General features: G+C 69.0%; 105 protein-coding genes, 1 tRNA gene and 12 pseudogenes (2 of these 118 only partly in view). 71 read left to right on the top strand and 47 right to left on the bottom strand.

What is annotated here, in order from left to right:
• A protein-coding gene (locus FBY35_RS17260; protein ID WP_142214652.1) for an IS1182 family transposase crosses the window boundary here: on the top strand, nt 1-1,261 show its 3' portion. It extends 404 nt beyond the left edge of the window; 1,261 of the gene's 1,665 nt are visible here — the last part of the coding sequence; its start codon lies beyond the left edge, outside the window; the stop codon is at nt 1,259-1,261.
• A gap of 326 nt (nt 1,262-1,587) precedes the next feature.
• Here FBY35_RS17260 and FBY35_RS17255 read toward each other — a convergent pair whose 3' ends face one another.
• Nucleotides 1,588-3,414, bottom strand: coding sequence for an acyl-CoA dehydrogenase (locus tag FBY35_RS17255; protein ID WP_142214651.1), 1,827 nt, complete (start codon nt 3,412-3,414; stop codon nt 1,588-1,590).
• 182 nt (nt 3,415-3,596) lie between these two features.
• Here FBY35_RS17255 and FBY35_RS17250 point away from each other — a divergent pair, with 182 nt between their 5' ends.
• The 4 genes from FBY35_RS17250 (at nt 3,597) to aspS (ending at nt 8,275) form a co-directional block, all read left to right on the top strand.
• A complete protein-coding gene (locus tag FBY35_RS17250; RefSeq protein ID WP_142214650.1) occupies nt 3,597-4,046 on the top strand; it encodes an SseB family protein in 450 nt (149 codons plus the stop codon).
• A gap of 113 nt (nt 4,047-4,159) precedes the next feature.
• Entirely contained in the window at nt 4,160-5,170 is a 1,011-nt protein-coding gene (locus tag FBY35_RS17245; RefSeq protein ID WP_142214649.1) for a pirin family protein, read from the top strand.
• Nucleotides 5,171-5,278: 108 nt separating this feature from the next.
• Nucleotides 5,279-6,373 (top strand): AI-2E family transporter, encoded by a 1,095-nt coding sequence (locus FBY35_RS17240; RefSeq protein WP_260848641.1) that lies wholly within the window; start codon nt 5,279-5,281, stop codon nt 6,371-6,373.
• A 129-nt stretch (nt 6,374-6,502) separates the two neighbouring features.
• The gene (aspS, locus tag FBY35_RS17235) at nt 6,503-8,275 is read left to right on the top strand and encodes an aspartate--tRNA ligase (protein ID WP_142214647.1); all 1,773 of its coding nucleotides are present in this window, start codon (nt 6,503-6,505) and stop codon (nt 8,273-8,275) included.
• A gap of 128 nt (nt 8,276-8,403) precedes the next feature.
• On the opposite strand, the gene FBY35_RS17230 is transcribed toward aspS, so the two are convergent.
• Nucleotides 8,404-9,138, bottom strand: coding sequence for a DUF2637 domain-containing protein (locus tag FBY35_RS17230; RefSeq protein ID WP_142214646.1), 735 nt, complete (start codon nt 9,136-9,138; stop codon nt 8,404-8,406).
• Nucleotides 9,135-9,326 carry a hypothetical protein gene (locus FBY35_RS17225; RefSeq protein ID WP_142214645.1) on the bottom strand — a complete coding sequence of 64 codons (192 nt, stop codon included), beginning with the start codon at nt 9,324-9,326 and terminating at the stop codon, nt 9,135-9,137. Before FBY35_RS17225 ends, FBY35_RS17230 begins: the two co-directional genes overlap by 4 nt.
• Before the next feature lie 365 nt (nt 9,327-9,691).
• Between FBY35_RS17225 and FBY35_RS17220 the strand changes: the two genes are divergently transcribed.
• From FBY35_RS17220 to FBY35_RS17205, 3 genes and pseudogenes are all read left to right on the top strand, one after another.
• Nucleotides 9,692-10,462, top strand: a complete 771-nt coding sequence (locus FBY35_RS17220; protein WP_142214644.1) for a L,D-transpeptidase family protein — start codon at nt 9,692-9,694, stop codon at nt 10,460-10,462.
• Between the two features lie 455 nt (nt 10,463-10,917).
• Nucleotides 10,918-12,003, top strand: coding sequence for an IS110 family transposase (locus FBY35_RS17210; RefSeq protein WP_142214642.1), 1,086 nt, complete (start codon nt 10,918-10,920; stop codon nt 12,001-12,003).
• Nucleotides 12,000-12,946 (top strand): annotated as a pseudogene (locus tag FBY35_RS17205) (IS481 family transposase). Before FBY35_RS17210 ends, FBY35_RS17205 begins: the two are co-directional and overlap by 4 nt.
• On the opposite strand, the gene metG reads toward FBY35_RS17205, so the two are convergent.
• The gene (gene metG, locus FBY35_RS17200) at nt 12,943-14,559 is read right to left on the bottom strand and encodes a methionine--tRNA ligase (RefSeq protein WP_142214641.1); all 1,617 of its coding nucleotides are present in this window, start codon (nt 14,557-14,559) and stop codon (nt 12,943-12,945) included. The pseudogene FBY35_RS17205 and the gene metG sit on opposite strands and share 4 nt — an antisense overlap.
• Before the next feature lie 173 nt (nt 14,560-14,732).
• On the opposite strand from metG, the pseudogene FBY35_RS17195 reads away from it, so the two are divergent.
• Nucleotides 14,733-15,259 (top strand): annotated as a pseudogene (locus FBY35_RS17195) (response regulator transcription factor); the annotation flags it as partial.
• A pseudogene (locus FBY35_RS17190) lies at nt 15,259-16,110 on the top strand (ATP-binding protein); the annotation flags it as partial. The pseudogenes FBY35_RS17195 and FBY35_RS17190, both read left to right, overlap by 1 nt.
• Here FBY35_RS17190 and FBY35_RS17185 read toward each other — a convergent pair.
• On the bottom strand, nt 16,079-17,650 hold the full coding sequence (locus tag FBY35_RS17185; RefSeq protein WP_142214640.1) for a VWA domain-containing protein: 1,572 nt from the start codon (nt 17,648-17,650) through the stop codon (nt 16,079-16,081). The pseudogene FBY35_RS17190 and the gene FBY35_RS17185 overlap by 32 nt on opposite strands.
• A 279-nt stretch (nt 17,651-17,929) precedes the next feature.
• Here FBY35_RS17185 and FBY35_RS17180 point away from each other — a divergent pair, with 279 nt between their 5' ends.
• Complete coding sequence (locus FBY35_RS17180) at nt 17,930-20,008, top strand: PhoX family phosphatase (protein WP_142214639.1); 2,079 nt, start codon at nt 17,930-17,932, stop codon at nt 20,006-20,008.
• A 6-nt stretch (nt 20,009-20,014) separates the two neighbouring features.
• On the opposite strand, the gene FBY35_RS17175 is transcribed toward FBY35_RS17180, so the two are convergent.
• Entirely contained in the window at nt 20,015-20,986 is a 972-nt protein-coding gene (locus FBY35_RS17175) for a hypothetical protein (protein ID WP_142214638.1), read from the bottom strand.
• 14 nt (nt 20,987-21,000) lie between these two features.
• Entirely contained in the window at nt 21,001-22,476 is a 1,476-nt protein-coding gene (locus FBY35_RS17170) for an APC family permease (RefSeq protein WP_142214637.1), read from the bottom strand.
• A gap of 182 nt (nt 22,477-22,658) precedes the next feature.
• Here FBY35_RS17170 and FBY35_RS17165 point away from each other — a divergent pair, with 182 nt between their 5' ends.
• On the top strand, nt 22,659-23,057 hold the full coding sequence (locus tag FBY35_RS17165; RefSeq protein ID WP_142214636.1) for an RNA-binding S4 domain-containing protein: 399 nt from the start codon (nt 22,659-22,661) through the stop codon (nt 23,055-23,057).
• Nucleotides 23,058-23,114: 57 nt separating this feature from the next.
• Here FBY35_RS17165 and FBY35_RS17160 read toward each other — a convergent pair whose 3' ends face one another.
• From FBY35_RS17160 to FBY35_RS17145, 4 genes and pseudogenes are all read right to left on the bottom strand, one after another.
• Complete coding sequence (locus tag FBY35_RS17160) at nt 23,115-23,360, bottom strand: DUF2630 family protein (protein ID WP_142215118.1); 246 nt, start codon at nt 23,358-23,360, stop codon at nt 23,115-23,117.
• Nucleotides 23,361-23,393: 33 nt separating this feature from the next.
• Nucleotides 23,394-23,765, bottom strand: a pseudogene (locus FBY35_RS17155) (zinc-binding dehydrogenase); the annotation flags it as partial.
• A 63-nt stretch (nt 23,766-23,828) separates the two neighbouring features.
• Nucleotides 23,829-24,845 (bottom strand): endonuclease/exonuclease/phosphatase family protein, encoded by a 1,017-nt coding sequence (locus tag FBY35_RS17150; RefSeq protein WP_142214635.1) that lies wholly within the window; start codon nt 24,843-24,845, stop codon nt 23,829-23,831.
• A gap of 26 nt (nt 24,846-24,871) precedes the next feature.
• Complete coding sequence (locus FBY35_RS17145) at nt 24,872-25,579, bottom strand: TetR/AcrR family transcriptional regulator C-terminal domain-containing protein (RefSeq protein WP_260848640.1); 708 nt, start codon at nt 25,577-25,579, stop codon at nt 24,872-24,874.
• A gap of 129 nt (nt 25,580-25,708) precedes the next feature.
• Here FBY35_RS17145 and FBY35_RS17140 point away from each other — a divergent pair, with 129 nt between their 5' ends.
• Complete coding sequence (locus FBY35_RS17140) at nt 25,709-25,936, top strand: hypothetical protein (RefSeq protein WP_142214634.1); 228 nt, start codon at nt 25,709-25,711, stop codon at nt 25,934-25,936.
• A gap of 14 nt (nt 25,937-25,950) precedes the next feature.
• On the top strand, nt 25,951-26,760 hold the full coding sequence (locus FBY35_RS17135; RefSeq protein WP_142214633.1) for an MBL fold metallo-hydrolase: 810 nt from the start codon (nt 25,951-25,953) through the stop codon (nt 26,758-26,760).
• Nucleotides 26,761-26,845: 85 nt separating this feature from the next.
• On the opposite strand, the gene FBY35_RS17130 is transcribed toward FBY35_RS17135, so the two are convergent.
• On the bottom strand, nt 26,846-27,754 hold the full coding sequence (locus tag FBY35_RS17130) for a hypothetical protein (RefSeq protein WP_142214632.1): 909 nt from the start codon (nt 27,752-27,754) through the stop codon (nt 26,846-26,848).
• Nucleotides 27,755-28,007: 253 nt separating this feature from the next.
• Between FBY35_RS17130 and FBY35_RS17125 the strand changes: the two genes are divergently transcribed.
• From FBY35_RS17125 to FBY35_RS36625, 3 genes are all read left to right on the top strand, one after another.
• Complete coding sequence (locus FBY35_RS17125) at nt 28,008-28,385, top strand: hypothetical protein (protein ID WP_142214631.1); 378 nt, start codon at nt 28,008-28,010, stop codon at nt 28,383-28,385.
• 177 nt (nt 28,386-28,562) lie between these two features.
• Complete coding sequence (locus FBY35_RS17120) at nt 28,563-29,639, top strand: MerR family transcriptional regulator (protein ID WP_142214630.1); 1,077 nt, start codon at nt 28,563-28,565, stop codon at nt 29,637-29,639.
• 61 nt (nt 29,640-29,700) lie between these two features.
• Nucleotides 29,701-29,829 carry a DUF6126 family protein gene (locus FBY35_RS36625; protein ID WP_222123134.1) on the top strand — a complete coding sequence of 43 codons (129 nt, stop codon included), beginning with the start codon at nt 29,701-29,703 and terminating at the stop codon, nt 29,827-29,829.
• Between the two features lie 72 nt (nt 29,830-29,901).
• On the opposite strand, the gene FBY35_RS17115 is transcribed toward FBY35_RS36625, so the two are convergent.
• Nucleotides 29,902-30,684 carry a DUF4239 domain-containing protein gene (locus tag FBY35_RS17115; RefSeq protein WP_142214629.1) on the bottom strand — a complete coding sequence of 261 codons (783 nt, stop codon included), beginning with the start codon at nt 30,682-30,684 and terminating at the stop codon, nt 29,902-29,904.
• Nucleotides 30,685-30,943: 259 nt separating this feature from the next.
• Here FBY35_RS17115 and FBY35_RS36115 point away from each other — a divergent pair, with 259 nt between their 5' ends.
• The 5 genes from FBY35_RS36115 (at nt 30,944) to FBY35_RS17090 (ending at nt 35,024) form a co-directional block, all read left to right on the top strand.
• On the top strand, nt 30,944-31,309 hold the full coding sequence (locus FBY35_RS36115) for a hypothetical protein (RefSeq protein WP_160159277.1): 366 nt from the start codon (nt 30,944-30,946) through the stop codon (nt 31,307-31,309).
• A gap of 132 nt (nt 31,310-31,441) precedes the next feature.
• Nucleotides 31,442-33,469 (top strand): NADPH-dependent 2,4-dienoyl-CoA reductase, encoded by a 2,028-nt coding sequence (locus FBY35_RS17105; RefSeq protein ID WP_142214627.1) that lies wholly within the window; start codon nt 31,442-31,444, stop codon nt 33,467-33,469.
• A gap of 23 nt (nt 33,470-33,492) precedes the next feature.
• Complete coding sequence (locus FBY35_RS17100; protein WP_142214626.1) at nt 33,493-34,032, top strand: PadR family transcriptional regulator; 540 nt, start codon at nt 33,493-33,495, stop codon at nt 34,030-34,032.
• A gap of 78 nt (nt 34,033-34,110) precedes the next feature.
• Nucleotides 34,111-34,293: a hypothetical protein gene (locus tag FBY35_RS17095; RefSeq protein ID WP_142214625.1), complete on the top strand. Its 183-nt coding sequence runs from the start codon at nt 34,111-34,113 to the stop codon at nt 34,291-34,293.
• A 44-nt stretch (nt 34,294-34,337) separates the two neighbouring features.
• Nucleotides 34,338-35,024: a bifunctional 2-polyprenyl-6-hydroxyphenol methylase/3-demethylubiquinol 3-O-methyltransferase UbiG gene (locus tag FBY35_RS17090; protein WP_142214624.1), complete on the top strand. Its 687-nt coding sequence runs from the start codon at nt 34,338-34,340 to the stop codon at nt 35,022-35,024.
• A 13-nt stretch (nt 35,025-35,037) separates the two neighbouring features.
• Here the strand turns inward: FBY35_RS17090 and FBY35_RS17085 are convergent, their stop codons facing one another.
• Complete coding sequence (locus tag FBY35_RS17085; protein WP_142214623.1) at nt 35,038-36,333, bottom strand: phosphoribosyltransferase family protein; 1,296 nt, start codon at nt 36,331-36,333, stop codon at nt 35,038-35,040.
• A gap of 73 nt (nt 36,334-36,406) precedes the next feature.
• Between FBY35_RS17085 and FBY35_RS17080 the strand changes: the two genes are divergently transcribed.
• Nucleotides 36,407-37,201, top strand: a complete 795-nt coding sequence (locus FBY35_RS17080) for a TIGR01458 family HAD-type hydrolase (RefSeq protein WP_142214622.1) — start codon at nt 36,407-36,409, stop codon at nt 37,199-37,201.
• Nucleotides 37,198-37,614 carry a TIGR03668 family PPOX class F420-dependent oxidoreductase gene (locus FBY35_RS17075; RefSeq protein WP_142214621.1) on the top strand — a complete coding sequence of 139 codons (417 nt, stop codon included), beginning with the start codon at nt 37,198-37,200 and terminating at the stop codon, nt 37,612-37,614. The genes FBY35_RS17080 and FBY35_RS17075 overlap by 4 nt, the downstream gene beginning before the upstream one ends.
• A 32-nt stretch (nt 37,615-37,646) precedes the next feature.
• Here FBY35_RS17075 and corA read toward each other — a convergent pair whose 3' ends face one another.
• The 3 genes from corA to FBY35_RS17060 form a co-directional block, all read right to left on the bottom strand.
• Nucleotides 37,647-38,744 carry a magnesium/cobalt transporter CorA gene (gene corA / locus FBY35_RS17070; RefSeq protein WP_142214620.1) on the bottom strand — a complete coding sequence of 366 codons (1,098 nt, stop codon included), beginning with the start codon at nt 38,742-38,744 and terminating at the stop codon, nt 37,647-37,649.
• A gap of 82 nt (nt 38,745-38,826) precedes the next feature.
• Nucleotides 38,827-40,536 carry an NPCBM/NEW2 domain-containing protein gene (locus FBY35_RS17065; protein ID WP_142214619.1) on the bottom strand — a complete coding sequence of 570 codons (1,710 nt, stop codon included), beginning with the start codon at nt 40,534-40,536 and terminating at the stop codon, nt 38,827-38,829.
• A 140-nt stretch (nt 40,537-40,676) separates the two neighbouring features.
• Nucleotides 40,677-41,036 carry a helix-turn-helix transcriptional regulator gene (locus tag FBY35_RS17060; protein WP_142214618.1) on the bottom strand — a complete coding sequence of 120 codons (360 nt, stop codon included), beginning with the start codon at nt 41,034-41,036 and terminating at the stop codon, nt 40,677-40,679.
• Nucleotides 41,037-41,203: 167 nt separating this feature from the next.
• On the opposite strand from FBY35_RS17060, the gene htpX reads away from it, so the two are divergent.
• The 5 genes and pseudogenes from htpX (at nt 41,204) to FBY35_RS17035 (ending at nt 47,780) form a co-directional block, all read left to right on the top strand.
• Entirely contained in the window at nt 41,204-42,124 is a 921-nt protein-coding gene (htpX, locus tag FBY35_RS17055) for a zinc metalloprotease HtpX (RefSeq protein ID WP_142214617.1), read from the top strand.
• Between the two features lie 36 nt (nt 42,125-42,160).
• Nucleotides 42,161-42,635, top strand: a pseudogene (locus FBY35_RS17050) (hypothetical protein).
• 104 nt (nt 42,636-42,739) lie between these two features.
• Nucleotides 42,740-43,543, top strand: coding sequence for a VOC family protein (locus tag FBY35_RS17045; RefSeq protein WP_142214616.1), 804 nt, complete (start codon nt 42,740-42,742; stop codon nt 43,541-43,543).
• 363 nt (nt 43,544-43,906) lie between these two features.
• Nucleotides 43,907-45,140 (top strand): annotated as a pseudogene (locus tag FBY35_RS17040) (phytase).
• 231 nt (nt 45,141-45,371) lie between these two features.
• A complete protein-coding gene (locus FBY35_RS17035; RefSeq protein ID WP_260848639.1) occupies nt 45,372-47,780 on the top strand; it encodes a SpoIIE family protein phosphatase in 2,409 nt (802 codons plus the stop codon).
• Nucleotides 47,781-47,882: 102 nt separating this feature from the next.
• Here FBY35_RS17035 and FBY35_RS17030 read toward each other — a convergent pair whose 3' ends face one another.
• On the bottom strand, nt 47,883-49,796 hold the full coding sequence (locus FBY35_RS17030; protein ID WP_260848638.1) for a protein-arginine deiminase domain-containing protein: 1,914 nt from the start codon (nt 49,794-49,796) through the stop codon (nt 47,883-47,885).
• 281 nt (nt 49,797-50,077) lie between these two features.
• Between FBY35_RS17030 and FBY35_RS17025 the strand changes: the two genes are divergently transcribed.
• Nucleotides 50,078-50,416, top strand: a complete 339-nt coding sequence (locus tag FBY35_RS17025; RefSeq protein ID WP_142214613.1) for a hypothetical protein — start codon at nt 50,078-50,080, stop codon at nt 50,414-50,416.
• 80 nt (nt 50,417-50,496) lie between these two features.
• Here the strand turns inward: FBY35_RS17025 and FBY35_RS17020 are convergent, their stop codons facing one another.
• Nucleotides 50,497-51,237, bottom strand: a complete 741-nt coding sequence (locus FBY35_RS17020) for a PP2C family serine/threonine-protein phosphatase (protein WP_142214612.1) — start codon at nt 51,235-51,237, stop codon at nt 50,497-50,499.
• A 149-nt stretch (nt 51,238-51,386) separates the two neighbouring features.
• Here FBY35_RS17020 and FBY35_RS17015 point away from each other — a divergent pair, with 149 nt between their 5' ends.
• Nucleotides 51,387-51,638, top strand: a complete 252-nt coding sequence (locus FBY35_RS17015) for a hypothetical protein (RefSeq protein WP_142214611.1) — start codon at nt 51,387-51,389, stop codon at nt 51,636-51,638.
• Nucleotides 51,623-51,838: a LexA family transcriptional regulator gene (locus tag FBY35_RS17010; protein WP_142214610.1), complete on the top strand. Its 216-nt coding sequence runs from the start codon at nt 51,623-51,625 to the stop codon at nt 51,836-51,838. Before FBY35_RS17015 ends, FBY35_RS17010 begins: the two co-directional genes overlap by 16 nt.
• A 53-nt stretch (nt 51,839-51,891) precedes the next feature.
• Here FBY35_RS17010 and FBY35_RS17005 read toward each other — a convergent pair whose 3' ends face one another.
• Nucleotides 51,892-52,668 carry a DUF72 domain-containing protein gene (locus tag FBY35_RS17005; RefSeq protein ID WP_142215116.1) on the bottom strand — a complete coding sequence of 259 codons (777 nt, stop codon included), beginning with the start codon at nt 52,666-52,668 and terminating at the stop codon, nt 51,892-51,894.
• Between the two features lie 157 nt (nt 52,669-52,825).
• Here FBY35_RS17005 and FBY35_RS17000 point away from each other — a divergent pair, with 157 nt between their 5' ends.
• Nucleotides 52,826-53,809, top strand: coding sequence for a LuxR family transcriptional regulator (locus tag FBY35_RS17000; RefSeq protein WP_142214609.1), 984 nt, complete (start codon nt 52,826-52,828; stop codon nt 53,807-53,809).
• A gap of 37 nt (nt 53,810-53,846) precedes the next feature.
• Here the strand turns inward: FBY35_RS17000 and FBY35_RS16995 are convergent, their stop codons facing one another.
• The 7 genes from FBY35_RS16995 to FBY35_RS16965 form a co-directional block, all read right to left on the bottom strand.
• Nucleotides 53,847-54,089, bottom strand: a complete 243-nt coding sequence (locus FBY35_RS16995; RefSeq protein ID WP_142214608.1) for a hypothetical protein — start codon at nt 54,087-54,089, stop codon at nt 53,847-53,849.
• Entirely contained in the window at nt 54,086-55,567 is a 1,482-nt protein-coding gene (locus FBY35_RS16990; protein WP_142214607.1) for an NAD(P)/FAD-dependent oxidoreductase, read from the bottom strand. Before FBY35_RS16990 ends, FBY35_RS16995 begins: the two co-directional genes overlap by 4 nt.
• Nucleotides 55,564-56,481, bottom strand: coding sequence for a serine hydrolase (locus FBY35_RS16985; protein WP_260848637.1), 918 nt, complete (start codon nt 56,479-56,481; stop codon nt 55,564-55,566). Before FBY35_RS16985 ends, FBY35_RS16990 begins: the two co-directional genes overlap by 4 nt.
• Complete coding sequence (locus FBY35_RS16980) at nt 56,466-56,963, bottom strand: hypothetical protein (protein ID WP_142214605.1); 498 nt, start codon at nt 56,961-56,963, stop codon at nt 56,466-56,468. The genes FBY35_RS16985 and FBY35_RS16980 overlap by 16 nt, the downstream gene beginning before the upstream one ends.
• Before the next feature lie 71 nt (nt 56,964-57,034).
• A complete protein-coding gene (locus tag FBY35_RS16975) occupies nt 57,035-58,060 on the bottom strand; it encodes an HTTM domain-containing protein (protein ID WP_142214604.1) in 1,026 nt (341 codons plus the stop codon).
• On the bottom strand, nt 58,057-58,680 hold the full coding sequence (locus FBY35_RS16970; protein ID WP_142214603.1) for a DUF5819 family protein: 624 nt from the start codon (nt 58,678-58,680) through the stop codon (nt 58,057-58,059). Before FBY35_RS16970 ends, FBY35_RS16975 begins: the two co-directional genes overlap by 4 nt.
• Before the next feature lie 11 nt (nt 58,681-58,691).
• A complete protein-coding gene (locus tag FBY35_RS16965) occupies nt 58,692-59,018 on the bottom strand; it encodes a hypothetical protein (RefSeq protein ID WP_142214602.1) in 327 nt (108 codons plus the stop codon).
• Nucleotides 59,019-59,365: 347 nt separating this feature from the next.
• Between FBY35_RS16965 and FBY35_RS16960 the strand changes: the two genes are divergently transcribed.
• A complete protein-coding gene (locus FBY35_RS16960) occupies nt 59,366-60,907 on the top strand; it encodes an FAD-dependent monooxygenase (RefSeq protein WP_142214601.1) in 1,542 nt (513 codons plus the stop codon).
• Between the two features lie 209 nt (nt 60,908-61,116).
• On the opposite strand, the gene FBY35_RS16955 is transcribed toward FBY35_RS16960, so the two are convergent.
• Nucleotides 61,117-61,878, bottom strand: a complete 762-nt coding sequence (locus FBY35_RS16955; RefSeq protein WP_142214600.1) for a class F sortase — start codon at nt 61,876-61,878, stop codon at nt 61,117-61,119.
• A 98-nt stretch (nt 61,879-61,976) separates the two neighbouring features.
• The gene (locus FBY35_RS16950; RefSeq protein WP_142214599.1) at nt 61,977-62,462 is read right to left on the bottom strand and encodes a sortase; all 486 of its coding nucleotides are present in this window, start codon (nt 62,460-62,462) and stop codon (nt 61,977-61,979) included.
• 429 nt (nt 62,463-62,891) lie between these two features.
• Between FBY35_RS16950 and FBY35_RS16945 the strand changes: the two genes are divergently transcribed.
• Entirely contained in the window at nt 62,892-63,389 is a 498-nt protein-coding gene (locus tag FBY35_RS16945; protein WP_142214598.1) for a hypothetical protein, read from the top strand.
• A 346-nt stretch (nt 63,390-63,735) separates the two neighbouring features.
• Entirely contained in the window at nt 63,736-64,296 is a 561-nt protein-coding gene (locus tag FBY35_RS16940; RefSeq protein WP_142214597.1) for an alpha/beta fold hydrolase, read from the top strand.
• Nucleotides 64,297-64,433: 137 nt separating this feature from the next.
• On the opposite strand, the gene FBY35_RS37175 is transcribed toward FBY35_RS16940, so the two are convergent.
• A complete protein-coding gene (locus FBY35_RS37175) occupies nt 64,434-64,559 on the bottom strand; it encodes a hypothetical protein (protein WP_260848636.1) in 126 nt (41 codons plus the stop codon).
• Nucleotides 64,560-64,979: 420 nt separating this feature from the next.
• Between FBY35_RS37175 and FBY35_RS16935 the strand changes: the two genes are divergently transcribed.
• The 4 genes and pseudogenes from FBY35_RS16935 to FBY35_RS16920 all read left to right on the top strand — a co-directional run bounded on the left by FBY35_RS16935 (nt 64,980) and on the right by FBY35_RS16920 (nt 69,744).
• Nucleotides 64,980-65,384, top strand: coding sequence for a hypothetical protein (locus tag FBY35_RS16935; protein ID WP_142214596.1), 405 nt, complete (start codon nt 64,980-64,982; stop codon nt 65,382-65,384).
• Between the two features lie 350 nt (nt 65,385-65,734).
• The gene (locus FBY35_RS16930; protein WP_142214595.1) at nt 65,735-67,474 is read left to right on the top strand and encodes a serine/threonine-protein kinase; all 1,740 of its coding nucleotides are present in this window, start codon (nt 65,735-65,737) and stop codon (nt 67,472-67,474) included.
• A gap of 58 nt (nt 67,475-67,532) precedes the next feature.
• Nucleotides 67,533-67,715 (top strand): annotated as a pseudogene (locus FBY35_RS37170) (site-specific integrase); the annotation flags it as partial.
• Nucleotides 67,716-68,223: 508 nt separating this feature from the next.
• Nucleotides 68,224-69,744 (top strand): MFS transporter, encoded by a 1,521-nt coding sequence (locus FBY35_RS16920; protein WP_260848635.1) that lies wholly within the window; start codon nt 68,224-68,226, stop codon nt 69,742-69,744.
• A 590-nt stretch (nt 69,745-70,334) separates the two neighbouring features.
• Here FBY35_RS16920 and FBY35_RS16910 read toward each other — a convergent pair.
• From FBY35_RS16910 to FBY35_RS16895, 4 genes are all read right to left on the bottom strand, one after another.
• Nucleotides 70,335-70,649, bottom strand: coding sequence for a CPCC family cysteine-rich protein (locus FBY35_RS16910; protein WP_142215115.1), 315 nt, complete (start codon nt 70,647-70,649; stop codon nt 70,335-70,337).
• A 509-nt stretch (nt 70,650-71,158) separates the two neighbouring features.
• Complete coding sequence (locus tag FBY35_RS16905) at nt 71,159-72,319, bottom strand: caspase, EACC1-associated type (protein ID WP_142214592.1); 1,161 nt, start codon at nt 72,317-72,319, stop codon at nt 71,159-71,161.
• On the bottom strand, nt 72,316-72,672 hold the full coding sequence (locus tag FBY35_RS16900) for an effector-associated constant component EACC1 (protein ID WP_142214591.1): 357 nt from the start codon (nt 72,670-72,672) through the stop codon (nt 72,316-72,318). Before FBY35_RS16900 ends, FBY35_RS16905 begins: the two co-directional genes overlap by 4 nt.
• Nucleotides 72,673-73,115: 443 nt before the next feature.
• Complete coding sequence (locus FBY35_RS16895; RefSeq protein WP_142214590.1) at nt 73,116-73,655, bottom strand: hypothetical protein; 540 nt, start codon at nt 73,653-73,655, stop codon at nt 73,116-73,118.
• Nucleotides 73,656-74,045: 390 nt separating this feature from the next.
• Here FBY35_RS16895 and FBY35_RS16890 point away from each other — a divergent pair, with 390 nt between their 5' ends.
• Nucleotides 74,046-74,357 (top strand): hypothetical protein, encoded by a 312-nt coding sequence (locus tag FBY35_RS16890; RefSeq protein WP_142214589.1) that lies wholly within the window; start codon nt 74,046-74,048, stop codon nt 74,355-74,357.
• Nucleotides 74,358-74,708: 351 nt separating this feature from the next.
• Here the strand turns inward: FBY35_RS16890 and FBY35_RS16885 are convergent, their stop codons facing one another.
• The gene (locus FBY35_RS16885; RefSeq protein WP_142214588.1) at nt 74,709-75,203 is read right to left on the bottom strand and encodes an HAD family hydrolase; all 495 of its coding nucleotides are present in this window, start codon (nt 75,201-75,203) and stop codon (nt 74,709-74,711) included.
• Nucleotides 75,204-75,825: 622 nt separating this feature from the next.
• Nucleotides 75,826-76,776, bottom strand: coding sequence for a hypothetical protein (locus FBY35_RS16875; protein ID WP_142214586.1), 951 nt, complete (start codon nt 76,774-76,776; stop codon nt 75,826-75,828).
• 234 nt (nt 76,777-77,010) lie between these two features.
• Here FBY35_RS16875 and FBY35_RS38035 point away from each other — a divergent pair.
• Nucleotides 77,011-77,123 (top strand): annotated as a pseudogene (locus tag FBY35_RS38035) (IS5/IS1182 family transposase); the annotation flags it as partial.
• Between the two features lie 496 nt (nt 77,124-77,619).
• Here FBY35_RS38035 and FBY35_RS16870 read toward each other — a convergent pair.
• A complete protein-coding gene (locus FBY35_RS16870; protein WP_142214585.1) occupies nt 77,620-77,829 on the bottom strand; it encodes a hypothetical protein in 210 nt (69 codons plus the stop codon).
• 347 nt (nt 77,830-78,176) lie between these two features.
• Nucleotides 78,177-79,271: a DUF1152 domain-containing protein gene (locus FBY35_RS16865; protein ID WP_142214584.1), complete on the bottom strand. Its 1,095-nt coding sequence runs from the start codon at nt 79,269-79,271 to the stop codon at nt 78,177-78,179.
• Nucleotides 79,272-79,352: 81 nt separating this feature from the next.
• Here FBY35_RS16865 and FBY35_RS16860 point away from each other — a divergent pair, with 81 nt between their 5' ends.
• The 13 genes from FBY35_RS16860 (at nt 79,353) to FBY35_RS16800 (ending at nt 87,903) form a co-directional block, all read left to right on the top strand.
• On the top strand, nt 79,353-80,093 hold the full coding sequence (locus tag FBY35_RS16860) for a GntR family transcriptional regulator (protein ID WP_142214583.1): 741 nt from the start codon (nt 79,353-79,355) through the stop codon (nt 80,091-80,093).
• Between the two features lie 286 nt (nt 80,094-80,379).
• Nucleotides 80,380-80,823, top strand: coding sequence for an ATP-binding protein (locus FBY35_RS16855; protein ID WP_260848634.1), 444 nt, complete (start codon nt 80,380-80,382; stop codon nt 80,821-80,823).
• 83 nt (nt 80,824-80,906) lie between these two features.
• Entirely contained in the window at nt 80,907-81,635 is a 729-nt protein-coding gene (locus FBY35_RS16850) for a GntR family transcriptional regulator (protein ID WP_142214582.1), read from the top strand.
• Between the two features lie 129 nt (nt 81,636-81,764).
• The gene (locus FBY35_RS16845; protein WP_142214581.1) at nt 81,765-82,115 is read left to right on the top strand and encodes a hypothetical protein; all 351 of its coding nucleotides are present in this window, start codon (nt 81,765-81,767) and stop codon (nt 82,113-82,115) included.
• A 4-nt stretch (nt 82,116-82,119) separates the two neighbouring features.
• Nucleotides 82,120-83,460 carry an FtsK/SpoIIIE domain-containing protein gene (locus FBY35_RS16840; RefSeq protein WP_142214580.1) on the top strand — a complete coding sequence of 447 codons (1,341 nt, stop codon included), beginning with the start codon at nt 82,120-82,122 and terminating at the stop codon, nt 83,458-83,460.
• 78 nt (nt 83,461-83,538) lie between these two features.
• Nucleotides 83,539-84,150: a DUF2637 domain-containing protein gene (locus FBY35_RS16835; RefSeq protein ID WP_142214579.1), complete on the top strand. Its 612-nt coding sequence runs from the start codon at nt 83,539-83,541 to the stop codon at nt 84,148-84,150.
• Nucleotides 84,151-84,167: 17 nt separating this feature from the next.
• Entirely contained in the window at nt 84,168-84,380 is a 213-nt protein-coding gene (locus FBY35_RS16830; protein WP_142214578.1) for a hypothetical protein, read from the top strand.
• Complete coding sequence (locus tag FBY35_RS16825; RefSeq protein ID WP_142214577.1) at nt 84,350-84,541, top strand: mobile element transfer protein; 192 nt, start codon at nt 84,350-84,352, stop codon at nt 84,539-84,541. Before FBY35_RS16830 ends, FBY35_RS16825 begins: the two co-directional genes overlap by 31 nt.
• Nucleotides 84,542-84,551: 10 nt before the next feature.
• Nucleotides 84,552-84,746: a hypothetical protein gene (locus tag FBY35_RS16820; protein ID WP_142214576.1), complete on the top strand. Its 195-nt coding sequence runs from the start codon at nt 84,552-84,554 to the stop codon at nt 84,744-84,746.
• Nucleotides 84,747-84,762: 16 nt separating this feature from the next.
• Entirely contained in the window at nt 84,763-85,062 is a 300-nt protein-coding gene (locus FBY35_RS16815) for a hypothetical protein (protein WP_142215113.1), read from the top strand.
• Between the two features lie 153 nt (nt 85,063-85,215).
• On the top strand, nt 85,216-86,538 hold the full coding sequence (locus FBY35_RS16810; RefSeq protein ID WP_142214575.1) for a replication initiator: 1,323 nt from the start codon (nt 85,216-85,218) through the stop codon (nt 86,536-86,538).
• The gene (locus FBY35_RS16805; RefSeq protein WP_142214574.1) at nt 86,531-86,743 is read left to right on the top strand and encodes an excisionase family DNA-binding protein; all 213 of its coding nucleotides are present in this window, start codon (nt 86,531-86,533) and stop codon (nt 86,741-86,743) included. The genes FBY35_RS16810 and FBY35_RS16805 overlap by 8 nt, the downstream gene beginning before the upstream one ends.
• Nucleotides 86,743-87,903: a site-specific integrase gene (locus tag FBY35_RS16800; RefSeq protein ID WP_186356955.1), complete on the top strand. Its 1,161-nt coding sequence runs from the start codon at nt 86,743-86,745 to the stop codon at nt 87,901-87,903. The genes FBY35_RS16805 and FBY35_RS16800 overlap by 1 nt, the downstream gene beginning before the upstream one ends.
• A 51-nt stretch (nt 87,904-87,954) precedes the next feature.
• Here FBY35_RS16800 and FBY35_RS16795 read toward each other — a convergent pair.
• Nucleotides 87,955-88,028, bottom strand: a tRNA-Gly gene (locus tag FBY35_RS16795).
• Nucleotides 88,029-88,284: 256 nt separating this feature from the next.
• Between FBY35_RS16795 and FBY35_RS36440 the strand changes: the two genes are divergently transcribed.
• From FBY35_RS36440 to FBY35_RS38030, 4 genes and pseudogenes are all read left to right on the top strand, one after another.
• Nucleotides 88,285-88,458, top strand: a complete 174-nt coding sequence (locus FBY35_RS36440; protein ID WP_186356954.1) for a hypothetical protein — start codon at nt 88,285-88,287, stop codon at nt 88,456-88,458.
• A gap of 117 nt (nt 88,459-88,575) precedes the next feature.
• Nucleotides 88,576-89,151 carry a dCTP deaminase gene (gene dcd, locus FBY35_RS16790; RefSeq protein ID WP_142214573.1) on the top strand — a complete coding sequence of 192 codons (576 nt, stop codon included), beginning with the start codon at nt 88,576-88,578 and terminating at the stop codon, nt 89,149-89,151.
• A 3-nt stretch (nt 89,152-89,154) separates the two neighbouring features.
• A pseudogene (locus tag FBY35_RS16785) lies at nt 89,155-89,250 on the top strand (phosphoribosyltransferase); the annotation flags it as partial.
• A 337-nt stretch (nt 89,251-89,587) separates the two neighbouring features.
• Nucleotides 89,588-90,087, top strand: a pseudogene (locus FBY35_RS38030) (replication initiator); the annotation flags it as partial.
• A gap of 138 nt (nt 90,088-90,225) precedes the next feature.
• On the opposite strand, the pseudogene FBY35_RS16780 reads toward FBY35_RS38030, so the two are convergent.
• Nucleotides 90,226-90,516 (bottom strand): annotated as a pseudogene (locus FBY35_RS16780) (integrase core domain-containing protein); the annotation flags it as partial.
• Between FBY35_RS16780 and FBY35_RS16775 the strand changes: the two are divergent.
• Nucleotides 90,490-91,116, top strand: coding sequence for a tyrosine-type recombinase/integrase (locus FBY35_RS16775; protein WP_142214572.1), 627 nt, complete (start codon nt 90,490-90,492; stop codon nt 91,114-91,116). The pseudogene FBY35_RS16780 and the gene FBY35_RS16775 sit on opposite strands and share 27 nt — an antisense overlap.
• Before the next feature lie 104 nt (nt 91,117-91,220).
• Nucleotides 91,221-91,520 (top strand): annotated as a pseudogene (locus FBY35_RS16770) (phosphoribosyltransferase); the annotation flags it as partial.
• Between the two features lie 55 nt (nt 91,521-91,575).
• Here FBY35_RS16770 and FBY35_RS16765 read toward each other — a convergent pair.
• From FBY35_RS16765 to FBY35_RS16750, 4 genes are all read right to left on the bottom strand, one after another.
• Entirely contained in the window at nt 91,576-92,466 is an 891-nt protein-coding gene (locus FBY35_RS16765; protein WP_142214571.1) for a Yip1 family protein, read from the bottom strand.
• Nucleotides 92,467-92,596: 130 nt separating this feature from the next.
• Nucleotides 92,597-93,697 carry a VCBS repeat-containing protein gene (locus FBY35_RS16760; protein ID WP_142214570.1) on the bottom strand — a complete coding sequence of 367 codons (1,101 nt, stop codon included), beginning with the start codon at nt 93,695-93,697 and terminating at the stop codon, nt 92,597-92,599.
• A 209-nt stretch (nt 93,698-93,906) separates the two neighbouring features.
• Nucleotides 93,907-96,177, bottom strand: coding sequence for a (Fe-S)-binding protein (locus FBY35_RS16755; protein WP_142214569.1), 2,271 nt, complete (start codon nt 96,175-96,177; stop codon nt 93,907-93,909).
• Nucleotides 96,178-96,306: 129 nt separating this feature from the next.
• Nucleotides 96,307-96,828 carry a sugar transferase gene (locus tag FBY35_RS16750; protein WP_142214568.1) on the bottom strand — a complete coding sequence of 174 codons (522 nt, stop codon included), beginning with the start codon at nt 96,826-96,828 and terminating at the stop codon, nt 96,307-96,309.
• 236 nt (nt 96,829-97,064) lie between these two features.
• On the opposite strand from FBY35_RS16750, the gene dnaK reads away from it, so the two are divergent.
• Genes dnaK through FBY35_RS16730 form a run of 4 tightly spaced genes read left to right on the top strand, consistent with a single transcriptional unit; the run spans nt 97,065 to nt 101,237 of the window.
• Nucleotides 97,065-98,921 (top strand): molecular chaperone DnaK, encoded by a 1,857-nt coding sequence (dnaK, locus tag FBY35_RS16745; protein WP_142214567.1) that lies wholly within the window; start codon nt 97,065-97,067, stop codon nt 98,919-98,921.
• Nucleotides 98,918-99,577, top strand: a complete 660-nt coding sequence (grpE, locus tag FBY35_RS16740; protein ID WP_142214566.1) for a nucleotide exchange factor GrpE — start codon at nt 98,918-98,920, stop codon at nt 99,575-99,577. The genes dnaK and grpE overlap by 4 nt, the downstream gene beginning before the upstream one ends.
• 30 nt (nt 99,578-99,607) lie before the next feature.
• Nucleotides 99,608-100,792: a molecular chaperone DnaJ gene (gene dnaJ / locus FBY35_RS16735; RefSeq protein WP_142214565.1), complete on the top strand. Its 1,185-nt coding sequence runs from the start codon at nt 99,608-99,610 to the stop codon at nt 100,790-100,792.
• Between the two features lies 1 nt (nt 100,793).
• Complete coding sequence (locus tag FBY35_RS16730; RefSeq protein ID WP_142214564.1) at nt 100,794-101,237, top strand: heat shock protein transcriptional repressor HspR; 444 nt, start codon at nt 100,794-100,796, stop codon at nt 101,235-101,237.
• A gap of 79 nt (nt 101,238-101,316) precedes the next feature.
• Here the strand turns inward: FBY35_RS16730 and FBY35_RS16725 are convergent, their stop codons facing one another.
• Entirely contained in the window at nt 101,317-102,300 is a 984-nt protein-coding gene (locus tag FBY35_RS16725) for a helix-turn-helix transcriptional regulator (RefSeq protein ID WP_142214563.1), read from the bottom strand.
• Between the two features lie 437 nt (nt 102,301-102,737).
• Between FBY35_RS16725 and FBY35_RS16720 the strand changes: the two genes are divergently transcribed.
• On the top strand, nt 102,738-103,058 hold the full coding sequence (locus FBY35_RS16720) for a (2Fe-2S)-binding protein (protein WP_142214562.1): 321 nt from the start codon (nt 102,738-102,740) through the stop codon (nt 103,056-103,058).
• Nucleotides 103,059-103,185: 127 nt separating this feature from the next.
• Here FBY35_RS16720 and FBY35_RS16715 read toward each other — a convergent pair whose 3' ends face one another.
• Nucleotides 103,186-103,590, bottom strand: coding sequence for a pyridoxamine 5'-phosphate oxidase family protein (locus FBY35_RS16715; protein ID WP_142214561.1), 405 nt, complete (start codon nt 103,588-103,590; stop codon nt 103,186-103,188).
• A 120-nt stretch (nt 103,591-103,710) separates the two neighbouring features.
• On the opposite strand from FBY35_RS16715, the gene clpB reads away from it, so the two are divergent.
• The 4 genes from clpB to FBY35_RS16695 all read left to right on the top strand — a co-directional run bounded on the left by clpB (nt 103,711) and on the right by FBY35_RS16695 (nt 111,235).
• Nucleotides 103,711-106,329, top strand: coding sequence for an ATP-dependent chaperone ClpB (gene clpB, locus FBY35_RS16710; RefSeq protein WP_142214560.1), 2,619 nt, complete (start codon nt 103,711-103,713; stop codon nt 106,327-106,329).
• A gap of 115 nt (nt 106,330-106,444) precedes the next feature.
• Nucleotides 106,445-106,990, top strand: a complete 546-nt coding sequence (locus FBY35_RS16705; RefSeq protein WP_142214559.1) for a YbjN domain-containing protein — start codon at nt 106,445-106,447, stop codon at nt 106,988-106,990.
• Between the two features lie 329 nt (nt 106,991-107,319).
• Nucleotides 107,320-108,453 (top strand): aminotransferase class I/II-fold pyridoxal phosphate-dependent enzyme, encoded by a 1,134-nt coding sequence (locus FBY35_RS16700; RefSeq protein WP_260848699.1) that lies wholly within the window; start codon nt 107,320-107,322, stop codon nt 108,451-108,453.
• Nucleotides 108,454-108,601: 148 nt separating this feature from the next.
• A complete protein-coding gene (locus tag FBY35_RS16695) occupies nt 108,602-111,235 on the top strand; it encodes a SpoIIE family protein phosphatase/ATP-binding protein (protein ID WP_186356953.1) in 2,634 nt (877 codons plus the stop codon).
• Between the two features lie 425 nt (nt 111,236-111,660).
• Here the strand turns inward: FBY35_RS16695 and FBY35_RS16690 are convergent, their stop codons facing one another.
• The gene (locus FBY35_RS16690; RefSeq protein ID WP_142214557.1) at nt 111,661-112,230 is read right to left on the bottom strand and encodes a hypothetical protein; all 570 of its coding nucleotides are present in this window, start codon (nt 112,228-112,230) and stop codon (nt 111,661-111,663) included.
• An 85-nt stretch (nt 112,231-112,315) separates the two neighbouring features.
• On the opposite strand from FBY35_RS16690, the gene FBY35_RS16685 reads away from it, so the two are divergent.
• Nucleotides 112,316-113,048, top strand: the 5' portion of a protein-coding gene (locus FBY35_RS16685) for a hypothetical protein (protein ID WP_142214556.1). 101 nt of this gene lie beyond the right edge of the window; only the first 733 of its 834 coding nucleotides appear in the window; its start codon is at nt 112,316-112,318; the stop codon falls past the right edge of the window.

The following is a 113,048-nucleotide window of genomic DNA, read 5'->3' as shown; positions in this document are numbered from 1 at the left end:
GCTGGTGGCCGGCGGCGGGAGAGCACGGACCGACTCGACCCATGTGCTGTCGGCGGTGCGTGAGTTGAACCAGCTGGAGCTGGTGTCCGAATGCCTGCGCTCAGCCCTCAACGCGGTGGCACGTGCGGAACCGGACTGGCTGCGGGCGCGGGCCGTGCCGGACTGGTTCAGGCACTACGCCACCCGCGCCGACGAGACACGGTTTCCCAAGGACCGCACGAAGCGCACGCAGCTCTACGAGCGGATCGGCACCGACGGCATGCATCTGCTGCGGCTGGTCTGGGCAGCCGACGCACCGCAGGGACTGCGGGAGCTGACTGAGGCGGAGACTCTGCGGCAGGCGTGGGTTCAGCACTTTCACCTCGTCGAGGGCGAGGTGAGGCGACGGGGCCCAAAAGACCGGCCGCCGGGTGCCACACGCCTGGCCAGCCCCTATGACATCCAGGCCCGCAACGGAGTGAAGGGAGAGACCCGCTGGGACGGCTACAAGGTCCACCTCACAGAGACGTGCGAGCCGGACACTGCCCACCTGATCACCAACGTGATCACCACCAACGGTGCGGTCAGCGACGACCGCATGGCCGCCGCGGTCCACACCGGCCTTGCCGCACGGGACTTACTGCCCGAGGAGCACTGGGTCGACGCTGGCTATGCCAACGCTGCCGCCCTGACCGCGGCCCACCAAAATCACGGCGTCGCCCTGCACGGCCCGCTCAAATCCGTCACGTCCGCCCAGTCCAAGGGCGCAGCCGCCTTCGGACAAGAGGCGTTCACCATCGACTGGGACCAGCAGCAGGCAGGCTGCCCGAGCGGGCACGTCAGCAGCGTCTGGCGCGAGGCACGTAGCCAGCACGGCGCACCGGTCATCCGTATCCAGTTCTCGCCCCGCGACTGCAAACCGTGTCCCCGGCAGCCGGAGTGCATCAGCGCCAAGCCCGGAAGCCGTCGGCTCGCGCGCCGCGAGCTCACTCTGCGGCCACGCGCTGAACACGAGACCCTCCAGCAGGCACGCGCTCTCCAGCAGACAGACGGGTGGAAGGACCGCTACAAGATCCGCGCCGGTGTCGAAGGAACCATCTCTCAAGGTGTCACCGCCCACGGCCTGCGCAGATCCCGCTACCGCGGCCTGGCCAAAGCCAGCCTCCAGCACCAACTCACCGCGGCAGCGATCAACATCGCCCGCATCGACGCACACCTCACCGGGAAACCGCACGCCCCCACCCGCATCAGCCCCCTGGCAGCACTGCGCCCCACCGGATGACCCGGTGGGGCGCAGTAACGGCCCGCAATTCGCCAACAGCGTCCCGAGCCGGGGGCGGGCCACAGCCATGACCGGCGTTACCAAGGTCCTGCCCGGCCGATCTTGCCGGGCTCGCGTGCCATGGCACGCGAGCCCCCCGTAGCCCTTCGGGCACGGGAGGTGCGCCCACGCTGCGTTTGCGTCAGTCGCCTACGCTCCGCGTGGACTCTCGCCCCGACTTCGGCGGGGGAGAGCCATCCTCCGGCTTGCAGCTGCACGCACCGCGGTGACATCAGCCGCTACGCGGCGGGTCGCTCACTGATCCGGCCGGATCGACCGGACAGGACCTAGAACGCGGCCTCGTCCAAGTCCATCAGCGAGCTGTCGACCGTCTCCGCGAGCGCGCGCTCGGCCGAGACGCCCGGCAGGACGTTCGCGGCGAAGAACTTCGCGGCCGCGATCTTGCCCTGGTAGAACGGCACGTCCTTCGCGGAGGCCGTCTGGAGCTTCTCCGCCGCGACGGCCGCGCCGCGCAGCAGCAAGTATCCGACGACCACGTCGCCGGAGACCATCAGCAGGCGGGTGGTGTTCAGGCCCACCTTGTAGATGTTCTTGACGTCCTCGCCGGTGGCGATGAGGTCGTTCGTCATCGTGCCGACGATCGCCTCCAGGTCCACCGCGGCCTTGGCGAGTGCGTCGCGGGCCGGGGCCAGCTCCTCGCCGCCGGTGCCGACCGCCAGGAACTTCTTGATCTCCTCGGAGAGGGTGTTCAGCGCCTGGCCCTGGTCGCGGACGATCTTCCGGAAGAAGTAGTCCTGGCCCTGGATGGCCGTGGTTCCCTCGTACAGGGTGTCGATCTTGGCGTCCCGGATGTACTGCTCGACCGGGTACTCCTGCAGGTAGCCGGAACCGCCGAAGGTCTGCAGCGACTGGGCCAGCTGCTCGTACGACTTCTCCGAGCCGTAGCCCTTGACGATCGGCAGCAGCAGGTCGTTCAGTGCGACGAGCGGCTTGGCGTCCTCGCCCGCGGCCTCCTTGAGGGCGATCTCGTCCTGGACGGATGCTGTGTACAGGACGAGGGCGCGCATGCCCTCGGCGTACGCCTTCTGCGTCATCAGCGCGCGGCGGACGTCCGGGTGGTGCGTGATGGTGACCTTGGGCGCGGACTTGTCCGCGAAGTTGACCAGGTCCTGGCCCTGGACGCGCTCCTTGGCGTACTCCAGCGCGTTCAGGTAGCCGGTGGACAGGGTCGCGATGGCCTTCGTGCCGACCATCATCCGGGCGAACTCGATGATCATGAACATCTGGCGGATGCCGTCGTGCTTGTCGCCGATCAGCCACCCCTTGGCGGGGTGCTGGTCGCCGAACGTCATCTCGCAGGTGTTGGAGGCCTTGAGGCCCATCTTGTGCTCGACGTTCGTGGCGTACACACCGTTGCGCTCGCCCAGCTCGCCGGTCTCCCAGTCGAAGTGGAACTTCGGCACGAGGAAGAGCGACAGGCCCTTGGTGCCGGGGCCGTGGCCCTCGGGGCGGGCCAGCACGTAGTGGAGGATGTTCTCCTCCATGTCGTGCTCACCGGAGGTGATGAAGCGCTTCACGCCCTCGATGTGCCAGGATCCGTCTTCCTGCTGGATGGCCTTGGTGCGGCCGGCGCCGACGTCCGAGCCGGCGTCCGGCTCGGTGAGCACCATGGTGGAGCCCCAGCGCTTCTCGACGGCTATCTGGGCGACCTTCTTCTGCGCCTCGTTGCCCTCCTCGAAGAGGATCCCGGCGAAGGCGGGGCCCGAGGAGTACATCCAGATTGCCGGGTTCGAGCCGAGGAGCAGCTCCGCGTACGACCAGATCAGAGAGCGGGGCGAGGTGGTGCCGCCGATCTCCTCGGGCAGGCCCAGGCGCCAGTACTCGGAGTCCATGAAGGCCTGGTAGCTCTTCTTGAAGGACGCCGGGACGGGCGCGGTGTTGGTCTCGGGGTCGAAAACAGGGGGGTTGCGGTCGGCGTCGGCGAAGGATTCGGCGAGCTCGTTCTCGGCGAGACGCGCGATCTCTTCGAGGATGCTCTTCGCGGTGTCGACATCCATCTCCGCGAACGGGCCGGTGCCGTACAGCTTGTCGCGCCCGAGGACCTCGAAGAGGTTGAACTCGATGTCGCGGAGATTCGACTTGTAGTGCCCCATGGCGACGGCTCCGTAAGGATCGATCAACAGGTGCGGCGCGAAGCGCCTCGTTGAGGGGTGGCGGTCGGGTGGCGGGAGGGAGGATTCTTATCCACTTACCAGCAAGTAGCTACGATGATGCTACCCGTCGGTAATAAGACGCAACCCCAACGGGGCAACTGTGACTCAGTACTCTTGCGTGCATGTACGGCTACGACCAGACCCCGGGCGCCCAGCAGCAGTACGTGCCGCAGCAGCCCTCCTACGGGGAGCAGCCGCTCTACCCCGAGCCGTCGCCCCCCTCGCTCGCCGACGCGGTGCGGGCCTTCACCACGGCGTCGCTGTCCGCGGAGGACTTTCAGCAGATCTTCGCGACCTCGAAGGTGTACTGCCCGCGCGGTGACAATCCCGGGTTCCTGGCGCTCCACAACACCCAGCAGCCGGTCATCCCGATGTTCACCTCGCTGAAGGAACTGCGCCGGTACGCGGGCAAGGAGTCCAAGTACTTCGTGATCACGGGCGCCGAGGTGATCGACCTGCTGCCGACCGGGTACGGCTTCGTCCTGGACATGGAGGGCGATCACCGCATGGTCTTCGACGCGAAGGCCGTGGAGCAGATGGTCGACTTCGCGATGCGGCGGATGTATGGCTGAGCGGCGGGCCTGACCGCCAGGGCGCCCGGGAGGAATTCCTCCCGGGCGCCTCGCGTTCCAGCTGGCAAGAAGTTCACTCTTCAACTAAACTGGACGCACAAGGAGGCCATGTCATGCCTGCAGTGACTGTCGAGAACCCGCTCACCCTGCCGCGCGTAGCCGCGCCCGCCGACGCTCTGTCGCGCCCCGTGCTCGCCGTGACCACGGCGCCCACCGGGTTCGAGGGAGAGGGCTTCCCGGTGCGGCGTGCGTTCGCGGGGATCAACTACCAGTACCTCGACCCGTTCATCATGATGGACCAGATGGGTGAGGTGGACTATGCGCCGGGCGAGCCCAAGGGAACGCCCTGGCACCCGCACCGCGGCTTCGAGACCGTCACGTACCTGATTGACGGAACGTTCGTCCACCAGGACAGCAACGGCGGCGGCGGAACCATCCGCAACGGCGACACCCAGTGGATGACGGCGGGCTCCGGCCTGCTGCACATCGAGGCGCCGCCGGAGTCGCTGGTCATGTCGGGCGGCCTCTTCCACGGGCTCCAGCTGTGGGTGAACCTCCCGGCGAGCGACAAGATGATGGACCCCCGCTACCAGGACATCCGCGGGGGTGAGGTGCAGCTGCTGACCTCGCCGGACGGCGGTGCGCTGCTGAGGGTCATCGCCGGTGAGCTGAACGGTCACCTGGGCCCGGGCATCACCCACACTCCGATCACGATGATCCACGCGACTCTGCGGCCCGGCGCGCAGATCGACCTGCCGTGGCGCAAGGACTTCAACGGCCTCGCGTACGTCCTGGCCGGGCGCGGCGCGGTCGGTACCGAGCGGCGGCCGGTACGGATGGGGCAGACGGCGGTGTTCGGCGAGGGCGACTCGCTCACGGTGTGGGCGGACGACACCCAGAACGGCTCGCACACCGGCGACCTGGAGGTCGTACTGCTCGGCGGGCGCCCGATCCGGGAGCCGATGGCGCACTACGGTCCGTTCGTCATGAACAGCCAGGCGGAGCTGAGGCAGGCGATCGAGGACTTCCAGGCCGGACGCCTCGGCACGATCCCCGCCGTGCACGGCCTGGGAGAGCCGGGCGTGGGAGAGACCCAGGCTGACGGGTCCGGGGCCGAGGGCTGACGGCCGCCAGTCGACGCGGCGGCCGACCGGCCGCGGCATCTGATGGTGCGTCACCCGCGTGGCGGCGGTGGGCGGGACGGTGTGTGCGCGCTGTGGTCACGTGGGAGCGTGCACAGCATTCTTCCCGAGCCCGTGCGGCGGCTTGCCGCCTGGTGCGTGGTCGCGCTCCTTGTGGCCGGGGTCGCCGCGGTCGGCGTCTGGCTGGTCGTGGAGCTCAAGACCGCCGTCACGCCCGTGCTGCTCGCTCTGCTCGGGACCGCGCTCCTCGGGCCCCTGCACCGGCGGCTGGTGAGGGTGAAGGTGAACCGGTCCGTCGCCGCGGGGCTGACCTGTGTCGCGGTCGTCGTCGTCATCGGTGGGGCCACGTTCATCGTCGTCCACGCGCTGATCGACACCGGCGACCAGATCGTCACCTCGTTGCGGCACGCCGCCCAGGATCTCGCCAGGCGCTTCGGGGCCGCCGGGACCTCACTCGACGATGTCGCGAAGAACTCGAAGGAGCTGCTCGGCCGGTTCGGCGGGACGGCCGCGTCCGGGGTGATCAGCGGGCTGAGTGTGGTGGGAGAGGTGATCGCCGCCTCTGTGCTCGCGCTGCTGCTCATGTTCTTCTTTCTCCGGGACTCCCACAAGGCGGCCGGTCTGCTGCGGTCCCTCGCCCCGCGCTCGACGGGCGACGCCGTCGAGGCCATGGGGCGGCGGGCCTTCGAGGCCGTCGAGGGCTTTATGCGCGGGACGACCCTCATCGCGCTCATCGACGCGGTCTGCATCACCGTCGGGCTGCTGATCCTGCGCGTCCCCGGAGCGGTTGGTCTGGGTGCGCTCGTCTTCGTCGCGGCGTACATCCCCTACCTCGGCGCCTTCATCTCCGGTGCGGTCGCCGTGCTGGTCGCGCTCGCCGACCGCGGGTTCGTGATCGCGCTGTGGGCGCTGGGGGTGGTGCTCGCCGTTCAGCTGCTGGAGGGACATGTCCTCCAGCCCCTGATCCAGAGCCGTATGGTCCAGATGCACCCGGCCGTGGTGATGCTGGCGATCACCGTGGGGGCGTCCGTCGCCGGGATTCTTGGGATGCTGCTCTCCGTACCGCTGACCGCTGCCGCGTTCGGTGTGATCGGCGAGCTGCGCACCCGCTACTCCGACGGCGCGCGCCCCGGCGAGGGTTCGCGCCCCGGCGAGGGTTCGGGCTCCGGCGCGGCCGACGCGTAGAGCTCGCGCGGCGAGCCGCGGGACCGGGCGCGACTGGTGGCATGTTTATGCCAATGAGGGGGACTGGGGCCGGGCGGTAACCTTGACGGGCCCACTCCCTCTCAAATCGCTAAGACTGGATGAACGACGATGCATCGGTACAGGTCCCACACCTGCGGCGAGCTCCGCGCCTCTGACGTCTCCGCCGACGTCCGGCTGAGCGGCTGGCTGCACAATCGCCGAGACCTGGGCGGCATCCTCTTCATCGATCTGCGCGATCACCACGGCATCACGCAGCTCGTCGCCCGCCCCGGCACCGCCGCCTACGAGGCCCTCGACAAGGTCAACAAGGAGTCGGTCGTCCGCGTCGACGGACAGGTCGTCTCGCGCGGCGCCGAGAACATCAACCCCGAGCTGCCCACCGGCGAGATCGAGGTCGAGGTCTGTGAGGTCGAGCTGCTGGGCGCCTCGCAGCAGCTGCCGTTCCAGATCAACACCGACGACGGAGTGGGTGAGGAGCGCCGCCTGGAGTACCGCTTCCTCGACCTGCGCCGCGAGCGCATGCACCGCAACATCATGCTGCGCACGGCCGTCATCTCCGCGATCCGGCACAAGATGACGGCGCTCGGGTTCAACGAGATGGCCACCCCGATCCTGACCGCGACGTCCCCCGAGGGCGCGCGCGACTTCGTGGTGCCCTCCCGGTTGAACCCCGGCAAGTTCTACGCGCTGCCGCAGGCCCCGCAGCAGTTCAAGCAGCTGCTGATGATCTCGGGCTTCGACCGCTACTTCCAGATCGCGCCCTGCTTCCGCGACGAGGACGCACGCGCCGACCGCTCGCCCGGCGAGTTCTACCAGCTCGACGTCGAGATGAGCTTCGTCGAGCAGGAGGACGTCTTCCAGCCGATCGAGACGCTGATGACCGAGCTCTTCGAGGAGTTCGGCAACGGCCGCCACGTCACCTCTCCGTTCCCGCGGATCCCCTTCCGCGAGTCCATGCTCAAGTACGGCAACGACAAGCCGGACCTGCGCGCCCAGCTGGAACTCGTGGACATCACCGACGTCTTCGAGGGCTCGGAGTTCAAGGCCTTCGCGGGCAAGCACGTGCGCGCGCTGCCGGTGCCGGACACCGCCTCGCAGCCGCGGAAGTTCTTCGACGGCCTCGGCGACTTCGCCGTCGAGCACGGGGCGAAGGGCCTGGCCTGGGTGCGCGTCGGCGAGGACGGTTCGCTGAGCGGACCCATCGCCAAGTTCCTCACCGAGGAGAACGTCAAGGTCCTCACCGAGCGCCTCTCGCTCGCGCCGGGCCACGCGATCTTCTTCGGCGCCGGCGACTTCGACGAGGTCTCCAAGATCATGGGCGCGGTCCGGGTCGAGGCGGCCAAGCGCGCGGGTCACTTCGAGGAGGGCGTCTTCCGGTTCTGCTGGATCGTCGACTTCCCGATGTACGAGAAGGACGAGGAGACCGGCAGGATCGACTTCTCGCACAACCCCTTCTCGATGCCGCAGGGCGGCCTCGAGGCCCTGCAGACCCAGGACCCGCTGGACATCCTCGGCTGGCAGTACGACATCGTCTGCAACGGCGTCGAGCTGTCCTCCGGTGCGATCCGGAACCACGAGCCCGAGATCATGTTCAAGGCCTTCGAGATCGCGGGCTACTCCAAGGAGACCGTCGAGCACGAGTTCTCCGGCATGCTCCGCGCCTTCCAGTTCGGCGCCCCGCCGCACGGCGGCATCGCCCCGGGCGTCGACCGGATCGTGATGCTGCTGGCCGACGAGCCGAACATCCGCGAGACGATCGCCTTCCCGCTCAACGGCAACGCGCAGGACCTGATGATGGGCGCGCCCACCGAGCTGGACGAGGCGCGGCTGCGCGAGCTGAACATCGCGCTGCGCAAGCCCGTCGCCGACAAGGACAAGTAAGCACGAACGCGCAGGTGCCCCGGACCGGAAGGTTCGGGGCACCTGCGCGTACACAGCAATCCACAGCTCGCCCCCATGGCCGGGCGGGTGCGGCCCCTGCCTCCCGTCCCACCGGAAGGCCGGGGGCTTCAGTCCGCGCAGCAGGCGGCGGCGTGGCCCCCGTGCCGCTGGCGCGAGGCACGTCGGCACGGGCTGGTGAGCAGGATCTGGTGGACCAGCTGCTGGAAGGAGAGCAGCGCGGTCACCGGCGGCAGCGCGGCCACCGCCATAGGGAGCGGCGACCGGGGTGCGTGGGCGACGCACAGACACATCGCAACGGCCGAGAAGAGCACGACCACGGCCCAGGAGTGTGCGGCGCGGCGGTCGTGCAGCGCGGCCCGCAGGATCGACAACGACGCCACCAGCCACGGCCCGTAGACCAGCAGCGGCCACCACCCCGCCAGCCCGTGGGCTTCGGGAGATGCCATGCGGCGCAGCGGATCGTAGGCGATCAGCCCGCTGAGCACGCTCAGCATGCCGACGATGGCTGCGGTCAGCGCCGCGATGATCAAGCTCAGCACCTTTACCCGGGGCGCCCGGATCCGGCGTACGCACCGCACCACCCAGCTCGGACGCCGACGGGCGCCGCGCCTGCGCGGAAGGGGTGTGACGGACGGGACGGTGGGTGCGACGGGGTCGGGAGCCGCGGCCTTGAGGAGCTGGGTGAGATCGCTCTCGAAGTCCCAGTGGGTGTCCGGATGTGCGCCCAGGCCTTCGGGGATGGTGGGGTCGAGCACATCCGCGCCGAGGGCGTCCGGCGGGAACTGATAGTGATACGGAGCCGAGCCCAACCCGTCGTCGGGACGGGGCCAATATCCGCTCATGCCCGCCTCGTCGGCACCGGGGCGGCGCCGAAACGCCGGGTGAAATCCGCCTGGATCTGTTCCAGGGCGCCAAAGAGGTCGTCGAGCAGATCGGAACAGTCAGCGTATCCCGACACGCGCGGGAAGCCCGGATCCCGCTCCTCGTAAAACTCTGCCACCGCTGTGTGCTGCGGGCTCATCGTCGCCATGCCCTCCCAACGATGAAAAAATTGCTTGGATACGCCCAACTTGAAGTCAATGTCCGTTTATTGATGCGTTTAACGCTTCTTCTGTTCAATTGCCGATGTTCTATAACGACTGCAAGTTGCGGCTCGGCAGTCGGCTGGTCACGCTGAGTACGGGAAACGTGTGTCCGCCGTGCCTGACAGCGGCGTGGTCGCGCCGGGCACCGTGATCTCGAGAGTCTCCGCGTCTGCGGCGACGCCTCGCGCGCCCTGCTTCTGAAATGCCGCGAATGATCGCATACATCCGATTTGATGTCGCCGGGACCGACGTCGCCCCACCCCGATGCAGAAGCAGCAGACAAGAGGATCTCGAACCGAAAGGCCCGCACATGTACCTCCGCAAAGGACCGTTCCCGGCGGTCGCGCTGGCTGTCGCAGGTCTGCTGCTCACAGGCTGCGCGGGGGCCGGCGGGGAGGCGGCGCCCGTGGCCGCGCAGAGATCCGCGGGTGCCGCCGGCGGGCCGAGTGCCGTCGGCCGCTTCGGTCCCGGGGGGCAGACCGTCCGGGCGCAGGAGATCCCCTTCCTGGGGCCGCAGACCCGCGCCAAGATCAGCAGGGCGACCCAGCAGGCGGTCGTGGTGGTCGGCGAAGGGCCCGACTCCAACCGGTCCACCGCCACGCTCTACGAGCGAATCCCCGGCCTGGGCTGGAAGGCCGTGTCCGAACCCTGGCCCGCCCACAACGGCCTGCGCGGCTGGACCTACGACCACGAGACCGCCGACCACCGCACGCCGATCGGGGTCTTCGGCCTCACCGACGCGGGCGGCAAGCTGCCCGACCCGGGTACGAGGCTCCCGTACGACCAGGAAGCGGCATTCGACGCGCCCGGCACCGGCTTCGAGGGCGAGCCGCTCAAAGGCTCCTTCGACCATGTGGTGGCCATCAACTACAACCGTGAGCCCGGCACCACCCCGCTGGACTGGACGCGGCCGCTCGGTGACGAGAAGGGCGGCGGGATCTGGATCCACGTCGACCACGGCGGGCCGACACAGGGCTGCGTGGCGCTGAAGCTGGAGCGGATGAAGGAGCTGCTGGTGTGGCTGGACCCGGCGAAGCAGCCGGTGGTCGTGATGGGGGACGCGGCGGCGCTGAGGCGCTGAGGCCGAGCCGCCCGGTACGCAAGCCGAAGGGCCCGGGACCCTGTCCAGGTCCCGGGCCCTTCCACGCAGCGCGCCAGTCCAGCGCTAGGTGTTCTGTCCACGGAGGTTGGTGACGGCGATCACGGCTGGGTGATCTTGAACGAGTGAGGGCCTTCCGGGTTCGGTGTGGATTGCGACATCTACACGAACGATCAGAAGGCCCTCATGCCCCACCGTAATGCACCCCTGACAGTGATGATGTTCGCGGTGACGCCGCTGGTGGGTCTGACCCGACCCCTGACTGACGTCTCGACTGTCCTGCTTCGGATTTGTCGGCCCGCCTGGGGTGTTGCCACGCACGCGGCCGGACGGGCGTTTGTGACTTCATAGGAGCTTGGTCCAGAAGCCCCGTCACTGTCTTGTCCACCCGTCCGACCGGCGCGTGCCGCCCCTGGAACGGACTCACAAGGACGGGCATGACCAGCATGACGCATGACGCGCCGCAGATCACCGGCGGAGTCGACACCCACGGCCTGACCCACCACGCCGCCGTGATCGATTCCATCGGCCGGCACCTGGCCGACCGGGAGTTCCAGGCGACCATTCCCGGCTACAGGGACCTGTTGCACTGGATGCGCTCGCACGGCACGCTGACCGCAGTGGGGGTGGAGGGGACCGGTGCCTACGGCGCCGAGCTCGCCCGGGTACTCACCGCGGCGAGTGTCACCGTCGTCGACGTGGACCGACCGGACCGCAAGACGCGTCGGTTGAAAGGCAAGTCCGATCCGATCGACGCCTATGCCGCCGCGACGGCGGTGCTCTCCGGCAGGGCCACCGGCACCCCCAAGAGCCGGGACGGGGTGGTCGAGGCGGTGCGGGTGCTGCGGATCGCCCGCCGCAGCGCTGTCAAGGCCCGCACGCAGGCGATGAACCAGATCCGCGGCCTGCTGGTCTCGGCACCCGCGATGCTGCGCGAGCAGGTCGCGGGCTTGGACCGGGCCGCGCTGATACGGACTTTGGCCCGGCTGCGGCCCGGCGATGACCTGTCCCGCCCGCTGGCGGCGACCCGAGCCGCGCTGCGGCGGCTCGCCCGCCGTCACCAGGCCCTGGACGAGGAGATCACTGAGCTGGACGCGGAGATTGGTCCACTGGTCAAGCAGGCCGCCCCCGCGCTGCTGGAGCTGTTCGGCGTCGGTCCCGAGACCGCCGGCCAACTGCTGGCCACGGCCGGGGACAACCCAGAACGGATGCGGTCCGAGGGCGCGTTCGCGCACCTGGCCGGCGTCGCGCCGATCCCGGCCTCCTCCGGCCGCACCCACCGCCACCGCCTCAACCGCGGCGGCGACCGGGCCGCGAACAACGCCCTGCACACCATCGTGCTCACCCGCATGCGGTTCGACGAACGCACCCGCGCCTACGTCGCACGCCGCACCAAGGAAGGGCTGAACAAGAAGGACATCATGCGCTGCCTCAAGCGATTCGTTGCCCGAGAGGTCTACCGCGCACTGACCAGCACACCAACGGAACGAATCGCTCAAACCGACCTCGCTCCTGCGGCTTGACAACCATAGGAGCATCCGAGACCGGCCGGCTGCGTCTGGCCCTCTGTGTGGTCGATGACGGCTGGACCCTGCGCAGGGCCGCCGAACGCTTCCAGGTCTCGCCGACGACAGCGCAGCGGTGGGCCGGCCGTTACCGCGAGCTCGGTGAGGCAGGGATGGCCGACCGGTCCTCACGCCCGCACCACAGCCCACGCCGGACACCGACCCGCACCGAACGCAGGATCATCAAGGTCCGCCTCCTGCGCCGGTGGGGACCGGCCCGCATCACCTACCTCCTCGGACTGAACCCGGCGACCGTCCACCGGGTCCTGACCCGCTACCGCCTCGCCCGCCTGACCCACCTGGACCGTGCCACCGGGCGGGCGATACGCCGCTACGAACGCGACCGGCCCGGCGAGCTGGTGCATGTCGACATCAAGAAGCTCGGCAACATCCCCGACGGCGGCGGCCACAAGACCCTCGGACGCCAGGCAGGCCGCAAGACCCGCTCCGGCGCCGGCTACAGCTACCTCCACAACGCCGTCGACGACCACTCCCGCCTCGCCTACAGCGAAATCCTCGCCGACGAGAAGAAGGAAACCGCCGTGGGGTTCTGGCAGCGCGCGCACGCCTACTTCACGTCATGCGGTATCACCGTCCAGCGGTCCTGACCGACAACGGCTCCTGCTACAAGTCACACCTGTGGCGCAACTCCCTTGCACAGCAAGGCATTTCACACAAGCGGACCCGCCCCTACCGGCCCCAGACCAACGGGAAGGTGGAGAGGTTCAACCGCACCCTCCTGGACGAGTGGGCCTACGCACAGCCCTACCGGACCGAGACCGAGCGACGCGAGGCATACCCCGTCTGGCTGCACACCTACAATCACCACCGCGGACACACCGCGCTCAAGGGCCAGCCACCCGCCAGCCGCGTCCCCAACCTCACGGGTCAGTACACCTAGTCCTTCTTCGGGTCCTCCAGGCGCGGGAACAGAACCGCGCCCTTGGTCACCGTGGCGCCGGCCGGGAGCCTGCCCCACTCGCCCGCGTGCTGGACCCGCTGCTGCGCGAGGGCACCCAGCGAGTGCTCGGCGCCCAGCGAGTCCCACAGGGCCTGCGAGGTCTCGGGCATGACCGGGTTGAGCAGCACCGCGACGGCCCGCAGGGACTCCGCCGCCGTGTACAGGATCGTCGCGAGACGGGCCCGGCCCTCCGGCGACTCGTCCTTGGCGACCTTCCACGGCTCCTGCTCCGTGATGTAGCCGTTGACCTGCTTCACGAAGTCGAAGACCGCGAGGATGCCGCCCTGGAAGTCCAGCTCCTCGCCGATCTTCCGGTCGGCCTCGGCGACCGTCCTGGCCAGGCCCTCCTGGACCGTCTTCTCCGCCTCGCCGGGCGCTGTCGACTCCGGCAGCGCGCCGCCGAAGTACTTGCCGACCATCGCCGCGACACGGGAGGCGAGGTTGCCGTAGTCGTTGGCGAGCTCGCTGGTGTACCGGGCGGAGAAGTCCTCCCAGGAGAACGAGCCGTCCTGGCCGAACGCGATCGCGCGCAGGAAGTACCAGCGGTACGCGTCGACGCCGAAGTGCGAGGTCAGGTCCTGCGGCTTGATGCCCGTGAGGTTGGACTTCGACATCTTCTCGCCGCCGACCATCAGCCAGCCGTTGGCCGCCACCTTGCCGGGCACCGGCAGGCCGTTCGCCATCAGCATCGCGGGCCAGATGATGGCGTGGAAGCGCAGGATGTCCTTGCCGACCAGGTGGACGTCGGCCGGGAAGGTCTCCGCGAACTTCGCCGGGTTCTCGTTGTAGCCGACGGCCGTCGCGTAGTTCAGCAGCGCGTCGATCCACACGTAGATCACATGCTTCTCGTCCCACGGCACCGGGACGCCCCAGTCGAAGGTCGAGCGCGAGATCGACAGGTCCTGCAGGCCCTGCTTGACGAAGTTCACGACCTCGTTGCGGGCGGACTCGGGCTGGATGAAGCCGGGGTTGGCCTCGTAGAACTCCAGCAGCTTCGGCCCGTACTCGCTGAGCTTGAAGAAGTAGTTCTCCTCCTTGAGGATCTCCACCGGCTTCTTGTGGATCGGGCAGAGCTTCTGCCCGGCGAACTCACCCTCGCCGTCCAGCAGGTCACCGGGGAGTTTGTACTCCTCGCAGCCCACGCAGTACGGGCCTTCGTACCCGCCCTTGTAGATTTCGCCCTTGTCGTACAGGTCCTGCACGAACTCCTGCACACGGTCCGTGTGCCGCTTCTCCGTCGTACGGATGAAGTCGTCGTTCGCGATGTTCAGATGCTCCCAGAGGGGCTTCCACGCCTCCTCGACGAGCTTGTCGCACCACTCCTGGGGCGTGACGTTGTTCGCTTCGGCAGTGCGCATGATCTTCTGACCGTGCTCGTCCGTGCCGGTGAGGTACCACACCTTCTCGCCACGCTGACGGTGCCAGCGTGTGAGCACGTCGCCTGCGACGGTCGTGTAGGCGTGGCCCAGGTGAGGAGCGTCGTTGACGTAGTAGATGGGGGTCGAGACGTAATACGCCTTCGCCCCCTGCTTCTCGGATCCAGTGGCCGCCATGGTCGAAATCCTAACGGCCCGCAGAAGGTCCACTCACCTCGATAATCGGCGCGGAGAGGTCTGCGAAACATCCTCTCCTCTAGGAAGGGGCGCATCCTGCGACGGGGGCGGTGCACAGAGTGCAAGGGGAGCCGGGGGAGCCAGAGGATCCGGGGGAGCTGGGGGACGACACGATGCGGGTACTGGTCGCCGAGGACGAGGAAGTCCTGGCCGGGCTGGTGGCCACCGGGCTGCGGCGGGCCGGATTCGCCGTCGACACCGTCCACAGCGGGAACGCGGCGCTCGATTGCCTCGGGCTGCACGACTACGACGTCGTCGTCCTCGACCGCGATCTGCCGCGCGTCCACGGCGACGAGGTGGCGCGCCGGCTGGTCGCCTCCGCGTCCCGCACCCGGATCCTGATGCTGACCGCCTCCTCGTCCATTCAGGACCGGGTCGAGGGCCTCGATCTGGGCGCGGACGACTATCTGGGCAAGCCCTTCGAGTTCCCCGAGCTGGTCTCCCGGGTACGGGCGCTGCGGCGGCGCAGCGCCAGGCCGGTGCCGCCGCTGCTGGAGCGGCACGGGGTGCGGGTCGACACGGTGCGGCGGACGGCCGAGCGGGACGGGCGCAATCCGTCCTGCAACTGCTGCTGGAGGCGGACGGGGCGACGGTCTCGGCCGAGGAGCTGCTGGAGCGGGCCTGGGACGCGCACACGGATGCGCGGTCGCGGTGGGCTGGTGGACGGCGGGGCGGGTGCTGCGACCCGTACACGCCATGACGGCGAAGGCACGACGGCTGTCGGAGCGGACGCTGCACGAGAGGATCGCGGCGAGCGGTCCCGACGACGAGCTGAAGGAGCTCGGCGACACGCTGGACGCGCTGCTGGCGCGGCTTGAGAAGGCCTTCGACAGCCAGCGGCGGTTCATAGCGAACGCCTCGCACGAGTTGCGTACGCCGCTGGCGACGCAGCGTACGGCGATCCAGGTGGGGCTGGACGCGGACTGTTCGCCGGACGAACTGGCCGCTGTGAAGCGGGTGTTGCTCGACACCAACCGGCGCAGCGAGCGGCTCATCCAGGGTCTGCTCGTCCTCGCCCGGAGCGAGCGGGGGCTGGCCGAGCGGGAGGACGTCGACCTGGGAGAGGTCGTGGCGGAGGAGGCGGCGCGCCACGAGGTGAAGGCGGCGGTGACCGGGTCCGGCGGCATGGTGCGCGGAAACCGGCTGCTGCTGGCTCAGCTGGTCGGGAACCTGGTGGCCAACGCGGTGGCGTACAACGTGCCGGACGGGACGGTCGACATCGGAGTCGAGTCGGGGCTGCTGACGGTGACGAACACGGGGCCGGTGGTGGAGGCGGCGGACATCCCGGCGTTGTTCGAGCCCTTCAGGCGGGGCAAGGGGCGGGACCGGATGGGGCAGGGGGCGGGGGTCGGCCTGTCGATCGTCCGCTCGATCGCCGAGGCCCACGGCGGCGCGGTGACGGCGGAACCCGGCCCTGCCGGCGGGCTCGCCGTCACCGTGGCTCTGCCGGTGGCGTCCGCTAGGGGCGCCAGGCCTCCAGAACGCCGCTGAACAGGTCCGCATCCGCGAGTTCGCGGGGCGCCGGCCCTGCGTGGAAGAACCCGGCGTTGTCGGCCGTCAGCTTGCGGAGGTAGTCGAAGGCCTTCGCGTCGTGCTCGCCGAACGCGACGAACTGCCAGAAGACGGGCTTGTCGGCAGCCTCCGACAGCGCGGCCGTGGCCGCGGTCTTCGACTCCGGCGCGCCGTCGGTCTGGAAGATCACCAGCGCGGGCAGTGCCGAGCCCGACTTGGCGTGCAGGGCGAGGACCTCCTCGACGGCAAGGTGGTAGTTCGTACGACCCATCCGGCCGAGGGAGTTGTGGAGCTCGTCCACGCGGCCCTGGTGCTCGGCGAGGGTCAGCTCGCCGGTGCCGTCGATCTCGGTGGAGAAGAAGACGACGTTGACGGACGCGCTCTCGTCGAGATGCGCGGCGAGGGCGAGGGCCTGCTCGCCGAGGTGCTGGGCGGAACCGTCCTTGTAGAACGGCCGCATGGACCCCGACCGGTCGAGCACGAGGTACACCCGTGCGCGAACCCCGGTGAGCTGCTGCTTCTTGAGGGCGGCGCCGGCGGCCTTGTAGTGGTCGACGAGATGAGGTGCACGGGCCCTGACCTGGGCGAGGGTGTGCGCGGAGGCCTTGGCGGCCGACGGGGTGGCGGGCTCGGCCGCTGGTTCGGTCGCGGCGACCGGCTCGGGCTCGGTGGCCTTTTCGGTCGCGGCGACGGGCTCCGTGAGGGCAACCGGCTCCGCCGGGGCGGCTTCAACGTCCTGCTCCGCCGGGGCGAACTCGGTCGCGTCGACGGCGACGGGCTCGTCGCTCTCGCCCGAGGCCGAGGCCGCGACCTCGGCGTCGGCCTGAGGCTGGGTATCCGCAACCGGCTCGGCAGGAGCGACCTCGGCGTCGGCCACAGCCGTCGCAGCGACCGGCTCGGGCTCGGCGACCGGCTCGGGCTCGGCGTCCGCCTCGGGCTCGGCGTCCGCCTCGGGCTCGGTGGCCCCATCGGCCGCATCGACCGGCTCGCTGATCGCAACCGGCTCCGCCGGAGCGGCTTCGACCTCGGGCTCCGCCGGAGCGGTCTCGGCCGCAGGGGCGGGGACGGACTCTTCCTCCTCGGCAGGGGTGACGTCTTCGGCGTCGGCCTGCTGCCCGGTCGCCGCAACCGGCTCCGCCGGAGCGGCCTCCGGCTCGGCGACCGGCTCAGCTTCGGCCGGAGCGTCCTGAGCCTCGGCGACCGGCTCCGCCGGAGCGGCCTCGGGCTCCGCGGGCACCGCCTCCGCGTCCGTGGTCACCGGTTCCTCAACCCGCGCCGCGGGCACGGGCCGGGGCGTGACCGGGTCCGGGGATGCCTGGGCCGGGACCTTCGGGTTCGGGTTGTCGAACGCGGCCGAGACCAGGTCCGCCGCCGCCCGTTCCGCCGGGGACTGCGACGGGACCGTCGCGGTCGACGGTTCCGTGCGCTCGGTCTGGGGCGGGACGGAGGCTGCCGTCGACTCGTCTCGCTCCGAACGCTCGCGTCCGAACACCTTGCGCAGCAAGCTCCGAATGCCCATGGGCGAGGCCTTTCGCATGAGTTAAGTGCGGAGAATGTCCGCATGTGGCCGGAACGCTCCGCATCCTGGCCACGGCGGACACGTAAGGTTAGCCGCCGCCCGTGGCGATCTCCGGCAGGGGCGGCCCCCAAGCTGCCGCACATGTCAACCCCGCCTCGTCCGGGGCGTGTTCATTCGGCGTTCACTTCCCGGCTGCCGCATTGCACACGTACACCCCTAACGTCGCGGCGGAACATATTCCGACACCATGTCGGCGCGGGTGCGCCGGAGGAGGACGAAGTGCGCAAGCTGCTGCCGCTGTTGAACACGAATTCCCACGGGGGCGGACGTTCCGCTCTCACCTGCCGTTTCCGCTGTGGGGACGCCTGTTTCCACGAGGTGCCGAACACCAGTGACAACGAGTACGTCGGCGATGTCATAGCCGACGCCCTGTCGCGGCGTTCGATGATGCGCGCCGCCGCCGTGGTGACCGTCGCCGCTGCCGCCGGCACCGCGACCGTCGTCGGCTCCGGCGGCGAGCAGGCCTCCGCCGCGGAGCTCCCTGCCGCCGACCGCCAAGGTGACGCGCTGGGCAGGACCGGCGCCCGCGGACTCCGCTTCGCCGCCGTCGCGCCCAACAAGGACGACAAGGTCACCGTTCCCGCCGGCTACTCCCAGAACGTGGTCATCCGCTGGGGTGAGCCGATCCTCCGGGGTGCGCCCGCCTTCGACGCCGACAAGCAGACCGCCGCCGCCCAGGCCGGCCAGTTCGGTTACAACAACGACTTCCTCTCGCTGCTCCCTCTCCCCGGTGAGCGCGGCCGCCAGGTGCTCGTGGCCAACCACGAGTACACGGACGAAGTCCTGATGTTCAAGGGTTACGACCCGGCCAACCCCACCCGCGAGCAGGTCGAGATCGCCTGGGCCGCGCACGGCCTCGGCGTCGTCGTGGTCCAGGGGGAGCGCCGGACCGGCAAGCTCACCGCCGTGACCCGCCACCAGCTCAACCGCCGTCTGACGGCGACGAGCGAGTTCAAGCTGACCGGTCCCGTCGCGGGCAGCGCTCTGGTGAAGACGTCCGCCGACCCCACCGGCACCAAGGTGCTCGGCACGCTCAACAACTGCTCGGGCGGCACCACCCCGTGGGGCACCACGCTCCACGGCGAGGAGAACTTCAACCAGTACTTCGCCAACGGTTCCAGCGCCACCGACAAGCGTTACGGCATCGGCACCGCCGCCACCGAGCGCAAGTGGGAGCGTTTCGACAAGCGCTTCGACGTGGCGCAGGAGCCCAACGAGCCGCACCGCTTCGGCTGGGTCGTCGAGCTCGACCCCTACAACCCCGACTCGACGCCCCGCAAGCACACCGCGCTCGGCCGCTTCAAGCACGAGGGTGCGCAGCCGCGGCTGACCGCCGACGGCCGCCCGGTGGTCTACATGGGCGACGACGAGCGCTTCGACTACTTCTACAAGTTCGTGTCGAGCAAGCGGATGAAGAAGGGCAGCACGCGTGCCGCCCGTGAGCACAACCTGACGCTTCTCGACGAGGGCACGCTGTACGTCGCCAAGCTGACCGGTGACTCCCCGGCGGCCGAGATCGACGGCACCGGCAAGCTGCCGAGCGACGGCGAGTTCGACGGTTCCGGGCAGTGGATCCCGCTGGCCACGGCGGGCCCCGACGGCAATGTCTCGCACGTCGCGGGCATGAGCGCCGAGGAGGTGTTCGTCTTCACCCGCCTCGCCGGCGACAAGGTGGGCGCCACCAAGATGGACCGCCCCGAGGACATCGAGCCGAGCCCGCGCACCGGCCGCGTCTACGTCGTCCTGACGAACAACACCGACCGCGGCAAGGCCGGCAAGGCCGGGGCGGACGAGGCCAACCCGCGCAACCTCAACAAGCACGGCCAGATCCTGGAGCTCGCCGAGCACTGGGACGACCCGACGTCCGACGGCTTCGCCTGGCGTCTCTTCCTGGTCGCGGGCGACCCGAACGACCCGTCCACGTACTTCGCGGGCTTCCCGAAGGACAAGGTCAGCCCCATCTCCTGCCCGGACAACGTCGCCTTCGACCCGCACGGCAACCTGTGGATCTCGACGGACGGCAACCAGCTCGGCTCGCACGACGGTCTGTTCGGCGTGGCGACCAGGGGCGAGCGGCGCGGTGAACTCAAGCAGTTCCTGACGGTTCCGGCCGGTGCCGAGACCTGTGGCCCGCTGGTCCAGGACCGCCGCGTGCTCGTCGCGGTCCAGCACCCGGGTGAGATCGACGGTGCGTCCGTCGAGAAGCCCGCGAGCATCTGGCCCGACGGACCGGGCAAGATCGTCCGCCCGGCGGTCGTGTCCGTGTGGCGCAACGACGGCTGCGACATCGGCGTCTGACGCCCGTCATGAGGTGGCGCGCACCTGTGCGCGCCACCTCGTGAACTCCTCCGCCGAGGGTCCCGTGTACGACCACGGGACCCGTGCCGCATGCCGCCCGAGCAGCCCGAACAGCCGCCGGGCCTCGTCGCCCAGGCCCGCGTAACAGGCCGCGTGCGTCAGATAGTTGAGCTCGCCGGTCTCCTCCGGGGCCGCTGGGCCCTCGCCGCGGCCGCCGATCCAGCGGTCCCAGGTGCGCCTTACCTCGGTGACCGCCAGCTCGTGGTGCCAGTGCCGGCCGAAGTCGCGTACCGGTGCCGGGCCCGTCGCGCCCTCGGCGACATGGCGGTACTCCTCCACCCGGGCGATCTGCACCAGGACCGGCAGCGGCGAGCCGGGCGGCGCGGCTCCCGCAGCGTCGCGGGCGAAGTCGTACATCCGGCCGTGGCTGCCGTGCCAGCGCGCCGAGTGGTAGCGCAGCAGCTGCACATGGCCCTCGATGTTGTGCGGGTCGCGCCGCCGCAACTCGTCCCACCAGCCGCGCAGTTCGCGCCGCGGCACGCCCGTCGGGTACAGCCGGGCCACCGTCAGCAGCGACACCCACGGCATCGGATCGGCCGGCTCGGCGTCGGCCGCGCGCAGGCAGACAAGCACCGTCGCATCGAGCCGTGCCTGGTCGAGTGCCGCCCTGCGGCCCGCCTCGATCGCCTGGTTGAAGACGCGTACGACCTCGGTCGCCGCCCTCAGCACCTCCGCGTCCGGGCTTTCGGGCTCCGCCGCCCGCCACGCCTCCACAGCCGATGAGCCGGCGGCCGCGTGCGCGAGCAGCCGCAGCCGGTGGGTGCGCAGCGGCCAGTTTGATCCGGTGGCACGCAGCAGGTCCCGTACACCCTGCCAGCGGCCGATCACGATGTCGTGCACGGCGTGGGCGAGCGGCCGGTCGCCGAAAGCGGGATCGAAGTCCGGGACGAAACCCCCACGTCGGCGGCGCGCGGCCATCTTCGGCACATCCCTCAGAAATCCGTCGACAGCGCGCGGTCGGCGTAGTCGGTGTGCCGCGATGCGGAGTTGGCGTACCGCTCCTCGGCGGCGATGGCCCGGGTCGCGTCCAGTCGGGCGGGACGGTAGTACGAGCTCCCCCGCCGCCAGTAATGGATCATCGGCACCAGACCGGCGCCGAGGCCGCCGATACCGATCGCGATCGAGGCCGCGCTCAGCTCGCTCAGCGCCTCGACGAGGATCCAGAGCATGAACAGCGCCCCGAGCAGTGGCCACAGTCCGCCGAGGACGAAGTTCCGTACGGAGGTGAGCAGGGTCTTGCGGTACGCGACGACGGCGGCGATGCCCGCGAGCCCGTAGTAGAAGGCGATCTGCAGGCCGATCGCGGACACCGCGGCGGAGAGCACGTCGCCGACCGAGCCGAGCGCGGTGGAGGCGACGAACATCGCCAGCGCCACCGCGCCGACGACGGCGACCGCCACCCAGGGGGTGTTCCAGCGGCGGTGCACGGTCCCGAACGCGGCGGGCATCGTACGGTCGCGGCCCATCGCGAACAGCGAGCGCGTCACCTGGATGAGAGTCGTCTCCAGGGTGGCGACCGTGGACAGCAGCACCGCCACGACGAGCAGTTTCCCGCCGACGCCCGGCCAGATCGCGTCCCCGAGCGCGCCCAGAACATTGGCGCCGCCCGCCCGGACGGCCTCGCGGTCAAGGACCATGTTCACGGCGATGGTGAAGGCCTCGAAGAGAAGGAAGACGACGCCGACACCCACGAGCGAGGCGAGTCCCGCCGTGCGGCGGCTGTCGCGGGTCTCCTCGCTGAGATTGCTGGTGACGTCCCAGCCCCAGTAGTAGAAGGCGGCGACCAGCGCGCCGGAGGCGAAGCCCGCCGGCCCGTCGAAGTGCGAGAAGCCCAGCCAGGACCAGTCGAAGGCGGCGGCGTAGCCGGTGTGCAGCAGCGCGGCGCCGACGAAGAACAGCAGGACCGCCAGCTCCACTCCGGACATCAGCAGCTGGGCGCGCACGGTCAGCCGCGCCCCGCCGACCACGACGAGCAGCATCGCCACGAACCAGGCGGCACCGGTGGCCGTCGCCAGTGCGGTGTTCTCGGCGAGGTCCGGGTCGAAGAGCGCGAGGGTCATCGCACCGGCCGGCAGCGATCCGGCCACCATGAAGATCGTCGTGGAGATCACGAGGGCCCAGCCGGACAGAAAGCCGAGGAACGGGTGGAGAGTTCGGCCCACCCAGGAGTAACTGGCGCCCGCGTTGACATCGATCCTGCCGAGTCTGCTGAAGGCCAGGACGATGCCGAGCATGGGTATCGCGCAGTAGAGGAGGGCGGCGGGTCCCGCGAGACCGACGGAGGCGACGAGTACGGCGGTGGTGGCCGCGATCGAATAGGCGGGGGCACTGCCCGCGACGGCCATCACGATCGTGTCGAAAGTGCCGAGGACATTGGGCTGAAGCCCTCTGCCGGAGTCGGTGCGCATGGGACTCTCCGAATGCCCTGGTGATGTCTCGGTGAAGGGAGGCCGTGCGCATCGTAGTCGGATGTGTGCGCTGGGGTGAGGGGGTGGTGCCGCCGCTGCTCACGGCGACGCCGGTCCCCGGATGGCGGGCGCTGAAGGTATTGCCGGTGCGGGCGGCAGGGGCGGACTCGTAGAGTCGGTACATGGCTGCAGACGTTTCGGACGAGGGAACGGTACGGGTCGACACCTGGATCTGGTCGGTCCGCCTCACAAAAACCCGCTCCCAGGCGGCCTCGGCCTGCCGGGCCGGGCATGTCCGGGTGAACGGCGACCGGGTCAAACCCGCGCATGCGGTGCGTTCGGGGGACGAGGTGCGGGTCTTCCACGCGGGCCGGGAACGGCGGGTGGTCGTCTCGAAGACCGTCCGCAAGAGGGTGGGCCCACCGGTGGCGGCCCAGTGCTACGTGGACAACAGCCCGCCGCCCCCGCCGAGGGAGTTTGTGGCCCCGGTGGCGATCCGGGACCGGGGGGCGGGACGCCCGACGAAGAGGGACCGCCGCGAGATGGAACGCTTGCATGGGGGCGGCGGCCCGGCCCGCTGAGTGGGGCCGCGGCCCGGCCGCTGAGGTCCCCGAACCCCCGGCGAAGCAGTCGCCCTGTCAGCTCAGGTAGCCCTCCACCTCGTCGGCGGGCTGCACCCTCGCCGTGTCCGGGTCCTCACCGAACTCCGCCTTGGCACGTCGCCGGCGCAGCAGGTCCCAGCACTGGTCCAGCTGGACCTCGAGGTCGCGCAGCCGCGCCCGCTGGTCGGGGTCGAGGCCGTGCTCGTCGGACGAGCGCGCCCGCAGGGCGCGTTCCTCGTCGACGAGATCGCTGATGCTGCCGAGTATCTGGTCGTTGTCCATGGCTCCTGCTCTCAGAGTACGAACCGTCCTGCCGCGTGCCCCGCCCGCGCGGGACTGCGCGAGCGCGTCCGGCGCCTTGTCCAGCGGTAGTTCGGCGTCCACGGGCACCGTCACGGAGCCGTCCGCCGCGGCCGCGGCCAGGACGTCCAGCAGGGCGGCGGAGGGGTGCTGCTGGACGTCGATGCCCTCGACGCCGGCCGGGAGCCGGGCCTCGCCCGCCACGCCGCGGGTGGTGAGGGCACGCCCGCCGGCGTGCACGAGGGAGGCCTTCGCCGTGAATGAGGACGCGTCGGCCGACACCAGGTCGACCAGTGCGTCGACGCCGTCCGGGCAGGCGTCCCGTACCGCGGACGGCTGGATCAGCTCGGGCTCGGCCTTGAACACCCTGACCGCGACAGCGCGCATCGAGAACGCCTCCTGACGGACGGCCCCCCCGTCCCACGACCCCACTCTTGCGCGGGCGGGCACTCAGCGCACGTCGTACAGTTCGAGCCCGACGAGCAGCGCGCGGTGGTCGGTGTCCGCAAGGTCCAGGAAGCGTGCCGAACGGACCGAGAAGTCCTCGCTGACCAGCACATGGTCGATCTGCGCGCCCAGCGGGCGGCGGACCGTGGCCGGCCAGGACGGGGTGCGGTCCGCGCCCACGAGGGTGGCGCTGTCGCGCAGCGAGCCGGAGTCGAGGATACGGCGGAAGGCGGCGTGGTCCTGGGTGGCGTTGAAGTCGCCCGCCACCAGGGTCGCCTCGTCCTTCACCCCGCTTGCGTACGCACGCACCCGGCCGAGATCACGGCGCCAGTCGCCGATGCCACCGGGCCTGGGTGGCAGGGGGTGCGCGAGCTGCACATTCACCGGATGGCCGGCGACGTCCGCGACCGAGCCGGGCATCGCGAGCTCGCTGTTGATCCCCGGTGCCGCACGCAGCGGAAGCTTGCTGAGGATCGCCGAGCCGGAAGCCGAGTCGCCCGCGACGACATTGCGGTACGGGTAGTCGGAGCGGGAGACCCTGGCCGCCAGCGCGTCCGAGCAGGTGCGGTCGCATTCCTCGATGAAGACCAGGTCGGGCTGTTCATGGCGGATGGCGGTGAGCAGAGCATCGGTGGCGTTCCCGAACTCGATGTTCGAGGTGAGCACGGTGACACGGGCGACGACCCGGCCCGGCGGATCGTCGGTCAGCCCCGTGTCGTACGGCCTGACGAACCACCCCGTGACGGCGAGTACGGCAGCGGCCCAGATCATGCCGGTGCGCCACCGCCCGATCAGGGCGAGCAGCAGACCGGCTCCGGCGGGCAGCAGCAGCCAGGGCAGGAAGGCGAGCAGCTGGGGGACGGGCGTGATCGCGTCGGTGTCCGCGGCGCGGCAGCCGACGGCCACGGTGGGAGCGAGGAGCAGCAGGCCCGCGAGCCAGGCAGCGGCGTGGCGTCCTTCCGAGGGGCGCAAGGAAGCGTCCGCCGCGTCCGGCGCCGCCGTCGAGAAGGCGCTGTTCACAACCGGCCTCCGAGCCCGCGGGATGGTCAGTCCTGTTTGGGAGCATACGGGCGGAGGGCATCGATCAGCAGCTCCACCCCGAACGTGAACTCCGCATCGTGATCGATCACCGCGAGCTTCGGCGCGAGTTTCGCCACCGCCGGGAAGCCCGAATTCACGAGATGCTCCGTGCGCTCACGTACCGCCGACTCGTCCTCTCCCTTGACGGAAGGCGAATGGAACTCCCGCAGCAGGGAGCCGACCTGGAAGGCGATGAGGAGCCGCAGGGCGTGCACGGCGGCGGCCTCCTCGAAGCCGTGGTCGAGCAGCACGGCGAGGGAGCAGTTGATGGTGGGGAGTGCGCCGGGGGAGGAGAGCTGGCGGGTGAGGACGAGCTCGCAGGCGCGCGGGTGGCGCAGCGACGCCCGCCTGAATGCGTGCGCGACCGAACGGATGCCGTCCTCCCAGCCGCCGCCGACGCTGCGGGACAGCTGCATGTCCCTGGTGATGAACTCGGTGACTCCGTCGAGGACGTCCGCCTTGCCGCCGACATGGTTGTAGAGCGACATCGCCTGGACACCGAGGGTGGTGGCGATCCGGCGCATGGAGAGCGCTTCCACACCCTCGTCGTCGATGATCTTCAGCGCGGCCTCGACGATCCGCTCACGTGACAGCGGCTCACGGGGTTCCCGCTCGGCGCCGGGGGCGGATGTGCCGCGTTCCGTGGGGTGTTGACGGGATCTTCCGTCAGGCATCGGGGGGCTCCTGGGTGGGTTTCGCGGACTCTTGCCCTACTCCTTGACGGCTTACAGCGTAAGTGCTTCCCTCAGTCGCGGACTTACGGCGTAAGTACGGACATGGAACAGGCCTGGAGGGCCCGGAAGATGAGCAAGGAAGCGCGCGAGACACTCGTCCTCGCGCACGTGGCGAGCGAGAACCGGCCTGCGTTCGACGGGACCCCCAAGACCTCCGGCCGCCCCCGGCACGAGAGCGTCGGCACGGGCCGGGTCGTCGACGACGGGCCTGCGGAAGCCGACGGCTCCCGCGAGGCTGCCCGCACGGCCCTCCTCGCCCGGCTCGGCCTCGCGCCGTCCCTCCCTCTCCCCGCGTAGCCGGAGGCGCACATATGACGGTGCCCACCGTCCACCACCTCGACTGCGCCCCGATGCATCCGGTCGGCGGCTCCCCGCTGGTCGCCCACTGCCTGCTGGTGGAGACAGGCAGCGGCCTCGTCCTCGTCGACACGGGCCTGGGCTCCGCGGACGTGGCCGACCCGCGGCGGCTCGGCACGTTCTTCCGGCTGACCATGCGGCCCGAACTGGCTGTGCAGCACACGGCGTACCACCAGATACAAGCGCTCGGATACGACCCGCGCGACGTGCAGGACATCGTGCTCACGCATCTCGACCTCGACCATGCGGGCGGTCTGGCGGACTTCCCCGACGCGCGGGTGCATGTGATGGCCGACGAGTACCGCGCGGCGATGCGCCGCGACACGCGCCTCGACGCAGGGAGGTACGTCACCGCGCAGTGGATCCACGGTCCGCGCTGGACCGTCCACGACACGGCGGACTCCAACTGGCACGGCTTCGCGGCCTCCCGGGTCCTGCGCTTCCCGGACATCCTGATGGTCCCGCTGCCGGGGCACACGCGGGGCCACTGCGCGGTGGCGGTCCAGCAGCCGGACCGCTGGCTGCTGCACGCGGGCGACGCGTACTTCTTCCACGGCGAGATGGACCTGCGCAGGCCGCGCTGCCCACGCGCGCTGACGCTGCACCAGCGGCTGGTGGCGGAGAACCACGGTCAGCGTCTTACGCAGCTGGAACGACTGAGGGACCTGCGCAGGGCTGACCCGAGGCTGATCCGGATCTTCTCGTCGCACGACGCGCAGGAGTTCGCGTCGCTGAGCACGAAGAGTTTCGGCCGCGTGAGGTGACGGGTGAGCGGGTTGGGGTGGGCCGCTGCTCGGTCCCCCGCCCCGCCTGCCACTCGCGGCCCGCTGTGGGAGGTGCCCCCGCCCCTCAACCGGGGCTCCGCCCCAGACCTCGGTTCTCGAACGCCGGACGTGCTTGACGGGCGCCCCGGCGCCGGCGCGCCACCGCCCACGCCCCCACCGCAATCCCCACGCCCGCCCCCATCACCCACCACGACGCCGTCCGCAGCGTCTGTGTCAGGGCGTCGTACACCGCCCGTGCGGCCGGGCGGTCCAGGTCCGGGGGGAGGTCGTCCAGGGCGAGGCCGGGGCCGACCGTGACCGCAAGGTGCAGCAGGGCGCCGCCCGCCGCGATGGCGAGACCGAGGCGGGCGATCAGGGCGCGGACCCTGCGCACGGCGAGCAGCACCGCCGCCACCGCGAGCAGCAGCGTCGCCACCGGCAGCCACACCCCCGCGATCCGCAGCCAGTCGAAGATCTCGCGCGCCACGCCGAGCTTGTCGGACTCCAGGATCGTGATCCGGGTGCGCCCGACGGGGATCTGGTCCGCGAACGGCACTCCTTCGTCGCTGAGCTGCTGCCTGACCTGTTCGATGACGGGCCCCAGGTCCATGCTCACGTCGTTGCGGGTGTCGCCGATGTTGCCGTTGTCGCTGGTCAGCGCCCGTTCGACGGCGGTGTGGGCCGCGCGGTTGACCGTGTTCCAGGCGGCCTTGCAGGCGTCGGTGCCGGAGAAGGAGAGCACGGCCTCGTGCAGCAGGTTCCGCACACCTTCCTGGAAGGGACCCGCGTCGAACTTGGCCATCGCCTCCTCGGTGATGCGGTCGGCGACTGCGTTCTGTACGGCGGGGTCGGAGGCGAGCGGCGCCATCGTGGCGACATAGCTGTCGGTGTCGCCGATCTCCCGGTCGGCCCAGACGGCGAGCACGCTCAGAGGCGTCAGGAGGGCCACCAGGACGAGCAGCACCGTCGACGCCGCCGAGAGAAAGCTCCGCACAGCTCAAGGGAACGCGGGCCGCGGGCCGCGCGCGAGCGGTGCGCCGCCGACCGGGCGGGCCCGCGGCGCAGGGGGGTGACTGGGCGTCAGCCGCCGCAGGGGCAGTCGGATCCGGGTTCCTCGTGTGCACGGGTGTCATCCGATGCCGCCCGAGCTCCGTCATCCGGGTCGGTCGCCTGACTTGCCAGGCGGTGGGCGCGGGTGTGCTCTGAAAGGAGGACGCGGGGGAATGAGAGGGAAGGAGCTCTCTGCCATGGCCGCACACGCAGCGGTGCCCGCACGGCACCATGGTTCTCTCGGCTGGGCGATGCCCGTCGGCCTGGGCCTTGTCTACGGCACCTGGGTGCTGTTCATCCGCCATGCCTGGGGTGACGTGACCTGGGGCGACGTCCTCTACGCCATCGTCGCAGGCGTGATTCTCGCGGCGCTGGCGCTCGTTCTCGGCCGGACCCAGAATCTGCTGCCGCGTGAGCTGCGCGCCGGGGCGTACGGGGTGCTGTGCGGCGTGGCCATGGGCTTCCTGTACAGCCTGACCGACGCGAGCGTGCTGAGTTCTGCCGGGATCGGGGCCATCTTCGGCGCGGTGATGCTCGCCGTGTCCTTCTACCTTTTCTACATGAGAGAGCCCTAGGACTTGCGGGGCGCCGACCCCGCGATTCTTCATCCCCCGCGCGGCCACCGGATCCGATCCGGCGGCCGCGCGCCGCTCTCCCGACCCGCATGGGCCCGTCAGTACCTTGACCTTTCCCCTGGGGGAAACCCCAGCATCGGTGGGGCCGGGCGAAGTGCCCGGTGCGAGGAGGAAAGCATGGGTTTGCTCACGATCGGTGCGTTCGCCCGCGCATCCCGGCTGTCCGCCAAGGCGCTGCGCCGCTATGACGAGCTGGGGCTGCTGCCTCCGGCCCGCGTCGACTTGTTCACCGGCTACCGGTACTACGACGAGACGCAGCTGGAGCGGGCCCGGCTGGTGGCGTGGCTGCGGCGGATCGGGATGCCGCTGGCCCGTATCCGGGACATCTGCGACCTGTGTGCGACGGACACGGCCGCGGCCGCCAGGGACATCCGGGCGTACTGGTCGCAGGTCGAGGCGGAGACCTCCGCCCGGCGTGATCTTGCCGCTTTCCTCGTCGACCAGCTGTCAGGGAAGGACACCGACACGATGTCTCAGCTCACCACGCCCCTTGGGTTCCGCTATGCCGCACGCTCGGACCGCGGCCTCGTCCGGGAGACCAACCAGGACGCCGCGTACGCCGGGTCGCGGCTGCTCGCCGTCGCCGACGGCTTCGGGGGTGAGGGCGCGCCCGCGAGCACGGCGGTGATCGACGCGCTGAAGCACCTGGAGGCGGAGGGGCCCGGTTCCACCCGGGTCGGGGATCTGCTCAACGCCCTTGAGGACGCGGTCCACCGGGCCAATGCCACGGTCAACGGCTTCGCCGGCTCCGGTACGACACTGACCGCCATGATGTGGACCGGCTCGCAGCTGGCCCTGGTCCATATCGGCGACACCCGCGCCCATCTGCTGCGCGACGGGGACTTCTTCCAGATCACCCACGACCACACCGTGGTGCAGGCGATGATCGACGAGGGCGACCTCAGCCCGGAGGAGGCGGCGTCGCACCCCCAGCGGGCGATGCTGCTGAGGGCACTCGACGGGAGCGCCGGCCTCGCCGGGCCCGACCTGCGGCTGCACGAGGCGCGGGCGGGCGACCGTTATCTGCTGTGCTCCGACGGCCTGTCCGCGACGGTGCCGCAGGAGGAGAAACGCCGGGCCGTCGCCGCTCTCACCGACCCGGGCGAGGCCGTACACGAACTGGTCGCGCTCGCCCATCGCGCGGGCGGTCCGGACAACATCGCGTGCGTCGTCGCCGACGTCGTGGCGCTCTGACCGGAGCCCGTACTCTGGAGCGGCGGAGGGACGGACAGAACGGTGACGCGAGGAGCGACGGGTGAGTGAGAGCGAGAGCTGGAAGGAGCGGGGTGTTGCGCTTCGGGTCTTCGTGTACATCTTCGCGACGCACCTGTTCGCCGGGTTCGTGTACCTGTTGTTCTACGTGGGGGAGCACGCGCAGAAGTAGCAGGCCCCACCGCGCGCGACGCTGCCCCGGGGCACGCCCACTCGGCCCGTCCGGCGCCCCGGACCGCCGCGCTCAGCCCCGTCCCGCCGCCGTGGCGAACAGTTCGCGGAACGCGTCCGCCGAGTCCGAGCCCGAGCGGCCGAACGGCGCGTCGAAGTCCCAGACCAGGAACAGCAGGAACGCGATCAGCGCGCTGAAGAGACCGGCCAGCAGCAGTTCCCTGGGTGTGCGGCCGATCTGCAGCGTGAAGATCAAGCCGACCGTCACCAGCGCCCCGGTGATCAGGCCGAACCACACCACCCCCGGCAGCGTCGCCCCCGCGTTCTCCGCGCGGGCGTTGCGTGCGTCGTCCGCGATCGCGACCTGGTCGAGCAGCGGCTGGTAGGCCTGCGCCTCCAGTTCGCCCGCGGGCGGTCTCTCCGCGATGTCGGTGCGAACAGTCGCGAGCAACTCCGCGCCCCGTTCGGGCAGTTCGCTGTGGTCGACCATCCTCGGCCATTCCACCTGGACGACATGGGAGACGTAACGGTTGATGTCGGTGTGCAGCTTTTCGCGGACGTCGGCCGGGTAGACCTGGGCCCGCTGGGACAGCTCGTGCAGTGCCTGCGCCTCGCGCCGTACGTCGTCCTGCGCGGCGCTCCGCGCCTCCCACACGCCCGCGATGGCCAGACCGAGCACGATGGCGTACACGACGCCGACCATCATCGTCATGTACTCGAGGACGTCGGGAGTCTCGCTGCCGTCCTCCTCCGCCACCCCCGCCCTGCTCAGTCTGTACTGCCTGAACAACACGATGACGAGGACGAAGGCGCACGCGGCAGCCATCGCGAGGACCAGGACCAGCCATTCCGACATGACAGTTCTCCGATCGGGGTGTGGGGAGCCGGGGAGGGCGGTGGTTCAGGAGCGGCCGCGCCCGGAGGCGGCGGACCGTGAGCGGGGCCGCAGGCAAGCGGCGGCCAGGACTGCCGGGGTGGTCGTCACCAGCATCAGGACCGTGAGCGGGGTCCCGGACGGTGCGGGATCGCCGTTCGCCGGGCGGTAGTCGCGTACGACGTGGACCGGCTGCCTGTGCGGGCCCGGGGCGGGCGGTGCGGGCGTCGCGGCAGGTGCCGTGGAGGGAGCGGGCGCGGGGATCTCCCGCGGGGGCGGCTCGGCCGGGACGGGCCGCGGCGACGCAGGAGCGGGTGGCTCGGGCGCAGGCGCGGACGCCGACGGTGGTGTGCTGGGCGCCGGAGTGCCGGGCGGCGTCGAGGGCACGGTCGGCGGGGGCGTGGGAGCAGGTGCCGGTCTCGGTGCCGGCGTGCAGTTCCCGATGTGCACCTTCAGCGGCCCGATGTCCACGCACAAGGCGATGCCGCACCCCGGTAAGCCCAGCATTGTCACGATCCCCAGTGCGCACAGCTGCTTCCATCCCGCCACAGCCGCACGCTACGGGCGCGCGCCGGGACCGGGGGGCCACCATCACCCGTACGACTGATCAGCACACTTGTCGGACTCTGTCGGCGAAGGAGTAGCCGAGGTCACTCCCCAGCTCTTTTGCACCTTGTTGCATAATCGCTTCGCGGCCGCTACAACTGGACCGTCGACCCCTGCGCGAGGAGGCGCCCCCATGAGCCCGAGCCCGTACCCGCATCTGCTGAGCCCCCTCGATCTCGGGTTCACCACCCTGCCCAACCGGGTGCTCATGGGCTCCATGCACATCGGCCTCGAAGAGGCCGAGCGCGGTTTCGAGCGGATGGCCGCCTTCTACGCCGCCCGCGCCCGCGGCGGCGTCGGCCTCATCGTCACCGGCGGCATCGCGCCCAACGACCGCGGCCGCCCGTACGAGGGCGGCGCCAAGCTCACCACCGAGGCCGAGGCGGAGCAGCACCGGGCCGTCACCGACGCGGTGCACGCCGAGGGCGGGCGCATCGCGATGCAGATCCTGCACTTCGGCCGGTACGCGTACCACGCGGACCTCGTAGCGCCGAGCGCCGTCCAGGCCCCCATCAGCCCCTTCGTCCCGCATGCCCTGACCGACGCCGAGGTCGAGGAGACCATCGAGGACTATGTGCGGGCGGCGGCGCTCGCGCAGTCCGCCGGGTACGACGGCGTCGAGATCATGGGCTCCGAGGGCTACTTCATCAACGAGTTCATCGCCGCGGCCACCAACCACCGCACCGACCGCTGGGGCGGTTCGTACGAGAACCGGATCCGGCTCCCGCTGGAGATCGTCCGCCGCACCCGCGAGCGCGTCGGCCCCGACTTCATCCTGATCTACCGCCTCTCCATGCTCGATCTCGTCCCCGGCGGCTCCTCGCTCGAAGAGGTGATCACGCTCGCCAAGGAGATCGAGGCGGCAGGAGCGACGATCATCAACACCGGGATCGGCTGGCACGAGGCCCGTATCCCCACCATCGCGACCTCGGTGCCGCGCGGCGCGTACACCTGGGTGACCAAGAAGCTGATGGGTGCCGTCTCCGTCCCCCTGGTGACCAGCAACCGCATCAACACCCCCGAGGTCGCCGAGCAGCTGCTCGCCGAGGGCCGCGCGGACATGGTGTCGCTGGCCCGCCCGTTCCTCGCCGACCCCGAATTCGTCGCCAAGGCGCAGGCGGACCGCTCGGAGACGATCAACACCTGCATCGGCTGCAACCAGGCCTGCCTGGACCACACCTTCAGCGGGAAGATCACGTCCTGCCTGGTCAACCCGCGCGCCTGCCACGAGACCGAGCTGGTGCTGTCCCCGACCCGGCTGCGCAAGCGCGTCGCCGTGATCGGCGCGGGTCCCGCGGGGCTCGCCTGCGCGGTCTCGGCGGCCGAGCGCGGCCACGAGGTGACGCTCTTCGACGCGGCGGAGGAGATAGGCGGCCAGCTGAACGTCGCCAAGCGGATCCCCGGCAAGGAAGAGTTCAACGAGACGCTGCGCTACTTCCGTACGCAGCTTGAACTGCACGGAGTCGAAGTCCGCCTCGGCACCCGTGCGACCGCGGACGAACTCGCCACGGCCGCGTACGACGAAATCGTGGTCGCAACCGGGGTCACGCCCAGGACCCCCGAGATCGAAGGCGTCGACCACCGGAGCGTCCTCAGCTACCTCGACGTCCTGCGCGACGGCGCCCCCGTGGGCGAGCGGGTCGCGGTCATCGGCGCGGGCGGAATCGGCTTCGACGTCGCGGAGTTCCTGACGGACGGTGGCGAGGGCGCGAGCCTGGACGCCGAAACGTACTTCCGGCAGTGGGGCGTCGACACCGACTACAGCGCGCCGGGCGGGCTGAGGGCGCCCGAGCGCCCGAAGCCGCCGCGTTCCGTCCACCTCCTGCAGCGCAAGAGCAGCAAGGTGGGTGCGGGTCTGGGCAAGACGACGGGCTGGATTCACCGGACGGAGCTCAAGCACCGCGGGGTGACGATGACGGCCGGGGCGACCTACGAGCGCATCGACGACGAGGGCCTGCACATCAGCGTCGACGGCACGACCACCGTGCTCCCCGTCGACACCGTCGTGCTGTGCGCCGGCCAGGAGCCGCAGCGCGGACTGTACGAGGAGCTGAGCGCCGCGGGCCGCTCGGTGCATCTGATCGGCGGCGCGGACGTGGCGGCCGAGCTCGACGCCAAGCGCGCGATCGACCAGGGCACCCGGCTGGCGGCGACGCTCTAGAGTCCCGTCCCTAGGATCGGGCCATGTCCCTCCCGCACGCGATCCTCACGGCCCTGCTCGAAAAGCCCTCCTCGGGCATTGAGCTGACCCGCCGCTTCGACAGGTCGATCGGCTACTTCTGGTCGGCGACGCACCAGCAGATCTACCGCGAGCTGGGGAAACTGGAGCAGGCGGGCCACATCCGGGCCCTGCCGTCGGCGCAGCCCACCCGCGGGCAGAAGAAGGAGTACGAGGTTCTGCCCGCGGGCCGCCAGGAGCTGACGGCCTGGGTCGCGAGGTCGGAGGACCCGAGGCCGGCGCGCGACCCGCTGCTGCTGCGGCTGCGCGCGGCGGGCGTGGTGGGCAGCGCCGGCCTGGAGGCGGAGCTGGAGCGCCATCTGGCGCTGCATCGACGCCAGTTGGCGGAATATCTGGCGATCGAGGAACGCGACTTCCCGCGGGACCGGCCGGCGACGGAGCAGGACCGGCTGCGGCATGTGGTGCTGCGGGGCGGGATCGAGCTGGAGACGTTCTGGACGAAGTGGCTCATGGAGGCGCTGGAGGGGTTCCGCTCGGGAGCCTGACGTTTCGCCGACCCCCGTCCGCAGGCGGAAGGAGTATCTCGGCATGCGGGATCTGACGACCCGTGAGACGGTCGCCAGGTGACCGATTCCATGTTCGCCGTGTTCCTCGCGGCAGCCCTCGCTCTCATCGCGACCTCCGCGCGCGGTCTCTCCCGCGCCGGTGGTACCGACCCGTCCGCCGAGGCGCGCTCGGTGACGCTCGCGCTGTACGGCTGCGGGGTCGCCGTGCTGACGCTGGCCCTGTTCATCGCGGCGGCGTAGCAGGTCAACGGGCATTGTCAGTCCCGGCTGCCACCATCATTGGCATGACCGACACGACTGCTTCGATCACCGATTACTGGGATGCCGCCGCGCCCGACTTCGACGACGAGCCGGACCACGGGCTGCGTGCCGGCCGGACGCGCGCCGCATGGGCACGGCGCCTGCGCTCCTGGGTTCTGTCCGGCCCGGGAGAGGCGCTCGACGTGCTCGACGTCGGCTGCGGCACGGGGTCCCTGTCCCTGCTGCTGGCCGAGTCGGGCCACCGGGTCACCGGGGTCGACCTGGCGCCACGCATGGTCGGCGAGGCTCGCGCGAAGCTGGGCGCGGCTGGTGTCGCGGCCCGTTTTCTGGTCGGCGACGCGGCGCTGCCGCCGACGGGTGACGAGCGGTATGACGTCGTGCTCTCGCGGCATCTGCTGTGGACCCTGCCCGACCCCGAAGCCGCCCTGCGCGCATGGGTCGGGCGCCTGCGCCCGGGCGGTCTGCTGGTTCTGGTCGAGGGCCGCTGGCGCGAGGCCGGCCAGAGACGTGCGCCCTATGTGGTCGGAGCCGAGGCCCTGCCGTGGCACGGCGGCATCGGCGCACAGGCACTGGCGTCCGCGGTGCGCCCGCTCGTCGGCACGCTGCGCATCGAACCGCTCAGCGACGACCCGCAGTTGTGGGGGCGCCCGGTGACGGACGAGCGGTACGCGCTCATAGCCCAGGTTCCCGGGCCAGCGGCGGCACGCTGACGCGGTGCCCCGCTCAGCCGGCCACGCTCTGCGCCGCCAGGTGCGAGGTGAACCAGTCCCGGGCGAGCTCGGCGACCTGGTCCAGGGCCCCCGGCTCTTCGAAGAGGTGCGTGGCGCCCGGCACGATCTCCAGCCGGTTCTCGCAGTGCAGTTGCCTCTGGGCCTGGCGGTTGAGATCGAGGACGAGGGTGTCGTGGCCGCCGACGATGAGAAGCGTGGGAGCGCGTACGTCGCCGAGGGACGGCCCGGCCAGATCGGGGCGGCCGCCGCGGGAGACAACGGCCCCGATGTCCCTGCCGGAGTCCGTGATGGCGGCTGCCCGCAGCGCCGCCGCGGCTCCGGTGCTCGCCCCGAAGTAGCCGATCGGGAGGGATTCGCGGTCCCGCAGCCAGCCGGTGGCGTCGGCCAGCCGCCGGGCCAGGGTCTCGATGTCGAAGACGTTGGCCCGGTCCGACTCCTCGGCGGGAGTGAGCAGATCGAAGAGCAGGGTCCCCAGACCCGCCCGGTTCAGGGCGCTCGCCACAAAGCGGTTGCGGGGGCTGAGGCGGCTGCTGCCAGAGCCATGGGCGAACATCACGACCGCCGCGGCACCCGCCGGCAGGGTGAGGTCCCCGGCGAGCCCCACCCCTCCCGCGTCCACATCCACCTCGGCCTCGGAGCCCGTCGACCCGCCCGGCACCGACGCCTGCGCGAGCAGTGAGGTGACCTCCTCGTCGGAAGTCTGCGAGAAGTCCTCGTACCACTCGCCGACGGCGCGGAAGGAGCGCGGCGTGGACAGGCACACCACCTCGTCCGCCTCTGCCCGCAGCCACTCGACGGCGTCGGGCGGCGCGACCGGTACGGCCAGCACCACGCGGCCCGCGCCCTGCGCCCGTACGACCTGGCAGGCCGCCGCGGCCGTGGCACCGGTCGCGATCCCGTCGTCAACGATGATCACGGTCCGGCCGGTGAGGGAGAGCCGCGGCCGGTCCGCCCTGAAGCGCCTCGCCTGGCGCCCGAGCTCCGCCTCCTCCGCCCGCTCGACCGACGCGAGCTCGTCCTGGCCGGCCCGGCTGAGACGGACGATGTTGTCACTGATGACCCGTACCCCGCCCTCGCCGATGGCGCCGAACCCCAGCTCCCGGTGGTAAGGAACCCCGAGCTTGCGGACCACGATCACATCGAGCGGCGCCCCGAGCGCCCGCGCCACTTCGAAGGCCACTGGCACCCCGCCCCGGGGCAGGCCCAGCACAACGGGCGCCTCTCCCTGCATGCGCCGTAGCGCTTCGGCAAGCTGTCGTCCTGCGTCGATGCGGTCGGTGAAAAGCACGGTGGGTCACTTCCACTCCCCCGTATTGCCCCCCTTTGTGGCTATTTTACTAGGCGGCGATACGGTCCTCCGTATGGAACGCATCGGAGCCGCTCTGATCGACATCGACGGCGTACTCACCGTGTCCTTCGAGCCACTGCCCGGAACCGTTCAGGCCATGGAACGGCTGCGCGCCGCCGGCCTCCCGCTGGCGCTGGTCACCAACAACACCTCACGCACCCGTGCCACGATCGCCGCGAAACTTTCCTCGGCGGGCTACCCGGTCACGGCCGACGACATCCTCACCGCCCCCGCCGTCACGGCCGCGTACCTCCGTGAGCACCACCCGGACGCCCGCTGCCTGTTCCTCAACAGTGGCGACGTCAGGGACGATCTCGACGGTGTGAGACTCGCCTCCGAGGCCGACGACACCGCCCCCGACGTGGTCGTCTTCGGCGGCGCGGGCGAGGAGTTCACATACGCCGGTCTCAACCGCGCCTTCCGCGAACTCCAGCGCGGCGTCCCGCTGATCGCCATGCACCGCAATCTCTACTGGCGCACGTCAGGGGGCCTCGACCTCGACACCGGAGCCTTCCTGCTCGGCCTGGAACGGGCAGCACGCGTCGAGGCGACCGTCACCGGCAAGCCCGCGGAGGCATTCTTCGCGACGGCGCTGGCACATCTCGGCGTCAGCGCGTCAGAGGCCCTGATGGTGGGCGACGACATCGAGTCGGACGTCCTCGCGGCGCAGCGCTGCGGCATCACCGGCGTCCTGGTCAAGACGGGCAAGTACCTCCCACAAACCCATGCGTCGGCGCCGGGCACCCCGGACCATGTCCTCGACTCCTTCGCGGACCTGCCCGCGCTGCTGGAACGGGCGGGCCGATGAGACTGCTTCCCGACGATGCGCGAGCGCGGTTCGCGGCGGCACCGGTCGCCCGCCTGGCCACGGTCGGGAGCTCGGGCACGCCGCATCTGGTGCCGGTCACCTTCGCGGTGGACGGCGACCTCGTGTGCTTCGCGGTCGACCACAAGCCCAAGAGCACACGGGATCTGCGGCGGCTGCGCAATATCCGCGCCAACGACCAGGTGTCGGTACTCGTCGACGACTACGCGGACGACTGGTCCCGGCTCTGGTGGGTGCGGGCCGACGGGCATGCCGAGGTGGTCGACGAGGGGGAGCGGCTGGGCCGTGTCCTGGAGCTGCTGCGTGCCAAGTACGTCCAGTACCGGGAGCGTTGCCCCGAGGGGCCGGCCGTCCTGATCCGGGTGACGCGCTGGTCCGGCTGGGCCGCCGGCTGAAGGGCGGGCCGACGGGCGGGCCGACGTGGCGCTCAGAGCCAGCCGTTGCGCCGGAAGCTGCGGTGCAGGACGAAGCAGGCCACCGCCATGACCCCGAGGATCAGCGGGTATCCGTACGTCCAGTGCAGCTCCGGCATGTGCTCGAAGTTCATGCCGTAGATGCCGCACACCATCGTGGGTACGGCGACGATCGCCGCCCATGCCGTGATCTTGCGCATGTCCTCGTTCTGGGCGACCGTCACCTGCGCGAGGTGGGCCTGGAGGATCGAGTCGAGCAGGGCGTCGAACGACGTGATCTGCTCGGTGACGCGGTTGAGGTGGTCGACGACGTCACGGAAGTACGGCTGGAGGTCCTCGCCGACCGGAGGCAGCGACTCGGTGGCCAGGATCTGGAGCGGGCGCTCCAGCGGTGCCACGGCGCGCCTGAGCTCCAGCAGTTCGCGCTTGAGCTGGTAGATGTGGCCCGCATCGGCGCGGCTGGTGGCGCCGCGGCCCGCGTGTTCACTGAAGACCGCGGTCTCGACGGCGTCGATGTCGTTCTGCACGGCGTCCGCCACGGTGAGGTAGTCGTCCACCACATGGTCGGCGATCGCGTGCAGTACGGCGGAGGGGCCCTTGGCCAGCTGGTCCGGCGCGGCCTCCAGAGCCTCCCTCAGCGGGCCGAGCGAACCGTGCCCGCCGTGCCGGACTGTGATCACGAAGTCGGAGCCGGTGAATATCATGAGCTCGCCCGTGTCCACCACCTCGCTGGTGGCGGTGAGCTCCTCGTGCTCGACATAGCGGCAGGTCTTGAAGACGGCGAAGAGCGAGTCCTCGTACCGCTCCACCTTGGGCCGCTGATGTGCCTGCACCGCGTCCTCGACGGCGAGCGGATGCAGGCCGAACAGCTCGGCGATACCCGCGATCTCCGCCTGTGAGGGCTCGTGCAGCCCGATCCACACGAAGCCGCGGCCCGTCCTGCGGACCCGCCGCAGTGCCTCGTCCACCGGGGCGGTGTCGGGCTGCCGTACGCCGTCCTCGTAGACCACGCAGTTGACGACAGCGCTGCCCAGGGGTGAGCGGGACGGGTGGCTCAGGTCCACCGTCCTGCGGTAGGCGCGGCGCACCGCTCGGCGGAGACGGCGGATCATCGGCACAGCTGGGCTCCTTCGGACAATCGTCCCAGTGTGCCATCGGGCGCGCCGCCGCAGGAGTGCCGCCGCTCACTCCGGGTCAGCCGCAGCTCAGCGTCGGTACCACCCAGTCCGCGTGGTCGTAGTCGACGCCGTCGCCACTGTCCGTGACGACCAGCCTGACCTCCAGACCGCCGGTGAGATCCGCGGTCAGCCGCCGGGTCGCGTCGGCCCCGGTGACGCGGCCGCTGTCGGCGACCAGCGCGTCGTCCCGGTAGATCCGGAAGACCGCCGAGCCGTTCGTACCGCCCGCCTCGTCATCGATGCCGACGCCGGTGGCGAGGGCCGAGCAGCCGCCGCCGAGGTAGTACGTGACCGTGGAAGCTGCGTGCGTGCCGAGGCCCTTGGCGTAGGGCGTGCCGTTCACGGTGAGGGTCCTGCCGTCGCCCGCGGCCTGTTCGCCGTTGCTGCGGTCGCGCTCGACCGGTCCCCAGCCGTTCACCGCCGATGTCCACGGCAGGTCGCTGAGTTGGTGGACCCCGGCCGGCGGGGGGATCGGAGCACCCGGCGTCACTCGGTACATCACGGTGCCGTGTGCGGGCACCGAAGCGCTGATCGCGCCCGTGGTGGTGCCGGTCTGTTTGGACCAGAGGTCCTTCAGCGCATACGAGGAAGCACCGCCGATCCCGATCGCGTCGACGGTCGTCGAGATCGTTCTCGCCGAGGCCGTCTCGTTCGTCAGGGTCACCGAACGGCCGCCGTCCGCGAGGGGTTTGGACATCACCACCAGGCCGCCGGAACCGGACACGACGGTGCCCTGCCTGCCCAGAGTGTCCTGGTCGACCGCGATCACGTCGGTGTTCTTCAGGATCGCGAGGGTCGCGGCGGATGCGCTGCGCAGATCGCTGCCGATCAGCAGGGGCGCCGCCATCTGTGCCCAGAGGCTGAAGTGGGTGCGGTATTCGGTGTCGGTCATCCCGCCGTTTCCGACTTCGAGCATGTCCGGGTCGTTCCAGGCCCCCGGCCCCGCATACGGGGCGAGTCCCTGGTTCTGGTGGGCGATGCCGATCATGCTGGACCAGGAGTCGCTGATGTCCCCGGTCGTACGCCATGAATTGCCGACGCCCGCAGCCCAGTTCCAGGGCTGGTTCTCGCCCCACTCACAGACGCTGTAGAGGATCGGCCGCCCGGTGGCCCTCAGCGCGTCGCCCATCGCCTTGTAGCGCTGCCGGGCGTCGGCGCCGGTGTTGTTGCAGTTGTCGTACTTCAGGTAGTCCACTCCCCAGGACGCCCACAGGTTGGCGTCCTGCTGCTCGTGCCCGAGCCCGCCGGGGAATCCCTGGACGTCGCACGTCTTGGTCCCGGCGCTGGAGTAGAGCCCGAACTTGAGGCCCTTGGAGTGCACGTAGTCGGCAACTGCCTTGATTCCGCCGGGGAAGCGCACGGGGTCGGGGACGAGGTTGCCGTTCGCGTCGCGCTGCGGCAGGGCCCAGCAGTCGTCGATGTTGACGTAGGTGTACCCGGCGGCCTTGAGCCCCTGCGAGACGAAGGTGTCGGCGATTCCCTTGACCATCGCCTCGTTGAACTCGGCCCGGCAGTGGGTGGAGTTCCAGTTGTTGAAGCCCATCTGGGGTGTGCGGGCAAGGCCGTTGTCGACGGCCGCTGCCGCTGCCGGGGGCGCGGCGGCGGCCTGTGCGGTGACGGCGGTGAGTGTTGTGGCCGCGGCCCCGCCGGTGAGGAGGGCGAAGGCGGCGGTGACGGCTGCCAGGCGCTCTCTGAGGGTGTGTGCGGTGTGTCGTTCGGTGTGCATGTGCGGCTCCAGAGGGGGGTTAATGGCGCACAAACAAACGGGGTCGAACGAAAGTCACCACATCTCAGCGCCGAGGCAGGAACATGTCAAGAGATGGGGCGGGGTGCGCCGGGTGCCGGGCGGGCGCCGCCGCCTCCTGCTCAGGCGGCGTACCCGCCCAGGATGTGGCCCATCGCGGCCAGCACCGGCGGCTCGACCCGGTAGTAGACCCAGGTGCCGCGCCGCTCCGAGCTGAGCAGGCCCGCTTCCTTGAGCTTCTTCAGGTGGTGGCTGACGGTCGGCTGGGAGACGCCGACGTCGGAGATGTCGCAGACGCACGCCTCGCCGCCCGGGTGCGAGGCGACCGCCGAGAAGAGCCGCAGCCGGACCGGGTCGCCGAGGGCCTTGAACATGGCGGCGGTGCGCACCGCCTCTTCTGCTGTGAGCGGGCGTTCGGTCAGCGGCGGGCAGCACGCCACGACGTCGGGCTCCAGTAGGGGCAGCACCTTCGCGTTCGACATATATCTATGTTGACACATGTCGAACCAGTGTCGGCGGCCCCGGATGCCGGTTTTTCGGCGGAACGAACGTATGCCGGAAGCGGAACGAACGTAAGCCGGAAATAGTTGAGAAAGGAGCACAATCTATTCAGGGGGACGAGACACGGCTCCATCCAGAGGGTGATCAGATGCCAGCGAACCGGAATCTGTCGCGCTACGCCCCGGATCACGGACTCACCACCCGGATGGTGACGACGATGTTCCTGATCGGGCTGCTCTACGTCGTCTTCGTGGGTGCCCTGCTGGTGATCCTGCGAGGCTCCTGGCCGATCATCCTGCTGATCGCGGGAGCGGTGTTCGTCGCGCAGTTCTGGTTCAGCGACCGGATCGCGGCCTTCAGCATGGGCGCGCGCGAGGTCACCCCCGAGCAGGCGCCCGAGCTGCACGGCGTCGTCGACCGTATCTGCGCGCTCGCCGACATGCCCAAGCCACGCGTCGCCATCGCAGAAAGCGACGTGCCCAACGCGTTCGCCATCGGCCGTAACGAGAGGACCGCCCTGGTCTGCGCGACGACCGGCCTGCTGCGCCGCCTGGAGCCGGAGGAACTGGAAGGGGTCCTCGCGCACGAGCTGTCGCATGTCGCCCATCGCGATGTCGCGGTGATGACCATCGCCTCGTTCCTGGGCGTGCTGGCGGGCGTGATGACCCGTGTCGCTCTCTGGGGCGGCTTCGGCCGGGCGGGCAACAGCCGTGACCCCAACGTCGCCATCGCCATGATCCTTGTGCCGGTGGTCAGCGCCGTCGTCTACGTGATCAGCTTCCTGCTGACCCGCGTGCTCTCCCGCTACCGCGAACTGTCCGCCGACCGCGCTGCCGCGCTGCTCACCGGCCGCCCTTCGGCGCTCGCGTCCGCCCTCACCAAGGTGACGGGCGAGATGGCCCGGATCCCGACGGAGGACCTGCGCAAGGCGGAGCCCTACAACGCCTTCTGGTTCGCGCCGGCGTTCTCCTCGAAGGAGAGCCTGAGCCGCCTGTTCAACTCGCACCCGACGCTGGAGCAGCGCCTGGACCAGCTGGCCAGGATCTCGGCGCAGCTGGCCCGCCCGTAAGCGATCCATCGGACTGCCGACGAACAGAGGCGCCTGGTGGGACTCCTCGACACCGTCCTCGGCCGCAGCAGGCCCGTACGCCCCGATCTCGACCAGCTCTTCGGCCTGCCCGCCGCCGCGATCACCCTCCAGGCGGGCGCCGGTTTCACCCCGACCGGTGTCGGGTCGGTGTGCTTCGCCGGCGTGGAGGGCGGCGCTTCGCGCAACTCCAGAAGGATGTACGGAAGTTGCTGGACGCCGACACCGAACGCGGTGGCGTCCCGGTCGAGTTCAGCCAGGACGCGTACGGCTACACCTGGCTCCTCGCCCGTCAGCCCGCCGGCGACACGGCCTCACTGGTCAACGAAACCTTCTACCCCTTCGCTCCGCTGCCCGGCGCGGTCGAGAAGCGGGGACAACGCCCTGGAACTCCAGACAAGGGCCCTGCTCGCCGACGACCTGCGCGTCGACGGACCTGGCCCGCTGGTTCCCGGTGTGGGGTGCCCCTGGCCTTCGGGGCGGGCGGACCTGATTCCCACCGGGCCGGGAGCTTGCGGAGTTCGCCGCGCGGGTTGGTCCCGGACTGGCTAGCGTGACAAGCGGGGACAAACCGTCGAGCAGGAGAGGGTCACAGCCATGGCCGCACAACCTGAGGGCACGCCGTGCTGGGCTGACGCGATGTTCAGCGATCTCGAGGGTGCGAAGAGCTTCTACGGAGATGTGCTGGGCTGGACATTCGGGGAGGCGCAGTCGGAGTACGGCAACTACACACAGGCCTACGCCAACGGCAAGGCGGTGGCCGCTGTCGTCCCGCCGATGCCCGGCGCGGAGGGCCAGTCGGCGTGGTGTCTGTATCTCGCGTCGCCGGACGCCGCCGCCACGGCCGCGAAGATCCGTGACAACGGGGGCGAGGTGCTGATGGAGCCGATGCAGGTCGGCGACTTCGGTTCGATGCTGCTGGCCCGCGACCCGGGCGGTGCCGTGTTCGGGGTGTGGCAGGCGGGTGTCCACGAGGGTTTCGAGGCGAAGGCGGTACCGGGCGCGTACGCCTGGGCCGAGGTCTTCACGCGCGAGCCCGAGAAGTCGGACGCCTTCTTCCCCGCCGTCTTCCCGTACAAGGTGCAGCGCGTCGAAGACCCCGAGATGAAGGGGATGGACTTCAACATCTACAACCTCGGCGGGGACACGGTCCTGGGACGGATGAAGATGGGAGAGGAGTTCCCGCCCGAGGTGCCCGCGTACGTCAACGTGTACTTCACCGTCGAGGACTGCGACGCGGCGGTGGCCAAGGCGACGGAACGCGGCGCGGTACTGCGGTTCGGGCCGATGGACAGCCCGTTCGGCCGGTTCGCGGCGCTGAGTGATCCGCAGGGCGCGGCGTTCTCGGTGATCGACATGACCACGACCGGCGAGATGCCGAAGATGTCGGACGTGACCTGAGTGCTCGTGATGCCTCCCGCTCGCCGCTCCCGATAGGGCGCGCGGGAGGCGCTTGAGGGGCGCGCGCTGATTCCGCGTGTGTCCGTCGCTCAGACCCCTTCCTGACCGCGTACATCCGACCCTTCCCTGACCGCGTACAGGGAAGGCCGCTTCCCCTACCGCATATGCGCGTCCGACCGCTCGCGGAGCAGCCCCGGGCCGGCGTCGGGCCCGGGGCTGCTGTGCACTCGCGGGCTGCCGCTCCGACGCGGCGAATTCACGGCCCGCACACGCGGGCATCCCGTGCCCGACGCCCGGACGCCACCCCCCGGCTACACGCTCACGTGACTGATCGTCATGTTCCCGACACTGAGGAGCACATTCGTGAGCAGGCCCCGTTCCGTCCGGCCGGCCGCCCTCGTGCTGGTCACGTCTCTCGCGGTATTCGCCGCGGCCGTGCCCGCCGAGGCTCGTACACCTGCCTCCGGTTCACTGCCCGCCGTCACACCCCGGACAGAGACGCCCACGCTGTACGACGACGAGGCGGGCGGCAACGCCAGGCGGACTGCGCGTCTACGACCTCGACGCCCGTCAGGTGCAGGCGATCCCCGCGCCCGCCGGGCCCCGGCCCGGCGATGCCCCGGGCCGGTTCAACAACGTCGACCTCGTCCAGGGGCTGCGGCTGACCTCGGGGAAGGCCGACATCGCCGTGACCAGCGATCGCGGCAACGACCGGCTGCGCGTCTACCGCATCGACCGCGACCGCCCCGGCGGACCGCTCACCGATGTCACCGACCCCGCCGCCGCACCGGTGTTCTCCGCCGGCCAGGACCAGATCAACGACCAGCAGACCGCCTACGGACTGGCCACCTGGACGGACAAGATCAGCGGCCGCTCGTACGCCCTGGTGAGCCGCCGCAATCAAACCGCCGTCGCGCTGTTGGAACTGACCGCCCGGCCCGGCGGCACCGTCGGCTACCGCAAGCTGCGCACCCTGGACCTGCCCTCCACCTTCCGGCTGCCCGACGGCTCCTCCTGGACCCCGTGCGCCGAACCCGGTGAGCTGCCCCAGGTCGAGGGCATGGTCGTCGACCAGGCCGACGGCACGCTCTACGCCGGGCAGGAGGACGTCGGCATCTGGCGCATGCCCGCCGATCTGACCGGCCGTCCCCAACTCGTCGACGAGGTACGCGAGTTCGGCGTCCCGGGCGTCTACGACGCGGAAACCGAGGAGTGCACGGCGGGCGCCGACCCCGGCTTCGGCGGCAAGCATCTCGCGGCCGACGTCGAGGGGCTGACGCTGCTCACCGAGCGCGACGGTGACGGCTATCTCCTGGCCTCCAGCCAGGGCGACAACACCTTCGCGCTGTATGACCGCGAGCGGGAGGACGACAACGAGTACGAGGGCGGCTTCCGTGTCGCCGCGGCCCCGGGGACCCTCGACGGCTCCGAGGCGTGCGACGGCGCCGCCGTCCTGAATGCGCCGCTGGGCAGGAAGTACCCGCACGGTCTGCTCGTGGTCCAGGACGGCCACGACACACCGGAAGAGGGCGAGAGGGAGGCCACCGGGTTCAAGTTCGTGGACCTGGGCGATGTCATGGACAGCGTAAAGAACTGAGGACCGGGCGGGCGGGTGGCGCCCGGGGGGTAGCGGGAAGTCAGGAACTGATGAACACTCGCCAAACCCCGCACACGTCGCCCGCCTTCCCTAGGCTGGAACCGACCGGTCCAGGACGTGTGACGAGGTGGGTGGGCCGCCTCTGAGCGCGGCGCGGCCGACAGGGCCCGGTCGGAGGCGAGGGATGATGAAACGTCCGACGACAGCGCGAGCACGGGGGCGCTGCGGACCGTGACAGAGCGGACCCGGGTTTTCGGCGGGGCGGCGCTGGCCGCCGTCTATGTGCTGGACAAGAGGCACGACACCCTCCAGCTGGCGGAATCGGCCGGAGGCTCCGGTGCCCTGTACGGGCTGTCGCCCAGCTACTCCCTGTCCGGCCGTGCTCCCGTCGTGGAAGCCTTTCGCACCGGCCGCCCGCTGTGGCTCAACGCGACGGGACTCGCCTCGTACCGGGAGGGCACCTCCGAGAGCCTGCCAGCCGATGTCTCGCTCGGCGCGCTGCCGCTCGGAGCGAACGGCAGCCCGCTCGGCTGCCTGGTCGTCGTCGACGAGGTCGCGGACGGTTTCGACACCGAACGGCGCAACTTCCTGGAGCTCTACGCCGACCAGGTCGCCGCATGGCTCGAAGCGGGCAGTGAACCGAGCATTCACGCCATCGGCCGTACGGGCCGCCGCCCGGTCCTCGGGCCCGCCCTGGACCGTTTCGGCGTCGGCTCCTTCACCCTCGTACTGAGCACCGGGCAGATCGACGCGGACGACCGGGTGCTCGATCTGGTCGACATCCCCAGGGAAGACTTCGACGGCCGGGTCGAGACGCTGCTCGAACACACCGTCCCCGACGATCTGCCCGCGCTCATGGCCATCGTCGATCCGGGCCATATGACCTCCGCCGGCCGGGAACTGGAATTCCGCATCCGTCGCCCCACGGGTGAGCTGCGCTGGCTGCGCCTGCGTGTCCGGCGGCTCGCGGAGCGCGACGGCAGGCCCGAGCGGGTGCTCGGCGTCGTCGCCGACGCCGCGCACCTGCGGCCCAGCGCGGACGAGGTCTCCCGGGTGCAGCGGCTGTCCGTCGCCCTGGCCGGTGCGATGACCGTCCGGGATGTCAGCCGTGCGGTGGTGGCCGCGCTGCGCGAACCGCTGGAAGCCGACCGGGTGGCGCTCGCCGAACTGGAGGGCGACCGGCTGGTGGTGTCGGTCCTCGACCCGCCCGAACCCGGTGCCTGGCCGGAACTGTGGCGTTCGGAATGGCGGTCCGAGTGGCCCGACGCACCCGCGCGCGCCCTGCCCACGCTGGAGGCCGCGCTGCGCGAGGGCCGGATGAGCCTGTGGACGGCGGGATCCACCCTGGAGCCGAACCTCGCGGGTGTCGGCCCCGGCGGCCTCGCCGTGCTGCCGCTCCCCGCCGAGGGCCGGGTGGTCGGCGCGTGCCTGGTCGGATGGGACGAGCCGCACACCTTCGGTCCCGAGGAGCGGTCCTTGCTCACCGCGACCGCGGGCCTGGTGGGACAGGCGCTGATGCGCGCACGTGCGCTCGACGCCGAGCACGAGCTCGCAACGATGCTCCAGCGCAGCCTGCTGCCCCGCAAGCTTCCCCGGCTGTCGGGCGCCGTCGCCGTCGCCCGCTACCTGCCCGCGACGGTGGGCCTTGCCGTGGGCGGGGACTGGTACGACGTGATCCCGCTCGCCGAGAACCAGGTGGCGCTGGTCGTCGGGGACGTCCAGGGACACAACGCGGGCGCCGCGACGATCATGGGCCAGATGCGTACGGCCATCAGGGCCTACGCGGTGGAGGGCCACCCTCCCGACGTCGTCGTCTCCCGCGCCAATCACCTGCTCGTCGGCATGGAGACCGACCTCTTCGCCACCTGCTGCTATGTCGCCATCGACATGGAGGAGGGCGACGCCTGGTGCGTACGTGCCGGACATCTGCCGCCTCTGCTGCGTACGGCGGACGGCGAAGCCCGGGAGGTGCCGGTCGAGGGCGGGCCCCCGCTGGGCGTGCTCGCGACGGCGGAGTACCCGATGACCGCGGTCGCCCTGACCCCGGGCGCGGTGCTCGCCCTGCTGACGGACGGCCTGGTCGAGTCGTCGAGCCTGCATCTCGAGGACGGCATGCGCCGCGTGTGCGAGGCCCTGTCCGCCGCGGACCCGTCCGACACCGGGCGGATGGCCGACGAACTGCTCGGCGGCGCCAACCGGCGCGACGACGATGTGGCCCTGCTGCTCCTGCGCTACGACGGGATCGGGGTGCGGCCGCTGCGGGTGAGCTGGACCGTGTGGAGGCTGCCCGACGCCGTCGCCCACGCGCGTCGCTTCACGGCCCGCACCCTGCGCTCCTGGAAGGTGAAGGAGGAGGCCGACACCATCCTGCTGATCGTCTCCGAGCTGGTCACCAACGCCCTGGTCCACACCGAGGGCCAGGTCCGCGTCGACTTCACCCTCGCGGGGGAGCGCGTGCGGGTCGCGGTGAGCGACACCTCTCCGCGCGCGCCCGTCAAACCCGCGAACGTGAACTGGGAGGCGACCGGCGGCCGGGGCATCCTCCTCGTCGAGGCGATGTCGGCGTCGTACGGCTCCGTGCCGCTCAGCGGCGGCAAGCAGGTGTGGGCCGACGTCGCCCTGGGGCCGCGCGAGGCCTGACGGGAGGGGTGGTGCGCACGCCTGCGGTGCGCACGCCTGCGGTCACGCCTGCGGTGCGCACGCCCGCGGTGACGGACGCGCGCACCCCTGCCGTGTGAAGGGCTACGGCTTCCACCAGGCGGCGGAGGCATCGCGCAGCGTGTTCGTTCCGCAGTGCACCTCGCCCATGCCGACGTGATACGTGTACCAGTCGTCGAGGTAGGACACCTTCATGCCCGCGCCCGTGTACGCGGCGGTCACGGCGGCGGTGAAGATGTCCTTGCCGCCGATGACCGGTCCCCACTGCCGCGGAGCCAGGTAGCGGTTCCTGCCGAGCACGATCCCGTTGACCGCCCCCGGAACGTAGGCGCTGGTCATGACACCTCCCGCGGCGGCGCCGCCCTCGCGGTGCCGTGCGAGTTCCTTCTGCTGCCCGTACTCGCGGACCGCGTCCGGTGTCTGGCCCGCGCCCATCCGCGTCAGCCGCGGCATGCTGTCACCGCGCTGCTCGCCCGAACCCCGCGTGTACAGGGCGGGCACCCGTACGACCTCGGCGCCGGTGACACCCGTCTCGCGCATGAGCACCGCGAGATTCGCGGCGATCCGCTTCGCGGCCATGGTGTTGTCGGCCACCAGCCACTTCGAGGCGAGCGCCTGGTCGATGGTCTCCTTGGGGGCGGGCAGGTCCTTGCTGCCCGGCACCGAGAACATCCGCGTTTTGCCGTGCCCTGCCGCCTTCGCCTCGCGCAGAAGCCGCAGCCCGGCATCGGGGTCGGCGATCGCGATCTTCCAGCCACGCGGGGTGTCCGCCGGGAGGAACTGGACGAACTCGTCCACGTGGCCCACGTCCAGCCAGGAGGTGTCCAGGAGCAGCGGGTCCTGGAAGCCCTGGGACTTCAGCAGCGTCCGCATGGCCTGTGCGGGCTTCGAGCCGCTGTCCTTGCGTTCGCCCATGATGATGCGTCCGGCGGGGAAGAACCGGCCGCCGTTGTTGTAGGGAGGGATGGTTTCCAGGTTCCCCATCGAGTTGAGGGTCCATTCCTCCGAGTCACGGACCCCGGACACCTGCACCACGCCCACGCCGTTGCCGCGCAGCTTCTCGAACAGTTCCCGGCCCGCCTCGCGGTCCGCCTGCGCGGAGCGCAGCATCACGCGCATGACGTGCTGGCGTCCGCCGGGACCGGCCATGCTCACATAACCGGGCTCGACGAAGTCCTGCGCCCAGATGTCCCCGTACTTCTCGAAGGTGACCAGCGGCTTGGAGATGCCGGCCGACTTGACCTCGGCGGCGAGGCCCTTGACGAAGGCCTGCTGCCTGCGCGCGTAATCGTCCTTCCCCGGAACCCTGGTGACCGTCAACTGCTGTGCGTTCTGCAGGTGATGGTGGGTGAGCAGCGGGGCGACGCGCAGCGTGACGTCGTCCGACGTGCTCTTCCCGCCGGAGGTCACGGTCAGCCGGATCACGGCACGGCCGTCCCAGACCTTGCTGTCACGTATGACGTCGGTGCTCTCGACCCCGAGCTCCACGCCGGAGCGCAGCTCGGCGGCCGACAGCCGGGTCTTGGCGGTGACAAGGGTCCAGCCAGTGGTGCGCTTGAGGAAGACCCGGGTGTACTTGCCGCCGTTGACGACCCGCAGCGCGCCCGTCGCGGTGGCGGGCGCCTTCGCCATCGGCACGGAACGCACCCGCGCCAGGTCGGCCGCGTCGTCGGCGCCGTTCACCTTGGCGTCGGAAGCGTCGTTGCAGGCGGCGAGCTTGGCGTCCGGCAACGGCTTGCCGCCGGGACCCTTCACGGCACACCGCTTGCTGTCGTCGTCGATATTGGGCAGGAAGACCGCGCCCCTCCCGGGGGCCCAGCTGTCCTCGCCGTCGGTGTCCGTGACGCCGCGGACATCCACCAGGCCGTCCCGGTTCACATCCGCCCGCAGGTCCACCTGTGGCGGTGGCTCGACGGCGAACGCCGGTGACACGGGCGCCAGTACGGCCCCGATCACGGTGATGGCCAGTGCGGCGCGTCTCGCATGGCTCGTACTCACGATGCGTCCCTTCCTGGGGGTCGGATTCCGAGCCGGAAGAGGGCAGGAGTGAGCCGTGAGTTGCCTGTGGATGCGAGGGATCATCCCGGAGGTGTGGCGAGGGGGAGACCGGTGGAGGAGGTGGTGTCAGCCCGGAGCATGACGAGGAATCAGACGTCCTGGGGTAAGGGCGCGCCGACCGGCCCCGAACGACCGATCGGTGGGCCGGGCCCTGTGGATCTAGGCTTCCGGTGACCACGCGGGCGGACATGCCCGCGTCAACGGGAAGGGGAACAACCGAGATGCGCGCACGCAGAATCCTCGGAGCGTCCGTGATGACCGCCGCCCTGCTCGGGACCACACTGATCGCCGGCGGGTCTGCCGCGGCCCAGACGGGCGCCGCCACGTCCGCTTCGAGGTGCACGGCGACGGCCCTCGAAACGGTGGTGATACGCGACCGAACGAGCCTCAGCGGCACGGCACTTGCCCAGCTCAACAAGGGCGAGGTCGCCTCTTCGCCCTGCCAGATGTACTACGGCGGGTCGTACACGAAGTGCGGGATCACCAGTAAGCGCTGGGCCAAGGTCACCAAGCACGGCGTGACCGGCTATGTGGTCGGCACCTGCGTGAAGTCGCCCTGACGCCCGCGGGGCTGGATGTGCGGCCCGGCCGCACATCCAGCCCGTTCGGCGTTTGAGGACATGTGACCCCCGGGACGGCCCTATTCGTCGATCCGCACGAGCGCCAGCGTGATGTTGTCCGGACCGCCCGCCTCGATCGCCGCTTTCCAGAGCTCGAACGCCGCCCTGCCGTCGTCGTGCACCCGCAGCAGTTCGTCGATCACCTCGTCCGGCAACGGGTCGGTCAGCCCGTCCGTGCAGATCAGGTATCGATCGCCCGCGGACAGCGCGGAGGCCGACACATGGGCCGTGACGGCCTCGAATTCGAGTCGGCCGCCGAGCGTCTGCGTGACGGCCGAGGTGATGCGCCGCCCCGGTGCCGGTTGCGGGCTGTCGTCCACGCTCACCTGGCGCAGCCCGTCCCCGCCCGCCTCGTACACCTTGCTGTCCCCGACGTTGAACGTCAGCAGCGAATCCGCGAGCACGACGGCTCCGGCGACCGTCGTTCCCATAGTGGCCAGTTCGGGCCGGCCGCCGGCGGCCGCGTACACCGACTGGTTGCATACGTCCAGCGCCTCACGCAGCGTCGCCTCGCCGTCCAGAGAAGGGCCGAACGAGGCGAGTTGGCGGGCGGCGAGCGCGCTGGCCACCTCCCCGGCGGGCTGCCCGCCGAGCCCGTCGGCGACCGCGACCACAAGCGGCGTGCCGAGCGGGAACACCAGGGTCTGAGGGTTCTCGGTCACGGTGCCACACAGCGTCCACGGCCCGACGACGAGGCTGTCCTCGTTGTGCTCGCGGATCAGCCCGACGTGGCTCAGGGCGGTCACGGCTATGTACGGCACTGAAGATCCCGCCTCTCGGGCTGGGCAGGCGCGTGCTTCTCACCACCATTGTGACGCTGGGGGCGGGCCGTGGCCCGACGCCGTCCCCCGCGAGATGCGCGGAGTGTAAGACGTGCGCCAGAAATCGAACACGTGATTGAATTTCGGCCATGCCCCACGCTGCTTTCCCGCCCGACCTCGTGCAGGCCCAGCGCGACTGGAACCGGACATACGCACTGCTCGCCGAGCACCAGCTCCACACCACGGCCCTGCGGCGCCGCCTGCTGGAGCTGTCCCTCCGACTTGTCCGGCACCCGTTCTGGGCCACGGAGCAGGGCCGGTCTCCGGCGGCCCGGGTGGAGCTGCGCCGCCAGGTGCGCGCTCAGGAGAAGGAAGGGGGAGACCGGTGGTCGATCGCCTGAGCGTGCGGCAGGAGAGCATTCTGCGGTGCATCACGGAGTGGATCGCCGAACACGGCGAGGCCCCGACGATCCGGGAGATCGGTGAGAACGTCGGCCTGTCGAGCACCTCTTCGGTGGCCTATCAGCTCCGCCGACTGGAACAGGCCGGGCTGATCAGCCGCAGCGGCCGCAGCTGGCGCTCGTGCCGCATCGGCAACTGACCTGCGAGGCGGGCCGGGCCGGGCCCTTGGACGGGGCTGAGACATCACGCCGGTCACGGCCCGGGCGGGAGAGAAGGCGTACGGCTCACCGTCCGGCCCAGCGCGGCCGCCGCCCGGGCGAACAGCGCGGCGTCCACCACGGCCGCACCGCCGACGTCGTTGTTGAAATACACGTACACGTCGTCGTCGTCCGGCCAGGCGTCGGCGATCCGGCCGGCCCAGGACTTCAGGGCCCGGCGGCCGTAGCGCGGCGGCGGCTCGGCGATGCCGCCGTGAAACCGCACGTACCCCCACGACGCGGTACGCCACAGGGGCGTCACCGGGCGGGATGCCCGGTCCGCCCAGCACAGGGCGCTGCCATGCCGTTCCAGTACCGCCCGGAGCTCCCGCTCCACCTCCCACCAAGAGGGATGGCGGAATTCGACGGCCGTCCGGACCGTGCCGGGGAAGCAGCCGAGGCAGGCGTCCAGAGCCGCGATGTCCTCCCGGAAGTTGGGGGGCAGTTGAAGCAGGACGGGCCCGAGCCGGTCGCCGAGGCCCTCGGCGCGGTCCATGAGCCGGCGTACGGGCTCCTCGGGGTCGTGCAGCCGCTTCAGATGGGTCAGATAGCGGCTGGCCTTGACCGCCATGACGAACCCTTCGGGCGTCCGTTCCCGCCAGGAGGCGAAGTTGTCCGTCGTGGGAAGCCGGTAGAAGGCGTTGTTGTTCTCCACGGTGGCGAACTGTCCGGCGTACTCCTCCAGCCACAGCCGCTGGGGTTGCTTGGAGGGATACAGAACGCCGCGCCAGTCCTTGTACTGCCATCCCGAGGTTCCGACGAGCAGGGGCATGATCATGATTTACCTCATGCTGTGCCTGCACGTGCCCCGTGCGCGATTAGACTCGCGGATCGAACAGCGACCCGCAGCGGGCCGCGCCCGCCTGACCAGCGAGCACGGCGAGCGAGCCGCCACATTGTTCCAGGGGGAAGACTCAGTGAGCACAAGCATGGCTGTTTTTGGGCTGTCACAAACGGAAGAGGCGATTTATCGACACTTCTTGCGGAATCCGGGAACCTCCGACGACGACATCCACCTGCTTCTGGAGATATCCCCGCACCAGGCCCGCGAGTCGGTCAACCGGCTGTGCGCGGTCGGAGTACTGAGCCGTACCGAATCCAATCTGCTGTCGGCCGTGAGTCCCGAGACCGCGGTCGATCGCCTCACCGAACTGCGCCTGCGCGAGCTGCACAAGGAGTTCGAACACGTCATCCGGTCCCGTCACCTGGTCTCCGAACTCCGCACCGAGCAGGGGCCGAAGGCCGTCGCACCGCATGGAGTGGAGCGGCTGCAGAGCCTGCCGCAGATCCGTAACAGGATCGACGACCTGGCGTTCTTCGCGCGGGAGGAGATCCTCTCCGTCGAGCCCCACACGGCCCTCACGCCCGAGAACATCTCCCGCGCCCGCCGGCTCGACCAGCGCTGTCTGCGCCGTGGCGTGCGCATGCGCAGCGTTGTCCGCAAGGAGGCGCTCGAACACCCGCCGACCCTGGACTATCTGCGCGAGTTGGCGGCGCAGGGCGCCGTGATACGGGTGGCGGAGGATGTCTCGGAGCGCATCCTTGTCTACGACCGGCGTGCAGCCCTGGTGCCCAGGGACCCCGCCGACACCACCAGAGGCGCCCTGCTGGCCCATGAGGAAGGCCTGGTCGCCAGCATCGTGGCCCTCTTCGAGAAGATCTGGGACCAGGCCGAGGACCTTTCCGGCAGCGTCGACGGCCAGGCCGGCGCCGACGACGGGCCCGGTCCCGGAGACATCGAACGGCGTGTGCTGCAGTGGATGTGCCAGGGCCACAAGGACGAGATCGGTGCACGGGCCCTGGGAATCTCGATACGGACCTATCGGCGGCATGTCGCCGAACTGCTGAGGCTTCTCGGCGCATCGAGCCGCCCGCACGCCGCCCTCGTGGCCCGCGAACGCGGCTGGATCTGATCGGCGCGGATGTGTTGTCGGGCGGGCCGCCCCCGGTTCACCGGGGTGCGGACCAGCCCGCGGGCGCGCGGTCCGCCACGACGGAGGCCGCCGCCTTCCCGCCTCCGCCACCCGGTATGCGGACGCGCAGTGTGATCAGGTCGTCCGCGACGTCCCAGGTGCAGGCCCAGTCCGGCGGCAGCACGCCGAGCAGCCGGACGGCAGCGATCGCGCCCGGGGCGGCGGCTGCCTGCTGCCGGACCAGAACGATCTGTGTGGTTCCCTCCTGCGAGGAGCTCACCGCGTCGCTCTGGGGGGAGCAAGCGGCGCGGGGGACAGGGCAAGGCCCGGCGCCCGAGGGACGCCGAACTCACGGCGGAGAGCCGAAAGAGCCGCCAAGTAACCGGACATGCCGTGCACGCTGGGGCCGGGCGGCGTCGATGCCGAGCACAGGTACACCCCACGCAGGGGAGTGCGGTACGGGTCCAGGCGCGGCACCGGCCGCAGGAGCGACTGGGTGAGAGTCATCGCGCCGGCGCCGATGTCGCCGCCCACGTAATTGGGGTTGTACGACTCGTATTCGGCCGCCGAGATCGCCCGTTGAGCGATGACCGTGTCGCCGAAGCCGGGGGCGTACCGCTCGATCCGGGACCGTACGAGCGCGATCGGGTCACGTGTGTCGCCGTTGGGCACATGAGCGTAGGCCCACACCGGACGCCTGCCCTGCCGTGCCCGGCCAGGATCCGTGACCGAGGGATCCGTGACCAGGACGAACGGCTCGCCGGTCGGCACACCACGCGCTGTGAGTCCTTCCTGGCGCACCATCTCGGCACGGGTACCGCCGAGATGTACGGTGCCGGCCCGCCCCACCGCGGGATTGCGCCACGGGATCGGTTCCGAGACCAGGAAGTCGACCTTGGCCGCGCCGGGGCCGTAGCGGAAGGCGGCCAGCGCACGGGCGTACCGGGTGGGCAGCCGGGAAGCGGCGAGCGCGAGGAAGCCCTTGGGGCTGGTGTCGAGGAACACCGTTCTGGCATGGCGCAGTTGGCGCAGGTCGGTGACGGGCGTACCGGTGTGGAAGCGGCCGCCGTGCGCCGTGATGTCAGCGGCCAGCGCCTCCGCGATGCGCACACTTCCGCCCCTCGGCAGCGGCCACCCCGACCCGTGCGCCAGGTGGCCGAGCAGCATCGCGACGGCTCCGGAGGCGATGGAGGGAAGCGGGCCCATCGCATGTGCGGCCACACCTGTGAGCAGCGCCGCCGCTTCCTCCCCCCGGAAACCGCCCAGTGAGGTGGAGTGCCGCACGACCCGCGGGGACAGCACGAGCGGGGCGATCGGGTCGCGGGGCAGGGACCGTCCCCCCGAGAGAATGAGGTCGACGACGCCCGCGCTGTGGTCGAGCAGGGGCCGCATCAGGCGGCGCCAGCGCTTTCCGTCCGGCCCGAGCTCCGCGCAGGTGGCGTCGAGGTCGTGGTGGGCGAGCGCTGCGCGGCCGTCGTCGAGCGGATGCGCGTAGCTGATCTCGGGGTTCAGCAGTGCGACACCGCGCGTGCCCAGGTCGAACTCGCGGAAGAAGGGCGAGGCCGCGGCCATGGGATGCACCGCGGCGCAGATGTCGTGCACGACGTCCTTGTCGAAGAGCGCCTCGCTGCGCAGTCCGCCGCCGATGTCGTCGGCGCGTTCGTACAGTTCCACCCGCAGGCCCGCTCGGGCCAGCGTGACGGCCGCCGCGAGTCCGTTGGGGCCGGTGCCGACCACTGCGGCGTCGATCTGGGTCATGTGCGTTCGTCTTCGGGCAGTTCGGAGGTGTTCTTTGCGGCGGCAGTGGTGGCAGCGGCGGAAGCGGCGGCGAGCCGGTCGAGGCCGATTTTGTCCGTACGGGCGGATGATCCGCCGAGCCGGTGCACCAGGACCCAGTTCCCCGTGTCCGGGAACACTCCGGTGAAGGCCGAGGCATCGCGGGTCGCCCCGTTGTGCCACAACAGCGGTCCGGCCGACTGCCAGGACGGCGCCGGTTCGCCCAGCGCGCGCTCGAGCAGCAGCTCGGTGACGACGGTCGCCAGTGCTCGGGGCGTGGCCCACAGTCCGCCCGCGGGCAGGATCGGCCCGTCCATGGTCCACCGGGCTCGTTCCCGGCCGAACAGGTTCCGTGCGCCCAGCAGCCGGTCGGCGGGCGGGTGGGCGGTGACCTCGTCCACCCCCAGCGGCGCGAGCACGTGTTCACGCACCACGTCCTCGTAGGGCAGCCCGGCCGCGGACACCAGGGCCGCACCGAGCACGGCGTAACCGAGGTTGGAGTACTCCTCCTGCGCTCCCGGTGGCCGTACGACGACCTCGGCGAGTCGGCCGAGGACGGTCCGGAGCGCGTCCTCGTCGAAGGCGGCGTAGGGGTCGCGGCCGGTCGGACCGGGCGGCAGTCGTGGCAGGCCGGATGTGTGGGCTGCCAGCATCCGCAGGGTGATCCCCGATCCGGGCACTGCCGGGAGCCATTGCTCCACCGTGTCGTCGAGGCCGAGCAGGCCCGCACGGGCCATGCGTATCAGTGCGGTGCCGGTGAGTACCTTGGTCAGGGAGCCGATCTCGACATAGGCGGCCGGATCGTGACCGTGCTCGGCCAGCGGCGGGGCCGAGCCGCTGAGCACGCAGACGGGGACGGGTCGCAGGGACAGGGCCGCCATCAGGACTGCGCCCACTGCTCGAGAACGGCCTCACGTTCGGCCGGGCGGGGACTCTTCCGGTCGCCGTGCGTACGGCACCAGTCAGTGAGGACGGCCGGGCTGAGAGTCCCGGTGACGAAGCGGTCCAGCACCTGATGGGACAGCTCCACCTCACGATGGGTGTACGCACCTGCCGCCGCCGAGTGCGCCACCAATTCGGTCATGCCGTCGGATACTTCGACCCGTACGGTCATCTCAGGAGGACTCTCCGGTCCGCCGAGACCCATGGCCCCGAGCACCAGGTCCAGTGTCATCGACAGCTGTCGGCCGGGAGTGTTCTTCGCCGGTACCCCGACGACGGTGACCGAGCTGAGGTCGGCCCACGTCCAGCTGCCGGACTGAGGCCCCACCGCCTCCAGGCCCGCGGCGGCCACCCGGACCCCGGGGCCCGACTCGCAAGGGGGTGCACCGAGATGGACCTCGTCCTCGGTGATGCAGAACAGTCCGACCATTGCCACAGTTGACTCCACCGTTCGCGTATTGCCATGGGTTGGATCAGAAAGGCGGTCCAGAGGAGGCCGCCTGACGATCAGCCAGTATTTTCCATCGCGCTCGCGGCGGTCGCGTTCCCGGCGTGTTCTTCCGGCCGTTCCTGTTGTGTCCGCCCCTCCCGCCATGCGCGCACGGACCGCTCGATCCGAGTGTTGGCGCGGGTCGCGAAGGCCAGGGCCTCTCCGAGCGGCCGGCTCAGGAAGATGAGGTCACACGCCACCATCGTCAGGGCGAAGCCGGTGAGCCCCATGAAGAATCCGATGGAGACATGGAATCCGATGGACGCGACGGCGGCCCATGGGCGCAGCCGTGGTACCAGGATGCCGAGTGGGAAGTACACCAGGAAGAAGGTCGTCGAGTAGGTGCCGGCGAAGACCAGCATGTCGTTGCCGTAGACCAGGTCGGACACACCCGGCAACGAGAACTCGGGAATGCGCATGATGTAGAAGAGCGCCGTCCCGTCCTGCCACAGCTTGCCCTGCACCTTGTACAGGCCGCTGGTGACGTACACCAGACAGATCTGGGTGGCGATGGCCAGAACGCCCAGGTTGTGCAGAGGAGCCTGCAGCGCTCTGAGGCCTTCCGGAATCCGCCGGGTCCAGCGCGCGGCGAGTCCGGTGGACAGCGAGAGACGGTCGTAGCAGCGGGTCAGCACGAGCATCGGGATGACGAGGTAGGCGAGATTGTCGCCGCCGTCGAGGATGAGCGGCTGACGCTGGTAGACGGACCACAGCAGCACCCAGTGCATGATCAGCACGGGGCGGCCGCCCACGCCGAAAGTGACGGCCAGGGCACTCAGCAGCCCGATGTGGTAGACGAGTTCGAACCAGGCTCCCGAGCCGCTCAGCGCATAGAGGCTGAAGGTGCCGTCCCGGTCGAGGGCGGCCAGAAAGTCCGTCCACGGGAACACGCCGTCAGGCCCGAAGAGATAGCCGCGGTCGCTGTACTGGCTGACGTAGAACATGAGCCCGACGAAGCCGATCAGGGCGCGCGTGCCGGACACGCCCAGCACACTCACCGGGTGGCTGCTCCATCTGTCCAGCAGCGGGACGGAGTTGCTCATCGCAGGTCACCTGCCTTCTGCCAGCCGAAGTCCTGCACGCTGATCTTGTCCTTCGCGCTCGGATCGTTGCGCTTCGACCAGGGCGGCAACTCCCTGACGTACATACGGATCTGGATGCTGCGGGGATCGCCTCCGCACGCCTGGGGCATCTGCGTCATGGAGTACCGGGAGAGGAAGCGGACGGCGTCCTCGCGTGAGCTCTTCTCGTACGGCATGAGCGGGAGAACCGGCTTCTCCTTCTCCTTCTCCGACTTGCGCAGCCGGTCGAGCAGCGGGTCCGAGTTGTAGATGGACTGCAGGCTGCTGCCGACCAGTCGTGACATACGGGAGGGGAAGAACCGGCTGTCCTGTGCGGCGTGAATGTAGGGCGATGTCACGTCGTAGTACTCGGTGACCTTGCCGTCCGGGCATTTCGCCCTGGCCAGAATTCCGCGGTCGTCGGCGAGCGGGTCGGGCGCGAAAAGCATCCAGTTCTGTGCGAAATAGGGGTTCAGATAGTCGCTCACCGCGTCGTAATAGCGCAGCTTCACAGGGGTGTAGGGACTCTGCGAGAAGGCGGCGAGGAGGAAATGAAGGCCCAGGAGGGCGGCGCCGACAAGCAGCACCGCCCTCCTGGTCATGCGGTGTGCCGTCACTTGTCGAAGATCGTCTCTGCCGACTGGGTGCCGGCGTTCATGCCGTCCTTGGGAGCGGAACCAAGGCTGGCGATCTTCGTCATGTTGCCGACCTGCTGACGCAGGGCGGTGGTACCCGCCGCCGCCTTGCCGTGGACGTACGCCTTCTGGGCGATCTTGGCGACGGAACCGATCCACATCGGGGCGGCATCCGGGCCACCCTTGGCAACGGACGCCTGCTGCAGGACGGGCGCCGCGGGAGCGGCCTGGGCCGAGCCCTGAACGGACAGCACCAGAGCCGCGCCACCGAGCGCGATACCGGCAGCGGCGATTGCCTTCTTCATGTTTTCCCCTGTTCTCTCTTTACGGTCCGGTCACTGCCACCCGTTCACCCGGTCATGCGCCGGATGAACGGAGTGCGTGGCGAACGAGGGAATGCGGGCCGAGGCTATTTCGGCCGAGAAAGGCGGCGCGGCAAATGAGTTGACGCGTCGCGCAGTACGCCTGGTCATGGCGCTCATTGATTCCCCCGAATTCACAGGACCGCGCTTACGGAGAAAACAATGCCAGCGGCGGGGCGCCTGTTACAGGGGTTTCGGTGACAACATGCTGCACGGCCAAGGGCAGCTTCATGCCAGCGAGGCTGCGGCTGTGGGCTGCGCAGCGCCTGAGGCCGGATTACGGTGGCTCCATGGCGGAACCGCTGGACGTACTGGTGGTGGGCGCGGGCCCGACGGGCCTGGCCCTGGCCGCTCAGCTACGGGCGTACGGCACCCGCTTCCGCATCATCGACCGCAGCCTCGACCGGGCGCGCGAGTCACGCGCTCTGGCCATCCAGCCGCGCACCCTGGAGGCGCTGGCAGGGTTCGGTGTGACGGACGAACTGGTCGCGCGCGGCAATCGGGCGGTGCAGCTGCGGCTGCATGCGCCGGGCCGGGTGCTGCGGCTGCCGCTGTTCGACATCGGCTTGGCGGACACCCCGTATCCCTATCTGCTGTTTCTGTCCCAGGCCGAGACCGAGGCGGTGCTCGGCGGGCATCTCGCCGAGCGGGGTGTGGCCGTCGAGCGGGGCACAGTGCTGCGGGACCTGTCGCCACAAGGCGCGTACGTCACCTGCCGGTTGAGTCACGGCGACGGTGAGCCCGAAACGGTCCGTGCCCGCTTCGTCGTCGGCTGCGACGGCGCACACAGCACCGTACGCGGCCTCGCGGGCATCGGCTTTGCGGGCTCCGCCTACCCCCAGACGTTCCTGCTCGCGGACCTGGAGGTCGACGGACTCGAACGCGGCGCCGCCCATGCCTGTCTCTCCGAGGCCGGCCTGCTGTTGTTCTTCCCGCTGGAAACACCGGCCACCTGGCGGATGCTCGCCATGAGCCCGCCGGACGCACCGGACGAGGAGGTGAGCCTGGAGCAGCTGCAGGTGATCACCGACCGGTACGCGGGCGCCGTGGGGGGCGGGCTGCGCCTTCGGGACGCCGTCTGGATGACCCGGTTCCGGCTGCAGAAGCGGGGCGCCGCCCACTACCGTGCCGGCTGTGTCTTTCTCGCGGGCGACGCGGTCCATGTCCACAGCCCGGCCGGCGCCCAGGGCATGAACACCGGCATCCAGGACGCGCTCAACCTCGGCTGGAAACTCGCCCTCACCTGCCGGGGCGCCGCCCCCGACCGGCTTCTCGACACGTACGAGAGCGAACGCGCACCGGTTGGCCGGAACGTGCTGCGCTTCACCGACCGCGCCTTCAGGATCGCCACGAGCCGCAACCCGGTCATCCGCCGTGCCAGGACCCGACTCGCCCCGCGCCTCATGCCCTTGGGGCTTCGCTTCACCACGCTGCGGGCCAGAGGGTTCCGTACGCTCGCCGAGCTCGCCATCCACTACCGGCGGGGCCCGCTCACCGAGGAGGGAAACCGTCACCCGCGCGGTGGCCCCCGCGCGGGTGACCGGCTGCCCGACGCTCCCGCGGGACTACAGGCCCTGACATCGCCTCCCGGCTACCACGTGCTGTTGTGCGGTCCGCGTGAGGTGTGGGATCCCGACGCGGTGGCGGCCGTCGGCCGGGGCAGAGGCGAACTGGTCACCGTTCACCACCTCGGTGACCGGGGCCCCTGGCCCGGCATCGCTCACGGCCTCGTCCGCCCCGACGGATACCTCGCTTACCGGGCGGGCGGAAGCGATCTGTCCGGCCTGTGCCGCCACCTGGACCGCTGGCTGCCCGCGCCACCTCACCACTGACGGGCCACACGCGTCGTACCGCCTGACGCTGCTCTGGAACTGCGGTGCAGCCCCTCGCACCAGGGGAGTCAGGCCTTCGACGAAGGCGACCTGGCGCTGGGGAGGTCGAACATCGAGGCCGAGCGGTCCACCAGGACCAGAGCGCAGTGCGGGCACCCGGTCGCTGACACCGGCAAGGCCGAAGTTGCGCAGCGCTCGGGGTGGTTCAGCTACTTCACCGCGGTCAGCGTTGCGTAGACCACGAGGTTGCCCTGATAGCCGGTGCTCTTGGTGTACTCGCCGCCGCAGGTGATCAGCCGCAGTTCGGGCCGGCCGGAGCTGCCGTAGACCTTCTTGTCAGGGAATTTCTTCTTCTCGTAGACCTCCAGGGCATCGACGGTGAACACCGCCGTGCGCTGGTCTGCCCGGCTGATCTCGATGGTGTCACCCTTGGTCAGGGCACCGAGGTCGTGGAAGACGGCGGGGCCGGCGCGCGTGTCCACGTGCCCGGTGGTGACGGCAGTCCCCGTCGAGCCGGGCGCCGTGCCGTCGCCGTACCAGCCGGCAAGGCCGGGGCTGTCGGCGGGCGGGGGCCGTAGAGCACCCGCCGCGTCGAGGCCGAGCCGTGTCATGGGGGCGTCGACATCGATGGCGGGAACCCGGAGCCGGACCGGATCCGACGGTGGCAGGGGCTTGACGGTGGGCAGTGGCTTGGCGGTGAGCAGGGGCCGGACGTTGGGCAGTGGCTTGGCGGTGAGCAGGGGCCGGACGTTGGGCAGTGGCTGGACGTTGGGGAGCGCGGCCAGGAAGCTGCCGCTGGGAGCGGGCGGGACAGCGGCGGGGAAGGCCTGGGCAGCCGAAGGCTGCGGTGGCTTCTCGTCGCCGGCCGCGTTGATCACCAGCGCCGTGCCGGCGATCAGCGCCCAAGCCAGAAGCGTGATCGAGGGGGTGAAGGAGTGTGGGGTCGGGGTGGTCTGGTGCCCGGGTTCCATCGCGGTTGAGCCTCTGCTTCGCGGCGGGGTGGGGTGGGGGCCGCGCAGCCCCCGGACCGATGCGGTGTCCGGGGGCCGGTGCGGCGGGAGTTGGGCGGTCAGTGCCCGAGACCGCTCGGCCGACGGCGCAGCCTGAGCACACCCCCGGCTGCGGCTCCGGCGAGCAGCACACTGCCCAGGGCGAGCTGAGTGCCCTTGCCGTCGGTCCCGAAACCGGCGTCAACCGCGCCGCTGGGGGAGGGAGCCGTGATCTCGACCGTATCGGTGATCTTGACCCGAGGAGGGCACTTCACGGTGACTGCGTGGGTGCCGGGCCCGGTCTCTTCCGGGACCTGGAACTGGCCGGTGAGCACCCCCTTGCTCTCACCTTTGAACAGATGGAACGCCCCTCCCGCCTCCGACTCGCCCTTGCCGTAGGTCTCCGTACCGCAGGCGGTGGTACTGACGGTGACCGTGGAGCCGGGGGTGGCGTTCCGCGGGCTGATCTGGATGCCTGAGCCATCGGCGGCGACAGCGGCCGGGACCGACAGAGCGAGGGCACCGACAACCAGGCCGATACCCGCACCAACACGTGTGTTGCGCATGAGAATCCTCCAAAGGAGCAGTGTCCGGCCTGTCTGCGCGGCGCCTCTGCTGTGCTCCGCTCACGAGGCAACCGACAGTCCGTCAGCCTCGCAACATGACGCATCGACACATGTGTCACCCGGGCAGGCGTAGCGGAGGCTCAAGCTTGATCGTTTACGCAGGTCACCGGAGGAGAGACGATCATGGTGAAGGAAACACCGGCGGGACGGCGAACGGGCTAGAGGGTGCTTCCGTGCGGGGCTCAGCCGGTGGTCCTCGAGGCCTCCCGCGCGGCACATGAAATGTCACGGCCTTGTCAGATGCGACACGTGCGATGGCGGCAACGTGCCCGCGGGCGTCGTGACCGGAGGGGGAGTAGCGGCCCGGGATCTGAGGCCGGCGGTCCACCCCGTCCCGGTGCTGTCGGTACCGGCTGGGACACTTCCACCATGGACACCACGCCCGAGCAGATGAGCTCCCGGACAGCGGCCGCATGGACCGTCGCGCTCACGATCCTCGGAGGGCTCACCGGCTTGGCCTGGGACGGTCCGTTCCTCGCCGTCACCTGCGCCCTCTCCCTGGGAGGGGGCGCCGCCCTGGCCACGGTCCTTTCCCGCCGCCGAATGATCGCAACCATTCGGGAAGGAGAAGGGAAGGCTGCCGCGCTCGGGTACGCCGACGGGATCGGGGACATGGTGGTGCTGGGGATATCCGCGTACAGGACCGCCGTCTTTCCACTGTCCGGCCCCGACGCCGTAGACGCCGCCGAGCGCCGGGCCCGCCGTAAGGCCGCCTACCAACTCACGGCCGCCGAAGGGCTTCCCCACCACCTTCGTGAGGCCGCGGCGGCCGCTCTCGAGGCGATCGATGACGCGCGTGACAGCGACACCGAGTCCGCCTTCGAGGCCCTCATGAAGGCCGTTCACGAACAGCGCCGCCGCGCGTGACCGCAGCGGGCCCGGGACTTATGCCGCACCAGGAGGCGGCAGACTGCCGTCATGGGGACAGCAACGGCAGTCATCATGCTGCTCTTCGTGCTCGGGTTGGGCTCCGCGATTGGCCAAGCTCGTAAGGGCCAGTGGTGGACGGCCGGCTCGATGCGCCGTGGCAGCGATGTCACCGTGGCCTCACATCGGCCCTTCGGATTTCCGCGTGGGTGCCGGCTGGATTCCTGGGCCGGGCGGGGCGAGACCGTCGTGGCGCTCGACCAGCCGTACCCTCGCCCGCCAGGGTTGACACCGGCCGGCAGCGGAACCGAGCCGAGTCGTTACAAGGGTGCGAAGGACGATCGCCATGACAGGGACTCAGCAGATCTTGTTCATCCAGGGCGGCGGCGCGGGCGCGCACGACGCATGGGACGACAAGCTGGTCGACAGCCTGAGACGAGAGCTCGGGGACGAGTACGAAGTCCGCTACCCGCGTATGCCCGGCGAGGGCGACCCGAGTTACACCCGATGGAGCCCGGCGATCCGGCGCGAGCTGGCGGAGCTGGAGGACGGCGCGGTCGTGGCCGGCCATTCGGTGGGCGGGACGATCCTCATCCATGCGCTCGCCGAGCAGCCGCCGGAGCGCAGGCTCGCGGCGATCCTGCTGATCTCCGCCCCGTTCGTCGGCCGGGGCGGCTGGCCGGGCGACGAGTTCGAGCTGCCCGGCGTCCTCGGCGCGAGGCTGCCGCACGGCGCGCGGGTCCATGTGTTCCACGGACTCGAGGACGAGACCGCCCCACCGTCGCATGCCGACCTCTACGCCCGCGTGATTCCGCAGGCGCAGGTGCACCGGCTGCCCGGACGCGATCACCAGCTGAACAACGATCTGAGCGAAGTGGCCAAGGCGATCAGCCCCGACAAACCCTGAATCCTTCAACCGCACTCCCGAGCGCTGTCCCCGCATCGGAGGTCGTAGCGGTGCTCACGCGAGGCCACGGGGGCTACGAGGCGCGGGTTGCGCGGTGAGGATCCGCGCACCGGTCCGAGAGCCGCCTCGTGGCGCGGTCATTCCAATGCCCTTACAGGCCAGCCGCGTTCTTCCAGTCCCGCCCGCACCGCGTCGGCGATGTTCTCGATCCGGTCGCGGTTCTCGGCAGCGACGTCGAGATCCTGGCCGATCCGGTCGGCCAAGCCGTGTCCTGAGCGACGGCCGGCCTGCTCCGGACCGGCACCGGGTACAGCTCCGACGGAAGCGAGGTGGAGTATTTACAGTGGTCTAGACATTTTGCGAGGTTCGGTCCATTCTGAGAGGTGGACCGTGGTGCGGGTACGGCAGAGCCGTACCCGCCTACCACCCGCTTCCAAAGCGGAACCTTGTTTGCGGGAAGGCCCTGAGAGAGCAGGCCCGTCAGCGCTGCTGATCGCGGCGACAACGGCCCGGCCAATTGCCACTCCGGCCATGGCCGCCCACCAGGCGGCACCACGTCGGACACTCACAGTCACGCCCTCACCGAGCGTAGGCAGTCATCCCGGCTCTCCTTCGGGGCTCCGGGTACAAAGCGAGGGGAATCGCAGGGCCGCCACGGCTCTTCGCTCAGCAAGGAATGCCCCATGACCAGCACCCACACCCACCAGGTCGGCACCTTCACCGCGGCTTACCTGCGCTGCTTCCCCTACGACATCTGGCGCATGGCACTCCACGTGCATGCGCTGGAGGTGCACGCAGACATACTCGGACTCCTCGCCCCGCGTGTCTTCCTGGACAATGGCGTCTCGCACCGGATGGTTCAGCCCCAGCTGCGGCTGCTGCTCGCCCACGCGTCGGTGGGCCTCGTCCACACGGTCCTTATCCCCGGATCATGGGTGTTCTCCCTCGACGACCGAAGGGCGGGCGCCGTGACAGCCTTTCTGCAGGGCGCCGGAGCACGGGTCGTGGAACTGCCGCACGGCCCGGATGTTTGGACGGCCCCTGGCTATGCGGTCACGTGCTGCGGCCCAGCGACAGCGGAGCGGTGACGGTGTCGACGGCCAGGTTGGGAATCACTGGCCGCTTCCGGCGGACATGCCTGCTGACCTGTGGAAACGACACTGAACGCAGCCCTATCTGGTGCGCATCTCGTGTGCATCTGGTGCGCTCGCCGTGCAGGCGCATTCTGCGTCATTGCTGAGCTGGTGCGGCTGCCCCCACGGGCCCGTAGTCTGCCCTTTTTCGCACGGCCAAAGGACCGCCGTGCCCGCCACGGGCGACAACCCTGATGGGCAGCCACATACTTGCGCACGGCCGCCGCCTTCCCCTCACGCCCCTGCCTCTACCCTTGAGGACTTCGGATTGATGGTTCACGAACAACCACGGAACGGAGCGTGCGGTGACTGCGGGGGAAGCGCGTGGCGGAGAGCTGACGGGCAAGGTACTCGGCGGGCGTTACCGGGTGACCTCCGTGATCGGGCGCGGCGGCATGGGAGTGGTCGCCCGAGCGGTGGACGAACTCCTGAACCGAGAGGTCGCCGTCAAGGTCCTGCGGGCTTTCACCGACACCTCCGCAGCCGAACTGGCCGACGTGCGGACCCGGATGCAGCGAGAGGCGCAGGCCGCCGCCCGTATCCGGCACAGCGGCGTGGTCACCGTGCACGACGTGACCGAGGAGCGGGGCCTCCCGGTCATCGTCATGGAACTCGTCGACGGGCCCTCGCTCGACGACGTGCTGAAGGAGCGCGGCACACTGGAGCCGCACGAAGCCGCCGCGATCGGCGCCAAGCTGATGGACGCGCTCGACGCCGCGCACCGGGCCGGCGTACTCCACCGGGACGTCAAGCCGGGAAACGTGCTGATCGAGCACGGCGGCAGGGTCGTGCTCACCGATTTCGGCATCGCCAGCATGGAAGCCTCCGGCGACGACGCCATGGCCAAGCTGACCCAGAGCGGTCAACTCGTCGGTTCCCTCGACTATTTGCCGCCGGAGCGCGCGCAGGGCAGGGAGCCCGGTCCCGCGTCGGACATCTGGTCGCTCGGCATGATGCTCTACGCAGCCGTGGAGGGCAGTTCGCCGTTCCGCCGCACGTCCGCGTGGTCCACCCTTTCGGCGATCGTCACCGAGCCCCTGCCGGAGCCCCGCCGGGCGGGACCCCTCACGCCGGTCCTCCAGGCGCTGATGGCGAAGGAGCCGGGGAACCGGCCCACCGCGGAACAGGCGCGCGGCATGCTGGAGCGCGTCGCCTCGGGCGGGACGGTGCACTTCCCATCCGCCGCTCCGACGCCGACACCCGCTCCCCCTCCCACGGTGGGTCCCGGGGCTGCCGCCGCCGCACCTGCCCCCGGGTTCGGTCCCCCGCTGTTCCCCCAGCCCGCCCCGCAGCCTTCGCCTCCGCGCGCCGGCTACGTGCAGCCCGACCTGCCGCCGCACGGCGCGCCGGTCGCGAGCCACGCCGGAGTCCCCGCTCCCGAGACGAGCCCGACGGCAACCCGTCGCGCACGGCGCCGCAGCAACCGCACCGTCGTCGCGGCAGCGGCCGCCGTCGTGCTCCTCGCCGCAGGCGCCGGCATCACCTACGCCCTGACGTCCCAACAGGGCGCCACGACCACGGACGGCGCACAGGCGACGCCGCCCGGCGTCGGCTCCCCCGCGGACGGCCCTTGGCCGACCGGGGGCAGCACCCCGTCGTCCGCCAGTTCTCCCGGAACGTCCTCGAAGCTGTCGACCTCGGAGGAGCCGGACGGTCACGAGGACGAGGAGCTGGGCCCCACGAAGAAGCCCAGCGCCGAAGGCGACAAGCCGACCGAGAGCCCGTCGGCCTCCTCAGAGACCAAGCCCAGCCCGACGGTGAAGGAGCCCACTCCGGTGTCGACGGCCTGCACCGGCTGGGCCCACGAGAACCGCGGCGACGGCTACGGGTACCTCGCCGAGACGTCCCACCTCTACACCGGACCGTACGCGGAATGCCAGTACGTGACCGTGGTAAAGACCGGTGTGAAGCTCTACTACCACTGCTACATCACCAACGCCTACGGCAACAAGTGGATCTACGCCCGTATCGATGGGACGAACACCGAAGGCTGGGCCCACAGCACCAAACTCACCAAGGAGAGCGGCACCCTGCCCCGCTGCTAGGCGTTCCCAACCAGTGCTGCACAGGGGCGCAAGCCGCCGCGGTGTTAGCCCCGCGACGGCCCGGGACCGCGTCAGAGGGCGGTCTGGCTTTCGGTTCCACGATCTTCGTCACATCGGGCACACCCTGGCGACCCGGACCGGCGCCACGTTCAGAAACCCGATGGTCCGTGCCGGGCAGTCTTCCGAGAAGGCCGCGCTGATCCATTCGCACTCGGACCTGGCGCGGCACAAGGAAGTCGCGAGGATGTCTGTACCCTCAGCCGACGACAGTCAGCCACGATGGCGGGTTCGCCGACAGGTCAGGCACGCGTGTGCCTCGCTACACCCCCAGCGGCCTCAGCCACGCTATGGGGGTTTGCAGTCGACCACGTCAAGCCTCGACAGCCGCCCCGCGACGACGACGGGGGCCCTTGCTCGGCGACACCGATCGCGATCCCTCCGTCGTCCGTGGCACACGGACGGCTCAGCATCCGTTGCACGGTGTCACGCCGCCGATTGGGATGAAGGCATGCAGCAGTCCTCTTCGTCCTCGGCTGGCTGGCTGGCTGGTTCCGCACCTGGAGCGCTCGCACTGGCGTGGCCTACGTCGGCGTCGCCCAGATCCTGGCCATCATGGCGATGCGGATGGTCGTGCTTTCCGGGCTGCTGGCGGCGCTCCGGCACATGCAGGAATGAGGGTGTGACCGGTGCCCCCTGATGCGAGCACGCTTTCGCAAGCCCGGTCCGAGGCACCGGCGCGGTCAGGCCTGGTGCTGACCGCGCTGATCGTCGTGGCCGGGGTCGCGAACCTGAACCTGTCGGTCGCCAATGTGGCCCTTCCCTCGATCGGCCGGGACTTCGATTCCTCGCAGACGACGCTGGACCTGATCGCCGTGGGCTACTCGCTCGGCCTGGCCGCCTCGGTTCTCTACCTCGGCGCCCTCGGTGACCGCTACGGACGCAAGCTGATGCTCGTCCTGGGCATGGCGCTGTCGATCCCGGCCTGTCTACTTGCCGCCTACGCACCCTCGGACGACGTTTTGTTCGCCGCCCGCGTGCTCGGCGGCATCTCGGCGGGCATGGCCTACCCGACCACGCTGGCGCTGATCGCGGCACTATGGTCGGGGCCCGGTCGCACCAAGTCGATCGCGCTGTGGTCGGCGCTCGGCGGAGGTATCGCCTCGCTCGGACCGCTGGTCGCGGGCGCGCTGCTCGAAAACCTCTGGTGGGGGTCGGTCTTCCTGATCACCCTGCCACTGGCCGTGGTGGCCTTGCTAATGGCCTGGTACCTCGTGCCCAGCCACGTGAACGAGACGACCGGTCCGGTCGACAACCTTGGCGGGGCTCTGTCGGTTGTCCTGGTGGGCACGCTGATTCTGGCCATCAACTTCGCCCCCGTTCCGGGCAAGGGAGAGTTCGCCCTGGTGCTGGGCGCCGTGGCGCTGGTCGCCACGATCGGTTTCGGCATCCGGCAGCGCCGAGCGCTCAATCCCCTGTACGACCTACACGTTGCCGGCCGCCGGATCTTCTGGGTCGCGGCCTGCGCCGGCATCATCGTGTTCGGCGCGCTGATGGGCTCCTCTTTTGTGAGCCAGCAGTATCTCCAGAACGTGCTCGGCTACTCGACACTCAGCGCCGGGGCGGCGTTCCTGCCAGCGGTCGTCCTCATGATCCTCGTCGCTCCCCGCTCCGCCAAGCTGGTCGAGAGTCGGGGGGCCCGCTTCACGCTGCTCACCGGTTACGTGTTCCTCTTCCTGGCCTTCGGCTGGATGCTCCTGTTCTGGGGGGAGGACAGCTCCTACTGGCAAATCGGTCTGGCCTACGCCCTCACCGGCATCGGCGTGGGGTTCGCGGGCACACCGGCCTCGCATTCGCTCACCGGCGCGGTTCCCGTCCGCAGGGCAGGAATGGCCTCGGGCACCGCCGACCTGCAACGCGACCTGGGTGGCGCCATGATGCAGTCGATCTTCGGGGCTCTGCTCACCGCCGGTTACGCCTCGGCGGTGTCCGCCACGGTCGCAGAGTCACCTGAAAAGCAGCAGATCACGACCGGCGTTGAGAATCAGCTCACCAAGTCGTTCTCCAGCGCCGCGGACGTGGCCCAGCAATATCCGGAGTACTCGAGCCAGATCATCGCCGGGGCCAAGTCGGCGTTCCTGTCCGGCTCCGACTGGTCCTACGCCGCCGGGCTGATCTCCATCCTCGTCGGGGCGGCCCTGGTGTTCTTCCTCTTCCCCAGGCGGGAGCGCGAGCAGCAACTCCTTGCCGGTTACCAGGCAGCGGACACATGACAGCGGTGGGAGCGCAGGCCCGGCCGGGTGCCGGGCCTGCGCTCGGCGAGCGGAGCGAGCCGCCCTGAACCCGTGAAGTTGTTACTCAGGCGCCTGGTGGGATGTGCCAGAGCGGGGCTGCGTACTGCTCTGGTCGGCTGCTGAGCAAGAGAGTTGGCAGCTCCTGGCGCTGCTTGCCGTTGAGGCCAAGGGCCTCAGTGATGCGGCGGAACGTGGTGTGGCATGCGACCTTGAGCGGCAGAGGGAGGTGGCTGCCGGTCTCGACCGGCTGGTACGTGAGCGGCGTGGCGCAGTGGATCAAACCGCATCTGGCACGCAACGGGCACGAGACGCCTAGCGTGGTCCAGACAACAAACAAGGCCCGGGTCTATGACCTGGGCCTTCGTCGTGGAGCGGGTGACGGGAATCGAACCCGCGCTCTGAGCTTGGGAATCACCGTGCGATTCGATCCGGTAGGCGCGCTGACCTGCGCAAGGGCGACTTCGATGATGCGTCGTGGCAGTGCGGTCATGACTGTGGATGACCCCTGCTGTCCCCTCGTTCTGGCACGCATCTGGCACGGCTGCGGGAGAGTGAGCGCAGCGCTGTGGTTACGGCCACGAGTAGAGGGTGCCTGTTCCGTAGAGGCTTCCGCTGTCCGGGTGTTCCGCAGGCAGTGGAACGCGTACGAACGGACAGCAGTATTCGTTGCACGCGCCGATCGCCTCGAAGTTCTGACGTGCCTGCCTCAGGCTGAGATCGTGATTCGGGCCGCCTCGGACTTCGTCGGCATCGTGCTCGTCCTGGCCGTCGTCCTCCCAATAGCAGACCTCGCAGATCTCGAACGCGCCACGCTCGGCCAGGGTGATGTAGCCGCAGCAAGGGCAGCGGTACGGCCCGTTCTCGGCGCTCCCGCGAACAACCATGAAAGTCACGGCTGCATCCTGGTCCAACGAGGCCGCGCCGGCCCAGCAATTTTCGCCGGTCAGGCGCAGGCCGAGGCGACGTATGAGAGATCAGGTGCTTCGGGGCTTGCGTCCGCTCGGTCTGCTCTGCAGGGTCTGGTCCTCCTGACGTCAATGTCGGTGCATCAACATTGCGCCATGGGGCAGTGCTATTCGGCCCAGGATCCGCGTCTGTCTGACGGTCCAAACAGCTTCTGCGAGACTCGCTCGCCAGTGGGTGGCTCTTGACTGGGGGTGGAGGCCATGGCACAGGCCCGGAAGCGGCACTGGCGCGCTGGACACTATGTGAACGAGCCAACGGTGTCCAAGCGTGCGAAGATGCCCTCGACCTGGGTTGTGGTCATTGGGGCTCTGTTGCTAATCGCAGCATGGAACACGATGTTCAGGAGTGGGGAAAGTGGCTCCTCGCCCGAGCATCCCCGTACGTCACCTAGCGCCACTCTTTCTCCATCACACTGAGTCGCACGAGGTCATTGGTCCCCAGTGCGTGTGTTGCGTCGGGCCAGCTTGCGCCAGATGCCGTCTCGCGTGACCGTCGACGCTCTCGTTTCCTTTTGCTCTCGAGCCTCGTCTTTAGCGACTTCGATCTCGTAGGTCCGCAGCCGGTCCCAGGCGCTTTCCCAAACAGCAAGTTGGTCAGCAGGAATCCCGCATGTCGAGAGATAGATGGATGGAGTCTTCCAATTCCTCGGCAGCGTAGTCCTGTTGAGGAGATGGCTTATGGTACTGGTTGCGATGCGACCGCCGGAACGACGACTGATGTCTATCTGCCTCATACCGCTTACGCGCCGAACCTGCGAGAGTGCGTCTATGAATTGTTGAGCCGTTCGAATATGTTCTGGATCAGGCCAAGGTAGATCGGTGCTCCCTGATCCTCCGTCGGTCACAAGCGAGGATGGCAGCCGATAGGCAGGATTGTGGCCAAGAGCAAGCTGGCCGGCTGTGTTGCGGTCGCGCTTCTGTGGCGTGGGACGCCCCTTCGCCGTTAGGGCTCTACGTAGATGGGTGTAAACGACATCTAGCTCCAGCAGTGGTGGCCCACCCGGTATACCTGTCCAGAGGACGTCGAGCAGTTCTCCGGTGAACGCAGTGTGCGTCTCGCCCGGCGGAGCAAGGGCTAGCCTGTTCTCTGGCGCTGCGGCCAGAACGTAGGTCCCTTCAATCTCTGCGTGCTCCACCAGATCGGGAGAGCTGGTCATTGTCCCGAGGGCCTTGCCGCTGAAACAGCAGTCGAGAACGACCACATGCCTTTCGGCCTGGCCATTCAGGATCATGTCCCTTAACTGCCTGTAAGGCAGGCCTGTGTCCTCCCGTCTTGGCACGGAACCCGACACGGTCAGGTACAGCTCTCCACGGTGAGTCTGGAGGCCGTGCCCGGAGTAGTACACGAGCAACGTGTCACTTGCCAGTCTGGCGGCCGTCTCCACGGCATCAAGAATTTCAGTGCCGCTCGATGGCTCAGAGACAACAGTGCAGCGCGCTGCCTCTAGTCCCCAAGAGGTCGGCCCGCTGAGTACGCGAGCCAGCGATGAGACGTTGTTTGCCACTGCAGGTAGAGAATCCAGGTGCTCGTACAGACTGGTGCCGATTAAGACCGCACATGAGGAACCCGGATCAGGCAGTCGGCTCACTGATGCCTGCCTTCACCGTCTGCTTCCTCAAGCCATGCAATAAGTCGCTGCACCTCTGCTTCGTTGCAGTTGGACAGCTCGACGACCGTGTCTCCACGCCGCACGGTAACTTGAGGGTTCCGGTGACGTGCCTGCCTCCATGTGGCCACGGCAATCGCGAAAGAAATCGCGCTCCAGCCGTTGCCTGTCAACAATTGGAGAAGATCTAGCCCAGCACCCATGTCACCCGGACGAGTTGGACTCTCCAAGAGCGTTAGATCGGCGGTCCGGCGAACATCTGGATCATCGCGTAACCAGCCGTGCAGCGAACGAAGGTCGTCTTCGCCGCCCTCTACACTCACCTCGATGCGCACAGCAGCACCCTCCGCCTCGCCCTCGGCAATGGATCAACAGGTTGCCAACCTGCCTGTACATCCTCGTTCAGCCACCGCACAGGGCACCGGGTTTGGCTCAAACAATCCCATCGCTGACCATTCTCCTGTCGGTACGAGCCGTCCCCCGGTGGTGCAACGTCGAGTCCGCAGGGGTCCGGGCAAGGGGCGCGGCTGCCCAAGTCAAGCCACCAACGATCTTGAAAGCGGTCATGGCACGAGCTGCCGTGGGCCGGGGCGATTGGCTCAAGTCCCCACAACCACCGTAGGCCGATGGACCTCGCGCCTTGGTGCGGGCCGTTTCGCCGTCACTCCCCAGCAGATGGGGGACGGATCGTCGGCTCGTGTGGGCGCTTCGAAGACCGCTATTGACGGCGTTTCACGGCTCGATCGGGCACGTCGGAGCCCTGCCAGGTACAGCCTGCTCAGTCATCCATCCCGAGAGTCTTGCGGGCGGCCCTCTCGAACGCGCGGTCGGCGGGATGCTTGGCTTCCGCAGCGGCCTCGAAGTCCCTGTTGAAGCTTTCGGAATCCGTCTGATCGTTGGCTAGGACAGCCTTTGTCCACGCGGTACAAACCATCTGCCAGTTGTACATGGCCCCGCGGAGGACATCGACGGCCTCCGCGACCGCTGGTGTACCAGCAATGCTCACCTTGGCTGCGGCGGCGCTGAACTGTGTCCAGGCATCGTGGGCTTCCTCATGACGAGTCTGACAATCGTCTGCGCTGCTGCCTGCATCCCTGAGTTGGTCGGCTGCTTTCCATAGCGCGTTAGAGAGCTGCTTGGAGGAGGCGAGAAGGCTGCTGTAGGCGTCGAGACGCGTCCCATCCCGCCAGCGTTCCCCGTCTCGGTCGTGCTGCTGACGCAGGTGCTTGGACTGCCCCAGGAGGGTGAGGGCGCCTCCGCCGAGTCCGCTGATCGCCGCCACCGCCGCCCCGATGAGCCCCGCCATGCCTGCGTCCACCGATGCATTAGACCGCGGACGAACCTGTGCCGCCAGAGCGCCGTTACGCTAGCGGAAAGGCCGGTTTCACTTGCCGCCATGGCATGGCGCCTGGATTGCCAATGATCACTGCTTTGTAAGGGCGGGTGTGCGGGGCGGCGAGAGTACGCAGGTCATTACAGGTTCGGGGAATCCCCAGCTCGGCGGGGCCTCTGGACTGCCGCGAACCGTCCTTGACCGTGGTTGACCGCATGATGTGGCACGGCTGTGGCACGCGCCGCCTCGGTCTTGGAGCCCCAAGTAGGGTCTCCCTGGACCGACCTGAACGACAGGGGGGCTATGTCGGGACAACTGTTCACCTTGATAGGCGTGCTCGTGGGCGCGGCAGCGTCTTACGTAGGCGGAGCTCTAATGGAGAGATCGCGATGGCGCCGCCAGCTCTCGACGCGATGGGACGAACGCCGTCTGGAGTCCTACCTTCGGTACGCCGACGCGATCAAGAAATTCACCTCCTTGGCAGGGCGTCTGGCCGCAGGCAAGGGACTGTTCGATCTCCCTCAGCCACTCGCACAGGAAACCGGTTTGGAGATGCTGGCGAACGCCGAACTTGAGCGCGGCTACGCGTTCGAGGCTGTTCTCCTCATGGGAGACTCCGGAACCATTTCGGCGGCCAGAGCACTACAGCGCCAGGCTTGGGTGCTGGAGCAGTTCGCTCGTGACTAGCGTTCGGGAACATCGGAGGACTGGACGCAGGCATTCAGGCAGTTTCAGGAGAAGCGTGATGCGTTCTATATCGCCGCGCGCAAGAGCTTGGGCGTATCCGCAGAGTTTCGACTCCGGACTGAGGACCCAGCCATCGTGGGGCCAGACCCGCGGCGAATGTAGAGGTCGGCGGAGTCTCCTCAATGGGCGAGTCAAGCCCATCATCGATCTTGAAAACCGTCGTGGCAGCGATGTCACCGTGGGTTCAAATCCCACACCCACCGCGCAGGTCAGAGGGCGCGGCTCCACTTCGGAGCCGCGCCCTCTGCGTTCACCTTGTCTCACCCCGAGCGGCCCGTATCCCATGTCTGATCAGGGCGTGTGGGCCATTTGTGGGCCAGGACCTCTCGCCACACCGCACTCCGCCGCCGCGGCCTCGAAGAGACGGTGCTCCGGCTTCCGCACCCCAACCTCCCCCGAGACGCAGATGCCGACGAAGAGCGGGGCGAGACCGGTCTCAGCGAGCTTGGCCCGCTGGATGTCGCCCACGCCGTTCGTCGCGATGCCGATAGTCCATCCCGCGCCGCGCAGTGCTTCGAGCCCTTCTTTGACTCCAGGGAAGCAGCGCACCGAGCGCGCGATGCCTTCGACGTATTCGTGCCAGAGGTCGCCCGGGTCGTCTTCGAGACCAAGCACTGCCTGAAGATCCACGAAGTCCTCGGGGTGCACCCGCTCGCAGAGTTGATCGCAGATGAACGCTTCTGCACCGTGGGGCAGGGAGCGCAAGCGCACAAAGCCGCGAGCCCATTCCTCCAGGCCGACGCTGCGGTCAATCAGAGTGTTATCCAGGTCGAAGAGGGCCAGCACGGTACGACGCTACGCGATGTCGTTCATGCCTGTCGGCTTAGTAGCGCCTGACATGCCAGCCAGATCAACTCATTGTGTTAGCCGCTGTGAGGGCCTTTCGGGCTGGTGTAGACGTCGCAATCCACACCGAACCCGGAAGGCCCTCACTCGTTCAAGATCCCCAGACGGTAATCACTGTCACCGCACCCAACCTCCGTGGACAGAACAGGTATCGGGTCCGCGGGGTTCGAGTTCGCCGAAAGGTCAGGAACTGGCGACGTGCCTGCGTCGTTGCAGGATCCACCGGTGTACGGGCGGCGTAATGCCGGCACCCACGATAAATCCGACCGCGACGCTCTGGCTCGCGTACGCGACTACTCCGATAACTGCGCACAGAACCATGCCGATCACCACAAGGCCCACGACCTTAGTGCGCGACGTCAGCTGGTTCAGCCATCTCACAGCCGAGAAAGTCGTGAGATACACGGTGGAGCCGAAAGCGGCCGACGCCAGAACGGTTAGAGCATCCATTCCGCAACCTTTCAAAATCGGAAGCCGAGATGTGTCTATCCGGCCATCACGTTCAGCCGTGCTCCCTTTTCGGGATCAATCGGCTGGCGGTCTGTTTACTTGCAGTATCCGTTTACTTGCAGTATCCGTCGCCGCTCTTGCCACTGTAATAGCCGCTTCCGGCCACGGCTGCCGCCGGTGAAAGGACTGCCAGCCCGGGGTTGACCTTGATCTTGACGCACTTATCGGCCGCAACCGCGACCCCCGCGATTACCGCGAGGCTTCGGCCCCCGACGACCGCGGCCGGGTTCGGTATCCAGGACACGACAGTTCCGCCGAGGGCGAGGAGCTTGGTCTCCTTCTTGTTGAAGTACACGGTGCCGGTGATGATGCCCCAGGTGTAGTGGGGGTCGGCGACCACGGGGTAGGCGGTGTCGGGGCCGGTCTCGATGGTCTGGACGAGGGTGTTGCCTTCAAGGCTGTAGCTCGTGGGGACGGAGTTGCCGTTCGCGTCCTTTGCCCAGGGGGCGTCTACGTGACCGCGGGTGACAGCGCCTGCGCCGTTCGCCGAAGTGACGATGTCGTAGCCGCCGGCTCCATCGGCGACCAGGGTGGCGCCGTCGGGCAGGCCGAGGTCGAAGCGCTGAGTGGTAGGAGCGGCGGCGTTCTTGAGGGTGACCAGGGCGCGGGCGCCCCCGTCGACGGTGGCCTGTGTGGCGAGGTCGGTGTGCGCGGCCGCGTTGGGATAGACGGTCGTGCCAGCCGCTGAGGTGGTGCCTGCGGCGTCGACCGCTGCGGGCAGGGACATCGTCACCCTGGAGCCGTCAGAAGCCGCCACGGTCACCCGCCCCTCGGCGCTGGCGGGGGTGGTCACGGTGACGAGCCCGCGATCCGTTGACATGACCGTGCCCGTGGTGCTGCCGGAGGCAACGTCCGTGGTGCCGGTGGCGTTCTGCACTGTGGCCACGACCTGGGCCGCAGTATTGGCGGCGGGACCGCCATCGGCGGCGAAGGCCGGTGCCGCAGTTCCGGCTATCAGCGCTGTGGTCAGCAGCGCGGCATGAGCCGAATTCTTGAGCTTCATGTGATGTTCCCCCATGTGCATAGCGTCATGTTCGGTGAAGCGAAATGAACACTATCGATCTTGACGGAATGATCAACATATTTGAGCAATCGCAGAGGTTCCCTTGCTCAATCCACCGGACAAGCGCGAAAAGATAGACGATTTCAAGTCGATGTGGCGCAAAACCGCCGCCCCCGTCGCGACCCGGCGGGCTATCACAACGGCTAGAACAATGAGGTCGATCGGTCCTGGTGACCGTGTCCGCGTCAGGGGTTCAGCGTTGTCCGGGCATGGGGGCTTCGCCGTGGATCGTGTCGGATGGCCTGCGGGAGCGGATCGAGCCGCTGCTGCCCCGCAAGGAACGCCGGGGACTTCCGCACCGAGCCTGAGATGGGCGGAGTCAGCCGGATCCTCATTGGCGCACCGCTGTGGATGCATACGACGCGGCCAGACACGCTGCGGATGCACGGTGCCGCGAACCGGGTGGCGCTTCCCGGCCTGCCGTCGTAGCGGTGGATGCCTGCTCAGTCGAGATGCACGGCCGCCGAAGTAAGAGGTTTCGAAGGGGGATTCCTGAGGGCCCGTGGGCCATGTGTGGGCCAGTCGTCTCTTAGAGCGCTTCGTGTGGGCCTACCGTGCAGGTCAGAGAGGGTGGGCAATATGATTGCCCGGCGGTCTTGAAGACCGTCGTGGCAGCGATGTCACCGTGGGTTCAAATCCCACACCCACGGCAGGTAAACGGCCCCTGACCAGGCAACTTGGTCAGGGGCCGTTCTCACGAGCCTTGTCCGCCAGCGACCGCGGCTCCCCGCTGTTTCCCGACCGAACGGGCACGGGAAGGGCACGGCCATCTTCTGATCGGTTCTAGAACGCCGTAGCAGCAAGCGTGCCGACACCAATGATCATGAATGCGCCTCCGAGTACTCGGCACGTAGTGGCACTCCCGGGCCATGATCGGTACGCGTAGGACATTGACTGAAGCCGCTCAGCCGCGCCCCACACATTGGTCGCCAGGATTCCCCCGCCGACCAGCGCGAGCACTCCCCAGGTCAACTCGAACACGTAGCTGGTCACGCGGCGAGGATAACGCGCGGTCGGCGTAGCGGCTTTGGGCGGGAGCTGCCATGGGGCGAGAGATCATGGCCCCTTACGCTGGCCGCGAATCGGGCTGGCTCCTCGCCTGCCCGCAATTGCCCGATCGGGGCCATGATCTTCGAGGCTCGCCCCATGGTGGCTGCCTAAAGCCGTGGAGCCGACCGCCCCAGCCACGTGCCGGCCTTTCTCTGACGGTTGGCTCCGCGCTCGGTGCGCCGCCGCCCGGCTGGGGGCAGCCGGGCGAAGACAAAGGCACGCCCGCAGCCGGGGGCTGCGGCGCGCGCCGCGCTTGCGCGGCGCCTTGAACCCGTGAAGAAAGTTGTTACTCAGGCGGCAGGTGGGATGTGCCAGAGCGGGGCTTGGTACTGCTCAGGACGGCTGTTGAGCAGGAGGGCTCTGAGGTCTTGGCGCTGTTTGCCGTTGAGTTCGAGGGCTTCGGTGAGGCGGCGGAATGTCGTGTGGGTGATTCCGCGTGCGCGGGCTTCGGCCTCGAACTGGTCGAGTTGGCGGAGGGTCGTCTCGGGGTCGAGCTTCTGCTCTGGCTGGGTGCCGAGCCAACTGGCCTTGTTGCGTTCGTAGTCGATTTCGGAGTAGCCGCAGATTTCGCGGCTGCGGTGCTCGACCTCGTCGAGGGTTTCCGTTGTGAGGATGGCGCGTGCCAGCTCGTTGCGGGTGAGGGCGTCGTCCAGGTCCGCTTCGTGGATGGTGGGGCCCTCGTCGGTGAGGGGGACCGGGAGGCCGGCGTCTCTGACTTCGCACAGGCCGCGGACCCCTCGGGCTGTGGCCGCGAGCATGGCCGTTGCTTCCGAGGGGTGCCATTCCAGGACCGAGGTCACCGACTCCACGTGCTCGGCTGTGAGGGTCAAGATCGTGGGGCCTATGCGGTCGCGTAGGTCGTCGGTCGGGATCTCGCCGTCGAGGCCGGGGCCTGCGACCAGGAGCCGTACGGGTGCGTTGACTTGGCAGCAGGCCGCGAGCGTGAGGGCGTCGGCCAGTGGGCTGCGCAATGTCGGCTCGTCGCCGCGGGCGAGGATGTCGCCTCCGACGTCCAGGAGGTCGATCGACTCGGGCTCCAGTTGCTGGATGAGCTCTTCGAGCTGGCGCGTGATGCCCTCGGCACCGTGATGCGGGTCGATGAGGGCGAATGTCTGCGGGAGCTCCGCGGCGAGCCGCGGGAGGGTCGAGCCTGCCGGAGCTACCGGACGGGCATCGCCAGGTACCACCTGGACGCTTCTCGTCAGAGGGTGCAGGCCGGTGAAGCTTGCCGGTCCTCGTGGGCCCGGGACCGGGTCGACCAGAAGGCGATCCCACGCGTACGTGAAGACCACCGCTCGGCCCTCGACGCCGTACAAAGCGGCGTCGAGCATTGCGGCGGCGACTGCGTCGCCCCCTCCACCTGCTGCCACGATCAAGCGCGTCACCCGCGTCAGCGTACGGGGTACCTGCCTGGCCACTCACCCTATAGTGGCCAGAGGTAATAGCCACTTAGGGAAGGGGCTCGGATGCCGCAGATCGAAGAGACCCAGCCCAAGTACCTGCAGATCGCGCATCACATCCGCGATCAGATCTTGCGCGGTGACTTGAGGCCGGGGGACGAGGTTCCGTCGGAGAGGCAGCTGGCGGCCGACTGGAACGTGTCGCGGCCGACCGCTGCTCGGTCGTTGGAAGCCCTGAGTCATCAGGGCCTCGTCGAGAAGCGGCAGGGATCGGGGACGTACGTCCGCGGCCTTCAAGTGAACCGGCGTGCACGTGAGTTGTACGGCCGTGCCCGGCAGACAGGCAAGATCTATACGGCGGGCGAGTACGCGGTCATCACCTCGGCGGGTTGGCTCGACGCCCCCGACTACGTCGCCGAGGCGCTGAACCTGACAACCGGCACTCGCGCCGTGCATCGCCGGCGGGTGACCAGCAACGAGTCCGGGCCGATCACGCTCTCTACCTCGTGGTTCGCTGCCGTGGTGGGTGAGCGGGCGCCCAAGCTCTTGGAGCCGGACCGGATTCAGGAGGGCACGTTGATGTACGTCGAGGGCATGACGGGACGTCAAGGCAGTTACGCCGAGGATCGGATGTGTGCCCGAGTGGCCACCGAGGAAGAGGCGGCCGACCTCAATTTGTCTGCCGCTTCCGCCGTGTTGATCGTGCATCACATCGTCTTTGACATGCAGGATCGTCCGCTTGAGTTCGCCGAAGCGACCTACCCGCCTGGGCGTTGGGCCTTCGAGCAGGGCTACCCGATCACGTAGAAACCTGTGGCGCTGTCTGCGAACCACTTGCGCGCTCCAAGTGGCCAATGCCACTATCCAGTAAGTGGCTAAGGCCACTTACTGGAAGGGGCGCGGACGTGATCAAAGACGGCGCAGGGTTAGCGCGCAACGCGCATGCGCCATGCGTAGGTTGCCGGGGCCGAGGCTGGAAGCGCGTAGGTTCCCGCTCGGCCCTGGCGGCATCCGCGGCTGACGGTCGCGCTCGCACTACGTCCAAGCGGCGCTGTCTCGACTGTGACGGCACCGGTAGGGAGCAGCGAAGCGCATGACTGATGCCGATGACCGCCGTGAAGAATCGGGCCCCGGCCCGGTCTCGATCGGTCGCATGACCCTCTACCCGGAACCCGAATCGGTCGCCCGGGCCCGGCGATGGTTTCGGAAGTTTTTGGATCCGTACGACCTGTCGTGCTCGCTCGACGACTGCGTCTTGATGATCTCCGAACTCGTCACCAACGCGATCTTGTACGGGGAGGCGGAGGACGAGTGGCGGGTGCGCGTCGAGTGGTGGCGCGTGAACGAGGCCCTGCGGGTCGACGTCCACAATCCCGGATTTCCGGCGCACGTCAGGATGCGGCAGCCGACCGCCGACGAAGCGCACGGGCGCGGACTCTGCCTGGTCAATGAGCTGTCGGACTCGTGGAGCGCCGGGCCCAGTCCCTTCGGCGGCACGGTGGTGTCGTTCTTGGTTGACGGTGCTTGGAAGGGCTGACGGGCTGTTTCACGTGCAACGAGCGGAGTATGCTAGCACGCAAGTTAACTGGTTGACTTAGCAGATTGTGCTTGGTGGGGGCTATGGCGTACGAAGTGGCTGCACCCAAGTACGTGCGGTTGGCGCAGACGCTCCAGGGTCGGATCGAGGACGGAACGTACCCTCCCGGCACCGTCATCCCCAGTGAGAATCAGCTCGTTCAAGCCTTCGGCATGTCGCGCCCGACGGTCGTTCGGGCCCTCGAACTCCTCAAGCGGGATGGGTGGCTTGAGTCCCGGCAGGGGTACGGCACCATCGTGCGCGGCCAGCCGGAAGCGGTCGAGCAGAAGGCCCGGCGCGGTCGCGAAGCGCTGGAGCGGGACGAGTCCCAAGCTGCGGGCCGGCTGGCCGAGGTGAGAGAAGTGCCTGTGCCTCCGCGTGTGGCTTCGCTGCTCGGCGTGCCCAAGCGGGCCAAGATCCTCGTGCGGCGGCTGCTGATCGAGGATGAGGGCGAACCGGTCGAGCTGGCCTCGTCGTACTTCCCTGCAAGTCTGGTCGACGGTACGGACCTTGCCGGTCCCGCGCCGATTCAGGGTGGCCTCCGCGAGCACCTGGAGTCGCGGAAGCGTGTGCGCTTCGACCACGTGACGGAGCGCGTTTCCGCGCGGCTGGCGACCAAGGAGGAGAGCGGCCTTCTCGGCATGGCTGCCGGGGGCCCGCTGCTCAGCGTGCTTGTCGTGGCCTTCGACGCGTCCGGGCAGGCTCTCCAGGTGACCGATGTGCTGCTGCCGGCGGACCGGCAGGAACTCGAAGACACCTACCGGCTCGCCTGAGATCCCCCAACTGATCAGTCCAGCAAGGCACTTGAATCACTTGACAAGTCAACCTGGCATCTCTACCTTCGAACTTGCTAAGTCAACCTGTCAGGTGCTGGCAGGTATCCACACAGAGGAGAACTTTCAGTGCGTGTGATGCGAATCGACACCTCGACGGCAACGATCCTGATGACCGAGGCTCCGGCGCCGAAGCTGCGCGACCGGCAGACCGGTGAGATCGCCAAGGACGCCGTAACCGGCGAGGCTCTGATGACGATCGGCGTCGTCTACATCGATCAGGGGGAGTCATCTCTGATCTCGGTGACCGTTCCGCAGAGCGGCGTCATGGATGGGCTCGCCGTGGGTGCGCCCGTCTCGCTGCCGGGCCTGGTCGCCCGCCCGTGGGAGAGCGTCTTCAACGGTCAAGCACGACATGGCATCGCCTTCCGTGCGGCTGCCATCGCTCCCGGCGCGTACCCGGCCGGGCAGGAGGTCTGATCCCGTGGCTGACCTGGTGACGCTCGCCGAACTCGGGGGAACACTCACCGCCGTTGGAGGGGTGGCCTACGCCCGCAAGGCTCACCCCGCGGTCTACTGGTCCATGGTCGGCCTGCCCCTCTCGACGGCCCGGCTGCTGGTCTCGTACGGCTCCACCATGGATGCGTGCGGGCTCACGGTTCCGCCGTCCCGTCTGCGGGCGCTGGCCGTCAGGGCGACCACTCGCCGCGAAGTACGCCCGGTCCCTCCCCGTCGCGGTCTGGTCCGCCCGACCGCGACGGGGCTCCGGTTACGGCTCCGTCTCGCTCCCGGGCAGGAGCCGGCGGATGTGGCTGCCTCGTGCGAACGGCTTCGCCACGCCTGGGGCGTTCACGCCGTACACGTCCGGAGCATCAAACCGGGCGTCGTCGAACTGCGGCTCGTCGGATTCGATGTCCTGCGGGACGTGAAGATGCCGCGCCGCGTGGTGCGAGACCTTCTCGCCGTACCCGTGGCGCTGAGGGAGGACGCCACGCCGTTCGTACGCGACTACCGAGCCATCCCTCACCAACTGGTCCTCGGAGCCACGCTCTCGGGGAAGTCCATGTTCCTTCGCAACCTGCTGGCGGCGCTGGCGGCTCAGCCCGTGGCGCTCGTCGGCATCGACTGCAAGCGCGGTGTGGAGCTCGCTCCCTTCGCGCCTCGGCTCTCGGCCTTGGCCACGGACCCCGATGAGGCCGCCGAGCTGCTGCCCGTACTCGTACAGGAAATGGAGGACCGCTACGACCTGATCCGGGCCCGGCAGAGCGTCCCGCCCGGCGTCCGGGACGAGGAGATCACCTCCGACATATGGGGCTTGCCTGACGACGAACGACCGGCCCCGATCGTGCTCTTCGTCGACGAGGTCGCGGAACTGTTCCTCGTCGCCACCCGCAAGGACGAGGAACGGCGCGACGAGATGGTCACCCAGCTCATCCGCCTCGCCCAGCTCGGACGGGCCGCGGGCATCTACTTGGAGGTCTGCGGACAGCGCTTCGGGGCCGAACTGGGCAAGGGGGCGACCATGCTCCGGGCCCAGCTCACTGGCCGCGTCTGCCACCGCGTGAACGACGAGGCGTCGGCCAAGATGGCGCTGGGCGACATCGCTCCTGAGGCGGTGTACGTCGCTTCCGCCATCGCTCCCGAAGTGCCTGGGGTCGCGGTCGTCGGCGACTCGTCCGGCGGCTGGTCCCGCATTCGTACGCCGTACCTTTCCCTCGCCGATGCCGCGGCTACCTGCCGCGACTCGGCGCATCTCGCCCCGCACATACCGGCGCTGGAGTCCTTCCGGCCCTACGCCTCGGCCGAGCTGAGTCCGGCGGGCTGAGCGCTCAATCCCCCGGCTGGCGTGACCGCATCGCGCCGAGTCCCTACCCCGCCATGCCCCCAAACCGGAGGTCCTGCCGTGCGAGCGCTGCCCGTCCGCGTCGACGCCGTCCTGATCCAGGCGGTCATCGCCGCCGCGCTCTCTTTCGCGCACCTTCATGACCTGGCCGTGGCAGCTGGCCAGGACGGTTGGAAGGCGTGGGCCTATCCGGTCAGCGTCGACCTGCTGATGGTCGCCGCCTGGAAGCGACTGAGGTCGGGGGAGTCCCGGGCAGCCGGATGGTCGTGGTTCTTGGTGGCCATCGCCGCGAGCCTCGGGGCGAACGTGGCCACCGCGGGACTGCTCGACCTCGACAACGTTCCGGCGTGGCTCCGCATCACCGTGGCCGGTTGGCCAGCGGTTGCCTTCCTCGGCGGCACGCTCCTCGCACACGGGGCCAATGACCGTACGGAAGCGGTCGCGGGACCGGACCCGGTGCTCCCTGTCGAGCCGGAGTCACCCGCGCTGCCCGCGGCTCCCGAAGTGCCCCGTACCGCTGCTCAGCCCCCGGCCGCTCTCGTCGACCACGCCCGAAAGGTCGCGGCAGAACACCGCACCCGCACGGGAGCTCCGATCGACACCGCGACGCTTCGCGCCCGGCTCGGTGTCCCGCTGCCGCTCGCCGATGCCATCGCCGCCCAACTCACCTGACCGACAAGGAAACGCCGTTGCGTCCGTCCACGCTCCGCACGCTCAAGCGCGCGGCCGAACTCACCCGCCAGAACCACTTCGTCGAAGCCGTGCTCCTTGCCGAGCCCGTGATCCTCAGCGCCGACGAGCAGGAAGCCGCCGAGATCCGCCGCTGGCTCATCGACCACACCGCCCAACTCACCCAGGAAGGGACCCACTCATGCCCGCACAGCCGCGCTTCCGACGCGTGATCCGCGTCGGCCCGGTCCAGGTCGGGACGTACTACGACGGCCGTGGCCGCGAGAAGCACACCGCCGCCTGCACGGCTCCCCGCTGCGGCTTCTCCACCGACTTCGACAGTCGAGCCGCCGCCGAACTGGCTGCCCGTACTCACCGCTGTTCCGTCCGCTGAGGAGCCTCTTGTGACCGTGAGTCTGCCGCTCGTCTTCGTCCTCGGCGTCATCGCCTGGGCCGCGATCAAGTTCCTCGGCATCCGCCTGTGGGTCGCCGTCGTGATCGCCCTCTTCGGCTTCTGGCTCTCTCAGACCTTCCTCGCCCCGGCGATCGAATCCGGCACGCGCTCCGGAGTCGACGTCGTCAACGGCACCAACAAATGAGAGGAGAACTGCCGTGCTGCTCCGCCCGAAACTGCCCGACGCTCCGCCTGTCCCGACCGCGCACCTCATCACCTCGGCGCTACCCGCCGAGCGGCACCACACCGCCCCCGTATGCGCCTGCCAGCACGCTCCGGTGGCTTCCCCTGCCCGCCCGGTCGCGCCGTACGTGGGCCTCGGCGTCGGAGCGGTCGCGGCCGTCCTCGTGGTCGGCGTCGTGCTGACCGCACTCCTGGCCACGGTCGCCATAACGGCCGTGTCCGTCTCCATCGCAGCCCTGGTGCTGCGCTCCCTGCTCAGCAGCGCACGAACGCGCTGACCGGCCTGCCGGGGCGGCCTCGATACCGCCAAGCATCCCGCCGCCCCGGCAGGCACTGACCCTCCCAACCACTGTCGAAAGGACAGCTCCATTACTACCGGACACACTGCGCCTCCGCTCAAGGACCTGGGCGGGCTCGCTGCACTCGGCAACATGCCTGCTCTTGTCCGCCAACTTCGCGGCCTCGGCGGCTGCACACACCCCGTACGGCTCAACGGCCACCGCATCGAACACGAACTCAACCCGCGAACGGGTGAGATCGGCCGGGTCCTGCACCACCTCGACTCGGCAGAGCTCCCGGCCGGCCATCTCCTCGTGCGCTGCAACAACCGCCGGGCGACCCGCTGCGCGGCCTGCGCAGAGGTCTACCGTCGGGACACCTACCAGCTGATCACCGCCGGACTGCGCGGCGGCAAGGGCAACGCTGAGACGGTCGCCCAACACCCAAGGGTGTTCGCAACGTTCACGGCGCCCGGCTTCGGGCCCGTCCACAACCGGCCCACCGATCGGCGCGGAACCGTACGGCCCTGCCGCTGCGGCCTGCTGCACGACCAGGACGACGACGTACTCGGCGTGCCGCTCGACCCGGCAACGTACGACTACGAAGCCTCAGTGCTCTGGAATGCCCACGCGGGGATGCTCTGGAGGCGCTTCTCTAGCTACCTGCGCCGAGAGATTGCCAAGCGCGCCGGGCTCACCCAGCGCGACTTCCCGAAAGCCGCCCGAGTCTCGTTCGCCAAGGTCGCCGAGTACCAGAAACGCGGCGCGGTCCACTTCCACGCCGTGATCCGTATCGACGGCCCGGAGGGTAGCCAGAGCTTCCCTCCGGCCTGGGCAACGGCTGAGTTGCTGACCGACGCGATTCGCGGCGCCGCTCGGCATGCGGCCGTCAGCGGGCCCATGGTCGACGGCCGGCCCCACGCCTTCAGGTTCGGTCGGCAGCTCGACGTACGTCCGATCCGCTCCGCCGACTTCGAGGGCCCGGCCGAACTGACCGAACGGGCCGTGGCCGCCTACATCGCCAAGTACGCCACGAAAGGTGCTGAGGCAGCGACCGGGACCCTGGACCGGCCGATCAAGTTCCTTGCCGAGCTCGCCCATGCGCGCATCACGGACCACGCCCGACAGATGATCCGCACGGCCTGGCTGCTCGGCGCGCGCAAGGATCTGGCTGAGCTGCGGCTGAGGGCCTGGGCCCACATGCTCGGTTTCCGCGGCCACTTCTCGACCAAGACGCGCCGCTACTCGACCACCCTCGGCGCTCTGCGCAATGCCCGAGCGGAATGGAGGCGCGCCCAAGCGCTCGCGGCTCTGCCCGAGGAATTCCGTTCCGTCGAGGTCGACCAGGACGAGGAGACGACATACGTCGTCGCCCACTGGGCTTTCGCCGGTATCGGCATGACCCGTGGCGAGGAATGGCTATCCGCCTCGCTTGCTCCCGCTCTCGGCACGGAAGGAGAACCCACTCATGGCTGAGCGGCTTCTCACAGTCGCGCAGGCTGCCGAGCGGCTGGGCACGAGCGAGCGCTTCCCTCGTCGCCTGATTGCCGAACGACGTGTGACCTTCGTGAGGGTCGGTCGGCATGTCCGCATCCCTGAAGGTGCTCTGGCGGCATTCATCGATGCCAACACTGTTCAGCCGGTTCGTCGTCGGCGCTCTCGCTACGGGAGGGCGGCCTGATGGCCAACAAGAAGGGCAGGCGACGCACGTTCGGTGCGGTACGGAAGCTGCCGTCCGGTCGATACCAGGCTCGCTATCCCGGGGCAGACGATGTGATGCGGCCTGCTCCCGAGACCTTCGAGACTGCCCGTGACGCTGACGACTGGCTTGCCGAAAAGCAGACCGAGATCCGACGGGGCGATTGGCAGGACCCAGACGCTGGTGCCGTCAATGTCGAGGAGTACGCGCTTCGCTGGGTCAAGGAGCGTCGGCTCTCCGACACCACGGATGAGCTGTATAGGCGGCTGCTACGGCTGCACATCCTTCCCGCCTTCGGGGACCTCGACCTCGACCAGATCACCGCGCCGCGTGTGCGGAGCTGGCGTTCAGAACGTCTCGACACGACCGGTGCCGAGACCACAGTCGCCAAGAGCTATCGACTCTTCAAAGCCATCTTGGAGACAGCCGTCGAGGATGAGCTGATCCGCAGGAACCCATGCCGTATCCGGGGAGCGGGAAAGGAGTCCGCGGCGGAACGGCCGGTCGCCTCAGTCGACCAGGTCGACGCGCTTGCCAACCCACTCGGGCTTCGCTGGCGCCTGATGGTCTACCTCGGCGCATACGGACCGCTCCGACCTGAGGAACAGGCCGAGCTCCGCCGAAAAGATGTGGACCTCGACAACCTGACCGTTCGCGTCCGGCAGGCTGCTCCGGAGCTGACCTCCGGCAAGCGGGCTGAAGGGCCGACCAAGTCCGAGGCAGGCAAGCGACTCGTGGTCCTGCCGGCCTTTCTGTATATCGAGCTGCGGCGGCACCTCGACTGGTACGCCGAAAGGGGTCCGGACGGACTGTTGTTCGTGGGGGAGAAGGGCAAGCCGTTCCGGCGCTCGACCTTCGGGCGGAAGTGGCGCAAGGCCAGAGCGAAGGTCGGCCTGCCGGAGGGTTTCCGCTTCTACGATCTTCGTCACACCGGGCACACCCTCACGACCCGATCCGGGGCGACGCTCAAGGACACGATGGTGCGTGCCGGGCAGTCCACGGAGCGTGCCGCGCTGATCTACCAGCACTCGGATCTGGAGCGCCAGAAGGAGGTTGCTGCTGGGCTTGACCAGCTGGTCCGTGGGCAGCGCAAGAAGCCGGACGATCAAGCATCTGGCACGGATCTGGCACGAGACGCTTAGACCGGTCTAGACAACAACAAAGCCCCGGGCCGCTGGCCTGGGGCTTTTCCATGGAGCGGGTGACGGGAATCGAACCCGCGCTCTGAGCTTGGGAAGCTCATGTTCTACCATTAAACTACACCCGCGTAGCGGCCGTGACCGGCACCGCATCGTCGCACACTGTACCCCATTGCTGGCCCCCGGTGTATTTCGCCGCGGGGCCTTTGCGCTGTCCCGGGGCCCCTGATCCAGGGCCTGATCCCGCGTCCTCCCGAAGGCCGGATGTGACTGCGGGGCACGGGAGTTGAGGCTACCGTTGAAAGGCGGAGTGCCGCGTGCGACCCCGTGCCCTTCATCCTCTAATGTGGCGGTTCGTCCGCATTTGGTTGGGGAAGGGACCCGATGGACTTGATGGAGCGCACCGTCGTCCGCTGTGCCGAGGGGCACGTCTTCAGTACCGCTTCGTTCCCGATGCAGCAGCTCGGCGCCGATCGGATCGGGCCCGGTCGGCTCATCCGGTGTCCGCGCTGTGCGCGGCTGCGCAGCGTCGTGCCCGTGGAGCCCGCCAAGCGGTAGCGGGTCGTCTGCGGGGACGCAGCGGAACGTCAGGGAGAGGCACTGAGAGCGTACGGAGAGGAGCGCACGGGGCCGTCCGATTGGGGTGGGCCCGTGCACTCTGCGTATCCTCAGGACGTGCTTCTCTCAGACAAGGACATCCGGGCCGAGATCGACGCCGGGCGGGTCCGTATCGACCCGTACGACGAGACCATGGTGCAGCCCTCGAGCATCGACGTGCGGCTGGACCGCTACTTCCGGGTGTTCGAGAACCACCGCTATCCGCACATCGACCCCGCCGTCGAGCAGGCCGATCTGACGAGGCTCGTCGAGCCCGAGGGCGATGAGCCCTTCATCCTGCACCCCGGGGAGTTCGTCCTCGCCTCGACGTACGAAGTCATCTCGCTGCCGGACGATCTCGCATCGCGGCTCGAGGGGAAGTCCAGTCTGGGCCGGCTCGGTCTGGTCACGCACTCCACCGCCGGCTTCATCGACCCGGGGTTCTCCGGGCACGTCACGCTCGAGCTGTCGAATCTCGCCACGCTGCCCATCAAGCTCTGGCCGGGGATGAAGATCGGCCAGCTGTGCATGTTCCGGCTGAGCTCACCGGCCGAGTTCCCGTACGGGAGCGAGCGCTACGGCTCGCGCTACCAGGGGCAGCGGGGACCGACCGCCTCGCGGTCCTTCCAGAATTTCCACCGGACGCAGGTGTGAGCCATGGCTGAGGTACGGGAGAACCTGACGTACGAGAAGTTCGGCGGCGCGATCCGCCAGCTCGCGCAGGCCATCGCCGACGACGGTTACGAGCCGGACTGAATCTCCGGCGTATTGATAAGCGAGGCTCGGTCGGCTCCTGTAGTTCGTGTGGCCCGGCCCTGTGGCGGTCCGGCGCACAGTCCCCGCCGGATCGGTGGTCGACGGTTCTGGAGGATGCGAGCCACGGGCCGCAGTCCACGGGAACGGCACGGGCAAGGCGGAGTGCGCGGAACTGGATCACGACTCCTGGTCGCTTGTGGCCGCGGGCGCCTGGTGCCCTGGAAGAAGTGAAGACAGTTTCTGACACAGGTCCGGAACGCTTTCCGCTCCGCTTCCCGACCGGTCTGCGGCACAAGGCGCAAGCATCCTCACGGAAGCCGCCCGCTGCTCTCGGATGCCGACCGGGACATCGTCCGTCTTGTCAATGACCCTCAGTTCTCGCCCTGGCTGGAACAGATCAAACCATCGGGGGCTGTGCCCGTCCGGTCTACCTGTCCGCTCCACGATCACCCACAATGCCGTAGCCGGTGAGGCGATCTCGTCCTACTCGACCGCCGGGGAACCTGGTGAGCGGCTGGCGGTGCGGTGCCGTAACCGCCGTGCCTCGGTTTGCGAGCCCTGTTCCCACCTGCACGCCGGAGACACCTTCCAGGCCGTGCGGGCGGGCCTGTCCGGCGGCAAGGGCATCCCGAATGCGGTGCGCGAGCGGCCCCCGGCTGTTCGTCACCATCACTGCCCCGTCCTTCGGTCCCGTGCATCGCGTCCGCGACGGGGAGCGCCGTCATCCCCGCCGGGATGCTCCGCGCTGCGGCCAAGGGCGCCCGCTCCGGCTGCGGCCTGGTGCACGTCGACGTTGACCACCTGGTCGGCCTGCCGCTGTGTGCCGACTGCTACGACTACGCCGGGCATGTGCTGTGGCACGCGCACGCCGGGCGGCTGTGGGACCGGTTCACCCCGCCGTGCGGCGCCACCTCGCCTCGTCGGCAGGCATCCCGCGCTCCCGGCTCGGTGACCACCTGGGGTGTCCTTCGCCTAGGTGTATTGACCCGTGAGGTCGGGGACGCGGCTGGCGGGTGGCTGGCCCTTGAGTGCGGTGTGTCCGCGGTGGTGATTGTAGGTGTGCAGCCAGGCGGGGTAGGCGTCGCGTCGTTCGGTCTCGGTCCGGTAGGGCTGTGCGTAGGCCCATTCGTCCAGGAGGGTGCGGTTGAACCTCTCCACCTTGCCGTTGGTCTGGGGTCGGTAGGGACGGGTCCGCTTGTGTGAAATCCCCTGTGCTGCAAGGGAGTTGCGCCAGAGGTGGGACTTGTAGCAGGAGCCGTTGTCGGCCGGTCGGCCGTGTGGAGCATGGCGGGGTGCGGATTGCGCGTGGGCGAAGCGCTCGCGATGTGCGAACAGAAGTGGGAGCAGAAGGCGGGGTTCGCCACGATCAATGCCCAGCTCTCCACGTTCGGGGCCAATGACGGTGCCGGGCGGGGAACGGCGATCCGGGAAGATGTGAAGTGGTCTCGGACTGGTCGCCGTGTCCCGGTTCCCGAGATCACTGACGAAGCCTGGCGTGCCCACATCGCGACGTACGACACCTGGGGTGAGGAAGGCTGGTTCTACGAGTCCGAGACGTTCGCGGAACGCTTTCCCTCGCGTACGACGTTCGCGGACAGGTGGAACAAGGCGATCGAGGTTGCTGGGCTTGAGCACCGGGGCCTCACGCCCAAGTCGTTGCGGCACTACTTCGCCTCGGTCGCCATGGCGGCGGGAGTCCCCATGGCGGAGCTGGCAGTCTGGATGGGGCACGCCAGCAGTAAGACCACGGAGCAGGTGTATGTGCATCTGCTGCCGGGTGCTGAGGAGCGGATCAAGGGCGCCGTTGCTCTGGCTGTCGCCCGTGATCTGTCCGAGTCGCTGAGCCGCATCCGCTCGGCGTAGGTGGTGCTGACTCAGTCGAGTGTGCTGAGTAGGTGCTGAGTTGAGGCGCAATCTCCGGCATATTGCCTGGTGATTGCGTCTCTCGGCTCTAATGTGTTCTACACGGGCGTGGGACGACGCTGGAGATGCCGGTCATGCTCGCGCCGGTGCCGAACGCCATCGACTTCTCCGACAAGAAAATCCTCATCGCCGACGATGTCGCAGACACCGGCAAGACGCTCAAACTCGTGCACGACTTCTGCGTCGACCATGTCGCCGAGGTGCGCAGTGCCGTCATCTACGAGAAGTCGCAGTCCCTCGTGAAGTGCGAGTACGTCTGGAAGCGCACCGATGAGTGGATCAACTTCCCGTGGAGCGTGGAAAAGCCCGTCGTGCAGGGCAGCGGGCAGGTTCTCGACGCCTGACCTGACGCGGGCATGCGCAGGGGCCCCGGCCGGGGGCCCCTGCGCATGTCTCGGCTCAGATCGTGCCCAGCTTGATGATCGACAGCAGCGCGATCAACTGGATCGCCGACGCCCCCAGCGCCTTCGGCCACGGCAGGTCGTGCGACTTGCTCACCATCGATGTGAACAGCGCACCCGCCGCCAGCCAGGTTGCCCAGCCCAGCAGTTGGACCAGGGAGTTCTCGCCGCCCAGGAAGAGCGCGAACACCAGGCGGGGCGCGTCCGTGATGGACACGATCAGCATGGAGAGGGCGACCGTCGGCTGCCAGGCGCCGTCGCCGCCGAGCTGGCGGGCCAGGGTGTGGGTCACCGCGCCCAGGATCAGGCCGCCGATGACGAACGCCACCGCCGTCGTCAGGACGTACGGAATGGCCGTGGAGATCGTCGCGTTGATCGTCTCCTCGCGGGCCTTGTCGAAGCCGAAGAGCGCGAGCAGGCCGTAGAGGAACGTGACGATCAGCGCCGGGCCCCACACGGGGTAGTCGCGCATCTGCCAGAACGTCGGGCCAGGGCGCAGCACGATGCCGCTCAGCAGCTGCTTCCAGTGCAGCCGCGGGCCCGTCGGCGCGGTCGGCGCAGCGCCCGCGCGGTAGGTCGCCCCGTCGCCGTACGGGTCCTCGTTGATGCCGAACGCCTGCGTGTGGCCAGGGTTGTTGGCATAAGGGTCGGCGTGCGGGGGCTGCTGCTGGTACGGGTCGCCGAAGTACTCAGGTTCGCCGTACGGGCCCTGGGGGTGCTGCTGTTGGTGGCCGCTGCCCGCCTGGGGCCACTGCGGCGGTTGTTGCTGCTGCCCGTACGGCCCAGCCGCACGGCCGCCTCCGCCCCGGTAGGGCGGCGGCGGTGCCTGCTGCGGTTGCTGCTGCTGCGTGCGGTTGTCCCGGCCGCGTCCGATCCTGAATCCAGCCACGTAATCGAACGTACCTGTTCCCGGAGAGTGACGTGCCCGCGCTCGGGGAACGCACAGGTCTTTGCTGCCGACCTGTGACATCCCCTAGGGGATCGAGGAGGGGCAGCCGGGCGGGTCCGGTGCACCCGGCTCAGTGCAGGAAGACCGACGTGCTGAAGGTGAGCAGCGCTGCCGTCCGCGCCGAGGCCGGGTACAGGGCCACCACATCCGCCCGCTCGCCCCTGTGCGTACGAGTGACCAGGTCGGGGCGCTTGTCGCCGTCGAAGTCCGCGTACTGCAGCACGTCGGTCACCGGGCTCGTCTCGCCCGCACGCAGGGCGGGTGACGGCGGGAGGGGCACGGCGGTGAAGACATAGCGGCCGCCCGCGCGGCCGGGGCCCCCGGGGCCGCCGAGCAGCACCTTGCCCTTGGCCGCCGCGCCCGGCTCGGGGGCGCGGGTGGAGACCACCAGGTCGTCGTAGCCGTCGTCGTTGACATCGGGCCGGGGGGAGGGTGCGGACAGCGCGGGGCCGCCGCCCTCGGCCGGGGCTGTGGCCGCGCGGGGGGCGCCGGTGCGGGTGAAGGGACCGCGCAGGAAGCTGACTCGGCCCGCGGACGCGGTGACTGCCAGGTCGGTGGAGCCGTCGCCGTCGAAGTCGCCGCAGACGGGGTGGTCGGGCCACTCGTTTCCGTAACGGGCCTGCTCGGGGATGCGCAGGACGACCGCCTTGCCCGCGAGCCCGGCCGGGGAGCCGAAGAGGACCTGGAGCGGTACGGGTGGGCGGCCGATGCCGTCGTACGGCGGGTCGGTGGCCACGATCAGGTCGGAGAAGCCGTCCTTGTCGAGGTCGCAGGCGGCCTCGGCGTCGAAGGCGGCGGGGATGGTGCCCCCGACAGGCGCGGCGTTGGCCCGCGGGGTGAGGAGGCGGCGTACGGACGGGTCGAGGACGCGGGGGCTCGCCGTGCCGTAGACGACGCCGATGCCCGCGTCGTCGCCGTGGCTGTCACCGGGGGCCTTGACCAGGTCGTTCAGAACGAGGTCTCGGTGGCCGTCGCCGTTGAAGTCGGCAGGGACGCGGCTCCCCCTGCCGTGGGGGACGGGCAGCGCGCCCGCCCGGGCGGCGAGCGGTGCGGTGTCGCCGTTCTTGGCGGGCGCGGGCCGCTCCGGCTCGGGGGTGCTTGTGCAGCCCGCCAGCAGTACCACGCAGGCGCAGGCCGCGATCGTCGCCGCGTGCCCCAGTCCTGTCCGCACAACCCACCTCGTCCGTCTCGATCGTCATCGGCCGCCTCATGATGCTCGTTCGGCGCTCGCGTCAGGGCAATGGCTGCGGCGCGATCGCCGGTCAATGGTTATCCCAGCAGGCGGATCGACGACATGAACGGCAACCTGCGGACAGAAGCGGCCGGTTCTGCCCCCGAGGCAGATCCGGCCGCTTCTGTAGCTTCGCAGTCTTCCAGGAACTACTTCACCGGCTCGGGTTCCGGTGTGTCCTCCGACTCGGCCTCACCAGCGGGCTCGGCCGGAGGTGTCTTCACCGAGTCGAGCAGCAGCTGCGCGACATCCACGACCTGCAGGCTCTCCTTCGCCTTGCCGTCGTTCTTCTTGCCGTTGACGGAGTCCGTCAGCATGACGAGGCAGAACGGGCAGGCGGTCGAGACGATGTCCGGGTTCAGCGAAAGAGCCTCGTCCACACGCTCGGTGTTGATGCGCTTGCCGATCCGCTCCTCCATCCACATGCGCGCGCCACCGGCGCCACAGCAGAAGCCGCGCTCCTTGTGACGGTGCATCTCCTGCTGGCGCAGGCCCGGGACGGCGGACATGATCTCGCGCGGCGGCGTGTAGACCTTGTTGTGGCGGCCCAGGTAGCAGGGGTCGTGGTACGTGATCAGACCCTCGACCGGCGTCACCGGAATGAGCTTGCCCTCGTCGATGAGGTGCTGGAGCAGCTGTGTGTGGTGGATGACCTCGAACTCGCCGCCCAGCTGCGGGTATTCGTTCGCGATCGTGTTGAAGCAGTGCGGGCAGGTCGCGACGATCTTCTTCGACGACTTGGGCTTCTTGGTCGTCTCGTCCTCGTCGTCTTCTCCGTAGGCCATGTTCAGCATGGCCACGTTCTCCTGGCCGAGCTGCTGGAACAGCGGCTCATTGCCCAGGCGCCGGGCGGAGTCACCCGTGCACTTCTCGTCGCCGCCCATGATCGCGAACTTCACGCCCGCGATGTGCAGCAGCTCCGCGAAGGCCTTGGTGGTCTTCTTGGCCCGGTCCTCCAGGGCACCCGCGCAGCCGACCCAGTACAGGTAGTCGACCTCGCTGAGGTCCTCGACGTCCTTGCCGACGATCGGGACCTCGAAGTCGACCTCCTTGGTCCACTCCACGCGCTGCTTCTTGGCGAGCCCCCAGGGGTTGCCCTTCTTCTCCAGGTTCTTGAGCATCGTGCCCGCCTCGGACGGGAACGCGGACTCGATCATCACCTGGTAGCGGCGCATGTCGACGATGTGGTCGATGTGCTCGATGTCGACCGGGCACTGCTCCACGCACGCACCGCAGGTGGTGCAGGACCACAGGACGTCCGGGTCGATGACGCCGTTCTCCTCCAGCGTCCCGATCAGGGGGCGCTCGGCCTCGGCGAGAGCGGCCGCGGGGACGTCCCCCAGAGCCTCGGCGGACGCCTTCTCCTCGCCCTCCATCGTCTTGCCGCCGCCGGCCAGCAGATACGGGGCCTTGGCGTGCGCGTGGTCGCGCAGCGACATGATCAGGAGCTTGGGGGACAGCGGCTTTCCGGTGTTCCAGGCCGGGCACTGCGACTGGCAGCGGCCGCACTCGGTGCACGTGGAGAAGTCGAGGATGCCCTTCCAGGAGAACTGCTCGACCTGGGAGACGCCGAAGACGTCGTCCTCGCCCGGGTCCTCGAAGTCGATCTCCTTGCCGCCGCTGGTCATCGGCTGCAGGGCGCCGAGAGCGGTGGAGCCGTCGGCGTTCCGCTTGAACCAGATGTTCGGGAAGCCGAGGAAGCGGTGCCAGGCGACACCCATGTTGGTGTTGAGCGAGACCGTGATCATCCAGATCAGCGAGGTGCCGATCTTGATCATCGCGGTGAAGTAGATCAGCGTCTGGAGCGTGGGGACGCTCAGTCCCTTGAAGGCCAGGACCAGGGGGTACGAGACGAAGTACGCGGGTTCGTAGCCCTCGATGTGGTGGATCGCGCCCTCGAGCCCACGCAGGGCGAGGATCGCGAGGCCGATCGTGAGGATGACGTACTCGACGAAGTACGCCTGCCAGGCCTTGGAGCCCGCGAAGCGCGACTTGCGGCCGGCTCGCGAGGGCAGGTTGAGCAGCCGGATCGCCATCAGCACGACGATGCCGACGACGGTCATGATGCCGATGAACTCGATGTACATCTCGAACGGCAGGAATCCGCCGATGACGGGCAGAGTCCAGTCCGCCTCGAAGAGCTGGCCGTACGCCTGCGCAAGAGTCGGCGGGAGCGTCAGGAAGCCGATCGCGACGAACCAGTGGGCGAAGCCCACGATCCCCCACCGGTTCATCCGGGTGTGGCCGAGGAACTCCTTGACCAGGGTGATCGTGCGCTGCTTCGGGTCGTCGGTGCGGCTGCCTGCCGGGACCGGCTGACCGAGCTTCACGAAGCGGTAGATCTGCGCGACGGCTCGGGCGATGAGCGCAACGCCGACCACGGTCAGGACCAGCGACACGATGATCGCGGCGAGTTGCATTTGGGGCTCCTCGGGCCTGCGAGGGTGGGGAATCTCGACAGTCTACTAAGCGGTAACTTATTCAGTCCGTGCTGAGAGTACCCACTTATGCCGCCGCACTGTAGCCGCGCAGCCGGTGATCTGTGTCGCTCAGGCAAGCCTGACCGGACGGGCCGCGCGGCGTCCGGCGATCGCGATCGGCAGGGTCCGGACCAGGATCAACAGGTCCAGTCCCAGCCAATACTGCTCCACATAATGCAGGTCGAGCACACCCATTTCCTCCCAGGGGAGCTCTGAGCGGCCGCTGATCTGCCACAGCCCCGTCATTCCGGGGCGCACGCCGAGACGGGCCCGCCCCGCGACGGAGGCGTCCTGCCCGGGCGGCAGCGGCCGGGGGCCCACGAGCGACATCTCCCCGCGTACGACATTGATCAGCTGCGGCAGATTGTCCAGGAAGTGGCGGCGCAGCAGCCGTCCCGCGGGCGAGGCCGGTGTCGTACGGAACGACAGCATCGCAAACGTGGAACCGCCAAGGCCCGTCCTGTCGCGGCGGGTCAGGAGCGGGCCGCCGGTGGTCGAGGCGACCGCGGCGGCGAGGGTGAGCAGCACGGGGGACAGGAGCAGTAGCAGGAGCAGGCTGCCCGTCAGGTCGATGGCTCGCTTCGCAGGCATGGACGCACGCCCTTTGGCTCAATTGACCGCTTTTTGCGGCTATGACTCTCCCAGACGCGGGTCGCCGCGAAGGGGTGCGCCACGCGCTGCGGCGGACGTGGGGGCGCAGGTCCGGGGGCGGGCTGCAGGTAAGAGCCGGATAAAAGTTGAGTGGGGTCGACTCAGCTCTGTTGACGTCATCGGGTCGGTCGTGCATCCTTGAGCCAGATCCACTCAAGTCAGCTGGAGGAATTGAAATGGCACGTGCGGTCGGCATCGACCTGGGCACGACTAACTCCGTCGTCAGCGTTCTGGAGGGCGGCGAGCCCACCGTCATCACCAACGCCGAGGGTGCCAGGACCACGCCGTCCGTCGTCGCCTTCGCGAAGAACGGTGAGGTGCTGGTCGGCGAGGTGGCGAAGCGTCAGGCAGTCACGAACGTCGACAGGACCATCCGGTCGGTCAAGCGCCACATGGGCACCGACTGGAAGATCGAGCTCGACGGGAAGACCTTCAACCCGCAGCAGATGAGCGCCTTCATCCTGCAGAAGCTGAAGCGTGACGCGGAGTCCTACCTCGGCGAGAAGGTCACCGACGCCGTGATCACCGTCCCGGCGTACTTCAACGACTCCGAGCGCCAGGCCACCAAGGAGGCCGGCGAGATCGCCGGTCTGAACGTCCTGCGCATCGTCAACGAGCCGACGGCGGCCGCCCTGGCCTACGGCCTCGACAAGGACGACCAGACCATCCTCGTCTTCGACCTCGGTGGCGGCACCTTCGACGTCTCGCTGCTGGAGATCGGCGACGGCGTCGTCGAGGTGAAGGCCACCAACGGTGACAACCACCTCGGTGGTGACGACTGGGACCAGCGCGTCGTCGACTACCTGGTGAGGCAGTTCGCCAACGGTCACGGCGTGGACCTGTCCAAGGACAAGATGGCTCTCCAGCGTCTGCGCGAGGCTGCGGAGAAGGCGAAGATCGAGCTGTCGTCGTCGACCGAGACGAACATCAACCTGCCCTACATCACGGCCTCCGCCGAGGGCCCGCTGCACCTGGACGAGAAGCTCACGCGCGCTCAGTTCCAGCAGCTCACCGCAGACCTGCTCGAGCGCTGCAAGACCCCGTTCCACAACGTGATCAAGGACGCCGGCATCCAGCTGTCCGAGATCGACCACGTGGTTCTGGTCGGCGGCTCGACCCGTATGCCCGCCGTCGCCGAGCTCGTCAAGGAGCTCACCGGAGGCCAGGACGCCAACAAGGGTGTGAACCCCGACGAGGTCGTCGCCATCGGTGCCGCTCTGCAGGCCGGTGTCCTCAAGGGCGAGGTCAAGGACGTCCTGCTCCTCGACGTCACCCCGCTGTCGCTTGGTATCGAGACCAAGGGCGGCATCATGACCAAGCTGATCGAGCGCAACACCACGATCCCGACCAAGCGTTCGGAGATCTTCACGACGGCCGAGGACAACCAGCCGTCCGTTCAGATCCAGGTCTACCAGGGCGAGCGCGAGATCGCGGCGTACAACAAGAAGCTCGGGATGTTCGAGCTGACCGGTCTGCCGCCCGCCCCGCGCGGGGTCCCGCAGATCGAGGTCGCCTTCGACATCGACGCCAACGGCATCATGCACGTGACCGCGAAGGACCTGGGCACGGGCAAGGAGCAGAAGATGACCGTCACCGGCGGCTCCTCGCTGCCGAAGGACGAGGTCGACCGGATGCGCCAGGAGGCCGAGCAGTACGCGGACGAGGACCACCGCCGCCGCGAGGCCGCCGAGTCCCGCAACCAGGGTGAGCAGCTCGTCTACCAGACCGAGAAGTTCCTCAAGGACAACGAGGACAAGGTCCCCGGTGACGTCAAGACCGAGGTCGAGACCGCGCTCGGCGAGCTGAAGGAGAAGCTCAAGGGCGAGGACACGGCCGAGATCCGCACGGCGACCGAGAAGGTCGCCGCGGTCAGCCAGAAGCTCGGCCAGGCGATGTACGCCAACGCCGCCCCCGAGGGCGGTGCGCCCGGCGCCGAGGGCGCCCAGGCCGGCGAGCAGCCCCAGGCCGAGGACGATGTGGTCGACGCCGAAATCGTCGACGACGAGAAGCCGAAGAAGGACGGTGCCGCGTGACGGAGGAGACCCCGGGCTTCGAGGAGAAGCCCGACGTCCCCTCAGGCGCCACCCCTGACGACGCCGCCGCGTCCGCCGAGTCCTCCGAGAAGGAGGGCCCGGCGGCCCCGGCAGGGGACGCAGCAGCAAAGATCGCCGGCCTGACGGCTCAGCTGGACCAGGTGCGCATGGCGCTCAACGAGCGCACGGCGGACCTCCAGCGGCTCCAGGCCGAGTACCAGAACTACCGCCGTCGTGTGGAGCGCGACCGGATCACGGTCAAGGAGATCGCCACGGCGAGCCTGCTGACCGAGCTCCTGCCCGTGCTCGACGACATCGGCCGTGCCCGTGATCACGGAGAGCTGGTGGGCGGGTTCAAGTCGGTTGCCGAGTCTCTTGAGACGGCCGCCGCCAAGATGGGCCTGCAGCAGTTCGGCAAGGAGGGCGAGCCCTTCGACCCGACGATCCACGAGGCCCTGATGCACTCGTACGCACCGGATGTCACCGAGACCACGTGCGTCGCGGTCCTGCAGCCGGGGTATCGCATCGGCGAACGGACCATCAGGCCCGCACGGGTCGCGGTGGCCGAGCCCCAGCCGGGCGCGACCCCCGCGGCCGGGGTCGCGAAGGACGAGACGGCGAACGACGAGGAGAGCGGTGGCCCGGAGGAGGGCTGATCCGACGATGGTCCGGAAGGAGGGACGTCGATGAGTACGAAGGACTTCGTCGAGAAGGACTACTACAAGGTCCTCGGCGTCCCCAAGGACGCCACCGAGGCCGAGATCAAGAAGGCGTACCGGAAGCTCGCCCGCGAGTTCCACCCGGACGCCAACAAGGGCGACGCCAGGGCGGAGGAGCGCTTCAAGGAGATCTCCGAGGCCAATGACATCCTCGGCGACCCCAAGCGGCGCAAGGAGTACGACGAGGCGCGCGCACTCTTCGGCAACGGTGGCTTCCGCGCCGGTGCGCCGGGCGGGCCCGGCGGCTCCTTCAACTTCGACCTGGGCGACCTCTTCGGCGGCGCCCCGGGCGGCGCTCAAGGGGGCGCCGGCGGCTTCGGCGGCGGTCTCGGCGATGTCTTCGGCGGGCTGTTCAACCGCGGCGCCGGACCGGGTACGCGTACCCAGCCGCGCCGTGGCCAGGACATCGAGTCCGAGGTGACGCTCAGCTTCACCGAGGCGGTCGACGGAGCCACGGTCCCGCTGCGGATGTCCAGCTCGGCCGCCTGCAAGGCCTGTTCGGGCACCGGCGACAAGAACGGCACGCCGCGCGTGTGTCCGACCTGTGTCGGCACCGGCCAGGTCTCGCGCGGCGGCAGCGGCTCCTTCTCGCTCACCGACCCGTGCGTGGACTGCAAGGGCCGCGGGCTGATCGCGCAGGACCCCTGCGAGGTCTGCAAGGGCAGCGGGCGCGCCCGCTCCTCCCGCACGATGCAGGTCCGGATCCCTGCGGGCGTCTCCGACGGCCAGCGGATCCGGCTGCGCGGCAAGGGAGCCCCGGGCGAACGGGGCGGCCCTGGGGGCGACTTGTACGTCGTCGTGCATGTCGACTCCCACCCGGTCTTCGGCCGCAAGGGCGACAACCTCACAGTCACCGTGCCCGTCACCTTCACGGAGGCGGCGCTCGGCGGCGAGGTGAAGGTGCCGACGCTCGGCGGTCCGCCGGTCACGCTGAAGCTGCCCGCGGGGACACCCAACGGCCGTACGATGCGTGCGCGCGGCAAGGGCGCGGTCCGCAAGGACGGCACCCGTGGCGACCTGCTGGTCACCGTCGAGGTCGCGATCCCCAAGGAGCTCGGCGACAAGGCGAAGGAAGCGCTGGAGGCCTACCGCGAAGCCACAGCGGACGAGGACCCGCGGGCCGAGCTGTTCCAGGCCGCGAAGGGAGCATGAGATGGACGGTCGTCGCCGCAACCCCTACGAACTGACCGACGAGTCGCCGGTGTACGTCATTTCGGTGGCGGCCCAGCTCTCGGGATTGCATCCGCAGACGCTGCGGCAGTACGACCGGCTCGGTCTTGTCTCCCCCGGCCGCACCGCCGGACGGGGCCGACGCTACAGTGCCCGGGACATCGAACTGCTGCGCACCGTCCAGCAGTTGTCGCAGGACGAGGGCATCAACCTGGCCGGAATCAAGCGCATCATCGAACTGGAGAACCAGGTCGCTGCGCTTCAGCAAAGGGTTGCCGAGCTGTCGGCCGCGGTCGAGGGAGCGGCTGTGGCGATGCAGCAGCGCGAGGCTCAGGTGCATGCCTCCTACCGGCGCGATCTCGTGCCGTACCAGGATGTGCAGCAGGCGAGCGCGCTGGTGGTCTGGCGGCCCAAGCGTTCCGAATAGGCCATGTCTCGGCCCGAAGGGGCGGTGCAGCAACGCGAGTTGCCGCACCGCCCCTTCGGTATATGGGTTTCGGTCAGGTTCAGGACTCGTGTTCAAGGATTCCCGACTGGGCGATCAGATAGCCCAGCTGGGTCCGGCTGCCGCTGCCCAACGACGAGCCCAGCTTGGCGATATGGGCTCGGCAGGTACGGACATTCATCCCGAGCCGGCGCGCGATCGCCTCGTCCACATGGCCTTCGACCAGCAGTTTTGCGATCGAGCGCTGGATGCCGGTGATGCCGTCGAGGTCCGGTCCGTACGAGATCGGTTCCTCCCACGGGTTGCCGTGGAGCCAGAACTGCTCGAAGACGCCGACCAGATACTCGACTATGCCCTTGTGCCGCAGCTCCAGTGCGGACAGCCGGTCGCTGCTCGCCGGAATGAAGGCCACCCTCCGGTCCACGATGATCAGCCGGTCGATGATCTCCTCCAGCGTGCGCACCTCCACGCCGGAGGGCCCCACCTGCTCCATGTAGGCGAGCGTGGCGGGGTGGTGGCGGGCTGTGTGCTGGTAGAGCGTGCGCATACGGACACCGCGGTCGATCAGCGGTTCCACGCGGCGCAGGGCCTTTTCGAGGATGTGCGGCTGTCGCCCGCTGCCGGGCTGGACCGTGAGAAGCTCCTCGGTGCAGTCTGCGGTGACTTGGTCGAGGGTTGTGTTGATGCGGTTGAGGCCCTCGAGGACGGTAATTCCTTGTGGGACGGTGGAGTTCTGAGCGGTGAACGCCATGAATGGCTCAAGAGCATCGGTCAGAGCGACAGTTCGTCGTCGGCGCTCTTGGATCTCCCGCTCAATGGGGTGTATCAGCTGTGTCAGCGCAGTGGTCGGCGGGACCGGTCGGAGCCACTGAGCGTCGTCGGGATCCGGGTGCAGCAGGGCGAGATCGAAGAGGCAGGGTGTTGATTCCGCCTCTGACCGGGCTATACGTCCGGTGCGCAGTGCGGTGATGTAGAGACTTTTCCCCGCTTCGCACAGCTCGCCGTCTGCGTGAGGGTGTCCCGTTTCGCCCTCATTAGATGGCATATGCACCCCCTCAGGCTCCTGCATTACAGGAACATGATGCCTGCCGTCGCTGGTGCAAGCGTTCGGAGTGAGACATCGTCTTATGCGCGGGGGAGGAGGAATGATCAAAAGAGGTGGAGATCACCCATGTCTAGGACGCTACGTGCTCTTTGTGCTCTTGCCATAGCGGCGGCCGCGCTCGGTGCGGTGGCCTCCGGTGAGCCCTCCTGGGGTAGCTCTCCCGCCGGCGCGGTGACGGCAGCTCCTGGGGAACCGTCGTGGGGCTTCGCTCCCACTGATGCTGTGGCCGGAACGCCCGGTGAGCCCTCCTGGGGTGTTGCCGCTCCGGCGGACGCGTCGGGCACTCCCGGTGAGCCTTCATGGGGTGTCGCTCCGGCTGACGCCGCGGGTACGCCAGGTGAGCCCTCCTGGGGCGTCGCTCCGGCCCGCACGGACGCATGACCGTTCCACCGGACGACCGGGTCTTCCGGCGCGAGATGGCTACGGCTTATCGATCGGGGTGGCATTTCATCGACCTCGTCACGGCAATCCCCCACCGTGGCGACTCGTTGATGGTCACCCTCTTCGGAGAGCCGATCGTCGTGGCGCGCGAGGAGGACGAAGACGTCCGCGCGTATCGGTGCCTTCGCCGGCCCCGTGGAGCTCCGCAGCCCGTCCGCTGTGCCATCCGGTACGGCATGATTTTCGTCAATCTCGATCAACGCGATCACCAGTTGGTCGAGCCCGACACCACCACCGCCACCCCCCGCAGTGCCTGAGCGGTTCCCCCGTCGTTGTAAATCGCTCAGGTGCTTCCCCCACACAGCGGCGCCATCGTGGACCTGAAACGCGATGGCGCCGCTGTGCTTTTCCCGTACGGAAGGCTCCGGCACGGGGATGTGTTCCCTACGCCCGGCCCATCGCCCGCGTCAGGGTGATCTCGATCAGCACCCGGTCCGGATTCGGGGCCGGTGTGCGCCCGTAGCGTTCCGCGTAACGCTCCACCGCGTCCGCGATGAGCTCGGGCTCCGCACGGACCCTCGCGCGGCCCTCCAGGGTCGCCCAGCGCCCCTTGTCGACCTGGCAGACCGCGACCGGCGCCCCCTCCGGGCCCGCGGCCAGGAGGTTGGCCACCTTGTGGCTGTGCTTATTGGTGATGACGCGGGCGAATCCGCCCTCCGGGTCGTACGTGACGCCGACCGCGACAACGTGAGGGGTGCCGTCCTGGCGCGGTGTCGTCAGTGTGGACATGTGGTACTCACGCCAGAAGCTGAGGAAGGACGCGTCGGGGTTGCGCGGATCGATGGCCATGCCCGGAACCTACCGGCGGACGCTACCGTTCACTAGATTGAGTGGAATAGACTCAACTTTGTGCACGCTGAATGAGTCAGTGTGAGGGAAACGCCCTGCCTTCGAGGAGGAGAGACCGCAGTGGACGCCGAGCTGACCAACAAGAGCCGGGATGCGCTCAACGCCGCCACCAGCCGGGCGGTGTCCGCCGGGCATCCCGACCTGACCCCAGCGCATCTGCTGCTCGCGCTGCTCGCGGGCGAGGACAACGAGAACATCGTCGATCTGCTGGCCGCCGTCGAGGCGGACCAGGTGGCCGTGCGTGCCGGAGCCGAACGGGTGCTTGCGGCACAGCCCAGCGTGACCGGCTCGACCGTCGCCCCGCCTCAGCCCAACCGGGAGCTGCTGGCGGTCGTCGCCGATGCCGAACGGCGGGCCAAGGAGCTGGGGGACGAGTACCTGTCCACCGAGCACCTGCTCATCGGCATCGCAGCCAAGGGCGGGCAGGCCGGCGAGGTGCTGGACCGGCAGGGGGCCACGGCGAAGAAGCTGCTGGACGCGTTCGAGACGGTGAGGGGAGGGCGCCGGGTGACCACTCCCGACCCCGAGGGTCAGTACAAGGCACTGGAGAAGTTCGGTACGGACTTCACCGCGGCCGCCCGGGAGGGCAAGCTCGACCCGGTCATCGGCCGGGACCAGGAGATCCGCCGGGTCGTCCAGGTGCTGTCCCGCCGCACCAAGAACAACCCGGTGCTGATCGGTGAGCCCGGTGTCGGCAAGACCGCCGTCGTCGAAGGGCTCGCGCAGCGCATCGTCAAGGGCGACGTCCCCGAGTCCCTGAAGAACAAGCGGCTCGTCTCGCTGGACCTCGGTGCGATGGTCGCGGGTGCGAAGTACCGCGGCGAGTTCGAGGAACGGCTCAAGACCGTCCTTTCCGAGATCAAGGAGAGCGACGGCCAGATCATCACCTTCATCGACGAGCTGCACACCGTGGTGGGCGCGGGCGCCGGCGGCGACTCGTCCATGGACGCGGGCAACATGCTCAAGCCGATGCTGGCGCGCGGCGAGCTGCGCATGGTCGGCGCCACCACCCTGGACGAGTACCGCGAGCGGATCGAGAAGGACGCGGCCCTGGAGCGGCGCTTCCAGCAGGTGCTGGTCGACGAGCCGACCGTCGAGGACACGATCGCGATCCTGCGCGGGCTCAAGGGCCGCTACGAGGCCCACCACAAGGTGCAGATCGCGGACAGCGCGCTGGTTGCCGCCGCGACGCTCTCCGACCGGTACATCACCTCGCGCTTCCTGCCGGACAAGGCCATCGACCTCGTCGACGAGTCCGCCTCCCGGCTGCGGATGGAGATCGATTCCTCGCCGGTCGAGATCGACGAGCTGCAGCGCGCCGTCGACCGGCTGAAGATGGAGGAGCTCGCGCTCAAGAACGAGACCGACCCCGGCTCCAGGCAGCGCCTGGAGAAGCTGCGCCGCGACCTCGCCGACAAGGAGGAGGAACTGCGCGGTCTCACGGCGCGCTGGGAGAAGGAGAAGCAGGGCCTCAACCGCGTCGGTGAGCTGAAGGAGAAGCTCGACGACCTGCGCGGCCAGGCCGAAAGGGCCCAGCGCGACGGCGACTTCGACACCGCCTCCCAGCTGCTGTACGGGGAGATCCCGGCCCTGGAGCGTGAGCTGGAGGAAGCCTCCGAGGCCGAGCAGGAGGCCGCCAGGGACACCATGGTCAAGGAAGAGGTCGGCCCCGACGACATCGCCGATGTGGTCGCCTCCTGGACCGGTATTCCGGCCGGACGGCTCCTGGAGGGCGAGACTCAGAAGCTGCTGCGGATGGAGGAGGAGCTGGGCAAGCGGCTGATCGGCCAGACCGAGGCCGTCCGGGCCGTGTCCGACGCGGTACGCAGGACGCGCGCCGGCATCGCCGACCCCGACCGGCCCACCGGCTCGTTCCTCTTCCTCGGCCCGACCGGTGTCGGCAAGACCGAACTGGCCAAGGCGCTCGCCGACTTCCTGTTCGACGACGAGCGGGCGATGGTCCGTATCGACATGTCGGAGTACGGCGAGAAGCACTCCGTCGCCCGCCTCGTCGGCGCCCCTCCCGGTTACGTCGGCTACGAGGAGGGCGGCCAGCTCACCGAGGCCGTCCGCAGGCGCCCGTACTCCGTCGTCCTGCTCGACGAGGTGGAGAAGGCGCACCCCGAGGTGTTCGACATCCTGCTGCAGGTACTCGACGACGGGCGGCTGACCGACGGCCAGGGGCGGACGGTGGACTTCCGCAACACCATCCTGGTCCTGACGTCGAACCTCGGCAGCCAGTATCTGGTCGAGCCGCTCACCAGCGACGAGGAGAAGAAGCAGCAGGTCCTCGAGATCGTGCGGGCCTCCTTCAAGCCGGAGTTCCTCAACCGGCTCGACGACCTGGTGGTCTTCTCCGCGCTGAACAAGGAGGAGCTGAGCCGGATCGCCGAGCTGCTGATCGGCCGCCTCGCCAAGCGGCTGGCCGAGCGCCGGCTGGCGCTGGAGGTCACTCCCCAGGCGCTGGAGTGGCTGGCAGAGGAGGGCATGGACCCGGCGTACGGCGCGCGCCCGCTGCGCCGTCTGGTGCAGACCGCGATCGGCGACCGGCTCGCGAAGGAGATCCTCGCGGGCGAGGTCACGGACGGCGACACGGTGCGGGTGGACCGTTTCGGGGACGGCCTGATGGTCGGCCCGGCCACCGGACAGACCGGCCTGGCCACGGGAAAGACGCTGTAAGGCCGCTGTAAGGGCCAACTCGGTCTACGCCACGAGCGGACCCGTCGGGTGGGGGTTGCCAGCCCCCGCCCGACATGGGGGAGGATGGCAGGAACCGTACGAAGGGAAATCCACGGTGACCATCGATCCGTCCTCGATTCCGAATTTCGGGGGCCAGCCCCAGCCTCAGGCCGCAGGACCGGCGGGCCCCGTCGTTCCCGACCAGGACCTGGTCAAGCAGCTCCTCGACCAGATGGAACTGAAGTACGTCGTCGACGACGAGGGTGACCTCGCGGCGCCGTGGGAGGAATTCCGTACGTACTTCATGTTCCGCGGCGAGGCCGACCAGCAGGTCTTCTCCGTGCGAACCTTCTACGACCGTCCGCACGACGTCGAGGACAAGGCGAAGATCCTCGACGCGGTCGACGACTGGAACCGCCGCACCCTGTGGCCGAAGGTCTACACCCACCTGCACGACGAGGAGGAGGACGGCCCCACCATCCGCCTCATCGGCGAGGCCCAGATGCTGATCGGCACGGGTGTCAGCCTGGAGCACTTCGTCTCCTCGACGGTCAGCTGGGTCCGTGCCGCCATCGAGTTCGACAAGTGGCTCGCGGAGCAGTTCGGCCTGGAGACGGCGGACGGGACGCCCGCCGACGAGAAGCCTGCCGACGACGCCTGACCGCTCGTTCAGCGCGTGATCGGGGACAGCGTCAGCAGATGCGCCCCGCATAAGACCGACGACAGCCCGGCCAGTGCGACGGTCACCGACCGCCGCTCTCGGCCGGGCTTGTGTTGTCGCGAGAGCCGGCGGTCGCTGCCGACACGCTCGACGGCGCTGTTCTCCACCACTCGTCCAGCGCATGCAGTGCCTGCTCTTGCCTATCGTGAGAGCCGGATCTCCTGATGACGGACTCGGGAAAGCGGGATCGCATGAACACGGCAGAGACGGCTGATGCGCGCGGCGTCGTGGGCTCGGCGGGCTGGAGTCCTGCGGCCCGGGTACACGGCATGGGCACGTCGATCTTCACCGAGATGACGGAGCTGGCGCGGAGTACCGGGGCCGTGAATCTCGGGCAAGGGGTGCCGGAGCTGGCCAGTCCGCCCGTGCTGCTCAAGGGCGTGGCGGATGCCGTGCTCGCGGGCAGCAACCAGTACCCGCCGGCCCATGGATTCCCCGCGCTGCGCGAGGCCGTCGCCGCTCATCAGCTGCGTCGGTACGGCCTCGACTACCGGCCTCAGGGCGAGGTGCTGGTGACGACGGGTGCAACGGAAGCCCTTGCCGCAGCGCTGCTGGCGCTCTGCGATCCAGGGGACGAGGTCATCGCCTTCGACCCCTGCTACGACGCCTACGCCGCCGATGCCCGCCTCGCCGGCGCACGGTTGGTCGCCGTTCCCCTCGTCCTCGACGGCGACGGGTTCGCCCTCGACACGGACGCACTGCGCGCGGCCGTTTCCCCGCGTACCCGGGTGCTGATCCTCAACACCCCGCACAACCCCACGGGCATGGTCTTCAAGGCCGAGGAGCTCGAAGCGGTCGCGGACGTGTGCCGTGAGCACGCGCTGACGGTGATCACGGACGAGGTCTACGAACACCTCGTCTACAGCGACGGCGCGCGCCATCGGTCCATTGCCGCTGTGCCGGGCATGCGGGCGAGGACGGTGGTCATCTCCTCGGCGGGCAAGACCTTCAACACGACGGGCTGGAAGATCGGTTGGGTCTGCGGACCGGCGCCGCTCGTCGCCGCGGTGGGCGCGGCCAAGCAGTTCCTGACGTACGCCTCGGGTACTCCGTACCAGGAAGCGCTGGCGCAGGCACTCGGCTCGGTGGAGGAGTGGGCGGCCGGTCTGCGGGACACGCTGCGCGCGAACCGCGACCTGCTGAGCGGCGGCCTGGCCGAGGCCGGACTGAGGCCCTTCCGCGCGGATGCCGGCTATTTCGTGCAGGCGGACGTGCGGCCGTGGGGATACGCGGACGGGGTCGAGTTCTGCCGGATGCTGCCGGAGCGCGCAGGTGTCGTAGCCATCCCGACGTCGGCGTTCTACCTCAGCGCGAACGCTCCGGCCTGGCTGGTCCGTTTCTCCTTCTGCAAACGCGAGGACTCGATCCGCAAGGCCGTTGACCAGCTGATCAACGCGCGCTGATCGCAGCCGGGCTTCGCCGCGCCCGGAAAGCCTGTTGCCTGCGTTGTGTTAGAAAGGCAATGTGCTCAAACGCTCCGACCGACTCCGGAGCGCACCGGTTCGGTCACTGACCGACAAGCACCCCCGGAGCGTTGCCGGACAGGTCTTCATGCTGCAGGTGGCTCTGGTTGTGCTGCTTGTGGCGACCGCGGTGCTCGCGCTTGTGCTGCAGTCCCGGTTCGACAGCAGCTCGGAGGCGAAGCGCCGTTCCATTGCCGTCGCACAGACGTTTGCGCACTCTCCGGGCGTTCTGGCCGCGCTGAAGGCCCCTCAGCCCTCGAAGGTGCTGCAGCCTCTCACCGAGGCGGGGCGGAGGGCGGCCGGCGTCGACTTCATCGTGGTGATGGACACGAAGGGGATCCGCTACACGCATCCCAAGCCGGACCGGATCGGAAAGAGGTTCGTCGGCAAGATCGAACCCTCGCTGGCCGGACGCGTGTACACCGAGAGCGTCCATGGCCCGCTCGGCCACGAGGTACAGGCGACCGTCCCCATCCGCGACGTCAAGGGCAACGTCGTGGCCCTGGTGTCCGCCGGCCTGAAGGTCAAGAACGTGACCAGTGTGGTGGACAGGCAGCTGCCGATCATCCTCGGTGCCGGAGCGGCCGCGCTCGCCCTGTCCACTGCCGGGACGGCGCTGGTGGCCAGGCGGCTTCGGCGGCAGACCCACCGTCTGGGCCCGGCCGAGATGACCCGCATGTACGAGCATCACGACGCCGTGCTGCACTCCGTCCGCGAGGGTGTGCTCATCGTCGACAACGACGGTCAGCTGCTGCTGGCCAACGACGAGGCCATGCGACTGCTGGATCTGCCGCCCGACGCCGAAGGGCGGCACATCTCGGATCTGCCCAGCCTCGAACCCTCCACGGTGGAGCTGCTGGCCTCCGGCCGGGTGGCGACGGACGAGGTGCATCTGGCCGGGGAGCGGTTGCTCGCGGTGAACCAGCGGCCCACGGACCGGCAGGGCGGCCCCGCGGGGACGGTCGTGACCTTGCGTGACTCCACGGAGCTGCGGGCGCTGGACGGCAAGGCGGAGGTGGCCCGTGAGCGGCTGAAACTGCTGTACGACGCCGGTCTGCGCATCGGAACCACGCTCGACGTGGTGCGAACTGCCGAGGAACTGGCAAGGGTGGCGGTCCCGCGATTCGCCGACTTCGTCACCGTCGATCTGGCCGATCCGGTTCTGCGGGGGGAGGAGCCGGGAGGTACGGGCGCCGACATGCGCCGCACCGCCGTCCACGGCATCCGGGACGACCATCCCCTCTACGAACTCGACCGCCTGATCGACTTCCTCCCCTCCACACCGCAGGCACGGGGCTTCGGCAGTGGCCTCTCGGAGCTGGTTCCCGACCTGTCCGCCGAGTCCGGCTGGCATGCCCAGGACCCGGAGCGGACACGGATGATCATCGACTACGGCATCCATTCGCTGATCACGGTGCCCCTCCAGGCGCGGGGCGTCACCCTCGGCATGACCAACTTCTGGCGCTCGGAAAAGCCGCAGCCGTTCGAGGAAGAAGACGTCTCCCTGGCCGAGGAACTGGTCGCCCGGGCGGCAGTCAGCATCGACAACGCGCGCCGCTACACCCGTGAGCACACCCTGGCCGTCGCCCTTCAACGCAGCCTGCTCCCGCGGGCCCTGCCCGAGCAGAGTGCCCTCGATGTCGCCCACCGCTATCTGCCCGCGCTGTCCGGGGTGAGCGGCGACTGGTTCGACGTGATCCCGCTTCCGGGCAGCCGCGTGGCGCTGGTCGTCGGGGATGTCGTCGGCCACGGCCTGCACGCGGCGGCCACGATGGGACGGCTGCGTACGGCGGTGCACAACTTCTCCACGCTCGACCTGCCGCCCGACGAAATCCTCAACCACCTCGACGACGTGGTCGGGCGGATCGACCAGGAGGAGGAGGGGGCTGCCGCGGGTGCGGGGGTCATGGGCGCCACCTGTCTGTACGCGGTCTACGATCCCGTCTCCCGCCGCTGCGTCATGGCGCGGGCCGGGCACCCCCTGCCCGCGCTGGTCCACCGTGACGGCAGTGTGTCGTTCCCCGATCTTCCGGCCGGGCCGCCCCTGGGCCTCGGTGGTATGCCGTTCGAGACCGCCGAACTGGAGCTGGAGGAGGGCACGCAACTCGTCCTGTACACCGACGGGCTCATCGAGGACCGCAGCCGGGACATCGACGTGGGGATGGAGATGCTGAGCAAGGCGTTGGAGTCCCATCCCGACCGGTCGCCGGACGAGAGCTGTCAGGCGGTGCTCGACGAGCTCCTGCCCAGTCGGCCGAAGGACGATGTGGCGCTGCTCATCGCCCGCACACGGGCGATCCCGCGCGACCGCGTCGCCGTCTGGGACGTGCCGCTGGATCCCGCCGCCGTGGCGGGCATGCGCGCCGCCGTGGCCGAGAAGCTGGACGACTGGGGTCTGTCCGAGCTCGCGTTCGCCATGGAGCTGGTGCTCAGCGAGCTGATCACCAATGCCATCCGCTACGGCTCCGCACCGGTCACCATGCAACTGCTGCACGATCGCACCCTGACCTGCGAGGTGGCCGACGGCAGCAGCACCTCGCCCCATCTGCGGTATGCGGCCACGATGGACGAAGGCGGCCGAGGTCTGTTCCTGGTCGCGCAGATGGCTGAGCGCTGGGGCACCCGCTACACCCCCGAGGGCAAGGTCATCTGGGCGGAGCTGGCGCTGCCCGGATCGGACGGCAGCGTGGACGGCACGCTTTGGGCGGACGACACGGTTTAGACGACGCGGTTCGGACGACGCGGTTCAGCGGTTCAGGGGTGTTCGGCAGACACCGTCCGGCGTCCCCTGCGCGGTGGCGAGGTGGCGAAGCTCTGGAGTTGCTCAACTCACGTTCGCGGATGAGCACCTGCGTCGGCACTCAAGGCGCGCTCTCTGAGCAGGGGGAGGGCTGTTATCGACTGTCGTCATCTGTCGTCGTTGGCCGCCCTCGGACGGCCCACCGACGGCCCAGCCCGCCCGCGGTGGACGGGGCCGTCCGAGGGTATGTGGCATGGCGTGCGGCGCATCTGTTCCGTAGGCGGGTGCAGCGTCGCTACGGATCACTCAAGCGCAAGGACCGAGCTGCACAGACCGACCAGCGGGGTGAGGCTCCGAGGCTGTCGCCGTGCGTTGCTGTGCGCCCACGTTGATGTCAAGGATTGATGTCACCGGCCCCCTCCTGGCCGAGGCGGCGACGGTTCCGGCTGGCCCGGAGCTGCGATGTGTAGGAGCTGGAGACCGTACATTGCGGCGTGGAACGCGGCTCCGATCTCGCGCGCCCTCTCTTCGGTCTCGATCGGCCACATGGAGATGTAGTCAGCTCCAATGTTGGCCTGCTCCACGGTGCCGTCCAACACCAGCGCTTCAGCCGCGGATTGCAGGACGGTCATCGCCTGATCCGGTACGTAGGGCTTGCGGCTGGCCATGGCGTCAAGCTGCACCTTCCAGCGCTCCCCTTGGCGAGCAATGCACACAAAGATCGCGTCGTTGGCCTTGGCTGTTTTGTAGGCAGCACGGTGGGCTTCTGGCTTGGTGCAGTCGGGAATGAGCGCGGCTTGGAGAGGCATTCCAGGCTTCGACATGACCACATAGTCGCAGGCGCTCACGCCGTGGATCAGGCGAATGCCACGACTGTCACCAACGTCGAGGATCGATGCCAGGCCGTCGGCACGAGCAGAGGCGGGGCACTGGTGGGCCGGCCAGCAAGACGATAGGTTCAGCTCGGAATAGGTCACATGTTCGGTTCACTTGAACGCACTACTCCATGCGCCAGGTTTATTTTTACGCACTACTTACTGGGATGAGGTATAGTCATGCGGCATGAGCGAACAGCAGGATGCGCTTGAGGACCTTGAGTCCAGTGGTGTTCTCGCGACCCTCACATGGGCTAGCGCGTCGGCCTACCGACGCACCATGGAGGACTACGACCCCGACACGGGGCATGATCAGGGCTGGGTCGGATCTACCGCCCACAAGCTCTTCGTTGACAGACTGCACCGAGCGTTCTCCACGGGGAAGCACAGCGTGGACTCACCCGAGTCTGCCTCAGCCGGCCTGGACCTCGTGGCCGCCGGACTGGCACCGGGCGAGCACCGCAAGATGCCGCTCATTGCCCCAGGCGCAGTCGTCTGGTCCGACCTCAATCAGTCGCCGGGGTGGCGGTGTGGGGATTGGCGGATCCTGCTCACGTCGTTCGTGTTCGGGGAGAGCAATCGCATCCCGTGGCCCCAGAAGAGCCCCACCAAGCAGCGTGTTGCGTCTCAGGGGAAGCCACCAGGGTGGCTGGACCCTCACCCCACCCTTTGGGAGGACGAGGCCGAGTCGCTCGCCGCCACCATCCAGGCACTGAGGGAAGAGAACGCGGAGCTCAACGCGACAACGCTCATCGTCGCCCACAGCATTGAACGAGAGCTGAACATCCGAGAACTTTACTTGGGGCGCTCTCGTTTGAATCGTGGGGGCGGAGATGCCTGGTACTGGAAGCATGATCTACTTGCAGCCGAACCGGGTACTCCCAATTCGGTACCGATTCCCACTTCGCCCGACCCTCGTC

The organism is Streptomyces sp. SLBN-118, from assembly GCF_006715635.1.
GTDB lineage: Bacteria > Actinomycetota > Actinomycetes > Streptomycetales > Streptomycetaceae > Streptomyces.
Note: the sequence above shows the minus strand (reverse complement) of the source record. Positions and strands in the feature narration are given on the sequence as shown.

Excerpts from the sequence above, each read along its gene's own strand:
- FBY35_RS17140 (WP_142214634.1), top strand. The coding sequence starts at position 25,709 with ATGAGCAAGGAAGCGCGCGAGACACTCGTCCTCGCGCACGTGGCGAGC.
- FBY35_RS17005 (WP_142215116.1), bottom strand. The coding sequence starts at position 52,668 with ATGCCCCTGCTCGTCGGAACCTCGGGATGGCAGTACAAGGACTGGCGC.
- FBY35_RS16890 (WP_142214589.1), top strand. The coding sequence starts at position 74,046 with ATGGAGAGATCGCGATGGCGCCGCCAGCTCTCGACGCGATGGGACGAA.
- FBY35_RS16800 (WP_186356955.1), top strand. The coding sequence starts at position 86,743 with ATGGCCAACAAGAAGGGCAGGCGACGCACGTTCGGTGCGGTACGGAAG.
- FBY35_RS16975 (WP_142214604.1), bottom strand. The coding sequence starts at position 58,060 with ATGAGCAACTCCGTCCCGCTGCTGGACAGATGGAGCAGCCACCCGGTG.
- FBY35_RS17025 (WP_142214613.1), top strand. The coding sequence starts at position 50,078 with ATGCGCGCACGCAGAATCCTCGGAGCGTCCGTGATGACCGCCGCCCTG.
- FBY35_RS17250 (WP_142214650.1), top strand. The coding sequence starts at position 3,597 with ATGTACGGCTACGACCAGACCCCGGGCGCCCAGCAGCAGTACGTGCCG.
- FBY35_RS16805 (WP_142214574.1), top strand. The coding sequence starts at position 86,531 with ATGGCTGAGCGGCTTCTCACAGTCGCGCAGGCTGCCGAGCGGCTGGGC.
- FBY35_RS17135 (WP_142214633.1), top strand. The coding sequence starts at position 25,951 with ATGACGGTGCCCACCGTCCACCACCTCGACTGCGCCCCGATGCATCCG.
- FBY35_RS17175 (WP_142214638.1), bottom strand. The coding sequence starts at position 20,986 with ATGGCCGCGCGCCGCCGACGTGGGGGTTTCGTCCCGGACTTCGATCCC.
- FBY35_RS16750 (WP_142214568.1), bottom strand. The coding sequence starts at position 96,828 with ATGCCTGCGAAGCGAGCCATCGACCTGACGGGCAGCCTGCTCCTGCTA.
- dnaK (WP_142214567.1), top strand. The coding sequence starts at position 97,065 with ATGGCACGTGCGGTCGGCATCGACCTGGGCACGACTAACTCCGTCGTC.
- FBY35_RS16755 (WP_142214569.1), bottom strand. The coding sequence starts at position 96,177 with ATGCAACTCGCCGCGATCATCGTGTCGCTGGTCCTGACCGTGGTCGGC.
- FBY35_RS16990 (WP_142214607.1), bottom strand. The coding sequence starts at position 55,567 with ATGACCCAGATCGACGCCGCAGTGGTCGGCACCGGCCCCAACGGACTC.
- FBY35_RS16960 (WP_142214601.1), top strand. The coding sequence starts at position 59,366 with ATGGCGGAACCGCTGGACGTACTGGTGGTGGGCGCGGGCCCGACGGGC.
- FBY35_RS17115 (WP_142214629.1), bottom strand. The coding sequence starts at position 30,684 with ATGTCGGAATGGCTGGTCCTGGTCCTCGCGATGGCTGCCGCGTGCGCC.
- FBY35_RS16720 (WP_142214562.1), top strand. The coding sequence starts at position 102,738 with ATGACCGTTCCACCGGACGACCGGGTCTTCCGGCGCGAGATGGCTACG.
- metG (WP_142214641.1), bottom strand. The coding sequence starts at position 14,559 with ATGGCGGCCACTGGATCCGAGAAGCAGGGGGCGAAGGCGTATTACGTC.
- FBY35_RS17100 (WP_142214626.1), top strand. The coding sequence starts at position 33,493 with ATGTCCCTCCCGCACGCGATCCTCACGGCCCTGCTCGAAAAGCCCTCC.
- FBY35_RS17255 (WP_142214651.1), bottom strand. The coding sequence starts at position 3,414 with ATGGGGCACTACAAGTCGAATCTCCGCGACATCGAGTTCAACCTCTTC.
- FBY35_RS17210 (WP_142214642.1), top strand. The coding sequence starts at position 10,918 with ATGACCAGCATGACGCATGACGCGCCGCAGATCACCGGCGGAGTCGAC.
- FBY35_RS17185 (WP_142214640.1), bottom strand. The coding sequence starts at position 17,650 with ATGGGCATTCGGAGCTTGCTGCGCAAGGTGTTCGGACGCGAGCGTTCG.
- FBY35_RS16695 (WP_186356953.1), top strand. The coding sequence starts at position 108,602 with ATGCTGCAGGTGGCTCTGGTTGTGCTGCTTGTGGCGACCGCGGTGCTC.
- FBY35_RS16850 (WP_142214582.1), top strand. The coding sequence starts at position 80,907 with ATGGCGTACGAAGTGGCTGCACCCAAGTACGTGCGGTTGGCGCAGACG.
- FBY35_RS16955 (WP_142214600.1), bottom strand. The coding sequence starts at position 61,878 with ATGGAACCCGGGCACCAGACCACCCCGACCCCACACTCCTTCACCCCC.
- FBY35_RS17080 (WP_142214622.1), top strand. The coding sequence starts at position 36,407 with ATGGAACGCATCGGAGCCGCTCTGATCGACATCGACGGCGTACTCACC.
- FBY35_RS16945 (WP_142214598.1), top strand. The coding sequence starts at position 62,892 with ATGGACACCACGCCCGAGCAGATGAGCTCCCGGACAGCGGCCGCATGG.
- aspS (WP_142214647.1), top strand. The coding sequence starts at position 6,503 with ATGCATCGGTACAGGTCCCACACCTGCGGCGAGCTCCGCGCCTCTGAC.
- FBY35_RS17165 (WP_142214636.1), top strand. The coding sequence starts at position 22,659 with ATGGCTGCAGACGTTTCGGACGAGGGAACGGTACGGGTCGACACCTGG.
- FBY35_RS17075 (WP_142214621.1), top strand. The coding sequence starts at position 37,198 with ATGAGACTGCTTCCCGACGATGCGCGAGCGCGGTTCGCGGCGGCACCG.
- FBY35_RS16700 (WP_260848699.1), top strand. The coding sequence starts at position 107,320 with ATGGGCACGTCGATCTTCACCGAGATGACGGAGCTGGCGCGGAGTACC.
- FBY35_RS16970 (WP_142214603.1), bottom strand. The coding sequence starts at position 58,680 with ATGACCAGGAGGGCGGTGCTGCTTGTCGGCGCCGCCCTCCTGGGCCTT.
- FBY35_RS17105 (WP_142214627.1), top strand. The coding sequence starts at position 31,442 with ATGAGCCCGAGCCCGTACCCGCATCTGCTGAGCCCCCTCGATCTCGGG.
- FBY35_RS17120 (WP_142214630.1), top strand. The coding sequence starts at position 28,563 with ATGGGTTTGCTCACGATCGGTGCGTTCGCCCGCGCATCCCGGCTGTCC.
- FBY35_RS17045 (WP_142214616.1), top strand. The coding sequence starts at position 42,740 with ATGGCCGCACAACCTGAGGGCACGCCGTGCTGGGCTGACGCGATGTTC.
- FBY35_RS16725 (WP_142214563.1), bottom strand. The coding sequence starts at position 102,300 with ATGCCATCTAATGAGGGCGAAACGGGACACCCTCACGCAGACGGCGAG.
- FBY35_RS17245 (WP_142214649.1), top strand. The coding sequence starts at position 4,160 with ATGCCTGCAGTGACTGTCGAGAACCCGCTCACCCTGCCGCGCGTAGCC.
- FBY35_RS36440 (WP_186356954.1), top strand. The coding sequence starts at position 88,285 with ATGGACTTGATGGAGCGCACCGTCGTCCGCTGTGCCGAGGGGCACGTC.
- FBY35_RS17230 (WP_142214646.1), bottom strand. The coding sequence starts at position 9,138 with ATGAGCGGATATTGGCCCCGTCCCGACGACGGGTTGGGCTCGGCTCCG.
- FBY35_RS17065 (WP_142214619.1), bottom strand. The coding sequence starts at position 40,536 with ATGCACACCGAACGACACACCGCACACACCCTCAGAGAGCGCCTGGCA.
- FBY35_RS17160 (WP_142215118.1), bottom strand. The coding sequence starts at position 23,360 with ATGGACAACGACCAGATACTCGGCAGCATCAGCGATCTCGTCGACGAG.
- FBY35_RS17125 (WP_142214631.1), top strand. The coding sequence starts at position 28,008 with ATGGCCGCACACGCAGCGGTGCCCGCACGGCACCATGGTTCTCTCGGC.
- FBY35_RS17170 (WP_142214637.1), bottom strand. The coding sequence starts at position 22,476 with ATGCGCACCGACTCCGGCAGAGGGCTTCAGCCCAATGTCCTCGGCACT.
- FBY35_RS16910 (WP_142215115.1), bottom strand. The coding sequence starts at position 70,649 with ATGGTTGTTCGCGGGAGCGCCGAGAACGGGCCGTACCGCTGCCCTTGC.
- FBY35_RS16715 (WP_142214561.1), bottom strand. The coding sequence starts at position 103,590 with ATGGCCATCGATCCGCGCAACCCCGACGCGTCCTTCCTCAGCTTCTGG.
- dnaJ (WP_142214565.1), top strand. The coding sequence starts at position 99,608 with ATGAGTACGAAGGACTTCGTCGAGAAGGACTACTACAAGGTCCTCGGC.
- FBY35_RS17225 (WP_142214645.1), bottom strand. The coding sequence starts at position 9,326 with ATGGCGACGATGAGCCCGCAGCACACAGCGGTGGCAGAGTTTTACGAG.
- FBY35_RS17060 (WP_142214618.1), bottom strand. The coding sequence starts at position 41,036 with ATGTCGAACGCGAAGGTGCTGCCCCTACTGGAGCCCGACGTCGTGGCG.
- FBY35_RS16825 (WP_142214577.1), top strand. The coding sequence starts at position 84,350 with ATGCCCGCACAGCCGCGCTTCCGACGCGTGATCCGCGTCGGCCCGGTC.
- FBY35_RS17090 (WP_142214624.1), top strand. The coding sequence starts at position 34,338 with ATGACCGACACGACTGCTTCGATCACCGATTACTGGGATGCCGCCGCG.
- FBY35_RS16950 (WP_142214599.1), bottom strand. The coding sequence starts at position 62,462 with ATGCGCAACACACGTGTTGGTGCGGGTATCGGCCTGGTTGTCGGTGCC.
- FBY35_RS16940 (WP_142214597.1), top strand. The coding sequence starts at position 63,736 with ATGACAGGGACTCAGCAGATCTTGTTCATCCAGGGCGGCGGCGCGGGC.
- FBY35_RS17220 (WP_142214644.1), top strand. The coding sequence starts at position 9,692 with ATGTACCTCCGCAAAGGACCGTTCCCGGCGGTCGCGCTGGCTGTCGCA.
- FBY35_RS16860 (WP_142214583.1), top strand. The coding sequence starts at position 79,353 with ATGCCGCAGATCGAAGAGACCCAGCCCAAGTACCTGCAGATCGCGCAT.
- htpX (WP_142214617.1), top strand. The coding sequence starts at position 41,204 with ATGCCAGCGAACCGGAATCTGTCGCGCTACGCCCCGGATCACGGACTC.
- FBY35_RS16810 (WP_142214575.1), top strand. The coding sequence starts at position 85,216 with ATGCCTGCTCTTGTCCGCCAACTTCGCGGCCTCGGCGGCTGCACACAC.
- corA (WP_142214620.1), bottom strand. The coding sequence starts at position 38,744 with ATGATCCGCCGTCTCCGCCGAGCGGTGCGCCGCGCCTACCGCAGGACG.
- FBY35_RS17145 (WP_260848640.1), bottom strand. The coding sequence starts at position 25,579 with ATGCCTGACGGAAGATCCCGTCAACACCCCACGGAACGCGGCACATCC.
- FBY35_RS16965 (WP_142214602.1), bottom strand. The coding sequence starts at position 59,018 with ATGAAGAAGGCAATCGCCGCTGCCGGTATCGCGCTCGGTGGCGCGGCT.
- FBY35_RS17015 (WP_142214611.1), top strand. The coding sequence starts at position 51,387 with ATGCCCCACGCTGCTTTCCCGCCCGACCTCGTGCAGGCCCAGCGCGAC.
- FBY35_RS16730 (WP_142214564.1), top strand. The coding sequence starts at position 100,794 with ATGGACGGTCGTCGCCGCAACCCCTACGAACTGACCGACGAGTCGCCG.
- FBY35_RS16935 (WP_142214596.1), top strand. The coding sequence starts at position 64,980 with ATGACCAGCACCCACACCCACCAGGTCGGCACCTTCACCGCGGCTTAC.
- FBY35_RS17000 (WP_142214609.1), top strand. The coding sequence starts at position 52,826 with ATGGCTGTTTTTGGGCTGTCACAAACGGAAGAGGCGATTTATCGACAC.
- FBY35_RS16855 (WP_260848634.1), top strand. The coding sequence starts at position 80,380 with ATGACTGATGCCGATGACCGCCGTGAAGAATCGGGCCCCGGCCCGGTC.
- FBY35_RS16875 (WP_142214586.1), bottom strand. The coding sequence starts at position 76,776 with ATGAAGCTCAAGAATTCGGCTCATGCCGCGCTGCTGACCACAGCGCTG.